We start from the raw sequence: 115,343 nt of genomic DNA, 5'->3' as shown, positions 1-115,343 counted from the left end.
GTTGTGGTCGCGGTCGCCGCCGCCTGGCTGATGCCGGGTCGCAGCAAGGCACCGACCACCGGTGCTCCGGCCAATGAACAGGCACAACTGCCGCTGGGCCAGGGCGCCGCCAACGGTGGCGCGCCAGCCGTCGAATTTGCCGGCAATACCCAGCCAATGCCGTTGCCATTGGTCGGTAACTCGCAACCGGTCATGCGCGGTCCGCTGGCCGAAGAGGCCGGTGGCATCACCGAAGGCGATGACGGTGTGCCGCTGGAAGGCTCCAGTGATACGCCGCCAACCGTGACCACTTCCGCACCGCCTGCCGGTGTTCCGGCCGGTCCTGCGCCGACCCCGGTTCCGGTACCTGCGGCAAAACCCGCCCCGACGCCGGCTCCGACGCAAGTCGCCACGGCCAAGCCAGCTCCAGTAGCGCCAGCACCTGCCGCCAAACCAGCGCCAGCGCCGGCCAAACCGGTTGCCGCTGCCAAGCCTGCCGAGAAACCGGTCACCGTCGCCAAAGCGTCCGGTGGCAGCTGGTACGCCGGTCAGCCGACCAGCAACTACGTGGTGCAGATCCTCGGCACCAGCTCGGAAACCGCCGCGCAGAACTTCGTCAAAGAGCAGGGCGGCGAATACCGTTATTTCAAGAAAGTCCTCAACGGCAAGCCTCTCTACGTGATCACCTACGGCAACTTCGCCAATCGTGACGCAGCCGTTTCTGCCATCAAGGCCTTGCCAGCGAAGGTTCAGGCTGGTAAACCTTGGCCTCGCACTGTCGCCAGCGTCCAACAGGAACTGGCAACAACTCGCTGAAGATTCGGCGGCCTTACCCAGGCCGCCTCTCCCGGCACCTCAAAATCTCCACGAGTGCGCGCCGCCTGAAAAGGCCGCGTGCCTTGTGGTGTCTGCGTCACAGTAGTTTTTGAGTCGTTGCGGTCAGAATTTAAAAAAGTTTTGACTAGCACAGCATATCGCTTTAAACCTTTCACAAATGCGACATGAATTTGCGACAGTTCGTCGTCAAATTTGTGAGCCTCTGTGTCGCTGTGTACAATGACCACCCTTTTGCCCCCGCTAAGCCGGCGTACGTTCGGCGCGGATCGCAAGTGGTTGAATTGAAAAGAAATTTGCCTCGAATAGAGGCAGCCTGGTGAGAAAGTGTCTATGAAAGCAGGTCTGTACCAACCAGATGAATTCAAGGATAACTGCGGTTTCGGCCTGATAGCGCATATGCAGGGCGAACCCAGTCATACCCTTTTGACGACGGCCATCGAGGCCCTGACCTGCATGACCCACCGCGGTGGGATTAATGCCGACGGCAAGACCGGTGACGGTTGCGGTCTGCTGATTCAAAAGCCTGACGCGTTCCTGCGAGCCATTGCCCAGGAAACCTTCAGTGTCGAGCTGCCCCGGCAATATGCCGTGGGCATGGTCTTTTTCAACCAGGATCCGGTTAAGGCCGAAGCCGCTCGCGAGAACATGAACCGCGAAATCCTCGCCGAAGGCCTGCAACTGATCGGCTGGCGCAAAGTGCCGATCGACACCAGCGTGCTCGGCCGCCTGGCTCTTGAGCGTCTGCCGCAGATCGAGCAGGTCTACATCGGCGGTGAAGGCCTGAGCGATCAGGACATGGCCGTCAAGCTGTTCAGCGCGCGTCGCCGTTCGTCGGTGGCCAATGCCGCTGACACCGACCACTACATCTGCAGCTTTTCGCACAAGACCATCATTTATAAAGGCCTGATGATGCCGGCCGACCTGGCCGCGTTTTATCCGGACCTGAGCGATGAGCGCCTGCAAACCGCAATTTGCGTGTTCCACCAGCGCTTCTCCACCAACACCCTGCCGAAATGGCCGCTGGCGCAGCCGTTCCGCTTCCTCGCCCACAACGGCGAGATCAACACCATCACCGGTAACCGCAACTGGGCGCAGGCCCGTCGGACCAAGTTCACCAACGATCTGATGGATCTGGAGGAACTCGGCCCGCTGGTCAACCGTGTCGGTTCCGACTCATCCAGCATGGACAACATGCTTGAACTGATGGTCACCGGTGGCATTGACCTGTTCCGTGGCGTGCGCATGATCATTCCGCCTGCGTGGCAGAACGTCGAAACCATGGACCCGGACCTGCGTGCGTTCTACGAGTACAACTCGATGCACATGGAGCCGTGGGACGGCCCGGCCGGCGTGGTGATGACCGATGGTCGTTACGCGGTGTGTCTGCTCGACCGTAACGGTCTGCGCCCGGCGCGCTGGGTTACCACCAAAAACGGTTTCATCACCTTGGCCTCGGAAATCGGCGTGTGGAACTACCAGCCGGAAGACGTGCTCGCCAAGGGCCGTGTCGGCCCTGGCCAGATCTTCGCCGTGGACACCGAAACCGGGCAGATCCTCGACACCGATGCGATCGACAACCGTCTGAAATCCCGTCATCCGTACAAGCAATGGCTGCGCAAGAATGCCCTGCGCATTCAGGCGACCATGGAAGACAACGACCACGGTTCGGCTTTCTACGACGTCGATCAGCTCAAGCAGTACATGAAGATGTATCAGGTCACGTTCGAGGAACGCGATCAGGTGCTGCGTCCGCTCGGCGAGCAAGGTTACGAAGCCGTTGGCTCGATGGGTGACGACACGCCGATGGCCGTGCTGTCCCAGCGTGTGCGCACACCGTACGACTATTTCCGTCAGCAGTTCGCGCAGGTGACCAACCCGCCGATCGACCCGCTGCGTGAAGCGATCGTGATGTCGCTGGAAATCTGCCTCGGTGCCGAGCGCAACATTTTCCAGGAGTCGCCGGAACACGCCTCGCGCGTGATCCTCAGCTCGCCAGTCATCTCGCCGGCCAAGTGGCGCTCGCTGATGAACCTCGACCGTCCGGGCTTCGAACGGGCGATCATCGACCTCAACTACGACGAAAGCCTCGGCCTCGAAGCGGCGATCCGCAACGTCGCCGATCAGGCTGAAGAAGCCGTGCGCGCCGGGCGGACCCAGATCGTCCTGAGCGACCGCCATATCGCCCCGGGCAAGCTGCCGATCCACGCCTCCCTGGCCACCGGCGCGGTGCACCACCGCCTGACCGAAAAAGGCCTGCGTTGCGATTCCAACATCCTCGTTGAAACCGCAACGGCACGCGATCCGCACCACTTTGCGGTATTGATCGGTTTCGGCGCCTCGGCGGTCTATCCGTTCCTGGCCTACGAAGTGCTGGGCGACCTGATCCGTACCGGTGAAGTGCTGGGCGATCTCTATGAGGTGTTCAAGAACTACCGCAAGGGCATCACCAAAGGCTTGCTCAAGATCCTCTCGAAGATGGGCATTTCGACCATCGCTTCGTACCGTGGTGCGCAGCTGTTCGAAGCCATTGGTCTGTCCGAGGAGGTCTGCGACCTGAGCTTCCGTGGCGTGCCAAGCCGCATCAAAGGCGCACGTTTCGTCGACATCGAGGCCGAGCAGAAAGCCCTCGCCATCGAAGCCTGGAGTCCGCGCAAGCCGATCCAGCAGGGCGGTCTGCTGAAGTTCGTCCACGGTGGCGAATATCACGCCTACAACCCGGACGTGGTCAACACCCTGCAGGCCGCAGTGCAGCAGGGCGATTACGCCAAGTTCAAGGAATACACCTCGCTGGTGGATAACCGTCCGGTGTCGATGATTCGCGACCTGTTCAAGGTCAAGACCCTCGACACGCCGCTGGACATGAGCGAGATCGAGCCGCTGGAGTCGGTGCTCAAGCGCTTCGACTCCGCCGGTATCTCGCTGGGCGCATTGTCGCCGGAAGCTCACGAAGCCCTGGCCGAAGCCATGAACCGCCTCGGTGCGCGTTCCAACTCCGGTGAAGGTGGTGAAGATCCGGCACGCTACGGCACCATCAAAAGTTCGAAAATCAAGCAAGTCGCCACTGGCCGTTTCGGTGTGACCCCGGAATACCTGGTCAACGCTGAAGTGCTGCAGATCAAGGTCGCGCAAGGCGCCAAGCCGGGCGAGGGCGGGCAACTGCCGGGCGGCAAGGTCAACGGTCTGATCGCCAAGCTGCGTTATGCAGTGCCGGGCGTGACCCTGATTTCGCCACCGCCGCACCACGACATCTATTCGATCGAAGACTTGTCGCAGCTGATCTTTGACTTGAAGCAGGTCAATCCGCAGGCACTGGTTTCGGTGAAACTGGTTGCGGAAGCGGGCGTCGGCACCATCGCCGCCGGTGTGGCCAAGGCCTATGCGGACTTGATCACCATCTCCGGTTATGACGGTGGTACCGGTGCGTCGCCGCTGACCTCGATCAAATACGCCGGTGCGCCGTGGGAACTGGGCCTGGCTGAAACCCACCAGACCCTGCGCGGCAACGACCTGCGCGGCAAAGTCCGGGTACAGACCGATGGCGGCCTGAAAACCGGCCTCGACGTGATCAAAGCGGCGATCCTCGGTGCCGAAAGCTTCGGCTTCGGCACCGCGCCAATGATCGCGCTGGGCTGCAAATACCTGCGCATCTGCCACCTGAACAACTGCGCCACCGGCGTCGCGACTCAGAATGAGAAGCTGCGCAAGGACCACTACATCGGCACCGTCGACATGGTGGTGAATTTCTTCACCTACGTCGCCGAAGAAACCCGTGAGTGGCTGGCCAAGCTCGGCGTGCGCTCCCTCGAAGAGCTGATCGGTCGTACCGATCTGCTGGAAATCCTCGAGGGCCAGACCGCCAAGCAAAACCATCTGGACCTGACGCCGCTGTTGGGCAGCGATCACATCCCGGCGGACAAGCCACAGTTCTGCGGTGTTGAGCGCAACCCGCCGTTCGACCAAGGCCTGCTGGCCGAGAAAATGGTCGAGATGGCGTCGTCGGCGATCAACGACATGAGTGGCGCCGAGTTCGACCTGGACATCTGCAACTGCGACCGTTCGATCGGCGCGCGGATCTCCGGCGAAATCGCGCGCAAGCACGGCAACCAGGGCATGGCGAAAGCGCCGATCACTTTCCGCTTCAAAGGCACCGCCGGGCAGAGCTTCGGCGTGTGGAACGCCGGCGGTCTGAACATGTACCTGGAAGGCGACGCCAACGACTACGTCGGCAAGGGCATGACCGGCGGCAAGCTGGTGATCGTTCCGCCGAAGGGCAGCGTCTACAAGACTCAGGAAAGCGCCATCATCGGCAATACATGCCTGTACGGCGCCACTGGCGGCAAGCTGTTCGCCGCTGGCACTGCTGGCGAGCGTTTCGCCGTGCGTAACTCCGGTGCCCACACCGTCGTGGAAGGCACTGGCGATCACTGCTGCGAATACATGACCGGTGGTTTTGTCTGTGTGCTGGGCAAGACCGGTTACAACTTCGGCTCAGGCATGACCGGTGGTTTCGCCTACGTGCTCGATCAGGACAACACCTTCGTTGACCGGGTCAACCACGAACTGGTGGAAATCCAGCGGATCAGCGGCGAGGCGATGGAAGCCTATCGCAGCCACCTGCAGAACGTGCTGAACGAGTACGTCGCGGAAACCGACAGCGAGTGGGGTCGTGAACTCGCCGAGAACCTCGATGATTACTTGCGTCGTTTCTGGTTGGTCAAACCGAAGGCAGCGAGTCTGAAATCTCTGCTCTCCAGTACGCGGGCAAGCCCACAGTGAAGCAGCTGCAAGCCGCAAGCTTCAAGCGACAAGCTAGAAGCTTGCGCGGTGAGGCGGATTAATTTGATTTTCTTGCAGCTTGAAGCTTGTAGCTTGAAGCTGTCGTGTACGAGGTTTTGAAGATGGCCGAACGTCTCAGTAACGACTTTCAATTCATTGATGTCGGGCGCAAGGATCCGAAGAAGAAACTGTTGCGTCAACGCAAGAAAGAGTTCGTTGAAATCTACGAACCGTTCAAACCCCAGCAGTCGGCCGATCAGGCCCACCGCTGCCTGGGTTGCGGCAACCCGTATTGCGAATGGAAGTGCCCGGTGCACAACTTCATTCCCAACTGGTTGAAACTGGTCGCCGAGGGCAACATCCTCCAGGCCGCCGAGCTGTCGCACCAGACCAACACCTTGCCGGAAGTCTGCGGCAGGGTTTGTCCCCAGGACCGTCTGTGCGAGGGTGCCTGCACCCTCAACGACGGCTTCGGCGCGGTGACCATCGGTTCGGTCGAGAAGTACATCACCGACACCGCGTTCGCCATGGGCTGGCGTCCGGACATGTCCAAGGTCAAACCGACCGGCAAGCGTGTCGCGATCATTGGCGCCGGCCCGGCGGGTCTGGGTTGTGCCGATGTGCTGGTGCGCGGCGGCGTGACCCCGGTGGTGTTCGACAAGAACCCGGAAATCGGCGGCTTGCTGACCTTCGGCATCCCCGAGTTCAAGCTGGAAAAGACCGTGCTGAGCAATCGTCGCGAAGTCTTCACCGGCATGGGCATCGAGTTCCGTCTCAACACCGAAGTCGGCAAAGACGTGACCATGGAACAACTGCTCGCCGAGTACGATGCGGTGTTCATGGGCATGGGGACTTACACCTACATGAAGGGCGGCTTTGCCGGTGAGGATCTGCCGGGCGTTTACGACGCGCTGGACTTCCTGATCGCCAACGTCAACCGCAACCTGGGCTTTGAAAAGTCGCCGGAAGATTTCGTCGACATGAAAGGCAAGAAGGTTGTAGTGCTGGGTGGCGGCGACACGGCGATGGACTGCAACCGCACCTCGATTCGCCAGGGCGCCAAGTCGGTGACCTGTGCTTACCGTCGTGACGAAGCGAACATGCCTGGTTCGCGCAAAGAGGTGAAGAACGCCAAGGAAGAAGGCGTGAAATTCCTCTACAACCGTCAGCCGATCGCCATCGTCGGTGAAGACAAGGTCGAAGGCGTGAAAGTGGTCGAGACCCGTCTCGGCGAACCGGACGCCCGTGGCCGTCGCAGCCCCGAGCCGATTCCCGGTTCCGAAGAGATCATCCCGGCCGACGCCGTGGTCATCGCGTTCGGTTTCCGCCCGAGCCCGGCGCCGTGGTTCGAGCAGTTCGAGATCCAGACCGACAGCCAGGGCCGCGTTGTTGCGCCTGAGCAAGGTCAGTACAAGCACCAGACCAGCAACCCGAAAATCTTCGCGGGTGGCGACATGGTGCGCGGTTCTGACCTGGTGGTGACGGCGATCTTCGAAGGGCGTAATGCGGCTGAGGGGATCCTCGATTACCTCGGCGTCTAACAAACGACGCGATCTGATCGTTCCCACGCTCCGCGTGGGAATGCCTCCATGGACGCTCTGCGTCCGCTCTTAACGTCGTGACGCAGAGCGTCACAGGATGCATTCCCACGCAGAGCGTGGGAACGATCTGCCCGAGTGAAACCGCAATTAATTGACCCGATAGACAAAAGGCTGACCCACATCCGTGCCTTTTGCCTCGCGCTCTGAGAAAATGCCCGCACTTTTTTTCCGGATGCCGACATGACTGCCCTGAAGAACGACCGCTTCCTCCGCGCCCTGCTCAAGCAACCCGTTGATGTCACCCCAGTGTGGATGATGCGCCAGGCCGGTCGCTACCTGCCGGAATATCGCGCCAGCCGCGCCCACGCCGGCGACTTCATGAGCCTGTGCATGAATCCGGAATTCGCCTGCGAAGTCACCCTGCAACCCCTCGACCGTTATCCGCAGCTGGACGCGGCGATCCTGTTTTCCGACATCCTCACCATTCCCGATGCCATGGGCCAAGGTCTGTACTTTGAGACAGGTGAAGGTCCGCGTTTCAAAAAAGTCGTCAGCACAATGGCCGATATCGAAGCCCTGCCGATCCCTGATCCACACAAGGATCTCGGCTACGTGATGGACGCGGTCAGCACCATCCGCCGCGAACTCAACGGTCGTGTGCCGCTGATCGGTTTCTCCGGCAGCCCATGGACTCTGGCGACTTACATGGTCGAAGGCGGTTCGTCGAAAGACTTCCGCAAAACCAAAGCGATGCTCTATGACAACCCGCAAGCCATGCACCTGCTGCTGGATAAACTGGCGCAGTCGGTGACGTCGTACCTCAACGGCCAGATCCAGGCCGGTGCGCAAGCAGTACAGATTTTCGACACTTGGGGCGGTAACCTGTCGGCGGCGGCGTATCAGGAATTCTCGCTGGCCTACATGAAGAAAATCGTCAGCGGCCTGATCCGCGAGCACGACGGCCGCAAAGTGCCAGTGATCCTCTTCACCAAGAACGGCGGCCTGTGGCTGGAAAGCATCGCCGAGGCGGGTGCCGACGCACTGGGCCTGGACTGGACCTGCGACATCGGCAACGCCCGCGCCCGTGTCGGCGACAAGGTGGCGCTGCAAGGCAACATGGACCCGACCGTGCTCTACGCCAAACCGCAAGCGATCCGCACCGAAGTCGGACGCATCCTGGCCAGCTACGGCAAGGGCAGCGGGCATGTATTCAACCTCGGCCATGGCATCACGCCCGAGGTTGATCCGGAACACGCCGGCGCATTCCTTCGCGCGGTGCATGAGCTGTCGGCGCAGTATCACGAGTGATCGAAGCCCAATAAAAAACGCCCGGCTAACTGCCGGGCGTTTTTGTTTGAACAAACTTCAACGACCGAGCAGTTGCTCGGCGTAGCGGGCGATAATGTGGTCGAAGGCTTCATACTCTCCATTTTTTGGTTCGCGATATCGTTTAACAATTGCTTCAAGTTCTTCCACTGAGAAGTCTGACAGGAAGTCGTCATCAAAAATCCCCTCCAGTTTCTCTTTGCGGCGATTGTTAAGAAAACTGATATCTAGGGCGAGTATTTTAATCATGTTCTCGGCTGCTATCGCGGCGTTCGCACTCTCTATCTGACCAATCAGCGTATACCTGAATTGGCTTTCGCAGTCTTCATCAAGCGGTGATATGTTTGCGTCCTCAGTAAATCTGTTGCCCTTGTTATGCCCGCAATGGGCTGGCTTTGGCTCATCGGTTTCACCTTGGCAGGAAGCGTGAAGATTGGCGTAATCCAGATCCAAATAGTAGAAGGGCGTCTGAGGACGAAAGTGCTCTATGTGACTGGACCGCCGGGTGATTTTGTTACCGCAATAACAGCACACATAGCCCTGTTCACGGAGCAGACTCTCGTGTAATTCGTGTTTCTGTGGGTTAGGTAGTATCGAGTAAGAAGGTGTCCACTCCTCATTCGCCAACGCTTTCCACTGAGTAAATGAAGATGGTTCAGTTCCTTTGATCACTCGCTTCATCGGCCGATAATCTCCTTGCGCCTCATCAACGCTTCGGCGCGTAGAAACTCGGGTAAATCAGGGGCTTTTTCTTTTAGCGCCTGAAGCAAGGATTTTGCCTTCTCAGGGTCGTTATCTTCGAGGGTTGAGAACAACTCCGAGAGTAATGCTTCAATTTCTGGGTCGCGTTCTGCTACGTCCATAACTTCGGCGAGAACGCTACTGGAGTCGAGGCCATAGGTGACCCGTGGATGCGAAGGCACGCCATCAGTCAGAATGATGACTTCTTCCGGTTTTAAGCTGCCAATGATTTGAGGGGAATGGCTGGCAGCGATGAATTGGATTTTTGGAAATGCAGTTTTCAATGCGAGGACAATGCTTCTTTGCCATGCTGGATGAAGGTGGATATCCAATTCATCGATGATAACGACACCTGAAGTTTCTTTCAGAACGCACTTACCCATATGAGGGTTGAGGATACACATGCGCCGAGCGATATCAGTGAATAAAGCGACCATGCCGCGTTGGCCATCGCTTAAGCTTCCGAACTTGGAGACTACATTATTGCCCAAGTCGACAATTAAGCTTGCTAGCTCTACGTCGTAATAGAGTCCACGAGAACCCGGTAGCATCGCTTGCAAAGCAGAGTTAACCAGTGAAAGTTCATCGTCAAAGTCACTCATTGGCTTAGCCGAGCGGAAGGCTTTTTGCAATTGCTCTAAAGTTTTTTTAACGAGCCAGTTTTCGAAGTCTTGCAGGTTGGTAGCAGCGTTCGACCAGTTTTTATAGGCGTCAAGTCGTGACAATTTGAGAGCCGCAGCCTGTTCTGTAGTTGCGCCTTCAGAAGTCCAGCGGCGGTCCGCCCGATAAAATGCGATGAGCGGGAGACTAATGTCTCCTGCGAGTACCGAAGGGCTGAAGTGCGTCATGTTCAAAAGCGGTAATGGTGCAGATTCATCTGAAAGTCGAGTTTTTGTTCGCACCCAATGCGCTTTTTTGAAGGCATCTCCGTTGCATGCCAAAGTTAGCGGGAAAATCTTCTCAAAGCGGGTTCCGTTTTTATGATGGTTAATAACCGTACGTACATCGTCATCATCGGAAACCTTCATGGGGTGGCCCGCTGAGGCAAACAAATCGCTAAAGCTTTGGGCGGCGGCATTCAGCAATGACGTCTTACCGCTGCCATTGACCCCCACCACCAGATTGAACCCTGGCTGGAAGTAAAAAGTGGCATCTTCGTAGCAACGAAAATTTTGAATGTGGAGACGGTCCAGGCGCATTCTGGCTTCCCTTTACCAAAGCAGACGAATGTCGTCAGTGTACCTTGGCGCGCGATTACCGCTAGGGCGCAGTTGTGGCTAAACCTGTGCTGCGCCGGGCAACGGCGGCAACTTCGCCAGCTTCAACGCCACCAGCAGCGCAACCAGCAACAACGCGCCGATAAACAGCCCGATCCCGTTCCACCCACCCAAATGCCAGAACACTCCGCCCGCCGTCCCGGCAATGCTCGACCCGGCGTAATAGCTGAACAGGTACAGCGACGACGCCTGTCCCTTGGCCGTCAACGCGCGCCGACCGATCCAGCTGCTCGCCACCGAGTGCGCGGCAAAGAAGCCGAAGGTGAACACCAGCATGCCGACGATCACCAGCAACAACGAGGTGAACATCGTCAGTGCCAGCCCGGCGAACATCAGCGCAATCGTCGCCCAGAGCACTTTGCGCCGCCCCAGTTTGTCCGCCAGTGAACCGATTTTCGCCGAGCTGTAGATCCCCGACAGGTACACCACCGAGAGCAAGCCGACATACACCTGATCAAGGTTGTACGGCGCCGCCAGCAAGCGGTAGCCGATGTAGTTGAACAGCGTGACAAACGCGCCCATCAACACAAACGCTTCGAGAAACAGCAGCGGCAGGCCGGCGTCGCGAAAGTGCAGGGTGAAGCCCTCAAGCAGACTGCGCGGGTGCAGCGAGCGGGCGCGGAAGTTGCGCGACTCCGGGAGGATCTTCCAGAACACCGCCGCAGCGATAAGCGCCAGTCCACCGATCACCAGCATCGCCGTGTGCCAGCTGACGAAATCGATCAGCACCCCGGTGATCAAGCGTCCGCTCATCCCGCCGATTGCGTTGCCACCGATGTATAAACCCATCGCCAGGCCGATGTGTTGTGGATGAATTTCTTCGCTGAGATAGGTCATCGCGACCGCTGCCAGGCCGCTCAACGACAAGCCGATCAGCGCACGCATGATCAGCACGCCGTGCCAGCTCGGCATCATCGAACTGGCGAGCGTGCACAGCGCGGCGGCAAACAGTGCCGTCACCATCACCGGTTTGCGCCCTATGCGATCGGAAATCGGCCCGGTGATCAACAGACCGAAGGCCAGCATGCCGGTTGCCACTGACAGGATAAGGCTGCTCTGCGCCGCATTGATCCCGTATTCGTGGGACAGCAACGGCATCATCGGTTGTACGCAGTAGAGCAGGGCAAACGTCGCAAAGCCGCCACAGAACAGCGCCAGTACGGTGCGCATGAACGCCGGCGTGCCTTTTTCGATGTAGATCTCCTGCAGCTCGGCGAGGGCATCGTCGCCGGCAGAGGGAGGGACTTCGTGGGCAAGGGGCGCGACAGCAGTTTTCACTTCAGACCTCGGAAAGCACAGCCGGGCAGGCAATGAAAAAATCATATAGCTGGCTAATGTTTCTATCCAATATATTGTTCGACCTGTTTGATAGCTTCTGCGACCTAATGGAAATCCTATGGAATTGCGTCATCTGCGTTACTTCATCGCCGTCGCCGAAGAACTGCATTTCGGCCGCGCCGCACAGGTGCTGGGCATCTCCCAGCCACCGCTGAGCCAGCAGATTCAGGCGCTGGAGCAAGAAGTCGGCGCGCGTCTGTTTGAAAGAACCAATCGTCGAGTTGAACTCAGCGAGGCCGGTCGCTTGTTTCTGCAAGAGGCGCGGCTAGTGCTGGCCCAGGTCGACAAAGCGGCGGATGTTGCGCGTCGGGCGCAGTTGGGCGAACTGGGGGAGTTGAAGATTGGCTTCACCTCGTCGGCGCCGTTCAATTCGACGATTCCTCAGGCGATCTTTTCCTTTCGCCAGCGCTTCCCGGCGGTACATCTGAACCTGCGCGAGATGAGCAGCACGATGGTTGCCGATGCCTTGGTCGATCAGTCAATCGAAGTCGGCATCATGCGCCCGCTGGGCTTGCCGGATTCGCTAAGCGTCGTGGAGTTGATGCGGGAGCCGTTGGTGGCGGTGCTCAGTTCGAAACATCCTTTGGCCCAGGGCAGCGACGAAGGTCTGTTTCTCTCGGCGCTGGCGCTTGAGTCCTTCGTGTTTTTCCCGCGCAGCTATGGCAGCGGTCTCTATGCGCAATTGCTGAGCCTGGCCCGTGACGCTGGCTTCAGCCCACACTTTGCCCAAGAGGCCGGCGAGGCAATGACCATCATCGGTCTGGTGGCGGCAGGTCTGGGGGTGTCGGTGCTGCCGGCGTCTTATCAACGCATGCGCATCGACGGCGTGGTCTATCGCCCGCTGCTCGATCCCGAGGCGATTTCGGCGGTGTGGCTGGTGCAGCGCAAGGATCAGAAATCGCCGATGGCCAAGGCGTTTGTCGAACTGCTCACGCGCAAAGTTGAGCCTCTGATTGAGTGAAGGCTGCTGGCCCTTTCGCGAGCAGGCTCGCTCCCACATTTGATTTCGGGTGAAAACAGAAATTGTGTATGGCCTCTATCCCATGTGGGAGCGAGCCTGCTCGCGAAGAGGCCAGAAGCAGCCCCCCAGACATTCAGGTGCCAACTAAGGCAACCGCACCAAATCCCCCCTCAACGCCACCCGCGTGACAAAAATCCCCGCCCGGCACTCGTACGTATTCAAATCCTTGCGCACCCGCTGGTCGTAATAACTGACGATATTGACCACCGCATTCGCCCCGACCCGCTTGGCATCGGCCTGCAACTTGATCAGGTTCGACTGCAACACCCACTCGCAGGACCGCTGGTCGCTCTTGTTGAAACCATTGGTTTTCAGGTCGCTGATCACACCGCGGCGCAACAACTGCTGAGTGCCCTGCGGCCCGTTACCGATCAGGTAAAACTTCACGCTGCCATCGAGTCGCCCGGCACGAATGGCGTTCGACAGCACGGTTTCGAAAGGCATGTACATCAGGTTCGTGGCGTGGCTGGCGCCGGGCAGGAGTGTGAAAAGCGCAACGGCGATCAGGACTTTCACGTGCATAGGGTCATCTCCTTGACGTAGCGACGGGTATTCGCTGACTCAACGAGTGTAGACACCGTACATCAGCTTCAGAGAAACAATGTGGAGCATCTGTGGCCCAAAGGCTACACTTCGGCCATGGCTGAGATTCTTCGAAGTTCCACATTTTCCAGTTGGCTTTCAAAATTGGCTGATAGCCGCGCCAGGATGCGTATTCAGGTGCGAATTGATCGTATGGCCGATGGAAACTTTGGTGATGTCAAAGCCATCGGAAGGGCTCAGCGAAGTCAGAATTGACTACGGTCCCGGATATCGAGTCTATTTCATGCAACAAGGTCGGCAAGTGGTCATCCTCCTTTGCGGCGGAGACAAGAGCAGCCAACCCCGAGATATCAAGCAAGCCAGGCTCATCGCGAAATCCTGGCAGGAGCAAAACCCATGACCGAACAATTCACTCGTTGGGACTCAGCCGAGTACCTCAAGACAGAAGAGGACATGGCCAATTATCTGGATGCCTGCATGGAGGAGGCTGGAGACGACCCGGCTTTTATCGCCAAGGCACTGGGCACCATAGCGAGAGCGCGAGGCATGACCCAGGTCGCACGTGACGCAGGGCTGTCCCGAGAGAGCCTCTACCGCGCACTTTCAGGCGAAGGAAACCCAGAGTTCGGAACAATCCTCAAGGTGGTAAAGGCGTTGGGGTTGAAGTTACACGCCAGTACCTGAACAAGGTTAAATGACAAAGGGCGCCGAATGGCGCCCTTTGTTGTTTCTACTGTCCAATCAATCCACGTGCGCCAAATCACCGCGCAACGCCACGCTCGACACCACCAGCCCGGCGCGGCACTGGAATTTTTCGGTGTCTTTGTACAGGTCGCGCTGGTCGACGCTGGCGATGTTGATCACGGCGTTGGCATCGGCTTTCTTCGCGGCGTCCTGCAGCGTTGCCAGGGCTGATTGCAAAGCCCAGAAGCAGGCGTCTTCGTCGGATTTGTTCGAGCCGTTGGTCTTGCGGCTGCTGCTCACGGTATCGAGTTTGCGCACCTGTTTTGGCAGGGTTTCGCCCGCCAGATAGAACTTCACGCTGCCGTCGAGCAGGCCGGCGTCGGTGGCGCGTTTGACGCCCTCGCGAAAGCTCAGGTAAGTCGGCTCGTCGGCGCCCTGTTTGATGATGCCAAGGTTGTTCACGTACTCGATGTCCGGGTTGATCGACAGCTCTTTCAGCACGTTGTCGCGCAGGCGGTTGACCCAGCGGTTGTAGTTGCCGTGGATTTTGCCGTCCTTTGCGTTGAGGCCGTAGCTGCTGCGGTAGTCGATTTCGAACGAGGTCGGGGTGAACGGAATATCGACTTCGGCGTGATGGCGGCCGCGGACGGTGATGGCGGCTTTGATCATGCCCGGACGCACCGATTGCACGACCCATTGACGGTCGTTCAGTGCGGTGACGATCGCGCGGCTCATCTGTTGCTGGGTGAAACCGAGGTTGGGCGAGAACTCTTCCTTGGCGTTATACACCGGTTTGCTGGTGCAACCGCCGAGTACAAAGGCCAGGGCCAGCAGGGCGGCGATGCGGTAAAACTGAGTCATTCCCTTCACTCCAAATGTCTTGCGGTCAGTGCCAGCGGCGGAAAATCAACGAGGTGTTGACGCCACCAAAAGCGAAATTGTTGTTCATCACGTAGTCGTGATGCATCTGGCGGAATTCGCCGCGCAGGTAGTCGAGCTTGCCGCAGTGCGGATCGACCTCGTCGAGGTTGAACGTGTGCACGTACTCGTCGCGATTTAGCATCTCGATGCTGAACCATGACTCCAGCGCGCCGCAGGCTCCCAGCGTGTGGCCAAGGAAACTTTTCTGCGAACTGATTGGCATGCGCTCCCCAAACAAACTACTGGTCGCCAGTGTTTCGGCAATGTCGCCCTGTTCTGTAGCCGTGCCGTGGCCATTGACATAACCGATGGCCTCCGGTGTCAGCCCGGCGTCTTCCAGCGCCAGCTCCATGGCGCGACGCATGGTCAGCTGTTCCGGGCGGGTGGTGTGCTGGCCATCGGCATTGCTGCCGAAACCGACGATCTCGGCGTGGATATGCGCCCCACGCGCCAGCGCATGCTCCAGTTCTTCGAGCACCAGCATGCCGCCGCCTTCGCCGATGACCAGACCGTCACGGCCCTTGTCGTAGGGGCGCGGACTGGTCTGCGGTGCATCGTTTTTCAGGCTGGTGGCGTAGAGCGCGTCGAAGACCATGGCTTCGGTCGGGCACAGCTCTTCGGCGCCGCCGGCGAGCATCAACGGCAAGCGCCCGAACTTGATCGCCTCATAGGCGTAACCAATGCCTTGGCTGCCGCTGGTGCAGGCGCTGGACGTCGGGATCAGGCGACCAGTGAGGCCGAAGAAAATGCTGATATTGGCAGCAGTGGTGTGCGGCATCATGCGCACGTAGGAGTTGGCGTTGAGCCCCTCGGCCACCGAGTTGAGCAGCATGTTGCCGAACGCCTTGATCTCGTCGGTGCTGCCGGTGGACGAACCGCACGCCACACCCATGCGCCCGTCCTTGATCGACTCGTCGCCCAGTAGTCCGGCATCGGCCAGGGCTTGTTCCGCTGCCCCGACTGCCAGACGCGAAACCCGGCCCATGCTGCGCAGTTGCTTGCGGGTCCAGTGCGCCGGTACCACGAAGTCATCGATAGGCCCGGCCAGGCGCGTGTTGAGTTCGCTGAAGCGGTCCCACTCGTCCATGCGGCGAATGCCGCTGCGATTGGCCGCGAAGTTGCCGGCAATGGTCTGCCAGTCGCTGCCCAGCGAGGTGATGCCGGCCATGCCGGTGACGACGACGCGCTTCATCAGCACAGGCCTCCGTTGACCGCCAGGACCTGGCGGGTGATGTACGAGGCTTCCGCCGACATCAGGAAATTCACTGCGGCGGCCACTTCTTCAGGGCTGCCCATGCGTTGCGCGGGGATCATTTTCATCAGTTCTTCCACCGGCACGTTTTCGTCGAGCATGGCCGTGTCGATCAGGCCCGGCGCGACGCAGTTAACCGTGATTTTGCGCTTGCCCAGCTCGATCGCCAACGCTTTCGCCGCGCCGATCACGCCGGCCTTCGACGCGCTGTAATTGACCTGGCCGCGATTCCCGATCAGCCCGGACACGGAGGTGATGCAGACGATGCGCCCGGCGGCGCGACGGCGGATCATCGGCATGATCAGCGGGTGCAAAACGTTGTAGAAACCGTCAAGGTTGGTGCGCAGGACAACGTCCCAATCGTCATCGCTCAACGCCGGAAATGCGCCATCGCGGGTCAGCCCGGCGTTGAGCACCACGCCGTAATAAGCACCATGGGCTTGGACGTCGGCTTCAAGGATATTTTTGCAGGTCTCGCGTTCGGCCACGTCGAATTGCAGGATGCGCACACGGCGGCCGAGCGCTTCGATTTCAGCCTGCACCGCTTGGGCTTCGGCCACGCCACTGCGGCAATGCAGGACGATGTCGTGCCCGGCTTGCGCCAGACGCAGGGCAATGGCGCGGCCGATGCCACGGCTGGAGCCGGTGACCAGTACGGATTCAGTCATCGTTCGACTCCTTGGTTTGTTGCAGATATTGGTTGGCTTCGGGCGGACGGAACACGTTCAGCCGGGCGCTGGCATGAATGCCGTCGCCGTTGATATGGCATTCGAAAACGCCCATGCCGTTGTCGTCCTCCAGCGAGCGCAGGCCATGAATGGTCAACTCGCTGCCTGGCGGAAACGCCTCGACATTGCACTCGAATTTGCGCGTGCCGAGCAGGAAACCCAGTTCTACCGGGTTGCCTTTTTGTCGTGCGTGGCAACCGGCGAAGGCGGCGACGCTTTGCGCCATCAGCTCGACCCCGACCCACGCTGGCAGGCTGCCGTCGGGCAGGTTGAACAGACCCTCGGCTTTGACGGTGAGAGTTGTGCAGATTTGCTCGTCATCGAAACTGAGGACCTTGTCGATCAGAATCATGTCGCCCGCATGGGGCAGCAGTTCGGCGAGCGGCCAGGCAATCATGGGGCGTCTCCGATAATCAGGCTGACGTTGTTGCCGCCGAAGGCAAACGAGTTGCTCATCAGGTAGCGCGGTGCAATGGACGTCAGGCGGTCGCGGGCTGTCACCCACTTGAGCGACGGCAGTTGGCTGTCGGCGTGTCCGTCCCAGACGTGTGGCGGCAACGCGTCAGTGGGGTTGGCGGCGCTCAGGCTCAGCCAGCAGAACGCCGCTTCCAGCGCACCGGCCGCGCCGAGGGTATGGCCGGTCATCGGTTTGGTCGACGAACAGGCCACGCCTTCGGGGAACAGCGTGGCAACCGCCAGGCTTTCCATGGCGTCGTTGTGTTGGGTGGCGGTGCCGTGCAGGTTCAGATAATGAATTTGCGCTGGCTGCAACTGGGCGCGGCTCAGGGCTTTCTGCATCGCTTGCAGCGCGCCACGCCCACTCGGCTCCGGTGCGGAAATATGGTGCGCATCGGAACTGGCGCCGGCACCGAGCAAGGCGATGGCCGGGCCGTCGCCCGATTGCCGGCTCATCACGAACAACACGGCGGCCTCGCCGATGTTGATGCCGTTGCGATTGGCCGAAAACGGATTGCAACGCTCGTCGCAGACGGCTTCCAGCGCAGAGAAACCATTGAGGGTCAGCTTGCACAGACTGTCGACACCGCCGCACAGCACCGCGTCGCACAGGCCCAGATCAAGCAGGCGTTGCGCGCTCATCAGCGCCCGGGCGCTGGACGTGCAGGCGGTGGAAATTACGTAGGCCGGGCCGCTCAGTTGCAGCCAGTCGGCGAGGAAGTTCGCCGGAGCGCCGAGTTCCTGCTGGCGGTAATCGTATTGCGCGGGAAATTGCTGTTCGCGAATGTAATGCGCCAGACCGCGGCTGGCCTCGTCGATGCCGGAAGTGCTGGTGCCCAGCACCACACCGATGCGCTCAGGTCCGTAGGTCTGGATCGCGCGGTCGATGTCGTCACGGATCTGCAGCGCGGCCTCCAGCAGCAGTTGATTGTTGCGGCTGCTTTGATCGGCCAGTTGCGCAGGGATCGGCGCCAGATCACCGCGCACGGCGGCCACCGGCAACGTCCGTTCGGCCACCCAGCCGGACTCGCGGCGCATCCCCGAGCAGTCGCCGGCGAACAGGTTGCGTGCGACTTCAGACTTGTCGCGGCCCAGCGCGCAGATCACGCCGAGGGCATTCAGGTAAGCGGTCATGGCGTCGATTCACCTAACTGGGAAACGCGATAATGCGGGCCTTCGGGCAGGATCAATTGAAAACTCAACGATTGTGCATAACAGACGTCCCAGCGCGCAGGCAAGGCGCGACGTTCGGCCTGTTGTTGCGCGTCAGGATAGTTGCGCAGCAGCTCGGCGGACGGCGTCAGGGCGAACAGCAACGCCGCAAACAGCTCGCGCGCTTCCTCATTGGGCGGCAGCAAGCCATCGGCCTGCCAGTGTCCATCGATCAACTGCTGACGCGCCTGGGGAATGCCCAGCGGGTCCATCATCGACCAGCGAATACCGGCACCTTCACGCTGGATCACCAGCAGCCAGTCCTGGCGCTGTCCGGCTTGCTCGCGTTCGATGTGCAGTTGCAGCGGCAGGGGCAGCGTCGGGTGGCCGGCCGGCAATGGTGGCTGGCTGGCGCAGGCACTCAACAGAAGCAGCATGCCGACCACCAACAGTCGCCACACAGAGGACAATGTGGGAGCGGGCTTGCTCGCGAAGACGTCGGTAGATTCGACATCCATGCAAGCTGACCCACCGCTTTCGCGAGCAAGCCCGCTTCCACAGGGAGCGATGTAAGCAGGTCGAAAGTGGCGCATCAGGTAGCCACTGCAAGCGGCTTGCGCGCCACGACATTCACCAGGGTTTCCTCGCGCTGGCCGAATGGTTTGGGTTTGCTCAACCCGAACCGCTCCAGCAAACCAAAATCCTTCGACCGACTCCACCACAAATACGGGTACGAGACATTGCCCTCGTCAAATTCAAAACCCTGCTCGCGAATCATCTCTAGATACTCAGCGGCGCTCTTCTGCACCTGCATCGGATGGCGGAACAGCCAGCGAATCACCCAGGTATCAATGTAAGCCTCGGTGGATTCGGCGAACAGCAGATAACCGCCGGGCTTGAGCACCCGATAAAACTCGGCCAGCGCCTTTTCCTGCTCCACCAGATGGTGAAAGGTCTGGTGACAGAACAACAGGTCGACACTGGCGTCCGCGACCTTGAGCGTCGCGCAGTCGCTGCCGATCAGCTCGACGTCCAGGCCCAGACGCGCGGCTTCCTCAGCGCTCAGCGCCAGGCTGTGCGGGTCGGCGTCGATGCCGATCAGCCGCTGCGGGGCGAAGGTCTGGCGCAAATGGCCGAACGACTTGCCCTGGCCGCAGCCGGCATCCAGCAGCACTGGGTGTTCCGGCAACGCTGCGCTGAACAGCCCGCGCAAATCGTTGATCGCCACGCGCAACACATGGTGCTGCCAGGTGTGGCTGCGCAGGAACCAGAAACCGAAGCGGGTTTCCTCGACGTAGCTGTCGCTCAAGTAGTTCATGGGGCGTCCTTTGCACAGAGTTCAGAAACCATTTTCAAACGGCGACGGGCTTCGCTGACAAACGGGTTGCGTTCGTCCCAGGCGTAGCCAGCGAGAATCGAGCAGATCATCCGACGAATCGGTTCCTGACCGTCCTCGAAAAAGATCACGTCCTGGAACGTACCGGCGTACCAGCCTTCGACGTAACAGCGGAAGGTGTCGACGCCGCGTTTCAGCGGCTCGGCGAACTCGCGTTGCCAGTCGACGCTTTCACCTTGCAACTGTCGGTGCAGCACCGCCGCCGCCATGCTCGCCGAACGCATGGCGATGGTCACCCCGGAGGAAAACACCGGGTCGAGAAATTCTGCCGCGTTGCCCAGCAGCGCAAAGCCCGGACCGTGCAGGGTCTTGACGTTGGCCGCGTAGCCGCCGAGGGTGCGTGCCGGTGTGTCCCAGACCGCGTTGTTCAGCACCTTGGCGAGGCTCGGGGTCTCGGCGATGAAACTGCGCAGGCAGGCGTCCAGATCGCTGTCGCGGCCATTGAAGTGCTCGGCGGCCGCCACCACGCCCACCGAGCAACGCCCGTTGCTGAACGGGATCGTCCAGAACCAGATATCGCGGTGCAGCGGGTGGGTGGTCACGAGGATTTTTTCGCGGTCGAACGCCGGGTGGTCGATGTGATCCTCGACATGGGTGAACACGGCCTGGCGCACCGGGAAATTCGACGGCGCTACTAGATCAAGCAAGCGCGACAACACGCGGCCGTAACCGCTGGCATCGAGGACGAATTCGGCTTCGACGCGGTAGGCGCTGCCGTCTTCGCGGCGCACATCGAGCTGCGGTTGCGCCCGGTCGAAATCGACGCTGACAATTGCATCGCCATAGCGAATTTCCGCGCCTTGCAGCGCTGCCTGATCGGCCAGCAGCTTGTCGAAATCGGCGCGTTGCACCTGGAAGGTGGTCGGTTTGCCATTGGTGAAGGTTTCGCTGAAATCAAACGCGCTGTAGCGCTCGCCCCAAGCGAACGCTGCGCCGGTCTTGCGCTGGAATCCGGCGGCATTGACGGCCTCGAGCATGCCGGCTTCTTCGACAAAATCCAGGCAATGGCTGAGCAGGCTCTCACCGATGGAAAAGCGTGGAAAATGCTGGCGCTCGATCACCAGCACATCGTGGCCCTTGCGCTTGAGCAAGGCGGCGGCGATAGCGCCGGAAGGGCCGGCGCCGATGATCACGACCTGACGGGATTCCATTTCAACGATTGGCACGTGAGCTCCGGGGCAGAGGATGAGGCAGGTTCAGCGGCGCGCGATGCAGACCTATCAGCGCTGGCAGTAGCGTTGCGATCAGGCCCATCAGCATCAGCGCGAAGTACAGCGCCGGGGTGATGAGCTGTTGCTGCAGCAGCAGATTGAGAAAAACGATTTCGCTCAGGCCGCGAATGTTCAGCAAGACGCTTTCACGCCAACGGCTGGCGCCGGCGAACGAGGCGCCAGCCCAGCCGAGGCCGAGCCAGTTGCCCAGCAGTTTACTGGCAATCGGCAACAGCAGCAGCGCCGCCCATTGCCCGGCGTCGAGACTGGCGAGAGCACTGTGCACGTCGATCTGGACGATGCCGAAGGTGAGGATCAACGGAATGGCGATCCAGGTCTGCAAACGGCTCATCCAGCGTGCGGGCAACGGCAGCACCAGCGGCACCTTGAGTACCGCCATGCACAGCAGATAGCCGATGCCGAAAATCAGTGCATTGAGTTTGTAATGCTCGGCCATCACCAGCAGCGCGAAGAACCCGAGGCTGTAGGTCAGCGGGCGGCGCACCTGAAGCAGGCGCAACAGCAGCGGCACGCCCGCCATGCCCAGGGGCAGCAACAGACTGCTCAGGTGCAGACTGCCCTGGGCCAGGCCGAACAGGGTCCAGCAGGTCAGGTCGATGAGGATCGCGGTCTGCACCAGGCGCCGGGTAGCGGCGGGCGGGTAATCGATGTGGCGCAAATACAGGTACAACACCGGGATCGCGGTAATCGCGAACACCAGTCCGATTGCCAGCGAGTTGAGCCACGGCTGCGTCGGCAGCAGCCAGGACGCCACGGCCAACCCGCAAGCGAACGGCACGGCGAAACTCGGTACAGCGATTTTTACGCTCTGACGGTCGAGGCGCAGGTCGATGACGTCGCTGAGAATGTGCCCGAGCAGCAAGGCGAAGCTCAGGCTGTAGAGGTTTTTCAGCCAGTGCGGCGCGATCAGTTGTGCGCCGCTGAGCTGCCAGCCCGGCTCGATCCAGAAGTACATCAGCAGCGGCAAACCGAAGCTCGCCAGCAGCAACTGACTGACGATCGGAATCAGGCCGAAATGACGGCCGACACGGGTCGCCAGCGCAAACAGCGCCAAGGCCAGTAACCAGAAGCCGAAGACCATCATGATTTTGCCTGCGCGGCAGGTGCATGGCGCCCGGCCCACGGGGCGAGCATGAAGCTGAAGGCCAGACCGAGGCTCACCGACAGACCGAAGTTGCTCACCGCCGGCGTGCTGGACACCGCCAGCAGGCCGAACGACAGCCAAGTCGTCACTGCCGCGAGCAATGTACCGAGCAGACTTACCGCTGCGCCACCGACCTGCTCGCGCATCAGGATCGCGTAATCGACGCTGATCGCCGTCACCAGCAGCAGGCCGAACAGGCTGAACAGGGTCAGCGGCTGACCGAGCCAGCCAAGGCTGGCCAGACTGCACAGCGCCGCCAGCAGCGGCAGGGCGACGATGCGCAGCGCGCCGGTCAGGCCGAACGGCAGAATCAGCACCAGCACGATCAACACGCAGGAGGCGAGTTTCAGTTCGGCGGCGCTGATCTGCGTAGCGGCGAACACCTTGTTCAGATCACCCAAGCGATCGACGAGTACCACCCCCGGCAAATCCAGCGCCTGCACCCGCAACAAAGATGGATTGTTCAAGCCCTGCAAACTGGTGATCGCCGCGACGCCGTCTTCAGTCGGGCCAAGCCATAGCGTGCGATAAGGCTCGCCGAGCGGGCCGGCCAGCGCTGCGTCGATGTCTTCGGCTGGCAGCGTTTGCAATTGCTGTAGTTCGTTTTGCAAAGCCGACGCTGGCACGCCGAGGTCGAGCAGCGGTTGCCAGAACGATGGCAGTCTGTTCAGTGATTCGCGCACTTGCTGCTGCTGGCTTGGCGCGCTGACCAGTTGATCGAGGGCCAGAAAGCCTTGCAGCTTGTCGAGGTTGACCAGTTGCTGCAGCCGCTCGCTCAGCGCCGTCTGGCGCTCGAGCAATTGCTGCTGATCGGCGGCGCGGACGAGGAAGAACTGGCTGGTCGGCTGATATCCGGTGATGCGCGCGATTGTCTGCGCTTCGTCGGTCAGATGCTGCGGCGCGCCGACCCATTGGCGGATGTCGTTTTTGCTCTGCAATTGCATCAGGCCGCCGACGCAGAAGGCGATCAGCAGGGCCAGCAGCACGGGCGTGCGAATGCAACCGAGCAGCGCCTCACGCAGATGAATCAGGCGTTCGGCCAGGCGCAGCGGCCATTGCGCCGGACGCAGTTCGACATTTTTCAGCAACGCCGGCAGCAGGCAGACCGCCGACAGATAGGCGCCGAGCAAACCGGCGGCGGAGAACACCGCTATCTGCGTCAGTGCCGGGAACGGTGTCCAGGCCAACGCCAGATAACCGATGACGCTGGTGATCAGGCTCAGCGTCAGCCCCGGCAAGGTCAGGCGCAGGGCTGGCCAGCTGCGCCAGGGCTTGAGGCTCCAGCTCTTGGACAGGTAGTGCAGCGGATAATCCACGGCCACGCCGATCAGACTCGAGCCGAGCACCAGTGTCATCACGTGCATGTGTCCGAACAGCGCCACGCACGCCACCGCGCCAAACAGCATGCCCACCACCACCGGCACGAATGCCAGTAACACGCGCCAGCGACGAAACGCCAACAGCAGCAACAGCAGAATGCCAACCGTCGCGCCGCCGCCCACCCAGGTCATTTCGCGCGTGGCTTGTTGCTGGCCGTTGGCGGCGTACAGCAGGCCACTCGCGGCGAGCAACTGCACGTTGGCCTGCGCTGCCTGTTTGCGACTGTGCTGGAGCAAGTCTGCCACTTGCAGCGGCAGGTTCATGTCGAATGCGTTGCCCGTGGTGCGCGCGCGCAACAGCACCCAGCTCTTGCCGTCGGCATCGGCGACCAGTGCGCCGCTGCCAATGTCCAGTTGCACTGCGCCGTGTTTCGGCTGGCTGTTCTGGATGCGCCCGGTCAGGCCCAGCCAGTCGTCCTGACTCGGCACCAGGGTGAAACCGTTGAATGGGTCGAACAGCGCTTGCACCCGCTGCTGAATGAAGACGTCCGGATGCTCGCTGAGCAGTTGCCGATCATCCGCCGAGAGCATCGCCAAACGCCCTTGCAGCAGTTGCGTGCGCAAGGCCGGCAGGTCCGCTTGCAGGTTCCACTGCACGGACTCGAACAGACCGCTGGCCTGCCATTGCTCGCCCAGCGTTTGCGCCATGGTCAGCGCTTGCTGGCGATCGAGGTGGCCGACCAGCACCAGCATTTCGCGGTTGAGCGGCTCCTGCATGCGCTGTTCGGCGCGCAGTTCGAGGGCATCGGGATGGGTGCCGGGCACCAGCTCCATCAAGTTCGCCGACAGCGGCGCACCGTTGCGCCACTGCCAACCGGCCAGCGCGATGACCGCCAGCAGCAGAATCAGAAACAGCCAGGGCAGTTTGCGTTCACTCGGCAAAGTCATGTTGCTCCGCGTCGCTCAACGGTTGCTCGGCCGTGCTGTCCTGCAGGCGCAGCACGGTGCTGTCGCCTTGGGTTTCCAGCAATTCGATGGTTTGCACCAGCGTGCCGCCATCGATGTTGATCTGGTTGAACACTTGCTTGAGCAGCAGTGAGCGCGGCGTTAGCGTCAGTTTCCATTGCTGTGCCGTGCCGCTCAGGGTCAGCTCGAAATCCCGTTGCAGGCCACTGCTGTCACCTTGCAATACAGCGAGGAACAGACGGTTCTGCTCGGCACCGGCGCTCTTGTTGGGCAGCAGTTGCCAGCCGTTGTTGCCACGCCGGGCGATGCCTTTGCCGGTAATGCGGTAATCCTGTTGCAGTGGGGTTTTCAACAGCCACAACAGACCGTGATTTTTCGCCAGGACAAAACGGCCCTTGCTGATCAGCGGTTGCGGCAGGGCGCGCAGGTGTTTTTCCTGAGTGAACTGGCCGTGGATCACGTCCGGTTTCGCCAGTTGTTCGCTGAGCTGTTGCAGGTCGAAGGCGTTGGCCCATGACGATATCGCCAGCAGCGCAAAAGCGCTCAGACCTTTAAGCAAAACATTCATCGCAGCATCCTTTCCACGGCATCGGTGAAGACTTTCGGTGAAGCCAGTTGCATCTCGCGATTGCTGACCTCGACGGCGACCTGCACCGAGCTGGCGCGGGTCAGGCGTTCGCCGGTGTCCAGGTCGGTGATCAGGTAGTTGATCTTCAGGCGGTTTTCCCACTCGACCAGGCTCGCGCGTACGTTTAGCCGTTGACCGAACACCGCGCCGCGCACATAGCGCAATTGCAGGTCGATAATCGGCCAGGCGTAGCCGGACTCGACCATGTGCGTGTAGTTGTGGCCGATCTTGTCGAGCAGCGCGCATCGCGCCACTTCCAGGTATTTGACGTAATGCCCGTGCCAGACCACGTGCATGGTGTCGACGTCAAAAAACGGCACGAGAATTTCCGTGTCAGCGTGCAATACCCCGGCGCTACGCATGCAGCCTCCAGTGTTGTGCGGCGATGCGTTGCAGGCACAGGCGCAGCTCGCCTTCCAGCGCACGGTCTTCGATGACCGGCGGGAAGTCTTTGCCGAGTTCTTCGTGCATCGCGGCCAGCGCTGGGGGCAGCGGGCGTGCATCGGCGGCTTGAGCGCGCAGCCACACGCCCTGATTGGCGGCGAGCAAGGTCGCGGCGGCGACCTGTTCGGTCAGTTCCAGCACGCGAATCGCATCACGGGCGGCGATGGTGCCCATGCTCACCTTGTCTTGGTTGTGGCACTCGGTGGAACGCGAGAAGACGCTGGCCGGCATGGTGTTCTTCAGCGCTTCGGCGGTCCAGGCGCTGGTGCCGATCTGCACCGCTTTGAAGCCGTGATTGATCATCGCCCGATCCGCTGGTGCGCCGGACAGATTGCTCGGCAAGCCATGGTTGTAGCGCTCATCGACCAGCAGCGCCAGTTGCCGATCAAGCAGGTCGGCGACGTTGGCCACGAGGTTTTTCAGGCTGTCCATGGCGAAGGCGATGTGGCCGCCGTAAAAGTGCCCGCCGTGCAGCACGCGCTCGGCTTCGGCGTCGATGATCGGGTTGTCGTTGGCGCTATTCAGTTCGGTTTCGATGAACGCGCGCAGCCAGTTCAGGCTGTCGGCCAGCACGCCGAGTACATGCGGCGCGCAACGCAACGAGTAGCGGTCCTGCAAACGATGCAGCGGGGCGGTTGGCGCATCGATTGCCAGATCCTTGCGCAGCCACGCGGCCACTTGCATTTGCCCCGGATGCGGCTTGGCGGCGAACAGGCGCTCGTCGAAGTGCTCCGGATTGCCTTGCAGCGCAACCACGTTGAGCGCGGTGATGCGCGTGGCCAAGTGCAGCAGGTAATCGGCGCGGGCGAAGGCCAGGCAGGCGAGGCCGGTCATCACCGCCGTGCCGTTCATCAGTGCCAGCGCTTCTTTCGGCCGTAGTACCAACGGCGTCCAGCCCAGTTCGCGATGCACGTCGACGGCCTGACGGCGTTCGCCACGGAACATCACTTCGCGTTCGCCGGACAGGGTCGCGGCAACGTAGGACAGCGGCGTCAGGTCGCCGCTGGCGCCGACCGAGCCTTCTTCGGGAATCAACGGCAGGATGTCGTAGTCAAGGAACGCGTGCAGACGCTCGAGCAACTCGATCCGGACCCCCGACACGCCGTGGCACAGTGACTGCAAACGCGCCGCCAGCACCGCGCGGGTGGCTTGCGCGTCGAGCAGTTTGCCCAGGCCACAACCGTGGAAGGTGTAAAGGTGACGCGGCAGCGCTTCGACGTGATGCAGCGGTACCGCGACCACGCAGGAATCGCCATAACCGGTGGTGACGCCGTAGATCACACCTTCCTTGTCCAGCAGTGAATCGAGAAAACGCGCACCCTTGGCGATGCGCTCGCGGTAGGCGGCGTCATCCTGCAACCGCACGGGGGCCTGACGGTTGGCCAGGGCCAGCACGTCTTCGATGCGCAAAGGGCGTTCGCCGAAGGTTACCGGCTCATGGGTTGGCGTCGTCATCGGTCTTCCAGAAAGGGTAAAAGTTGAACCATTGCTGCGGGGCTTCGAGGCAATAGTGACTCAGGCGCTGCGCATAGCGGGTGGCCCACTGATGAATGACCTGCTCGCGCTCGCGGCGCGTCCACGCCACCGTGTCGGCGAACGGTTCGAGGGTCAGGCGATAGTGGCCGTCGGGTTGTTTCAGGCACATCAGCAGATTGACCGGGCACTTGAGCAGACCGGCCAGCAACCACGGACCTTGCGGAAACGGCGCCGGATGGCCGAGAAAATCGACGGTCACGCTGCGCCCGCCGTGCAGCGGCACGCGGTCGCCGGCAATCGCCAGCCATTCGCCACGCTCCAGCCGTTCGTGCAGTTGCAGCATGATCACCGGGTCGAGTTCGCTGACCTGAATCAGGCGCAGATTGGTCGCCCCGGCTTCGCCCAGCAAACGGTTGAACTGCTCGGCATGCTTGGTGTGCACCAGCACGTTCATGGTGACTTTTTCGCCGATCTCCGCCAGCGCCCGGCACACTTCGAGATTGCCCAGATGCGCGCCGACCAGCAGTTGCCCGCGACTGCCGCGCAATTGCTTACGCAACAGCGCCGGGTCGATGATTTCAATCTGTTCGATGCGCAGCTTGCCGTTCCACACGTCGAGCTTGTCCAGCAGCGAATCGGCGAACGCCATGAACTGGCCGAACACCCGCCAATGGCTCGGACGCAAATCGTCGCGATGACTCCAGTCCGCCAGTCGTTGCTGGTACTGCCAGGCACTCCGCCGGGCGATGCGCCCGAACAGGAAAAAATACAGGACGATGCCGTACAGCAACGGGCTGAGCAGGCGGCGGCCGAGGACTTTGGCGGCGAACGCGGTGAATTTCATCAGCAGGAAACTGCCGCGTTCCTCGCGGTCGGCCCAGTGTTTGTTGTCGACGTCTTCGCTCATGGTTTTAACCGCCGCCAGAGGATCACCGGCAAACGCAGCAACATGCCGAAGAACAGCCGCGTGTGCATGCTGGAAATCAGCGCGTTGTCGTGCCACAGACGAAAGTGCGACACGCCGTCCAGCGGGTAATGCACGCGGGTGTGCAACCAGCGCATTGGCTGATTGCGCCAGGACAGGCGCACGAGAATGTCCGAGTCGAAGTCCATGCGCTTGCCGACTTTCGCCGAGTCGATCACCGCCAGCGTCGGCGCCAGCGGGTAGACACGAAAACCACACATCGAATCGCGGATCTGCAACGACAGGGTGTTGATCCACACCATCACATGGGTCAGATAGCGCGCGTACAGGCGACCCTTGGGCACGCTTTCGTCGAACTGTGGGTAGCCGCAGATCATCGCTTGCGGGTACGCGCGGGATGCTTCGACGAAGCGGGCGACATCCTGCAGATCGTGCTGACCGTCGGCGTCGACCTGCAAGGCATGGCTGAAACCCAGTCGCGCGGCTTCGCGCAGACCGGTCATCACCGCGCCGCCCTTGCCTTGATTGACCGTAAGACGTACCAGAAAGACCTTGTCGCGTCCGGCGAGGGTGTCGAGTACCCGGGCGCAGGAAGGCTCGCTGGCGTCGTCCACCAGAATGCATGGCAGGCCTTGGGCGAGCAGGGCATCGACCACGGTGGTGATTGCGGTTTCGTGGTTGTAGACCGGGATCACGGCACAAGGGTTATGCATGGAACACATCCCCTTTGTGGCGAGGGAGCTTGCTCCCGCTCGAGTGCGAAGCGCTCGCCTTCGATGGGCTGCCAAAAACGGGTGGGGCTGCTTCGCAACCCAGCGGGAGCAAGCTCCCTCGCCACAGGTTATGCATTGCCAACTCCTAGCAAAATCCGCCCGCTGGAACAGGTCGCCGTGTCGTTGCGATAAGCGAAATACAGTTTGCCGCGCGCTGGATCGAAGCGCAGGTGCAACTGGATTTCATCGCCGGGGCGCACCAGTTGCTGGAATTTCAACACTTCCATGCCGGCAAACGCGCCATCGAGCTTCAGCAATTGCCGGCCCAGGTTCAGCGCCCATTCCACCTGCACGACGCCGGGTAATACCGGCGCCTTGGGGAAGTGGCCGCTGAAATAGGCCAAGTCCGGCGGCACGCTCAGTTGCAGGCTCCACTCGCCCTCGGTTTCGCTTTGCTCAAGCACTTCGGGAGCTTTCGGCCGGGCAGCGAGCAACAACGCTTCGACGGTGGCCTGGGGCAGTTTCCCCTGGCTGTTCAGGGGCAGTTGGCGCAGCAGGCGCCAGCGCCGGGGCAGGGCGAGGGCTTCGCAATGCTGGCTCAGGTGCTTGCGCAGGGTTTCGGTCAGGCCTCGGCGGCCGTGTTCGCGCAATGCAAACAGCCCCGATTCGCTGAGCACCAGCAGAGCGCCGAGCGAGGCGCGGTTTTCCTGCACCACGCCCAGCCGCGCTTCCGCCACCCAGTCATGGGCAACCAGGGCTTGTTCGAGCATGGGCAGCGAGATGCGTTTTTCTTCCAGTTTGACGATGCGGTCCAGCCGGCCCAGCAGTTCGAAACGCCCGTCGGCCTGGACGCGGGCGGCGTCGGCCGTATGCTCGACATGCCCGGCAGGCAAATAAGCTGAGGCGACCAGCAGTGCGCCGTCGCTGTCCTGGCTCAGTTCGACGCCGGCAAACGGCTGCCATAAAGGCTCGCCCTGACGCCAGGCAATACCGCCGGTTTCCGAGCTGCCGAGGATTTCCGTCGGCCATTGCTGCAGGCGCTGATGCAGGCTCTGCGCGGCCTCTGGCGGCAGCGCTCCGCCGGAGGAAAACACCCGGCGCACGGCGCTCAAGGCCGGCCAGTCGAGGTTGTCGCCCATGCGCTTGAGCAGCGCCGGACTGGCGACCCAGGCAAAGGCCGGATATTCGCGGCTGGCACGCTGCAAATCCTCGGGAAACGCCAGTTGCCGGCGCACCAACGAGCGCCCGGCGCACAACGGCCACAGCACTCGAAACAGCAAGCCGTAGATGTGCTGCGTGGCGACACTGCCGATGATGCAGGCCTGGCCGAGGTCTGCGCCCCATAGCTGCTCTAGCGCCTGGACTTCATTGGCCAGCTGGCGCAGGGTTTTGTCGATGCGCTTGGGTTCGCCGCTGGAGCCGGAGGTGCACAGGCTCAGGCGGCACTGATCGAGGTCCAGTTCGGCGCCCGCCAACCCGGCTTGGTGAAAGTCGCTCAAGTGCGCATCGCCAGGCTGATCGGTCAGCCAGCTATCGACTTCACCGGACCAGCGCTGGCGTGTCTGCGCTTGCAGGTCGGCGGGCAGCAACACGCTGGCGCCCGCGCGCCACGCGCCGAGCAGGGCGACGGCCAGATCGGCGGCATCTTCCAGATGCACGGCCAGGCGCTTCACGCCTTGCGCTTGCAGGCCGGCGGCAACGCTCAATGCCTGCTCGCACAGTTGCGCATGATCGATGGCCGGTGCGTGGCTGATTGCCCGCGCCGGCACAGCCTTGAGCAACAGCTGCTCAAGTTTTATCCAGTTCATGTACGGCCTCTTACCCGTTGTCGTATCAGCCATTCAATGGCAAACATCAGGCCGATCAATCCGTAGGAAATCAGGCCGGTGTACAACATCCACCAGTCCAGCGGCGCCCACAGCGTCAGAAGGGCAGCGCACAAACCGTTGCAAAAGAAAAACACACTCCAGGCCACCGTGACCTTGCGCGTATAGCGAATGGCAATGTCCGGTAGCTCAGGCTCACGCAACCGTGCCAGGCGCTCGACCATCGGCGGGCCGTATTTCAGGCTCAGGCTGAACAGCACCAGCATGAACCCGCTGATCAGCACCGGGTACCAGCGCAACAACAGCGGACTGTCGAACAGCGCCAGCAGCAGGCAGAACACGATTGCCACGCCGGCCATCCACAGGCTGCCGGGTTTGCGCTCGCCGGTCAGCGCCCGCGCCAGCCACAGGCTGCCCAGCAGCAGACCGAACTGCCAAGGCGCGAAGTGCTCCATACCGAAATACACCGCAAAGGGGTACAGCAGACCGGCCAGCAGCAGGCCCAGGCCGATCAGTCGGCTCATGTGGCCGGTTGAACCAGACGGAACACCGCCTCGACCACGTCACCGACGGTGCGCACCGACTTGAACTCCTCGGCGGCGATTTTCTTGCCGGTCTGACGTTTGATGTGATCGATCAGATCGACCGCGTCGATGCTGTCGATTTCCAGATCCTGATACAGGTTGGCGTCCATGCTGACCCGGCCCGGATCCAGTTCGAACAGTTCGACCAGGGCATCGCGCAGGGTGTTGAAGATATCGTCACGAGTTTGCATGGTCCGGTCTCAAGCTGCTTTGGCCGTGACGAAAGCCGCAAGGCTCGCCACGTTGGTGAAATGGTTGCGAGTGTCTTTGGCATCGGCGTCGATCTTGATGCCGTATTTTTTCTGGATCGCCAGGCCCAGTTCCAGCGCGTCGACCGAATCCAGACCCAGGCCTTCGCCAAACAGCGTCTGCTCGTTACCGATGTCGTCGGGGCCAACGTCTTCGAGGCCGAGGGCGTCGATGATCAGCAGTTTGATGTCACGCATCAGGTCACGGTTGTTGAAATCGCTCATCTTCGGCGAGCTCCTTAATGAAATAGTCATGCAAATAGTCGTTGAGCTTGCGCGAGGCCTGCGGTGCCGGCCCCTGCGCGGCGAAGGTCTGTGGGTCTATATCGGCCCCGACGCGAAAACTGAAGTGCACGCGGCGGCGGGGAATGCGATACCAGGGTTCGGCTTTGGTCAGGGTGGTCGGGTTGACCTTGATGATCACCGGAGTGACGATTTTCGCACCGCGCAGGGCAATCGAAGCGGCGCCCCGATGAAAGGCCGGTGCCTGCCCGGGCTGGGTGCGGGTGCCCTCCGGGAAGATGATCAGGGTCTGACCGTTGTGCAGTGACTCGGCGGCGGCATCGAGCATGTCCATGCTGCCGTCATTGCTGATGTATTCGGTGCGCCGCAGGGGGCCGCGGGTGAAAGGGTTCTCCCACAGGCTTTTCTTCACCACGCAATTGGCTTGGCGTACCAGGCCGATCAGAAACACTACATCGATCAACGAAGGGTGATTGGCGATAATCATCTGCCCGGGGCGGCCGAGGCGTTCGGCGCCCTGGATGTCATAGGTCAGCACGCCGGTGCGGGCCATGAACCGCACGAAAAACCAGAACAGCCGACTGACCGTCTGCCGCGCGCGCCGCCGATGCACCAGGGCATCGCCGGGCAGGCAGGCAAGCAGGGGAAACACCAGCAGGCGCAGGCACAGGCCGCCAAGCCCGAACAGGGCGAAGCTCGCCGCGGTGGCGAGCAGGCGCCAGTAATAAGCGTCGCGGTTCTTCTCGGTCACGGGTTGCGTTGCCAGGTCCATACACGATTTTTCCAGGCATGTTGGCAATGGGGTTGCTGGCCGAGCAGGGTGCGCAGCAGGTTGAGCGCATGTGGCCAGTGCGCCTTTGACTGGATTTTCGTGCTGCTGTTCAGCGTCAGCCGCCAGTCGGTACCGGCAGTGATCAGCAGCGCGAGTGCGTAGGGGAACGGCACATCGTCAATCCACTGCGAGTACGCTTCAGGCGGTTGTTCTTCGGTCACGATCAGCAACACTGCCGGGGCACCTTCAGCGAGCAACGCCGCGGCTTCGAGCATGCCGTGTTCGAGGCCGTCGCCGGCGGCGGCAAGGGCGGTCATCTCGCTGGTTTCGCCACGCATGATCGACCACAGGCCGATGATCGCGTTGTGCACCGAGAGGCTGAACTGGGTCGGGGACAGCGGCTGATCGGTTGCCAGATCACTGAGGATGTCGAACGTACGCGGCGTTTCGCCGTGCCGCGAAACGAACACCAATGGCAGGTTGTCGCGTCCCTCGGCCAGTGGCCAGCCAACGCTGAAAGCCATCCGCGCCAGACGGCTGAGGCGACGGCGTTGCATGGCCGGCAGAAACGACACATCGGGCGCGGCATCGCTGCTCTGCAGCACCACCGGTTGCCGGCTCCAGGCCTGCCAGGCGTCCACGCTGTCGAGCCCCGGGGCCCATGCGCGCCATTGGGCGATGTTGAAGTTGATCACGGACATTCATCCCGCCCCTGCGGGCTTTCGTTGACGCGTTGGATCGCCAGCGCCGCAGCAGGCTTGGCTTGGCGCTTAGCGCCGGGTGGCGCGCATTATCCCGGTGCGACGGGTGTCTAGCAAATGCTGGTTACATTTTGCCCAACAAAATGTACTGAGCGGTTCGCTGGATAACTGTCACTTGGCCATTATCCAGAATCTCCGCGGCCTGTCTGTCAGGTGTCTCTGTATTCTCACGCGGTTTTTTCCACGCCCGGATGTCGACATTTACACCTCAAGACGTAGTCCCTGTCCGTGGAGGTAGCGAAGCGAGGTCGCCCGCATCTACACTCGGTCATTCTTTGATACACGGAGGTTCGGTCATGCGGCGCGTGGTGTTCAATCAGAAAGGTGGCGTAGGCAAATCCAGCATCGCCTGCAACCTGGCCGCGGTCAGCGCCAGCGAGGGTTATCGCACGTTGTTGGTGGATCTGGACGCCCAGGCCAACTCCACTCAATACCTGACCGGGCTCACCGGTGACGACATTCCGATGGGCATCGCCGACTTCTTCAAGCAGACCCTGTCGTCGGGGCCGTTCTCGAAAAAGAATCAGGCGGATATCTACGAAACCCCGTTCGACAATCTCCACATCATCACCGCCACCGCCGAGCTGGCCGACCTGCAGCCCAAGCTTGAGGCCAAGCACAAGATCAACAAGCTGCGCAAGTTGCTGGATGAGCTGTCCGAAGACTACGACCGGATCTACCTCGACACCCCGCCGGCGCTGAATTTTTACGCGGTATCGGCACTGATCGCGGCGGACCGGGTGTTGATTCCCTTCGATTGCGACAGTTTCTCGCGTCAGGCGCTGTACGGCCTGATCGCTGAAATCGAAGAGTTGAAGGACGACCACAACGAAGGTCTGGAGGTTGAAGGCATTGTGGTGAATCAGTTTCAGGCCCGCGCCAGCCTGCCGCAGCAGATGCTGGATGAACTGATTGCCGAAGGGCTGCCAGTGTTGCCGGTGTATCTGAGCAGTTCCGTGCGTATGCGCGAGTCGCACCAGGCGAGCATGCCGCTGATCCACCTCGATCCACGGCACAAGCTGACGCAGCAATTCGTCGAATTGCATAACTTGCTGGAAGACCACTGATTCCCCGAATACACACTGCCCCCTGTAGGAGTGAGCCTGCTCGCGATAGCGTCCTTTCATCCAACGCAAATGTTGAATGTGACGGCCTCATCGCGAGCAGGCTCACTCCTACATTGGATTTGTGTGTGGTCAGATACCTTGGCTACGCAGCCAAGCCATCAGTTGCGGCAACGGAAAAGCACCACTCTGCCGCGCCACTTCCTTGCCGTTTTTAAACAGAATCAGGCTCGGGATCGAGCGAATCCCCAATTGCGCCGATAACTGTTGATTCGCCTCGCTGTCCAGTTTGGCCAGCCGACACTTGCCCGCCAACTGCGCCGCCGCCTGTTCGAACACCGGCGCAAACGACTTGCACGGCCCGCACCAGTCCGCCCATGCGTCCACCAGCAACGGCAGATCGCCCTTGATCTGGCTGGCGTAGTCGCCTTGCGTGAGTTCAAAGGGTTTGCTCAACAGCACCGCGGATTTGCAGCGCCCGCACTTGGGGTGGTCAGCGAGGCGCTCGGCGGGGATGCGGTTGAGGCCGTTGCAGGTGGGGCAGGGGATGAGGAGAGGGGTTGTCATGAGCGAAATCCAGAAGAGAGCTGATAACACGTAGTTTGAGACGTTTGCTCATATTTTCAATCGTGCACGGTGCGAGGTTAGACCTAGGCTGAGATTTACCGGACGCACCGCTGGTCTGTCTGCCTCTATCGCACATTGCGATAATCGCACCCTTCGATTAACTTTCCATAGCAGAATGCGATAAGGATGTTGCATGCATGTGTTCAGCGAAAAACCCATCAGAGAGGCCAAGGAAAAATGGCCACAAACGGCAAGCGCACTGGCGCAGTGGTTTCGACTGGCAAAGAGAAGCTGTCCCAAGGACTTCTCGGCGATGAAATCGATATTTCCTGCGATCGACAAGGTGGGCCAGTTTCATGTCTTTGACCTGGGCGGCAACAAGCTGCGACTGATCGCTTTTGTCAGTTATCGATCGCAGAGGTTGTACATAAAATATGTTCTGGATCATCGCGAATATGATCGGGGCAAATGGAAGGAAGCGAAGGTATGAGCATTTTGATCAAGACAGTGGCTGAGCACTGGGAATATGTCGCTCCGCTGGTTCGCAAGCCGAAGAGCGAAGAGGATTACGACGTCTTGGTGCGGGCGGTCGATGAGATTCTCGAAATAACCGGGGAAGATGAATCGCATCCATTGATGAGCCTTTTGGACATCATCGGTGACTGGATCGAGGAATGGGATCGCACCCATCATCCGATGGCTGAAGCGAGCGGCGAAGAAGTGCTTGGCTATATGATGCGCGAACACGGCCTCACTCAGAGCGACCTTCCTGGCGTGGGTACTCAATCAGTCGTTTCGGAGATTTTGAGCGGTAAGCGAAAGCTCAACCTGCGCCAGATCCGCTGGCTGGCTGAACGTTTCAATGTACCGATCGAAGTGTTTATCTGAGTCGACTCACGACGAACAACTGATCTCCAAATGCTTGCCCCACTCCGGTGGCCGCTTGGCATAACCTTCCATCCCTGGCTGCTCTTCGAACGGGTTGCTCAACACCGTGTGCAGTCGGCGAACCTCTGAGTAATCGCCTTGTTCGGCGGCGTCGATGGCTTTTTGTGCGAGGTAATTGCGCAGGATGTACAGCGGATTGACCGCATGCATCCGCGCGCGACGCTGTTCCTGATCGGCGCTGCCCTCGCGTGCCACCCGCGCGACATAACGCTCGCCCCAGATATCGAAACCCTTGATATCGACGAAGTCATCGCGCAGGCGGGCGACAGCCTGTTCGGCTGAATCTTCACCGAGCCGGCGGAAGAACAGCGTGTAATCGACGCCGCTGTTCTGCATCAGTTGCAGCAAGTTCTCCAGCAACTGCTGATCATCGTCCTCAGCGGTGGTGAAGCCGAAGCGGCGGCGCATCAGGTCGAGGTAGTGCGCCTGGAACAGCGGCAGGTACAAACCGAGGGTTTCACGCAGAGCATCGACACTGATGAACGGCGTCAGCGCCTGAGCCAGGGCACTGAGGTTCCATTGACCGACCGGCACCTGATTGCTGAACGAGTAGCGGCCCTGATCGTCGGAGTGGTTGCAGATGAAGTGCGCGTCGAAATCATCAAGGAAGGCGAACGGGCCGAAGTCGAAGGTAATGCCGAGGATCGACATGTTGTCGGTGTTCATCACGCCGTGGCAAAAACCGTAGGCCTGCCATTTGGCGATCAGTTCGGCATTGCGCTCGACAATCTCGCGGAACATCGCCAGGTACGGTTCCGGTTGCTCGAGGCATTGAGGAAAATGCATCGCCAGTACGTGTTCGCCGAGCTGCTTTTGCTGCTCGGAGCGCTTGGTGTAATAGAAGTATTCAAAGTGGCCGAAGCGGATATGGCTGGGTGCCAGACGCAGCACCATCGCCGCGCGCTCCTGCTTTTCACGCCAGACCGGGGTGTCGGAGCCAATCACGCAGGCGGCGCGGGAAGAGGGAATGTTCAGCGCATGCAACGCTTCGGAGGCAAGGAATTCACGAATCGACGAGCGCAGCACCGCGCGGCCATCGCCCATGCGTGAGAACGGCGTTTGCCCGGCGCCCTTGAGATGCAAGTCCCAGTGTTCGCCGGCGTTGTTGTACACCTCGCCCAGCAACAAACCGCGACCGTCGCCCAACTGCGGGGTATAGCCGCCGAACTGATGCCCGGAATACACCATCGCCCGTGGCTCGGCATCGGCCCACAGCTTGTGGCCGCCAAACACTTGCGCGAATTCTTCGGTTTCGGCGCTGGCCGGGTCGAGGTCTAGCAAGGCAAGGGCTGCCGGGCTGGCAACGACCAGACGCGGATTGTCGATCGGCTCGGGCAACACGTGAGCGGAGAACGCGTCGCCCAGACGGGCGAAGCGGTTGTCGAAAGTCAGTTCGTCGAGGGCTTTCACGGGCCGGCTCCAGCAGAATGTCCGAGCATTCTGCTGGGACCTTGTCGGTTAGTCGAGTTTGCTCGGTGGCGGTTCCGACAACGGTTTCTGCGCGTCGACGATCGGCACGATGGTTTTGTTCTCCGGCTCGACGGGCACCATCTTGTATTCCTGGCCGTGAAGATTCTTCAGATAAACCTCCATCTGCCGGAACGAGATGTTGATGTGCTGCTTCTTGAACTCGCGGTTGATGAAGCGGTTAACCTCGTCGAGCACCGGGTTACGGTCGCCCAGATCGCGCACGTGCATGCGCAGTTCGTGATCGAGGGTGCTTTCGCCGAAATTCAGGAAGTACACGTGCGGCTCCGGTTCCTTCAGCACGCGCGGGTTCTCGCGGGCGGCCTTGAGCAGCAGTTCCTTGACCAGATCCAGATCCGAGCCGTAATCGACGCCGAGTTTCAGCGTCACGCGGGTGATGGTGTCGGTCAGCGACCAGTTGATCAGTTGCCCGGTGATGAACGTCTTGTTCGGGACAATGATGTCCTTGCGATCGAAATCGGTGATGGTCGTGGCGCGGATGCGGATCTTGCTCACCGTGCCCGACAGGTTGCCGATGGTGATGGTGTCGCCGATCCGTACCGGACGCTCGAACAGGATCATGATCCCGGAGATGAAGTTGGCGAAGATCTCCTGCATACCGAAACCGAGACCCACCGACAGTGCCGCGACCAGCCATTGCAACTTGTCCCAGCTGACGCCGAGGGTCGACAGTGTGGTGACAAAGCCGACGCCGGCAATCACGTACGACAGCAGCGTCGTTGTGGCGTAAGCACTGCCTTGGGCCAGATTGAGCTTGGACAGCACAAACACTTCGAGCAGACCCGGCAAGTTGCGGGCGAGGGCGAAGGTGATACCGATGATGATCAGCGCGCCGAGCATGTCGCCGATGCTGATCGGCACCATGCTCATGTTGGCGCCGGTGCCGCTGGTGTATTCGTAAAGGGTGATGTTGTCCAGGTAGGAGAACACCGAGATCAGGTCCGACCAGACCCAGTACAGCGCCGCGATGAAACCGCCGAGCAGGGCCAGACGGATCAGGCGCAGGGATTGTTCGTTGACCTTTTCGATGTCCAGCGTCGGTTCTTCGATCACCGCTTCGCCGTCGCCGGCTTCTTTGGCCGCTTGGCGTTTGGCCAGGGCGCGCTGGTAAGCCAGACGCCGCGCCGCCACGCTCAGGCCGCGAACGAAGGTGGCTTCGATCACCAGCCAGAACATCAGCAGGTACAGGGTGTTGATCAAACGATCGCTGAGTTTCAGCGCGGTGTAGTAGTAGCCGAAGCACACCGCGACGAACAGGGCGATCGGCAGCAGGGTGAACATCACACCCACGGCCTTGCGGAACAACGAGGCATTCTGGTGCGTCGGGCTGCTGATCAGCAGGCGGCTGAGCAGCCACGCCATCAGCGCGTAGCACGTCAGCACCACCGGCATGCCGAGGACGTCATCGGCGAGTGCCGCCGGTTGCAGTTCGGCGACGGCGACCACGGCCACCAGCGCCATGACCACCAGGCCCAGTCGGCGCACCCAGCCCTGAAGAAATTCGACCTGCGGTTTCTCCCAGCGGAAATGCAATTCCGCCACGCCGCCCGGCGCGAGAATCCGGTAAGCGGTGTAGAACACCAGCCAGGCCTGGCCCATCTGCAATAGCGCCGCGCCCATATTGGCGTTCTGCCCGCGTGCGTCGATCTGCAACGCCAGACCGCACAGCGCCAGGCCCAGTGCCACCGGCATCGCCAGCAGAATATTGATCAGGATCGCCTGAGGCGTATGCCACTGGCTGTCGCGCTTGAAGTGGCCGATGTCCTGGTGAACCTTGTTCAACCGTCCATACAGACTTTTACGCCGCCAGAGTAGGGCGCCAATCAGCAATGCCAACGGCAGGAACAGCAGTGGGCGCTGGGTCAGGCCGTCGGTCAGTTCGCTCAGGCTCGACGCCCATGGCAGGGTGTTGACCTGTCGTTGCAGGCGTTCCGGCACGCCGCGCATCCACTCAACGTCCAGTGGCTTGTTGCTGGGGATCCAGAACATTTGCTCATCGAGGGTCGCACGCAGGCTTTGCGCGGTGCTCAGCAGTTGTTTCTGATTGAGCTGCAGGGTGATCGACTCATTGAGCATCGCGCTCAGTTCGCGGTTCAGTCGTTCCAGCAAGTCAGTGCGGGTGTTAGCCAGCTCCAGCAGGCTCTTGCGCAGTTGCGGGGTGACCTGCTCCGGCGGCTGCGTGGCGAGCAAGTTGTCGACATAGGTCGCCGGGTTGCTCAGCAGTTCGCGTTGTTGGCTGACATCGAACTGATAGAGGCGAATATCGGCAATCTGATCGGCGAGGTCGCGGTCGACCTTCAAGTGCGGCAGGGCCTGTTTCTGTTTGTAGAGAATTTTCGACAGCAGCAGGCTGCCCTTGAGCACGGCGATCTGCTCGTCCAGCGCCGAATCGCTCTGAGTCAGGGTGTCGAGTTGCTGTTTGGTCTGCAGGTTCTGCTGGGTGACTTCGTTGAGACGATCGGTGCTCTTGAGCAAGTAGTCCGACAGTTTCAGGTTGGTGGCGCTCTCACTCGCCAGTAGGCTGCTGCCGCCGGCCTTCTGCGCTTCGATCGATTGTTGGGTGACGGTTTCCTGTGACTGCGCCAGACGCTTCTGGTTGATCAGCGTTTGCAGTTCCTGAATCTCGCGATCGAGGCGGTCGGATTTCTCCGAGAGCAAGTCGTGCTGGGCATTGCCCAGATCCTGCAACTGGGTATTGCCGGCCAGTTCCTGACGGCGCAGCGGAATCAGCGCATTGAGGGCGGCCAGCTCGGCATTCAACTGGTCGCGCTGTTCGGCGGTGACCGTTTTACCGGTGTCCTTGCCGGACTTGAGGATGTTGTTGATCTGCTGAATGCGCGTCTGGCTGGCGGAAATCTCCGCTTGCGCGCGCTCGGGCCGGGTCTGCGCCGTGATGATCAGGCTGTTGGCCTCGGCCAGGGCTTTTTGCAGGTCACTCTGCTGGGTCGAACGATCCGTGAGGATCTGCTCCAACTGCTGGATGGACTCCTTGGGAAAGCGCTGCGCCACCGGCACCACTGGCGTCGCTTTGAGGCGTGTCAGCTCGCGGGTGTTTTCGATGGTCTGCTTGGGCGCGGTCGCCAGTTGCTGTTTGAGGTCGATCAGCTTCTGCTCGTACTCGCGCTCGCTGTTCAGCTGATTGAGCGTGTTCTGCAGGACGGTTTGCATTGCCTTTTTATCGGCATCCGGCAGTTTGCTGTCGGCCAGCTTGTCGAGGCTGGCCTGCACGGCGTCGCTGGACGGTGGTTCGGCGGCGTACAGCGGGCCGACAGTAAGACTCAGGCCCAGCAGGGCCGCGGCGAAAAAGGAGCGCAGGGTAGGCATAGAGACCGGTCAAGCAAGTGAGAGTGGAGGCAGTTTAGAGGAAGAGTCCGGGGCCCGGGCGACTTCCTTCGGGGAATCTGACGCCCACTTTGCCGATCTTGTTCCCGTCCATGACCGCAACCGTCCAGTGGGTGTTGTTCCACTCCACCTGGTCGCCGACGATGGGGGCACCACCGACTTTCTGCGCAATGAAGGCTCCCAGGGTCATGTCCGGATCGATGCCTTCAGCCGGCAAGCCGTAGAGAGCGGCAACCGCTTTAAGCTGGGCGTCTCCTTCGAGCACAAAGTCACCGAAGAAGCGCAGATCGAGGCCCCGTTGCGGCGCTTGGCTGAACAGTTTGCCGAGGGCTGGCAGGTTGTGTTCGTGGCCAATAACACACAGCAAATCATCAACTTCCAGCACCGTACTACCCGACGGATGGAGCAGTTGCTGGCCACGAAACAGCGCGGCGATACGCGTGCCTTCGGGCATTTTCAGCTCGCGCAGGGGCGAACCGATGCACCATTTCTCCGCGCCGAGCTTGTAAACGAACAGTTCCCACTCACTGGTCACGTGTACTTCCAGCGCCGCCCGGGAAATCGGCGCGGGCTCCGGCGGTACGGTCACCTTGAGCAGCTTGGCGACCCACGGCAGGCTCGTGCCCTGCACCAACAGCGACACCAGCACAATGAAGAAGGCGAGGTTGAAGTACAGCTGCGCCTGCGGCAGACCGGCCATCAGCGGGAACACCGCGAGAATGATCGGCACCGCGCCGCGCAGGCCGACCCAGGAAATAAACGCTTTCTCGCGACCGTGGAACGCCTTGAACGGCAGTAGACCGACCATCACTGACAGCGGCCGCGCAAACAGGATCATCCACAGCGCCAGACCGAGGGCAGGCACGGCGATCGGCAGCAAATCATGCGGCGTGACCAGCAGGCCCAGCACCAGGAACATGCCGATCTGCGCCAGCCACGCCATGCCGTCGAGCATGTGCAAGATGCCGTGGCGGCTACGCACCGGGCGGTTGCCGATAACCAGGCCGCACAGATAAACAGCGAGGAAGCCACTGCCGTGCAAGGCGTTGGTCAGCGCGAACACCACCAGGCCGCCAGCGATGATCAAGATCGGATACAGCCCGGCCGCCAGGTTGATGCGGTTGACCAATTGCAGCATCACCCAGCCGCCGCCCAGACCGATCACGCCACCAATGCCGAATTCGCGGATCAGGTGCGTGAGCAGGCTCCAGTGCAGGCCGGTCTGGCCGCTGGCAAGCATGTCGATCAAAGTGACGGTGAGAAACACCGCCATCGGATCGTTACTGCCGGATTCGATTTCCAGACTGGCGCTGACCCGCTCGTTGAGGCCTTTACCGCCAAGCAGTGAAAACACCGCAGCAGCGTCGGTCGAGCCAACGATAGCGCCGATCAGCAGGCCCTGAATCAGATTGAGGTCGAACAGCCACGCGGCGGCCATGCCGGTCAGCCCGGTGGTGATCAACACCCCGACCGTGGCCAGCGACAGCGCCGGCCATAACGCCACGCGAAAGCTGGAAACGCGTGTGCGCAAGCCGCCGTCGAGGAGGATGACCGCCAGTGCGAGGTTGCCGACCAGATAGGCCGTCGGGTAATTATCGAAAATGATCCCGCCGCCATCGACCCCGGCGGCCATGCCGACCGCGAGAATAATGACCAGAATCGGAATGCCGAGACGCGAGGAAAGGGAACTGACGAGAATGCTTGCGCCTACCAGCAACGCGCCGATCAAGAACAGGCTGTTGATGGTCGTCGCATTCAAAGGCAGTACTCCAGAAGCGGAAAGACGGGGCACAAACTGACCATGCAGTCTGCGTGCCAGCGATTCTAACCTGTTGAAATGTGATGCTGTCAAAAAGCTTTTCGGCAACATCCCCTGAAAGTGCGGCGAGTGATGATTGTGGCGAGGGAGCTTGCTCCCGCTGGGACGCGCAGCGCCCCAAATGCAGACGCTGCGGTGTCTCAGGAAAAACAAATCGGAGGGCTCAGCGACTGCCGCGCAGCCGAGCGGGAGCAAGCTCCCTCGCCACAATAGCGCCCAGACGCAAATCCGATGTGTCTAGAGGCTGAACCGCCCAACCATGTTGTTCAGGTCCAGCGCCAGGCGCGACAGCTCATTGCTCGCCGCACTGGTCTGATTCGCCCCGGTCGCCGATTGCACCGACAGGTCACGGATGTTGACCAGGTTGCGGTCGACTTCCCGCGCCACCTGCGCCTGCTCTTCGGCCGCGCTGGCGATCACCAGGTTGCGCTCATTGATCTCGACGATGGCGCTGTTGATGGTGTCCAGCGACATCCCGGCGCCACGGGCGATGTTCAGCGTCGACTCGGCGCGCTCGGTGCTGTTGCGCATCGAATCCACGGCGTGTTCGGTGCCGCTCTGAATGCTGCCGATCATCCGCTCGATTTCGCTGGTCGATTGCTGGGTGCGATGGGCCAGGGCACGCACTTCATCCGCCACCACCGCGAAACCACGACCGGCCTCGCCAGCACGTGCGGCTTCAATCGCCGCGTTCAGCGCCAGCAGGTTGGTCTGGTCGGCCAGGCCGCGGATCACATCAAGGACTTTGCCGATGTCACGGGACTCGTTGGCCAGATCGCCGATCAGCGAAGCGGTGCTCTGCACGTCAGCGCTCATGCGTTCGATGGCGCTGACGGTTTCCTGGACCAGATCGCGACCGTCGCCGGCCGAGGTGGTGGCGTTCTTCGAAGCTTCCGAGGTGCTGACCGCATTGCGTGCGACTTCTTCCACGGCGCTGGTCATTTCGTTGACGGCAGTGGCGGCCTGTTCGATTTCGTTGTTCTGCTGTGTCAGGCCACGGGCGCTTTCATCGGTGACGCTGTTCAATTCTTCGGCGGCGGACGCCAGTTGCGTGGCCGAGCCGGAAATGCGCTGCAAGGTGTCACGCAGCTTCGATTGCATCTTCGCCATGGCCGCCAGCAGGCGTCCGGCTTCATCTTCACCATCGACATGGATCGGCTGGGTCAGATTGCCCTCGGCGATGGTCTCGGCAGCTTCCAGTGCTTTCGAAATCGGCTTGGTGATGCTCACCGTCAGCAGCCAGGCGAACAGCATGGTCAGACCGCCGGCGATCACCAGCAGCGTGACGACCAGATCGAACGACATCGAATACTGATCCTTGGCGCCTTGGTCGGTCTCGGCGATTTGCTGGGTGTTGATCTCCAGCAAACGTGCCAGAGCGGTGTTCACCGCTTCAGAGTTGGTCAGCAAATCGCTGTTGAGCAACTGCCGCAGCTCGTCGACCTGATTGTTGCGCGATAAGGTTTTCATGCGCTCTTCGAGCTGACGGTACTGCGCCAGCAACTGCACGTACTGATCGTACGCCGAACGTTCCTCGGGGCTGGAGATCAGCGGCTCGTAAGCCCGTTGCGCATCGGTAATCTGGCGGTTGCGCATGTCGAACAGTTCGATGGTTTTCTGCTGCACGTCCGCTTCACGGTTGATCAGCAGGCGATATGACAACACGCGCAGACGCAGGGTCAGTTGGGTGAATTCGTCGAGGGCCTTGATCGATGGCACGCTGGCGGTGGCGATATTTTCGCCGGCCGCGCGGATTTTGCTCATCTGGTTCAAGGCGAACACGCCGAGAATCAACATCAGGCCGCCGATCAGGGCGAAACCGGTGAACGCCCGTGGGGCGATATTCATATTGCGAAGGGACATGGGCGGATACCGAAAAGGGCCGCATCCATGCGGGTTGAGCTGCTGTATGGCTGACTTATCGGTCATACGACTAAAGTCTTGAGGTGGTGTGCGTATTTGTCGCATCTGCCCCCGAGCGACGAAGTGCAGGAACCAGATCGGCAGATCACAGTCTTTTAAACTCGCAGGAACGGTCCGCCGCCAGGAAAATCAAGGCTTTGCAGCGGTTTAACCCTGGCATCTGTGGTGACTTTTCTTTATCGTACGCGCCCTTTGAAAAACGCTTGGAAGATCAAAATGTTGGAAGCATCCCTCAGCCAATTGGAACAGCTCGTCAGCGACCTGGTGCAACAGAACCAGACCCTCGCGCAGACCAACCAGACCCTGTCCACGGAACTGGCCCAGGCCAAGGATGAAAACGAAAGCCTGCAACTGAACCTGATGGAGCAGGAAGAAAAGCACGGCGCCACTGCCGCACGCATTCAAGCCCTGGTCGACCGCGTCAACGCCGGTCCTGTCAGCGCATGAACCACGGCACAGCAGGGGTAAAAGTCATCTCCATTCTCGGGGAGGACTATTCGATCAAGGCACCGGCCGGGGAAGAACAGACCCTGCTGGACGCGGCCATGATGCTCAAGGCCACGCTGGAAGACACCAAGCGCAAATACCCGACCCTGATCGGTGACCGCTTGCTGGTGCTCGCGGCAATGAACCTGTGCTCGCAGCAGATCGAAATGAAGAAACAGCACCAGGAAGAACTCGACCGTTACCAAGAGCAAGTCAGCGCCACGGTCGACACCATCGCCAAGACCATTAATCAGGGTTGATCCGGTCGCTGGTGCGCAGATGAGTGGGTTCACGCTGAGCTGATGTGTCCTCAGCCCCGGCCCTTTCGCGGGCAAGCCCGCTCCCACAGGTATCGTGGTGATTCACTGAGTGCGTGAGCGCCACGAAACCCTGTGGGAGCGGGCTTGCCCGCGAAGACGGAATCAGCCGCTACGCATAATCCGGATCAGAACCACGCATCCTGCATCCCCAGGCACGTATCGTCCCGCGCCTCCAGCAAGTCCAGCTCATGCTGGCAACCCGGCACTTCCCAGGTCAGAAAGTACCGCGCTGCCTGCAGCTTGCCCTTATAGAAATCGGCGTCCGCCGCAGTGCCTTTTGCCAAACCTTCTTCGGCGCGAATCGCTTGCTCCAGCCAGCGCCAGCCGATCACCGTGTGCCCGAACACCTTCAGATACAGCGCCGAATTCGCCAGGCTGCTGTTGATCTTGCCTTGCGCCAGATCGGTCAACAAACCGAGGGTCACGGTTTGCAGGCGCGCCACCAGTTTTTCCAGCGGTTCGCGCAGTGCGGTCAACGAATCGTACGCCGTGGAGCGCTCGCCCGTGGCAGCGATCAGGCGGATCAACTGTTTCAACCCCGCGCCACCGTTCTGCGCCAGCTTGCGTCCAAGCAAATCCAGCGATTGGATGCCATGAGTGCCCTCGTGAATCGGGTTCAGGCGGTTGTCGCGGTAATACTGCTCCACCGGATATTCACGGGTGTATCCGTGACCGCCGAGAATCTGGATCGCCAGTTCGTTGGCCTTCAGGCAAAACTCCGACGGCCAGGATTTGACGATTGGCGTCAGCAGGTCCAGCAGCTCATGGGCCTGTTTGCGTTCGGCTTCGGTTTCCAGGGTGGTGGTGTCATCGAACAACCGCGCCGCATACAGGCCGAGGTCGAATGCCCCTTCGACGTAGGATTTTTGCGTCAACAGCATGCGTCTGACATCGGCGTGCTGAATGATCGCCACCGGCGCCGTCGTCGGGTCCTTGCTGTCCGGCACCCGACCCTGTGGCCGTTCGCGGGCGTATTCGAGAGAGTACAGATAGCCGGCATAACCAAGCATCACCGCGCCCATGCCAACGCCGATCCGCGCTTCGTTCATCATCTGGAACATGTAGCTCAAGCCGTGGTGCGGCTTGCCTACCAGATAACCGATGCACTCGCCGTTATCGCCGAAGTTCAGCGCCGTGGACGTGGTGCCGCGCCAGCCCATCTTGTGGAACAGCCCGGCCAGCAGTACATCGTTGCGCTGGCCGAGACTGCCGTCGTCGTTGACCAGAAACTTAGGCACGATGAACAGAGAAATGCCTTTTACCCCCGGCGGCGCGTCCGGCAGCTTGGCGAGGACCATGTGCACGATGTTTTCCGACAGCGGATGGTCGCCGCCGGATATGAAGATCTTGTTGCCCTTGAGGCGATACGTGCCGTCAGGTGCAGGCTCAGCGCGGGTCCGAATATCCGATAGCGACGAACCAGCATGCGGCTCGGTCAGGGCCATGGTGCCGAAGAAGCGGCCATCGATCATCGGTTGCAGGAAGCGCTGTTTCTGCTCGTTGGTGCCGAAGCTCTCGATCAGATTCGCCGCGCCCATGGTCAGAAACGGATACGAGGTCGACGCAGCGTTGGCCGACTGGAAATGCGCGAAGCAGGCTTGCGACAGCAAGGTCGGCAATTGCATGCCGCCGGCCTCGAAGCTTCGCGCGGCGTTGAGGAAGCCGGCCTCGAGAAAGGCATCCACCGCCGGTTTCACTTCAGGGATCAGAATTGCCTTGCCGTCTTCATAGCGTGGCTCGTTCTCGTCGCCTTTGCGGTTGTGCGGTGCGAAGTATTTTTCAGCAATGCTGCGCGCGGTGCCGATGGCGGCGTCGAAGGTCTCGCGATTGTGCTCGGCAAAGCGCTCGCGCCGGGTCAGGCCCTCGGCATCGAGGACTTCGTACAGCTCGAAAGCCAGATTGCGGGAACTGAGCAGCGTCTCGGACATGGTGGCTTACCTTAAAGAAAGTATGCCGCAGTCTAGGTAGGCCCATAAAAATGGGGAAGGAAGATAGATAAGGGTGATGGGGCGGCACAAGCCACAAGCTTCAAGCTGCGAGTAAGAGCAGTTTGCTTTTACTTGCAGCTTGTCGCTCGAAGCTTGTAGCTGCTTTTATCCGATCGTCATCAGGCTGGCATTACCGCCCGCCGCAGCCGTGTTAACGCTCAGCGCACGCTCGATCACCAGACGCTCCAGTGCAATGTTGGTCTCGCCCTGGGACAAGCCCTGGACCCCAACGATTGCGCCGCCACGCTGGGCGATCTGCTGGCAAACGGCACGCAACTGGTCGGAATGGCCATGATGCAGAACGGCATCGAAGACCACCTCGTCCTTGTTCCAGTCAGCAACCCGCTTGATCCGTGCCTGAACTTCCTTCGGCAGACGTGCCAGCAAGGTTTTGGTCAGTTCGGATTCCGGCCAGACTGCCGAGCCACCGACGGCCAAAACCGCTGCGAGTTGTGTCAGCAGATCGCCTTCGACTTCTGCCAGACACAGCACGTGCTCGCGCGGCAGGATCGCGTAGCTGTTTTTCTCACCGGTCGGGCCGGCCAGCACGCGGGTGATGCCGCTCTGCGATTGCGCCGCGTACTGTACGCACAGGCTGCTCAACTCGGCGAACTGGTTGTTGTCGGCCCAGGCTTTCAAGGCGTTCAGCAGTTGGCGCATGGCTTCGCGCAGACGAACGTCCGGCGCTACGGCAGCATCGCCGCGAGCGAAGGATTGTTCGATTGCGTCGGTCGGACGCGTTGACAGCAAGCGGTACAGATACAGCGGGCCGCCGGCTTTCGGGCCGGTCCCCGACAGGCCTTCGCCGCCGAACGGCTGCACGCCGACCACGGCTCCGACGATGTTGCGGTTGACGTAGACGTTACCGGCGTTGACGTTGTCGATGACCTTGGCGATGGTCTCGTCGATGCGCGTGTGCACGCCCAGAGTCAGGCCATAACCGGACGCGTTGATCTGAGCGATCAATTGGTCGATCTCTTTACGCTTGTAACGCACCACGTGCAGGACCGGCCCGAAGATCTCGCGTTGCAGCTCGTCGAAGCTTTCCAGCTCGATCAGCGTCGGCATGACGAAGGTGCCGCGCTTGACCTCTTCGCTGTCGGCAATCGCCACCTGATACACGTTGCGACCTTTGTCGCGCATGCCCTGAATGTGTTTGTCGATGCCAGCCTTGGCTTCGGCGTCGATCACCGGGCCGATGTCCACCGACAGGCGCTCGGGGTTGCCGAGACGGCTTTCAGCCATGGCACCCTTGAGCATTTCGATGACGCGATCGGCGGAATCTTCCTGCAGGCACAGCACACGCAGCGCCGAGCAGCGCTGGCCGGCACTGTCGAAGGCCGAGGACACCACGTCGATCACCACCTGTTCGGTGAGTGCCGAGGAGTCGACGATCATCGCGTTCTGGCCGCCGGTTTCGGCGATCAGCGGAATCGGCCGGCCCTGGCTGTCGAGACGGCCAGCGATGTTGCGTTGCAGCAGACGCGCGACTTCGGTGGAACCGGTGAACATCACGCCTTTGACGCGTTCATCACCGACCAGACCGGCGCCGACGGTTTCACCGCGACCCGGCAGCAGTTGCAGCACGCCTTCAGGAATCCCGGCTTCGAGCAGCAAGCGCACGGCTTGAGCGGCCACCAGCGGAGTCTGTTCGGCCGGTTTGGCCAGGACCGGGTTACCGGCGGCCAGTGCGGCGGCGACCTGACCACTGAAGATTGCCAGCGGGAAGTTCCACGGGCTGATGCAGACCACCGGACCCAGTGGGCGGTGGGCGTCGTTGCTGAAATCGTTGCGGGCCTGCACGGCGTAATAACGCAGGAAGTCGACCGCTTCGCGCACTTCGGCGATGGCGTTGGCGAAAGTCTTGCCGGCTTCGCGAGCCAACAGGCCCATCAGCGGCTGGATCTCGCCTTCCATCAAGTCCGCGGCACGTTCCAGAATGGCGGCACGTTCGGCTGGCGGAGTGGCCTGCCAGATCGGTGCGGCATTCAGTGCGCATTGAATGGCGTTGTCGACGTCTTCGACGGTGGCTTCCTGAACGTGACCGACCACATCGCGGTGATCCGCCGGGTTCAGCACGGCCGCAGGCGCTTCGTTGCTGGACGCGCAACCAAGCATCGGTGCGGCTTTCCAGTCGTTGTGCGCGGTTGCCAGTAAGGCGCAGGACAGCGAGGCCAAGCGATGTTCGTTGGCCATGTCGATGCCGCTGGAGTTGGCGCGCTCGGCACCGTACAGGTCACGCGGCAGCGGGATGCGCGGGTGCGGCAGGCCGAACCCACCTTCCACGGTCGCCATCTGCTCGATCTGCGCCACCGGATCGGCGACCAGTTCCTGAATCGAAATCGACTGGTCGGCGATGCGATTGACGAACGAGGTGTTGGCGCCGTTTTCCAGCAGGCGACGAACCAGATAGGCCAGCAGGGTTTCGTGGGTGCCGACCGGTGCGTACACGCGGCACGGACGGTTCAGCTTGCCTTCGGAAACTTTGCCTACAACCTGCTCGTAGAGCGGTTCGCCCATACCGTGCAGGCACTGGAATTCGTACTGGCCGGGGTAATAGTTCTGACCGGCAATGTGGTAAATGGCCGACAGGGTGTGGGCGTTGTGCGTAGCGAACTGCGGATAAATGACTTCCGGCACCGACAGCAGTTTGCGAGCGCAGGCGATATAGGAAACGTCGGTGTACACCTTGCGGGTGTAGACCGGATAGCCTTCCAGGCCTTCGACCTGGGCGCGCTTGATTTCGCTGTCCCAGTAGGCCCCCTTGACCAGACGGATCATCAGGCGATGGCGGCTACGACGGGCCAGATCGATCACGTAGTCGATCACGTACGGGCAACGCTTCTGGTAGGCCTGAATGACGAAGCCGATGCCGTTCCAGCCGGTCAGCTGTGGCTCGAAGCACAGGCGCTCAAGCAGATCCAGCGACAGTTCGAGGCGGTCGGCTTCTTCGGCGTCGATGTTCAGGCCGATGTCGTATTGCTTGGCCAGCAAGGTCAGCGACAACAGGCGCGGGTACAACTCGTCCATCACCCGCTCGTACTGCGCGCGGCTGTAGCGTGGGTGCAGGGCCGAGAGTTTGATGGAGATGCCCGGGCCTTCATAAATCCCACGGCCGTGAGAGGCTTTGCCGATCGAGTGGATCGCTTGTTCGTACGAGGCCAGGTATTTTTGCGCGTCGACTTCGGTGAGTGCGGCTTCACCGAGCATGTCGTAGGAATAACGGAAGCCCTTGGCTTCGAACTTGCTCGCGTTGGCCAGGGCTTCGGCGATGGTTTCGCCGGTGACGAACTGCTCGCCCATCAGCCGCATGGCCATGTCGACGCCCTTGCGGATCATCGGCTCGCCGCTCTTGCCGATGATGCGGCTCAGCGACGACGTCAGGCCGGCTTCGTTGTGCGTGGAGACAAGCTTGCCGGTCAGCAGCAGGCCCCAGGTCGCCGCGTTGACGAACAGCGACGGGCTGTTGCCCAGGTGCGGATGCCAGTTGCCGGTGCTGATCTTGTCGCGAATCAGCGCATCGCGGGTGCCCTTGTCGGGAATCCGCAGCAGCGCTTCGGCCAGGCACATCAATGCCACGCCTTCCTGGGACGACAGGGAAAACTCCTGCAGCAGGCCCTGAACAATGCCCGCACGGCCGCCGGCACTTTTCTGGTTACGCAGTTTTTCGGCGATGGTCGCGGCCAGTTTGTTGGTGGCTTCGGCCATCGCTGCCGGCAGGCGTGCCTGCTCGATCAGCATCGGCACCACTTCCGGTTCAGGACGACGGTAAGCGGCGGTGATCGATGCACGCAGAACCGATTGCGGCAGAATGCTCTCGGCGAATTCGAGGAAGCATTGGTGAGCGTGATCAGTGTGCACTTCGCCGGCGTCGTCGACGTCCTTGGCGGTCAAACCGTTCAGCTCGGTCAGGGTTGCACCACCCTCGAGTTTTTCCAGGTAATTGAAAATTGCCTGCTTGATCAGCCAGTGCGGCGTGCGATCAATCGAGGTTGCGGCGGCCTTCAGGCGCTCGCGGGTCGGGTCATCGAGTTTGACCCCAAGGGTGGTGGTAGCCATATTTTTATCCTCATGGTTGCCACAGTTGCGTGGCATCAGCTGGCGGCAAGATTAGCCCTGCGTCGATTGAGGTGCAACCGGGTGCAACCCTTTTTTTGCCGGAATAACAGGCAACTCGTCAGGAATTGATTTCTCGTACCCGCGTACTGCTCCGGTTTGGTGCTTTTGCTTCTAGCAAAGGGCCATGACTGCCATAAAAGGGAGCAAAAACGGGGTGTTTGTCGATAAAACCGACTAGGTGCAACTTATTCTCACGAAACTGGTTGCACCTTATTTGATTTGTTGCATAGCATTCGCGCCCTAGGTGCAACCGGGAATAACCCGAGCACCGGCTGATGGCTTTCCTGGGGAAACATCAGTCTTGAATGCGCGGGATCCCGGATCGTCTGCCAAACGTCGTCGTTTGCGAGCGGTTCACCACCGCCGCTACATAAAAACAAAGCCAGGGCGTAACTCAATGAGCGTAAGCAATCCAACCCTGATCACGTTCGTGATCTACATCGCAGCAATGGTGCTGATCGGCTTGATGGCCTATCGTTCCACCAACAACCTTTCTGACTATATTCTGGGCGGTCGCAGCCTGGGCAGCGTGGTTACTGCGCTGTCGGCCGGTGCCTCCGACATGAGCGGCTGGTTGTTGATGGGCCTGCCGGGTGCCATCTACATGTCCGGTCTCTCCGAAAGCTGGATCGCTATCGGTCTGATCGTCGGTGCCTACCTGAACTGGCTGTTCGTTGCCGGCCGTCTGCGTGTGCAGACCGAGCATAACGGCGATGCCCTGACCCTGCCGGACTACTTCTCCAGCCGTTTCGAAGATAAAAGCGGCTTGCTGCGGATTATCTCGGCGGTGGTGATTCTGGTGTTCTTCACCATCTATTGCGCATCCGGCATCGTCGCCGGTGCCCGTCTGTTCGAAAGCACCTTCGGCATGTCTTACGAGACCGCGCTGTGGGCCGGTGCTGCGGCGACGATTGCCTACACCTTTATCGGTGGTTTCCTGGCGGTGAGCTGGACTGACACTGTACAAGCCACGCTGATGATTTTCGCGCTGATTCTGACGCCGATCATCGTCCTGCTGGCCACTGGCGGCGTCGACACCACGTTCCTGGCCATCGAAGCTCAGGATCCAAGCAACTTCGATATGCTCAAAGGCACCACGTTCATCGGCATCATTTCGCTGATGGGCTGGGGCCTGGGCTACTTCGGTCAGCCGCACATCCTCGCGCGTTTCATGGCAGCGGATTCGGTGAAATCGATTGCCAATGCCCGTCGCATCTCCATGACCTGGATGATTCTGTGCCTGGGCGGCACCGTGGCCGTGGGCTTCTTCGGTATCGCGTACTTCTCGGCGCACCCGGAAGTCGCCGGTCCCGTTACCGAAAACCCTGAGCGTGTGTTCATCGAACTGGCCAAGATTCTCTTCAACCCATGGGTTGCCGGTGTGCTGCTGTCGGCCATCCTGGCGGCCGTGATGAGTACCCTGAGCTGCCAGTTGCTGGTGTGCTCGAGTGCCCTGACCGAAGACTTCTACAAGACCTTCCTGCGTAAATCCGCTTCGCAACTGGAGCTGGTCTGGGTCGGTCGCGCCATGGTGCTGCTGGTGGCACTGATCGCTATCGCACTGGCCGCCAACCCGGACAACCGCGTACTGGGCCTGGTGTCCTACGCCTGGGCCGGTTTCGGTGCCGCATTCGGTCCGGTTGTCCTGATCTCGGTGGTCTGGAAAGAGATGACCCGCGACGGCGCACTGGCCGGTATCCTGGTCGGCGCGATCACCGTGGTGGTCTGGAAGCATTTCGAACTGTTGGGTCTGTACGAAATCATCCCGGGCTTCATCTTCGCCAGCCTGGCTATCTACATCGTCAGCAAGATGGGCGAGCCGAGCCGAGGCATGGTGGAGCGCTTCGAAGCGGCGGAAAAAGATTTCAAGCTGAACAAATGATGCACTGAGCTTCGGCTCACAGGAAAACGGCCCGTCTCCTACCGGAGGCGGGCCGTTTTTTATTGCCTGTGATTTTCCCGGAAAAATGTGGAGATCCAATGTGGGAGCGAGCCTGCTCGCGAATGCGATCGTTCATTCAACGAATGTGTCGACTGACATGCCGCTATCGCGAGCAGGCTCGCTCCCACAGGGGTGGTGGAGAGTTCGAGGTGTTTGTCTGTAGTCGAAGGCTGCGCGTTCCGAAGCGCTTTCAGCGGGAGATGTAGGGCGAATCTGAATTTCCCGTCACCCATCCAAGACCCCTTGCCCCTGATGCAGAATCGCCCGCCCTCATTCTGCAGAGAGACATCGGATGTTCGCGCCTGCCAATCAACCGCGTTTCACGTTGACCCTAGAAGGCGCTCAGCATGACCTCAGAGTCCTTGAGTTCACGGGCAAGGAAGCCATCAGCCAACCTTTTCGCTTCGAGCTGGAACTGGTCAGCGAGCGGCCGGATCTGGACCTCGAAAGCCTGCTGCACGGTCAGGCGTTTCTCAGTCTTGATGCTCGGGGCAGTGGTATCCACGGTCAGATTTATCAGGTCGGGCAGGGTGATTCCGGGAAGCGTCTGACACGCTACCACCTGAGCCTCGTCCCGCGTCTGACCTATTTGGGGCATCGCATCAACCAGCGAATTTTCCAGCATCAGAGCGTGCCGCAAATTGTCACGCAAATCCTCAAGGACCATTCGATTCTGCGCGATGCCTTCGAATTTCGCCTTGGCAGCGAATACCCGCAGCGCGAGTACTGCGTGCAATACGCAGAAAGCGATCTGGCTTTCATTCAGCGCCTGTGTGCCGAAGTCGGCATTCATTACCACTTTCAACACAGTCCTGAAAGTCATCTACTGGTGTTTGGCGACGACCAGACCGTATTCCCGAAACTGCCCGAGTCGACCCTGTATCTGCCGGGCAGCGGCATGTCGGTTGGTGCCCCGGCAATCCAGCGTTTCAACGTGCGGGTGGAAACGCGCACCAGTGTCGTCACCCGGCGCGACTACAACTTCGAAAAGCCGCGCCTGTCTTTGGAAAGTCGCAGCGATGGCGAGCAGCGTCCGGTGCTGGAGGACTACCACTTTCCCGGCCAATTCAACGATCGCGAAACCGGCAAGCACCGGGCGCGGCGTGCACTGGAACGGCACGTCGCCGATTATCGGCAGGCCGAAGGCAGCAGCGATGAGTCCTCATTGGTCTGCGGGCATTTCCTGCAACTCACCGAACATCCGCGCAGCGATTGGAATGACCTGTGGTTACTCACGTCCATTGAGCATCGAGGCCGCCAGCCGCAGGTGCTGGAGGAATCGGTGACCAGCGATGGCGAGTCCTTTCAGGGTTACCGCAATACCTTTGTGGCCACGCCGTGGGACGTGTTCTTCCGACCGGCATTGGCACCCGAAAAACCGCGTATATCGGGCTACCAGCCCGCCGTGGTCACCGGCCCGAAAGGCCTGGAAATCCATTGTGATGAGTACGGTCGGGTCAAAGTGCAATTGGCCTGGGACCGCGACGGAGAACTGAACGAACACTCCAGTTGCTGGCTGCGCGTCGCCAGCGGCTGGGCGCACGATCACTACGGCAGTGTGCTGATTCCGCGGGTGGGCATGGAGGTACTGGTCGGCTTTATCGATGGCGATGCCGACAAGCCACTGGTGATGGGTTGCCTGCCCAACGCCGCGACGCCGGTGCCACTGGACCTGCCGGCAGACAAGACCCGCAGCGTCTTGCGCAGCCAGAGCAGCCCCGGCGGAGGCGGCTACAACGAGCTGCGCATCGAAGACAAAAAAGGTGCCGAGGAAATCTACCTGCGCGCCCAGCGCAACTGGACTCAGCATGTGCTGAACGATCAGCAGGTGCAGGTCGATAACCAGCGCAGCATCGTTGTCACGGGGCTCGCCCGGCATGAACTCAAGGCCGATGAGCAACGCATCACCCACGGCCAGCGCCAGACCGAAGTCAGGCAGGATGACCATTTGTCTGTGCTCGGCGACCAGCAGGTTCGGGTGAACAGCCAGGCCACCAGTGCCTCGGCGCAGATCCATATCAGCGCTGGTCAGCAAGTGGTGATCGACGGTGGCGCGAGCGCGACGATTCAGGCCGGTGGGCAGTGGATCAATATCGGCCCCGGCGGAATTTTCAGCAGCGTGCCGATTCAGGTGGGTGGTGCGCCAATGGCGGCAATGGGCGCGGCGCCAGTGGTGCCTGGCCTTCCGGACAAACTGGCGGCGGCGCCTGCGGCGGTTCTCACCGCTGCGCAAATCATGAGTTTCAAGGGCGATGCGCCATTTTGTGAAGAGTGCGAGCGCTGCAAGGACGGTGTTTGTGCAGCCTGAGCGACTACTACCCTCGGCATGGCTGGCGCGTGAGCCGTTGAAGGCATCCGAGCAGCTGTTCGTGATTTTCAGCAACGCCAGCGAGGCCGGCGCATTTCAAGCCTGGCGAGGCGCGGCGAGCCCGGTCTGGGCTGATACGATTTACGCCGAGTGGGAGGCAGTGATGCCCTATGTGGGAATGGTCACCGCTGACAGTGAATTTCTCGATTGGGTTGAGACGACCGAGTCCCGTGACTGGGGTTGGCTGGCGGTGTCTTCGGCGGGGCTTGAAGCGGTAGTCGAACACTTTCGCAGCCTGACGCAGGTGCTGATGCCAAACGGGAAGGCGGTGTTTTTTCGCTTTTGGGACGGCCGGTTTTTGCTGCCCATCCTGCACTCCGACGCGGTCGATCCGGCGCAATTGTTGCCGGTAATCGCGCGCGGACTGATCAATGCTCAGGCCGTTGAAGTCGGGGGCAGGGCGCTGGTCTCGACGCGGACATTTCCCTGGTGGCGGGTCCCCGAAACGGTTCTGGCTGCGACGGCGGACAACGCACAGATCGGCAATGTGCTGCAGTGGTTGGGCGAGGAGCATCCGGCGCTGTTTGAGGCGTTACCCAAGCCGGTGCTGCGCTGCAAGATCAGACGGTTCCTTCAGATTGCAGCGTCGGAAGAATCTTCATCGTCAGCGCTGTTGGACTTTTTGCTGGCAGAGTCATCCTGAGATTTCCGGGCGAAGGCCACGGACGATTCCTTCAAACCGCGGCGGTTTTCATAAACGGGTGAGCGATGGGTTGCAGGGATATCTTTTCGTTGCCACCGCGACAGGGTTTGCAGGGGGCGGTCCAGGGGGGCTTTTGTCCGCTCAGCCGCCAACCCCTGACTTGCCGCCCGGTAAAAGGTAAACTTTGCGGCCCTCGCAGGAGCAGCCATGAATTATCGTCACGCCTTCCATGCCGGCAATCACGCCGATGTGTTCAAACACCTGACCTTGACCCGCCTCATCGCCCTGATGTCGCGCAAGGAGCAGCCGTTTGCTTATCTCGACAGCCACGCGGGCATTGGCCTGTATGACTTGCAGGGCGATCAGGCCAATCGCACGGGCGAATACCTGGAAGGCATCGCGCGGTTATGGGATCAGCCGGACCTGCCGGCGCTGACCGCCGACTACATGAAGGTGCTGCATGACATGAACCCGGATGGCCAGTTGCGCTATTACCCGGGTTCCCCGGAGCTGGCGCGGCGTCTGACCCGGCCGCAGGATCGGGTGATGCTCAACGAGAAGCACCCGGAAGACGGCGTGCTGCTCAAAGACAACATGGCCGGCGACCGTCGGGTGAAAGTTCATCTGGGCGAAGGCTGGCATGTGGCGCGGGCGATGTTGCCGGTGCAGGAAAAGCGCGCGGTGATGCTGATTGATCCACCGTTTGAACAGCTCGACGAGATGCAGCGTTGTGCGGCGTCGATGAAAGAAGCCATCGGTCGCATGCGTCAAACCGTGGCGGCGATCTGGTATCCGGTCAAGGATCAACGTGCGTTGCGGCGTTTCTATCAGGACCTGGCTGGCACTGGCGCACCGAAATTGCTGCGTGTGGAATTGCTGGTGCATCCGCTGGACACGCCCAACAGCCTGAACGGTTCGGGACTGGCGATTGCCAATCCGCCGTGGGGGCTGGAGGAAGAATTGCGTGAGCTGCTGCCGTGGCTGTCGAAGAAGCTGGGGCAGACTCAGGGCGGCTGGCAGATGGATTGGCTAATCGCAGAGTGAAGCTGCAAGCTACAAGCTACAAGCTACAAGCTACAAGCTACAAGCTACAAGCTACAAGCTACAAGCTACAAGCTACAAGCTGAAGCGAACACAGCGCTTGAAGCTTGAAGCTTGCAGCTTGCAGCTAGCAGCTAGCTGCTTCTTAATTCGGCATGCACACACCGGTACCGCCAATCCCGCAGTACCCTTCAGGATTCTTCGCCAGATACTGTTGGTGATAGGCCTCGGCAAAGTACACGGTCGGTGCCTGATCGATCTCGGTGCTGATTTCACCCAGGCCGGCCTTCAACAGCTCAGCCTGATACACGTCTTTGCTCTTCAGCGCGGCGTCCAGTTGCTCCGGGCTGGTCGCGTAGATTACCGAGCGGTACTGCGTGCCGATGTCGTTGCCCTGGCGCATGCCCTGGGTCGGGTTGTGCAGTTCCCAGAACATTGCCAGCAGCTCTTCGTAACTGACCTTGGCCTTGTCATACACCACCAGTACCACTTCGGCGTGGCCGGTCAGGCCCGAGCAGACTTCTTCGTAGGTCGGGTTCGGTGTGAAGCCGCCGGCGTAACCGACGACCGTGCTGACCACGCCTTCGCGCTGCCAGAAACGCCGTTCCGCACCCCAGAAGCAGCCAAGACCGAAGATTGCAAAGTCGACGTCCTGAAAAAACGGGCCGAGCAGTGGGGTGTCTTCGAAGACGAAATGTTTTTCCGGCAGAGTCATCGCGGTTTCGCGACCAGGCAGGGCTTGTTCTTTGGTTGGCAGCACGTTTTTGTTCACCAGGATTTCCGAGCGCAGAACCATGAGCGTTCCTCTCAGTCAGGTTGGGGGTAAAAAGTCAGACCGCCAGTGTGCCGAATGATGCCGCACTAATCACTACTCAAAAAATATGGATATAACCCTTGTGGGAGCAAGCCCGCTCCCACAGAGGCGTTCATCCAAATAGGCGTTTGAGGTGTTTCAGAGGCAGAGCGGCCCGCGCGGATAGCGCTTGAGCGCCTGGATCAGTTCGGCGCCGGGAATCGGTCGGTCGAAGAGGTAGCCCTGGCCGACGTCGCAACGATGCCGGCGCAGAAAGGCCAGTTGCTCGGCGGTCTCGATGCCTTCGGCCACGACCTTGAGTTTGAGGTTGTGGGCCATGGCGATCACGGCGGAGGTGATTTCCATGTCGTCCTGGTTGTCGGGGATTTCGTGGATGAAGCTGCGATCGATCTTGATGATGTCGATGGGGAATTTTTTCAGATAGCTCAGCGACGAGTAACCGGTACCGAAGTCGTCCATGGCCAGGGTCAGGCCCAGACGCTTGAGCTGGTCGAGCTGCAAGTGCGTGTCTTCGGTGGCTTCCAGCAGCAGGCCTTCGGTCAGCTCCAGTTCCAGCAGTTTTGCCGGCAGCGCTTCTTCCTTGAGGATGTTGGCGATGGAGGCGACCAGGTCAGGGTCGGAGAACTGTTTTGGCGACAGGTTGATCGCCACTTGCAGGTTGCCCAGGCCGGCGGCGGTCAGGGCTTTGCTCATGCGGCAGGCCTGACGCGCGATCCACTTGCCGATCGGAATGATCAGACCGGTCTCTTCAGCAACGCTGATGAACTGGTCCGGGCGGATCATGCCACGCTCCGGGTGATTCCAGCGCAGCAGCGCCTCCATGCCCAGCAGGCGCCCACTGCGCAGGCAAAGCTTGGGCTGATAGAACACGTCCAGTTCGTTCTGCGTCAGGGCGCGGCGCAGGTTGTTCTCGACGAACAGTTTGTAACTGGCCTCGGCGTTCAATGCTTCGGTGAATACCTGCACCTGATGCTTGCCGTTGGCCTTGGCCTTGTGCAGTGCCAGACCGGCGTTGCGCATCAGGGTTTGCGGATCGCGCCCGTGCAGGGGTGCGCAGGCCAGGCCCACGGAGCCGGTGACACTGATCAACTGATTGTCGACGAACATCGGCTTGTCGAGGGTCATCAGCAACTGGCTGGCGATCTGTTGGCCGGCCTCAAGGCCGGTATTGTCAAGCAGCACGGCGAACTCGTTACTGGCGAAGCGGGCAAGGCTGCCGCTCGGACTGAGGCTGTTGCGCAGACGTCGGGCCAGGCTGATCAACAGCTTGTCGCCGGTCTGGTGGCCAAGGCTGTCGTTGATCCGCTTGAAGTTGTCGATGTCCACCAGCAACAGGCTGATCGGCGTGTCGCTGTCACGGGCGAAACGCTCGTCCAGGTTGCGGATAAACGCAGGGCGGTTACCGAGGTTGGTCAGGTTGTCGGTGTAGGCCAGGCGCTCGATTCGCTGTTGCGCCAGTTTGGTCTGGGTGATGTCTTCGTAGATGCCGATGTAATGCGTCAGTTCGCGGTTGTCACCGTAGACCTTGGAGATCGACAGTTGGCCCCAGTACGGTTCGAGATTCTTGCGTCGGCTTTTGAATTCGCCCTGCCAACTGTTGCTCTGGGCCAGCGCCGAGGGCGCGTCGAACAGCAGTTCGCTGAGGTTTTCCAGGGCTGGCAGCTCGGACAGGCGCTGGCCGTGAACTTCTTCGGTGGTGTATTGGGTAATCGCGGTGAAGCTCGGGTTGACGTATTCGACCACGCCGTCGCAATTGACCAGCAAAAAGGCGTTGGCACTTTGCTCGACTGCGCGCTGGAACAAGTGCAGGGCACTGGTGGCAGTGCGGCGGTTGTGGTTGTTGATCACTTGCGCGAACTGGTCGGCCAGTTCACCGGCAAAGGCAATTTCGTCGGACTGCCAGGCGCGGGTCACACCGGTCTGCTCCAGGCACAGCACGCCGACAACCTGACCGTCGACACGGATGCTCGCATCGAGCATGGCATTGACGTCACGCGAGCGCATTGCCTCAGCCATCTCGCGGGTGCGCGGGTCATGCAAGGCGTTGTGGGCATCGATGGCGCGGCTACTGTGCAGCGCTTCCATGTAGTCAGGGAAGCCGCTGATGTCGATGGCGTCTGGCAGGATGTATTCCTGGGTCGCCCGATGGTAGGCCGAGATCGGCAGCAAGTGCTGGCCTTCGAGATTCCACAGGCTGGCGGAGTCGATCTCATAGATATCGCAGGCGCAGCGGGTGATCAGTTCGGCGGCTTCTTGCAGCGAATTGTGAGTGCTGTAGCGCTGCCGGGCGAGTAGTAGAATCAAGTCTTGCTGGGCGCGCACGCGTTCCAGATGTTGCAGTTGTTCCTGTTGGGCGCGCTGGTTCAGCTCCAGCGCGATCTGCAGGCGCGAATTCTGGGTTTCCAGGTCGACCGATGGCAAGGTCGGCGCGTCGTCGTATACGTCATCGACCGCCAGCAAATAGCCGCGCAGCAAGTGCCGGTTGTGTTGTCGGTACGCTTCGCCGAGTTCCAGGATGCTCAAGGCCCCGGCCACGGTGTGCAGCGTGTAGCGCACCAGATAGTGCGGGCTGGTAGTCAATTGCTGCTGGATGGCGTCGTGCAGTTGATAGCGCGCTTCGGGCTCCATGAGGCTGGCGTAGGGCGAACCGACCAGTGCGCACAATTCCACGGCCGGCTGACCGAACTGGCGTTCGCAGTTGGGATCGAGGAACAGCATCGCCCAGCTTGCTTCATTCAAGCGCTCGAAACGCAGCATGCCGAGCCGCGAGGGCACAGGCAACTGCGTCACTACCTCGGCCGCCATACGGCTGGCGGCATCGGGTTGGCTTTTCATCAAGGAAACTCGCTTGGAAATATGCTGAACGCGCCGGGCTCTCGCCCTCTTTACTGTTGCCTGCGGCAAGGTTGCATCATTGCGGCACTGACTGACAAGAGAGATGAAGGCCAAGTGCTATAAGAATATGTCGGCTGCAACAAACATTTCTCCAGCGGGTGTCAGAAAAGATCAAATGATCGCAGCCTTCGGCAGCCCCGACAGGGAACGCATACCTATGTAGAAGCTGCCGAAGGCTGCGATTTTTTGGGTTTCAGCGCAGTTTCAGCGTGATCGATTGCAGCGGTTTGCCATCGCGATCATGGTAATTCACCACAATCCGGTCAGCGTCGACGACCATGTGCGCAAAGTTGTCCTGGCTGACCACGGCACTGGTCAACTCGTGCCGATAATCACCGGCAGCCGTGCGCGCCAGTGGCTGATCGAGGATAAAAGTGGAGGCCTTGGCATAGGGCAGCAGCTTGCTGTTGCACAGCGGTGAAGAGACGACGGTGTGAACTTCGAAATCCGGGTCGTTGCTGTGAGTCAGGCGACTGGTGAGCGAGCCGTGAACATCGCCGGAGACGAACACGACGTTTTTGATCCGCTGGGTACGGATGGTTTCCAGCAAGCGCAGACGTTGCTCGGGAAAGCTCTTCCAGGCGTCGTCGCCGTGGAGTTCGCGATCCGGATAGAACATCACGCTGGTTACCACAAACTTGACGCGCGCAGGGCTGTTTATCAGCCATTTGAGCAGCGCCAGTTCCTGCGCTTCATCCAGAATGCGTCGGTCATCGGCCGACAAGTTACGCCGCGTGCGGCTGTCGGTGACAAACCATTCGATATCACCGTCGCTGAACTGATACCAGTAATGATCAAGTTTGGCATGGTTTATCTGGCCAGTAGAAGTTAGTTCATGGGCCGGGCTGTGGCTGGCCTGATACAACTCGTAGGCGGCCATGGCATTGCGATACAAGTCGCTGTCGGACTTGCTTGCGTTGGCCGGCCAGTTGTCTTCGATTTCATGATCGTCGAGGATCATGTAAGTCGATGTGCCGGACATCAGGCGTTGGATGTTGGGTTGTGAAAAGGCTGCCCGGTATTTTGCAAGTATGTCTTTGTATTCCCGGTCCGGGGCAATCACGTTCAAGTCGTCGACATAAATTTGATCGCCGGTCATCAATGTTGCGCTGATCGGCGGTTGTGCGCCTTCAATCAATTGGTTGATCGAAGCGAATATACGGTCGCCCAGTTGCGGCAGCGAGGCGATGCCGGCGGTCATGCGCAAATAGCGGCACGATCCGACTATGTAAGCTCTGGATTGCACGGGCTTAGTGGAACGTGTGCGCAGGCGGTAGGTTTCCCGTGGCCATTGCAGGGGCAACTCTGCGACGCTGTCCTTGGTATGTACCGGACTCATCGGGCTGAACCAGCCTGTCTGGTATTCGTATTCGGTATCGCTACTCAAGTTGTTGAGCGCGAAAACATCGGACATATCACGCTGTTCACTGAGCTGCACGAAAATAGGCTTTGCCCACTGTGTTGTTCCGTATGTGCGATAACGCAGGGCGGCAAATACTAGTGCGTTGTGTTGTGAATTACCGCGAATAAATATTCGCGCGTGGTTAGTTGTAACGTGGCCGATGATCGGGCCAATGGTTGGTTTTAACATGTCGAGTCCGTTCGAATGAAGGCTGAATAAAGTTATATTTTGCGCGGCGCTGTTAGTTGGCGTTGCTGTTTTAAGGTTAGTTGTGTGGCGAATAAAAATATTGGCGTGAAGTTGACGCAGCTTGTGGCCGATGTCAGCGCAACTTGTGGGAAATATGCGCGGTGGTTTTCTTCAGGCAAAAAAAAGCCCCGCCAAACTGACGGGGTTGAGGTACGAGCGTGTGGCGCTCGAAAGGGTGCAGCAAACGGCCCTCCATGGCTGGAGGGCCGTTTGAGTTACAGCAGGATCGTGCGGATGTCGCCCAACAGGCTGCCCAGACGCTGGGTGAAGCGTGCAGCTGCAGCACCATTGATCACGCGGTGATCGTAGGACAGCGACAGTGGCAGCATCAGCTTCGGCTGGAAGGCTTTGCCATCCCAGACAGGCTGGATGGTGGCCTTGGAAACACCGAGGATCGCCACTTCCGGCGCGTTGACGATCGGCGTGAAGCCGGTGCCGCCAATGTGACCGAGGCTGGAAATGGTGAAACAGGCGCCTTGCATCTCGTCCGAGGACAGCTTCTTGGTGCGAGCTTTTTCAGCCAGCGAAGCTGCTTCGGCCGCCAGTTGCAGCAGACTCTTCTGGTCGACGTTCTTGATGACCGGTACGAGCAGGCCATCCGGGGTGTCGACGGCGAAGCCGATGTTCACGTATTTCTTGCGGATGATCGCCTTGCCGCTTGGTGCCAGCGAACTGTTGAAGTCCGGCAGTTCCTTGAGCAAATGCGCGCAGGTCTTGAGCAGCAGCGGCAGGATGGTCAGTTTGACGCCAGCCTTCTCCGCCACGGCTTTTTGCGCGACACGGAAGGCTTCCAGCTCGGTGATGTCTGCCGAGTCGAATTGCGTCACGTGTGGCACGTTCAGCCAGCTGCGGTGCAGGTTGGCGGCGCCGACCTGCATCAGGCGGGTCATCGGCACTTCTTCGATTTCGCCGAAACGGCTGAAGTCGACGACCGGGATCGGCGGGATGCCCGCGCCACCGGTAGCGCCAGCAGCGGCCGGTGCTTCCTTGGCCTTCTGCATCATTGTCTTGACGTAAACCTGCACGTCTTCTTTCAGGATGCGACCGTGCGGACCGCTGGCGCCGACGGCGCTCAGCTCGACGCCGAACTCACGGGCCAGTTGACGCACGGCGGGGCCGGCGTGAACTTTCGCGCCTGGCTTGGCCGGTGCAGCGGCTGGAGCGGCGGGGGCAGCCGGTGCAGCCGGAGCAGCAGCGGCAGGGGCCGGAGCGCTTGGCGCAGCCGCTGGAGTCGGGGCAGCAGCAGGTGCCGCGCCTTTGACTTTCAGCTTCAGAATCAGATCGCCGGTGCCCACTTCGTCATCCAGCTTGATCGAAACGCTTTCGACCACGCCGGCGGCAGGCGATGGAATTTCCATGCTCGCCTTGTCGGATTCCAGGGTGATCAGCGACTGGTCGGCTTCGACGGTATCGCCGGCCTTGACCAGCACTTCGATGATCTTCGCCTTGCCTGCCGAACCGATGTCCGGGACATGAATGTCCTGAACAGTGTCAGCGGCCGGCGCGGCCGGAGCCGCCGCCGGGGCTGGCGCAGCGGCAGCAGCAGGCGCGGCAGCCTGAGCCGGAGCGGCAGCAGCAGGGGCCGCAGCACCTGCCACTACCAGATCCAGAATCAGGTCGCCGGTGCCGACTTCGTCGTTGAGCTTGACGCTGATGGCCTTGACCACGCCAGCGGCAGGCGAGGGGATTTCCATGCTCGCCTTGTCGGATTCCAGAGTGATCAGCGATTGATCAGCCTCGACGGTATCGCCGACCTTGACCTGGATCTCGATGATTTGCGCTTTGCCCGACGAACCGATGTCCGGCACGTGCACTTGCTGTACCGAAGCGGCAGCAGGAGCAGCGGCGGGTGCGGCGGTTGCAGGTGCGGCAGCCGGTTTTTCTTCAGTTTTGGCGGCTGGCGCAGCAGCGGGGGCCGGGGCGGCTTCAGCAGCGCCCTCGACTTCCAGCTCCAGCAGTTCGTCGCCTTCTTTCAGGCGGTCGCCCAGCTTCACTTTCAGGCTCTTGATGACGCCGGCCTTCGGGGCTGGCACTTCCATGCTGGCCTTGTCCGATTCCAGGGTCAGGATGCTCTGATCGGCTTCGATACGGTCGCCGACCTTCACAAACAATTCAATTACTTCACCTTCACCGCTGCCGATGTCAGGTACGCGAATGAGTTCGCTCACAAAATGTCTCCTCAGCAGTCCAGTGGGTTGCGTTTTTCCGGGTCGATGCCGAACTTGACGATGGCCTCGGCCACGACTTTAGGTTCGATATCACCACGGTCAGCCAGTGCTTCCAGGGCTGCCAACACCACGAAATGACGGTCGACTTCGAAGAAATGACGCAGTTTCTTGCGGCTGTCGCTGCGGCCGAAACCGTCGGTGCCCAAGACTTTGAATTCCTTGGACGGAACCCACTGACGGATCTGCTCGGCGAACAGTTTCATGTAGTCGGTAGAGGCGATGACCGGGCCTTTACGGCCGTTCAGGCACTCTTCGACGTAGCTCAGCTTAGGCTTCTGGCCAGGCTTGAGACGGTTGCTGCGCTCTACGGCCAGGCCGTCGCGACGCAGTTCGTTGAAGCTGGTAACGCTCCAGACGTCAGCGCCGACGTTGAACTCTTCACGCAGGATCTTCGCCGCTTCACGCACTTCGCGCAGGATGGTGCCGGAGCCCATCAACTGAACGTGGTGCGCCGCATCGCGAGTGTCTTCTTCGAGCAGATACATGCCTTTCTTGATGCCTTCTTCGGCACCGGCCGGCATGGCTGGCTGCTGGTACGACTCGTTCATCACGGTGATGTAGTAGAAGATGTCCTGTTGCTCTTCGGTCATCTTCTTCATGCCGTCCTGAATGATCACCGCCAGCTCGTAGCCGTAGGTCGGATCGTAGGTGCGGCAGTTCGGGATGGTCGCGGCCAGCAGGTGGCTGTGACCGTCTTCGTGCTGCAGGCCTTCACCGTTCAGGGTGGTTCTGCCTGCGGTGCCGCCGATCAGGAAGCCACGGGTACGGCTGTCGCCAGCGGCCCAGGCCAGATCGCCGATCCGCTGGAAGCCGAACATCGAGTAGAAGATGTAGAACGGCAGCATCGGCTGGTTGTGGCTGGAGTACGAAGTACCGGCAGCGATGAACGAACTCATGGCGCCTGCTTCGTTGATGCCTTCTTCAAGGATCTGACCTTTCTGGTCTTCCTTGTAGAACATCACCTGGTCTTTATCGACTGGCTCGTAGAGCTGGCCGACGGAGGAGTAGATGCCCAGCTGGCGGAACATGCCTTCCATACCGAAGGTACGGGCTTCGTCCGGGATGATCGGAACGATGCGCGGGCCGATTTCCTTGTCCTTGACCAGTTGCGCGAGGATCCGCACGAAGGCCATGGTGGTGGAAATTTCGCGGTCGCCCGAGCCATCGAGGATGGCTTTGAGGGTGTCCAGATCCGGCGTCGGTACGCTGAAGCTCTGCGCGCGGCGCTGTGGCACGAAACCACCCAGTGCAGCACGACGCTCGGCGAGGTAGCGGCCTTCGGCGCTGTTCGGCTCCGGCTTGAAGAACGGCAGGTTCTCCAGTTCTTCATCCTTGACCGGAATGTCGAAGCGGTCGCGGAACAGCTTCAGGCTCTCGACGTCAACCTTCTTGGTGTTGTGCGCAGTGTTTTTCGCTTCGCCGGCACCGGTGCCATAACCCTTGATGGTCTTGGCGAGGATGACGGTCGGTTGTTCTTTGTGGTTGACCGCTTCGTGGTACGCCGCGTAGACCTTGTACGGGTCGTGGCCGCCACGGTTGAGTTTCCAGATCTCATCGTCGGACAAGTCTGCAACCATCGCCTTGAGTTCAGGCGTGTTGAAGAAGTGCTCACGCACGAACGCGCCGTCTTTGGCTTTGTAGTTCTGGTACTCGCCGTCGATGACTTCGTCCATGCGGCGTTGCAGGATACCGTCGACGTCTTTGGCCAGCAGTGGGTCCCAGAAACGGCCCCAGATGACTTTGGTCACGTTCCACTGTGCACCGCGGAACACGCCTTCGAGTTCCTGGATGATCTTGCCGTTGCCGCGAACCGGGCCGTCGAGGCGCTGCAGGTTGCAGTTGATGACGAAAATCAGGTTGTCCAGCTTCTCGCGGCCGGCCAGGGAGATCGCGCCCAGGGATTCCGGCTCGTCGCACTCGCCATCGCCCAGGAAGCACCAGACTTTCTGTTTGCCCGGCTGGATGAAACCGCGGTGTTCCAGGTACTTCATGAAGCGCGCCTGGTAGATCGCCTGGATCGGACCCAGACCCATCGATACGGTCGGGAACTGCCAGAAATCAGGCATCAGCCAAGGGTGCGGGTAGGACGACAGGCCCTGACCGTCGACTTCCTGGCGGAAGTTGTTCATCTGGTCTTCAGTGATGCGGCCTTCCATGAATGCACGGGCGTAAACGCCTGGCGAGGTGTGGCCCTGGAAGTAGATCAGGTCGCCGCCGTGTTCGTCGGTCGGGGCCTGGAAGAAGTAGTTGAAGCCGATGTCATACAGGGTCGCACTGGAAGCGAAGCTGGAGATGTGACCGCCCAGGTCCGAATCTCGCAGGTTTGTGCGCATTACCATGGCCATCGCGTTCCAGCGTACCAGCGAGCGAATGCGGCGTTCCATGAACAGGTCGCCAGGCATGCGTGCTTCGTGGGTCACGGGGATCGTGTTGCGGTAAGGCGTGGTGATGGCGTAAGGGAGCTGCGAACCGCTGCGGGTCGCCAGTTCACCCATACGGGTCATCAGATAGTGAGCACGGTCTTCGCCTTCTTTGTCGAGAACCGATTCCAGGGCGTCCAGCCATTCCTGGGTTTCGACGGGATCGAGGTCTTGCATGGCTTGCTCCAGGGCGGAAAGGCTTCCAGAATCGGTTGCCTGAGTTTGCGACTGGCCTTGTGGGCAGACGATTTAAAATTCTTGGATTGCCGACAGGTTGTTCCGGCGGCGTGTAGTTTTACTACAAATCTTCCGGCATTTCAGCCTTTCGAATGTATAGACGAGTAGTAAAACTACAGATGAAAGGCTTGTGGCCTCCGAATGCGTTGTGAGAATAATCGTTAAGGTGGGTCGATTTCCATCCGAATAGGGTGAAAGTTTGATGCTGAATGCTAAAGAAGAAGAAATTTCAGCTATTTCTAACTTTTGTTCGACAGTCCTTCGCGTAGCGGGTTTTCATCATTCACTACAAGCGGCCATTTACACGCCGATCAAGGATAGACCATGACCCTGCCCGTGCTTGCCGAACTGCCCGCCATCCTCTTGCCGTTGGTCAGCCGATCCGAGCAGTCGTTCCGTACGGCTGTCGCCTCACTGGAGGACGATCATGGCCTGTCGAGCTGGACGCCGGAGCGCTGGGCGCAGTTCGCCCGCGTCACCGCCGCCAGCGAGTTTGTCATTGAACAGAGCGTTCGTGACCCTTTGATGTTGCTCTCGCTGGTGCAGTCCGGCGAACTCGACCGGGCCTTCGCGCCGGGTGAGCTGTGTGCTCAGATTGCCGCCGCGGTGAACGCCGCGCAAAGCGAGGATGAACTCGGCCGTGCCTTGCGTCGTCAGCGCGCCCGGCATCAGGTGCGGATCATCTGGCGCGACCTGACGCGTCAGGCCGATCTGGTGCAGACCTGCCGCGATCTCTCGGACATGGCCGACGCCTGCATTGATCAAGCCTATCAGTGGCTGTACAGCCGCCATTGCGAACAATTCGGTACGCCGACCGGCCGCCGCAGCGGTCTGCCCCAGCCCATGGTGATCCTCGGCATGGGCAAGCTGGGCGCGGTCGAGTTGAATCTGTCCTCGGACATCGACCTGGTCTTCGCCTACCCCGAGGGCGGCGAAACCGTCGGCGTGAAACGTTCGCTGGATAATCAGGAGTTCTTCATCCGCCTCGGTCAACGCCTGATCAAAGCGCTGGACCCGATGACCGTCGACGGCTTCGTCTTCCGTGTCGACATGCGCCTGCGTCCGTACGGCTCGTCCGGTGCGCTGGTGCTCAGCTTCAATGCGCTGGAGCAGTATTACCAGGATCAGGGTCGCGACTGGGAGCGCTATGCGATGATCAAGGCGCGTGTGGTCGCCGGCGATCAGGTGGCCGGTGCACAGTTGCTGGAAATGCTGCGGCCGTTCGTTTATCGGCGCTATCTGGACTTCTCGGCGATCGAAGCGCTGCGCACCATGAAGCAATTGATCCAGCAGGAAGTGCGGCGCAAAGGCATGGCCGACAATATCAAGCTGGGCTCCGGTGGCATTCGTGAAGTCGAGTTCATCGCCCAGGCGTTCCAGTTGATTCACGGTGGTCGCGATCTGAGCCTGCAACAGCGCCCTCTATTAAAGGTGCTGAGTACGCTGGAAGGGCAGGGCTATTTGCCGCCGGCGGTGGTCAGTGAATTGCGCGAGGGGTATGAGTTCCTGCGTTACACCGAACACGCCATCCAGGCCATCGCCGACCGTCAGACCCAGATGCTGCCGGAGGGCGCGCAGGATCAGGCGCGGATTGCTTTCATGCTTGGCTTCGCCGACTGGGAGGCTTTTCATGAAAAGCTCATGTATTGGCGCGGTCGTGTCGCCTGGCATTTCGCCCAGGTGATTGCTGATCCCGATGAGGACGAAGGCGCCGCAAGCGAAGTGGTGGTGGGCGGCGAATGGCTGCCGCTGTGGGAGGAGGCGCAGGACGAAGAGGCCGCGTGCCGTCAGTTGCGGGAGGGTGGTTTTGCCGATGCGAGCAAAGCCCTGAAGGCACTGGCCGGTTTGCGCGGCAGTCCGCAATTGCGAGCGATGCAGCGTCTGGGGCGCGAGCGGCTCGACGCTTTCATCCCGCGCCTGATCGCGCAAGCGGTGGAGCATGCCAATCCGGATCTGGTGCTTGAGCGCGTGTTGCCGTTAGTGGAAGCGGTGGCGCGGCGTTCGGCCTATCTCGTGTTGCTGACAGAAAATCCCGGTGCGCTGCGCCGCTTGCTGACGCTGTGCGCGGCGAGTCCGTGGATCGCCGAGCAGATCACCCGCTTCCCGTTGCTGCTTGACGAATTGCTCAACGAAGGCCGCCTGTTCAAGCCGCCGTTGGCGCCGGAGCTTGCGGCAGAACTGCGCGAGCGATTGACACGGATCCCTGAAGACGACCTTGAACAGCAGATGGAAGCCCTGCGCCATTTCAAACTGGCACACCGCTTACGCGTCGCCGCCTCGGAAATTGCCGGCAGCCTGCCGCTGATGAAGGTCAGCGATTACCTGACCTGGCTGGCCGAGGCCATCCTTGAGCAAGTGCTGGCGCTGGCCTGGCGCCAGACCGTGGCCAAGTACGGCACGCCGTTGCGCACTGACGGTACGCTGTGCGATCCCGGCTTCATCATCGTCGGTTATGGCAAGGTCGGCGGGCTGGAGCTGGGGCACGGTTCGGATCTGGATCTGGTGTTCATTCACGATGGCGATCCGCAGGCAGAAACCGACGGGCCGAAGTCGATCGATGGTGCGCAGTTCTTCACCCGACTGGGCCAGCGGATCATTCATTTGCTGACGGCACAGACCAACTCCGGCCAGCTCTACGAAGTGGACATGCGCTTGCGGCCCTCCGGTGCGGCGGGGTTGCTGGTGAGTTCCCTCGGCGCGTTTGCCCGCTACCAGGAAAATGAAGCGTGGACGTGGGAGCATCAGGCCCTCGTGCGCGCACGGGTGCTGGTTGGCAGCGCCGATGTCGGCCAGGCCTTCGAGAAAGTCCGAGCGCAGGTATTGGGCAAAGCGCGTGATCTGGCGACGTTGCAACAGGAAGTCAGCGAAATGCGCGCGAAGATGCGCGATAACCTTGGCACCCGGAGCACCGCGGCCGGGACCGCGGCAAATGCCTTCGAGGCCACCGCGCCCTTCGACCTCAAGCAGGACGCCGGAGGTATCGTCGATATTGAATTTATGGTGCAATACGCGGCTCTGGCGTGGTCGCAAAGTCATCCGCCATTGCTACGCTGGACCGATAACATCCGCATTCTCGAAGAGCTGGAACACCAAGGGCTGATGCCCGCCGAAGATGCCAGCTTGTTGCGCGAGGCCTACAAAGCCTACCGCTCAGCCGCCCACCGGCAGGCATTGCAGAAGGATGCCGGGGTGATCCCGGGCGACCAGTTTGCCGAAGAGCGCCGCCAGGTCATGCGAATCTGGCGGGAGATGGGGCTAGGCTGAAACGGTTTATGCAGCAGCCAACACCCTGTGGGGGCGGGCTTGCCCGCGAAGGCGGAGTGTCAGGCGACACTGACGCTGGATGTGCTAGCTCTTTCGCGAGCAAGCCCGCTCCCACAGTGGATCTGCGCTGAATGGCAGATGTGCGAATGAATGCAAAACCCTGTAGGAGTGAGCTGCTCGCGAAGACGGAGTGTCAGGCGACATCGATGTTGGATGTGCCAGCCCTTTCGCGAGCAAGCCCGCTCCCACAGTGGAACTGCGCTGGATGGCAGATATGTGAGTGAATGCAAAACCCTGTAGGAGTGAGCCTGCTCGCGAAGACGGAGTGTCAGACGACACTGATGCTGGATGTGATGGCCTCTTCGCGAGCAAGCCCGCTCCCACAGTGGATCTGCGCTGAATGGCAGATATGTGAGTGAATGCAAAACCCTGTAGGAGTGAGCCTGCTCGCGAAGACGGAGTGCCAGGCGAATCGATGTTGGATGTGCCAGCCCTTTCGCGAGCAAGCCCGATCCCGCAGTGGATCTGCGCTGAGTCGCAGATGTGGAAGTGAATGCAAAACCCTGTGGGAGCGGGCTTGCCCGCGAAGGCGGAGTGTCGGACGGCAGAAATATTGAATGGATAGGCCCTTTCGCGAGCCGCCCGCTCCCATAGTCGATCTACAATGTTTGTAGAATTCTCGAGGCGGGGAGGCGTAAATGCCTCCCCGGTTCGTTTTTGGAAAGCACATGAATATTCTGATCGTTGGGCCCAGTTGGGTCGGTGACATGGTAATGGCGCAGACACTGTTTCAGTGTCTCAAACAGCGCCACCCGCAATGCGCAATCGACGTGCTGGCGCCAGAATGGAGCCGGCCGATCCTTGAGCGCATGCCTGAAGTGCGCAAGGCCTTGAGCTTCCCGCTCGGCCACGGTGCGCTCGAATTGGCGACCCGTCGGCGTATCGGCAAATCTCTGGCCGGCCAGTACGATCAGGCGATCCTGCTGCCTAACTCGCTGAAGTCGGCGCTGGTGCCGTTTTTCGCCGGCATCCCGAAACGTACTGGCTGGCGCGGCGAGTTCCGCTATGGCCTGCTCAACGACGTGCGCACCCTCGACAAAGAACGTTATCCGCTGATGATCGAGCGCTTCATGGCTCTGGCCTTCGAGCCGAACGTCGAGCTGCCCAAACCCTATCCCCGCCCGAGCCTGCAGATCGACCCGGTGACTCGCGAAGCCGCGCTGGGCAAGTTCGGTCTGACCCTCGACCGGCCGGTGTTGGCCCTGTGCCCCGGCGCCGAGTTCGGCGAGTCCAAGCGATGGCCGTCCGAGCATTACGCCAAAGTCGCCGAAGCGCGCATCCGCGAAGGCTGGCAGGTGTGGCTGTTTGGCTCGAAAAATGATCACGCGGTGGGCGAAGACATCCGCGCACGGCTGATTCCCGGTCTGCGTGAAGAGTCGGTCAACCTCAGCGGCGACACCTCGCTGGCCGAAGCCATCGACCTGCTGTCCTGCGCTGATTCAGTGGTCTCCAACGACTCCGGCCTGATGCACGTCGCCGCCGCATTGAACCGTCCGCTGGTCGCCGTCTACGGCTCGACCTCGCCGGGCTTCACGCCGCCGCTGGCCGAACATGTCGAGGTCGTTCGGCTGGGTATCGAATGCAGTCCCTGCTTCGACCGGACCTGCCGTTTCGGCCATTACAACTGCCTGCGCCAGCTGATGCCGGACGCGGTCAATGATGCCTTGCAGAAGTTGCAAGGCTCCGTGGTCGAGGTTCATTAACTTGCGGGTACTGTTGATCAAGACTTCATCGCTGGGCGACGTGATTCACGCGCTGCCAGCGCTGACCGACGCCGCCCGGGCGATCCCCGGAATCAAGTTCGACTGGGTTGTGGAAGAAGGCTTCGGCGAAATCCCGACGTGGCACCCGGCCGTCGATAAAGTCATTCCGGTGGCGATCCGTCGCTGGCGCAAGAACCTTTGGAAGACGCTTACCAGCGGCGAGTGGAAACGCTTCAAGCAAAGCGTGCGCACCAATCGATACGATCTGGTGATCGATGCCCAGGGCCTGCTGAAAAGCGCCTGGCTGACTCGCTACGTCAAGGCCCCGGTTGCCGGCCTCGATAAAGGTTCGGCCCGCGAGCCGATGGCCGCACGTTTCTACGACCGCAAGCTGGCCGTGGCCCGTGGGCAGCACGCCGTCGAGCGCGTGCGCCAGTTGTTCGCCATTGCGCTGGGCTATGACTTGCCCAAAGGTCTCGGCGATTACGGCCTCAACGTCGAGCGCCTGGTCGAGCTGCCGCGCAAGAGCGCCTTCGTCGTGTTCCTCCATGGCACCACCTGGGACAGCAAGCACTGGCCGGAAGCCTACTGGCGCGAACTGACCGAACGCGTCGGCTATCTGGGCGTGGGCGTCAAGCTGCCGTGGGGCAACCCGCAGGAAAAAGCCCGTGCCGAACGCATAGCCGCGGGTTTCAAGCACGCCGAAGTGCTGCCAAAACTGAATCTGGCCGGCGTCGGCAAAATTCTCGCCGGCGCGCAAGCCTGCGTAGCGGTGGACACCGGTCTCGGCCATCTGGCTGCGGCGCTGGACGTGCCGACCATCTCGCTGTTCGGACCGACCAACCCGGGTCTCACCGGTGCTTACGGCAAGTTGCAGATTCACTTGGGCAGCGACTTCCCGTGTGCACCGTGCCTGCAAAAGAAATGCACCTATCAACCGACTGCGCAGGATGCCCGTCAGTTTGACCTCAAGCGTGAGCAGCCGTTGTGCTTCACGCGTTTGAATCCCGAGCGTGTCGCCAGCCGACTGAGCACGTTGTTAATGGCTGAGGAGCTGCGCTGATGCAATTGGCTTTCGTCCTGTACAAATATTTTCCGTTCGGTGGCTTGCAGCGCGACTTCATGCGCATCGCCCTCGAATGCCAGAAACGCGGCCACCAGATTCGTGTGTACACGCTGATCTGGGAGGGCGATGTACCGCCCGGTTTCGAAGTGCTGGTGGCGCCGGTCAAGGCGTTCTTCAATCACCGTCGCAATGAAAAACTCAGTGCCTGGATGGCGGCGGATCTGGCCAAACGCCCGGTGGACCGCCTGATCGGCTTCAACAAGATGCCAGGCCTGGACGTCTACTACGCCGCCGACGGCTGTTTCGAAGACAAGGCGCAGAACCTGCGCAACTCGCTGTACCGCCGCTGGGGCCGTTATCGCCACTTCGCCGAGTATGAGCGCGCGGTGTTCGCCAAAGACGCGAAAACTGAAGTGTTGATGATTTCCGAAGTGCAGCAGCCGCTGTTCATCAAGCACTACGGCACGCCGCTTGAGCGCTTCCATCTGCTGCCGCCGGGCATTGCTCAGGATCGTCGTCGTCCGGCGGATGCCGATGAGATTCGCGCCGGTTTTCGCGCTGAATTCAATCTGAAGGATGACGAACTGCTGCTGGTGCAGATCGGCTCCGGGTTCAAGACCAAGGGTGTCGATCGCAGCCTGAAAGCGCTGGCGGCACTGCCAGCCGAATTGCGAAAACGCACTCGGCTGTTTGTAATCGGCCAGGATGACCCCAAATTATTCCAGATGCAGAGTGCAACGTTGGGTTTGGGCGACAATGTGACCTTCCTCAAGGGGCGCAGCGATATCCCGCGTTTTCTGTTGGGCGCCGATCTGCTGATACATCCGGCCTACAACGAAAACACCGGTACGGTGCTGCTTGAAGCGCTGGTCGCCGGCTTGCCGGTATTGGTCAGCGCGGTCTGCGGTTACGCCCATTACATTGCCGAGGCGGATGCCGGGCGAGTGCTGGACGAGCCGTTCGAGCAGGCGCAACTGACCCGATATCTGGGCGAGATGTTGAGCGACGACGCTGCCCGCGCAGCGTGGAGCCGCAACGGCCTGGCCTTCGCCGAAACGGCCGACCTCTACAGCATGCCGCAGCACGCGGCCGATGTGATTCTGGCGGAGCACGCTTAATGAAGTTGATGCTGGCTGAACCGTTCAAGAGCCTTTGGGCCGGACGCGACCCGTTCGCCGAAGTCGAAGGCTTGCAGGGCGAGGTATACCGCGAGCTGGAAGCGCGCCGGACACTGCGCACGGAAGTCGATGGCAACGGATTTTTCGTCAAGATCCACCGTGGCATCGGCTGGGGCGAGATCTTCAAGAACCTGCTTACCGCCAAGCTGCCGGTGCTCGGCGCCGGCCAGGAGTGGAAGGCCATTCAACGCCTGCAGGAAGCCGGCGTACCGACCATGACCGCTGTCGCCTACGGCGAGAAGGGCAGCAACCCGGCGGATCAGCACTCGTTCATCGTTACCGAAGAGCTGGCGCCGACCATCAGCCTCGAAGATTTCAGTATCGACTGGGTCAAGCAGCCGCCCGAGCCGACGCTCAAGCGCGCACTGATCGCCGAGGTCGCGCGCATGACCGGCATGATGCATCGCGCCGGCGTCAATCACCGCGACTGCTACATCTGCCACTTCCTGCTGCACACCGACAAACCGGTTGCCGCGGATGACTTCAAGCTCTCGGTGATCGACTTGCACCGCGCCCAGACCCGTTCGGCCATTACCCGGCGCTGGCGCGACAAGGACCTGGCGGCGCTGTATTTTTCCGCGCTGGACATCGGTTTGACCCGCCGCGACAAACTGCGCTTTCTCAAGGGCTACTTCCAGCAACCGCTACGACAGATCCTGGCTGAAGAAGCGCCGCTGCTGCGCTGGCTGGAAGGCAAGGCCAGCAAGTTGTATGCGCGCAAGCAGCGTTACGGGGATGCGCTCTGATGGCGGGTTGGACGCTTGAGCCGCAGTACCGTGAACTCGCCGAAGACTTCGGCAGCCTCGACGCTGTGTTTGCCTTGCAGGGCGAGCGCCTGACCCGTGATCCGCTGTCGGAAGTCATCCGGGTGCAGCGCAACGGCGTCAATTATTACGTCAAGCGCTACGTCGGCGCCGGTAAAGGCCTGCGTCGTTACGTGGGCAAGCCGCGGGTGAAGATGGAGTGGCAGAACCTCAAGCGCTTTGCCAAATGGGGCATTCCCACCGCTGAAGTGGTGGCGTGGGGCCTTGAACGACGCGGTGCGGCATACGACCGTGGGGCGATGATAACGCGCGAACTGCCGCGTACCGAGGACCTCTCGGCGCTGGCCGAGCGCAAGGACCCCAAGCTCAAGGATCGTGCCTGGGTGGACGGCATCAGCCAGCAACTGGCCGGTTATACCCGGACAATGCATGACCAGCGCTTTACCCATAACGACTTGAAGTGGCGCAATCTGTTGATCGACGATCAGGCGCAACTGTTTCTGATCGATTGCCCGAACGGCGATTTTTGGCGGGGCTTCTGGCTCAAGTACCGGATCACCAAGGATCTGGCGTGTCTCGACAAGGTCGCCAAATATCACCTGACCAACACTCAGCGTTTGCGTTTTTACCTGCAATACCGCCAATGTGACCGGCTCAATGCAGCCGACAAGAAACGCATTCGGCACGTGGTGAGATTTTTCGAGGGACGAGAATGACTGATTTTCTGGCCGCTGAAGATCGCGCGTTGCTTGAGCGCCACGGCCTCGACACCTTCGATGCACTGTGGGCCCGGCAGTTGGAGGCGGTCGATGAGCCGAATACCGATGGCGGCGGCTGGAGCAGCGTGTTTCGTCTTGAACTCGAAGGCCGTGCCTTCTATCTCAAGCGCCAGTGCAATTACCTGACTCGCACCTTGCACGCGCCCTTCGGCGAGCCGACCTTTGCCCGGGAGTTTCGCAATATCAGCCGCTATCGCGAGCTGGGCATACCCGCGTTGCAGGCGGTGTTTTTTGGCCAGCGCAAGATCAAGGGCGAAGTCCGTGCGGTTCTCCTGACCCGGGCGCTGGACGGTTGGGACGACCTCGACTCGCTGCTGCAACGCTGGCCGAGTCTGACCGTGGCGCAGCACTCGGCCGTGCTCAAAGCCTGCGGGCAACTGGCGCGACTGCTCCATGGCCGGCGTCAGGTGCACGGTTGCTTCTATCCCAAGCACATCTTCATGCAGGCCACAGGCGATCACTATCGGGCGCAGTTGATCGACCTGGAAAAAAACCGCCCGCTGCTGTTCGGCCAGCGTGACCGGGTCAGGGACCTGGAGCCGCTGGTGCGGCGTGCGCCGCAGTGGAGCCATGCGCAACTGCGCGAATTGTTGGCCGCTTATCTCGACCAGCCGGCGGACAGTTCGCTGGTTGATAGCTGGCTTGTGCGCATGACGGCACGCCGCAGTCACAAGGAGACGCGTTGATGCAGTTGTCCGACCTGAAAAACGCCGGACGCACACCGTCGTTGCCGCTGACGGTGTCGCTGGCCGATGCGGCCGGCAGCGCCGATCTGCAACTGTTGACACTGCTGCGAGTCCTGCCGGGGCAGCGCTACGTGGGGGCTGGGGTGTGGCGCGGCCGGCCGGTGTTGGCCAAGTTGCTGGTCGGCAGCAAAGCGGCGCGGCATTTTCAGCGCGAGCTCGAAGGCGTCAAGCTGCTCGCAGCGCAAGGCATGACCACGCCGTTGCTGCTGGCCGATGGCTTGCGGGACGGAGAGGGTGGCTGGCTGCTTTTTGAGTTCCTTGAAGACGCCGAAAGCCTCGGTGATGCCTGGGCGATGGTCGAGGCGCTGCCGGCGCTGGCTGACGAGCAAGCCGCCGTGTTGGCCGAAGCGCTGGATGCCATCGGCCGACTGCACGGCAAAGGTCTCTGGCAGGAAGATTTACACCTGGACAATCTGCTGCGTCATGGTGGTCAGTTGTACTTGATCGACGGTGCCGGGATTCGCGCCGAGACCGCGGGCCAGCCATTGTCCCGGCAAAAAGTCTTGGAAAACCTCGGTGTGTTCTTTGCCCAGTTGCCCAAGTCGCTTGAACCGTTTACCGAAGAATTGCTGGTGTATTACCTGTTGAGCAACAGCGAGCATGCATTGCCACTGGAAGCCCTGCAGAAGCAGATCGACAAGGTGCGCAGTTGGCGCCTGAAGGATTATCTGATCAAGGTTGGCCGGGAATGCACCTTGTTCGCGGTTCAGCGCGGTGCATTTGGCCTGCGTGCCATTCGCCGCGAGGAAGAAGTCGCAATGCTGTCCGTGCTCGATCAGGCGGACGTCTTGCTTGATCAAGGGCATCTGTACAAGACCGGTGGTGCTGCCAGTGTCGGCAGGGTTCAGGCGGACGGCCGCACGCTGCTTGTCAAACGCTACAATATCAAGGGTTTCGCTCATTGGCTCAAACGCTTCTGGCGCCCGAGTCGGGCCTGGCATTCGTGGCGTGAAGGCAATCGTCTGGCGTTCCTCGGCATCGCCACGCCGACACCGCTGGCGGTGCTGGAAAAGCGCTTTTTGTGGTTGCGCGGCAGTGCCTATCTGGTGACAGAGTTTTTGCCAGGGCCGGACATCATCGAACGTTTTGCTCCGTACGTGGACGATGGCCAGGCGCCAGAAGCCGAGTTGCTGGCGCTGGATCAGCTCTTTGCGCGATTGATTGCCGAGCGCATCAGTCACGGTGATTTCAAGGGGCACAACCTGTTCTGGCAGAACGATCGCTGGGCACTGATTGATCTGGATTCGATGTGTCAGCACGGTTCTATCGGCAGTTTCGCCCCGGCCTACGCTCGCGACCGTGCGCGATTCATGCGTAACTGGCCTGAAACCAGCGCGCTGTACCAGGTGATCGATCAGCGCTTGCCAAAAACAGCCTCCAGCCCTGACTGAATCAGGCTCGCTCTCTCGCGGCATTCTCTTTTGCGCGAGCGAGCCTGCTCGCGAAAAAATGCCAAACGCACTGAACCTTGCTGCTGGCAGTAAGTAGCGGACAAGTACCGGAGACTTTTCCTACTGCCTCTGCAGAAGCCATGAACTGTCCCCTGCCAAATCCCGGTGCTAACTTGCCCGTCAATCTTGGAGGGTGAGTCTTGAGCATAAAAGGGACAGTGGCATCGGGTGCCTTGGCATGGGTCTTATCGGGCTGCGGCAGCGCCGCGACGGTCCTGCAGGACGATGCCGAGGCCGCTCGCGACCTGCGCAAACAGAAAACCTACTGCCAGTCGATTCCGCGGGTGTACAGCGGCCTGGCCTTTGATTTCTGCGTATTGAATGCGCCTCCCGACCCAACGGGGTTCCTGGCGCCCTTCGTATTGCTCGATCTGCCGCTCTCCGCCGTCTTCGACACGGTGGCGCTGCCCTATACGATTTATCGCCAGACGACTGACGGTAACCTCAGTATTTACTGGCGCAAGGGTGGCTATTAAAGCTTCGGACGTGTTTTTAACAAGCCGTTCACGCCAGTGCCATTCGCACAGGGTAATTCCCTTCATGTTTACGCTATAATCCCGCCCTTTAGCTGTCACTCGCCTTGCGCGAGGGCACATCAATTTTCAAGGCGCATCGCGCCTGTATGCAGACTAAAGAGGCTAGACCCCTGTGGCATTGACGATTCTTGGCCTGTCCGGCGCCCTTAGCCATGATCCTTCCGCAGCCCTTTACATCGACGGCAAGCTGGTTGCGGCGGCCGAGGAAGAGCGCTTCGTACGCGATAAACATGCAAAGAACCGCATGCCTTACGAATCGGCAAAGTTCTGCCTTGAGCAGGCCGGCATCAGACCATCTGACGTTGACGTGGTGGCAATTCCGTTCGCCCCGATCAGTCTGTTCGGCAAGGCCCGCTGGCACTACGCCAAGCGCTACTGGTATGCCCCGGATCGCGCCCTTGATGCGATCCTGATGGGCAATCGCCGTTACAAGCGCTATCGCAACAAGATCGTCTGGTGTCTCGAGCAACTGGGTTTCGATCCGAAAAAGATCAAGATCGAGCCGGTCGAGCATCACCTGGCTCATGCTTCCAGCGCCTATCACTGCTCCGGTTTCAAAGAAAAAACCGCGATCCTCGGCATTGACGGCAAGGGTGAGTACGCCACAACCTTTTTCGGTTATGGCGAAAACGGCAAGATTCACAAGATCAAGGAGTTCTTTGATCCGGACTCTCTTGGCGGCCTGTACGGTGCGATCACCGAGTTTCTCGGTTTCGAGATGCTCGACGGCGAATTCAAGGTCATGGGCATGGCGCCGTATGGCGACGCCAGCAAATATGATTTCTCGCGGCTGGCCTCGTTCGAGAATGGCGAGCTGGTGATCAACACCGACTATGCCAACGTCATCGGCCTGCGTCGCTACAAAGAGAAGGGCAAGGGTTTTTACTTCTCGCCGAAGCTGATCGAGTGGCTGGGTCCCAAGCGCGAAGGCGACATCGCTGACGAACCGTACATTCACTACGCCGCCAGCATGCAGGCGCTGTTCGAAAAGCTGGCGTTGCAGATGATCGACTATTACCTGGGCGACGTGCTCAAGGAAACCGGCAAGCTGGCCTTCGCCGGTGGCTGCGCGTTGAACGTCAAGCTGAATCAGAAAATCATTGCCCGCGACGACATCAAGGAATTGTTCGTACAGCCTGCTTCCGGCGATGCCGGCACCGCAGTCGGTGCAGCGGCGTATGTGTCCCATGCCCGCGGTGTGCCGGTCGAGAAGATGGAGCACGTCTACCTCGGCCCGTCGTACTCCAACGAGGACGTGATTGCCGCCTGCGCCCGCCATGAAAACAAGCCGGCCTGGCGCAAGCTCGACAACATGCCGGAGCAGATCGCCAAAATCATGGTCGAGGGCAACCCGGTGGCCTGGTTCCAGGGGCGTATGGAATTCGGTCCGCGCGCACTGGGCGGTCGTTCGATTATCGGCTGCCCAAGCGTGGCCGGTGTGGCTGATCGGATCAACCACCAGATCAAGTTCCGCGAGCGCTGGAGGCCTTTCTGCCCGTCGATGCTTGACACCGTTGCGCCACAAATGATCAAGATCGATCACCCGGCGCCGTTCATGACGTTCACCTTCGAAGTGGCTGAAGAGTGGAAGACCCGCGTGCCGGAAGTTGTCCATGAAGATGGTACTTCCCGTGCACAGGTGCTCAAGCGTGAATACAACCCGCGCTACTACGACATGATGAAAGCGCTGGAAGACCTGACAGGCAATGGCGTGTCGTTGAACACTTCGCTCAACCGCCGTGGCGAGCCGATGATCTGTTCGCCGACCGACGCGCTGAACATGTTTTTCGGCTCTGACCTGCAATATCTGATCATGGAAGATATTCTTGTCGTCAAAGAGGGTGTGCAGGGAAACAGTCTTGACTGAGACACTGATCAGCGTCGTCATTCCTGCTTACAACTACGCCAAGTCGCTGCCACGTGCGGTGGAATCGGTGTTGGCGCAGTTGCATGAGGCTGCAGCGGATCTATTGGTGATAGATGATGGCTCGACAGATGCGACGCCTCAGGTGGTGGACGCGCTTCAGGCCGAACACGCCGGGCGTTTTCGTGCCTTGCGCAAGGGCAATGGCGGACTGTCTTCGGTGCGCAATCTGGGGATCGAGGAAACCACCGGGCGTTTCCTGATTTTTCTCGATGCGGACGACGAGATGGCGCCCGGAGCGCTGGCGGCACTGTCGGCGCATATCGCGAGTAATCCACAGAGCCGGATGATTATCGGCGCTCACTGGTCGGTCTTCGCCGGCGGCAAGCGCAGCCTGCAGGCAGCCAAGCCGTTGCCGCTCACAATGCGCCAGCGGGTGAAGGGCTATCTGCTGGACAAGACGGTGTCGATCTCCAACGGCGCCTGCGCCATGCATCGCGAGGTATTTGCTCCAGGGGGCTACCCCGAACACCTGCGCAACGTGGAGGACCTGCCGGTGTTTGCCCAAGTCCTGGCGCGCTTTCCGTGCAGTGTGGTGGAGCAGCCTCTGGCGCTGATTTACAAGCACGCTGACAGCATGCGTCATGACTTGCGGCAGAGCCTTGCGGCCGGAACAGAGCAAGTCGTCAATGAAGTTTTTTCAAGCCAGCGGATGCCGCAGGAGCTTCAGGACTTGCGCCAGGCTTTCCTGGCCCAGCGTTGCCTGTCCTTGTTTCGTGACTGCTACTCCCATGGCGAATACGCACTGGCCAAGACGTTTTATATGCAAGCGCTACGTGCCGACTGGCGCATCCTTGGGCGTTGGTCGTACTTGCGTAAAGCCTTGCGCCTGCTGTTCCGATAGTCGGTTTATTGTTTTTTTGCGTACCTGTGGCGCGTGATGTTGAGGGGGCTGGGTGAAAGGTACGGACAGTAAATGGGCGGTCAAGGCCGCTCAAGTAATCAATGAGCGACCGGTCAGTGTGGCGTTCTGGGCGAGTATCCTACTGTCGCTGATTGCTGTGTCGGGTATCGCAACGGTCGGGCGAGACGCCGCGTTATACATCGATATCGCGCAACAGGTAGTCGAGCATGGACCTGATGTCGCCTGGCTGCACTTCGACTGGCCCTGGTTTTCCATCCTCCTGGCACTGACCCATCGCTTCGTGCACTTGCCGCTGGAGCTGAGTGCTTATATCTGGTGTGGGCTGTTTTTCGCCGGTACCTCTGCGTTGATGGTCGATTGTGTCCGTCGGCGCTCTCCCGAAATCGCCGGCTGGGCGTGTCTGGTCGTGCTGGCGATGCCTGCGGTCAATGCCTTTCGAAACGACATCATCCGCGAGTGTGGTTTCTGGTTCTTCTGCACGCTGACCCTTTGGCTGGCGCTGCGCTGGCAGGACCGTGGCGGCTGGTTGCGGGCAATCCTGATTCATCTGGCGATTGTCTTCGCAGCGTTGTTTCGCCTGGAAGCCTTGCTGTTGCTGCCGGCGCTAGGGCTGTGGCAGTTGCCCAATCTGTGGTCTTCCGAGCGGCGCATGCAGTTTGTGCAGTTCGCCCTGCTGCCAGTGTTGGGGCTGGTGGCCGCGTCTGCCTGGGGCGTATTCATGTCGGCGCGCTTCATGGTTTATCTGGACATGATTGCGCCCCATAGCGTGTATGCCTCGTTCCAGATGCTTTCGGAGCAGTTTGCCAATTCGCTGATCAACAAATATTCGCAAGACGAAGCCGGGCGCATCGTGTTTTTCGGCATGCTGGCCGCGCTGGTGATAGGTTTCGTCAAGTTGATGGGTCCGTTTGCCGTGCCTTTCGTGCTGCGTCGCAATTGGGCAGTGTTGGGTGCCTACTGGCGTGACTATCGTCCTTTCGCCTGGGCTGCGCTGCTGTATCTGGTCGTGCTGATCCTTTTCTTCATCAAACAGCAGTTCATGAATACCCGTTACCTGAGTTTCCTGAACCTGTTATGTGTGCCGGCACTGGCCTTGGCGCTGGCGGCTTTTGCCCGGCAGTTTCCCCGCTGGACCAAGGTGCTGGTCGTCGCGGCGCTGCTGGTGATGCTGTCCAACGTGATTTCTACTGGCGGCGGGAAGACCCATTACGTTGCGGCGGGGCGCTGGATGTCCACGCACGTCGAGCGGGATGCCGCCGCCTGGTTCGAAGACGGCCGCATCAGCTACTACGCCGGGCGGGGTTATGTCGTGCCTGAGCTGACCCGTGAGCAGGCGATGTCCCCGCAGTACGCCGGTAATTACCGCTACTTCCTGATTGAAGGCAAAGGCGATGAGCCGTGGCTGCAGGCGTGGCTGGTGGCGCACAAGATGCGCATCATCGAGCGCTTCGCCAACCGTAAGGGCGCCACGATTCTGGTTATCGGCCCGTAAGGCTCAGTAGAGCAGCGGGCGCAGGCGCTCGATCAGCGGCGCCTGGCGGTTATGCGGCAGTGCCTGACGGTAGCCCTCGAGAAAGGTCTGGCCGGCGTCGTTGCCGAGTAACCACTGGCGGTCTTCCTTGTAGCGAAGCAGGTGGGCAAAGTTGCGCAGGCGCTTGCTGTCGCTCAGGGCGCGTGCCTGGCAGCGCAGGTCGGCGATATCGATCAGGCCGAGGTGGTTTTCCGGGGTCTGTACCACATTGCCGAAGTGCAACGAGCGAAAGTACACGCCTTTTTCATGCAGTTGCGCGATGAACGCTCCCAGCCGGGCGCGCAACGTATCGGTTTCTTGCGCCGTGCCCTGCAACTGTCGCACGGTTTCGCCCGCCAACGGCGTGTAATAAACGCCGTCGCGCTGAATGCTCGGAATACGGTAAACCGCAATCACGCTCGGACACAGAATGCCGCGCTGCTCCAGCGCCCTGGTGTTATTGGCGAAGCGTTGAGCGTAGGGGAAGAACAGCGCTGAACTGAACAGGCGTTTGCGGCGAAACAGTTTGAGCATGCGACCGTCGGCCAGCCTCAGCACCTTGTCGCCGGAGCCGTCGGCTTCCAGTACGTGTGCACCCTTGCGCAGTGCCTCGTAAGTGCTGTGATCAATCGATTGCATGCCTGACTCCCCATCGTGAGCCGGCTATCTTAACCGACTTGGCCAAGGCTGGCGCCCAGTCATGTTTATTGGCACAAAAGGGCCTGTGATATCATCGCCGCCTCACTGATTTGCGCGGATTCCCATGAGCAGTCCTGAACCGAAAGCCCAGTCTACGCTGGCGATCTATTTCCGCCTTTTGGCTTACGTGCGGCCCTACGCCGGCCTGTTCATCCTGAGTATCGTCGGGTTCCTGATTTTCGCATCGACCCAACCGATGTTGGCCTACATCCTCAAATATTTCGTCGACGGCCTGGCCAATCCGGAGGCCGCCCTGTTCCCGGGCAACCCTTATCTGGGCAAGTTGCAATTGCTCGAAAGCGTGCCGCTGTTGATCGTACTGATTGCCGTCTGGCAAGGGGTCGGGTCTTACCTGGGCAACTACTTCCTGGCCCGGGTTTCTCTGGGGCTGGTGCATGACCTGCGAGTGGTGCTGTTCAACAAGTTGCTGGACCTGCCCAACAGCTATTTCGACAAGAACAACTCCGGTCACCTGATTTCCCGCATTACCTTCAACGTGACCATGGTCACTGGCGCTGCCACGGATGCGATCAAAGTGGTCATTCGTGAAGGCATGACGGTGATTTTCCTGTTCTGCACGCTGTTGTGGATGAACTGGAAGCTCACCCTGGTCATGGTCGCCATCCTGCCGGTGATCGGCCTGATGGTGAACAGCACCAGCAAAAAATTCCGCAAGCAGAGCAAGAAGATTCAGGTGTCGATGGGTAATGTCACCCACGTCGCTTCCGAGACGATTCATGGTTACCGTGTCGTGCGCAGTTTCGGCGGCGAAACCTATGAAAAGGTGCGCTTCCGTGACGCCAGCCAGAGCAACACCGACAAGCAACTGACCATGACCAAGACCGGCGCGGTCTACACGCCGATGCTGCAACTGGTCACGTACAGCGCGATGGCGGTGGTGATGTTTCTGGTCCTGTACCTGCGCGGCGATGCCTCGCCCGGCGACCTCGTGGCCTACATCACCATGGCGGGTCTGCTGCCCAAGCCGATTCGCCAGCTCTCCGAAGTCAGCTCGACGATCCAGAAAGGCGTGGCCGGTGCCGAAAGCATTTTCGAGCAACTTGACGAGCCGGCGGAAATCGACCGCGGGACGGTCGAGCGTGACCGTCTGCAAGGGCGCCTGGAAGTGCGCAACCTCAGCTTCAGCTATCCCAACAGCGAGAAGAAAGTTCTCGACGACATCAGTTTCGTTGTCGAGCCGGGGCAGATGGTTGCGCTGGTGGGGCGCTCCGGCAGTGGCAAGTCCACCCTGGCGGGGCTGATTCCGCGCTTCTATCAGCACGAACAGGGGCAGATTCTGCTTGATGACGTGCAGGTGCAGGACTTGACCATGCGCAGCCTGCGTCGGCAGATCGCGCTCGTCACCCAGCAGGTCACCCTGTTCAACGATACGGTCACCAATAACATTGCCTACGGGGATCTGGCGGGTGCGCCGTTCGATGAGGTCAAGCGCGCGGCCACCGAGGCCTACGCCGATGAGTTCATCGTCAAGATGCCGCAAGGCTATGAAACCCTGGTCGGCGAAAACGGCGTGCTGTTGTCCGGCGGTCAGCGTCAGCGTATAGCCATCGCCCGGGCATTGCTCAAGGATGCGCCGCTGCTGATTCTCGACGAGGCCACATCGGCCCTCGATACCGAATCCGAACGGCATATCCAGGCGGCGCTCGATCACGTGGTGCAGAACCGCACCACACTGGTGATCGCTCACCGCTTGAGCACTATCGAGAAGGCGGATCTGATCCTGGTCATGGACGAGGGTCGGATCGTCGAGCGTGGTAGCCATGCTCAACTGCTGGAACTCAACGGTTACTACTCGCGCTTGCACGCCAAAGAGTTCGAAGAAGGTGATGAGCCGCAACCGACCCATGCGACCGACCTATGCTGACGGCGTTTCGCGTCTGGCGTGAACGCGGCTGGAGCGAGATCGACCAGGCGGCCTATGCGCAGGCCTGGCAGCGCTTTGGCGGCAGTGTTGCGACGCACCCCGAGGTTGTCGAACGATTGTCGACGTTTGTCGGCATCAAGCTGCGCTACCTGGGCTGGATCGTCGACGGGAAAGTGGTCGCCGCCGTTGCCTGCTGGGGCAGGCACGCGGCCTTGTCCAAAGAGGTGCTCAAGCGCGAGGGCAAGCGCGGGCTGCTCGACATGGGCAATGCCGAGCTGATTCTGCCGATCGCCCCGGACGTTGTGGTCCCGGTGCGTCAGCGCATGGCCTACGTGTCGCAACTCAATGCCGAGCGGATCAGCACCCTGCGCAGCCAACCCGAAGGCCTGGCGCTGGCGCGGCTGCCTGAGGATTATTCGAAGAAGTTTCGCTACAACCAGCGTCGCGAACAGCGCCTGCTGGAAGAAGCGGGCGGCTCGCTGGTGCCAATGTCTGATTTCACGCCGCAAGAGCAGGCCGCCGCTTACGGCGATCTGTTCCAGCGCCGCTGGGGCTTTGAAGTACCTGGCAAGGCCGGGCTGGTCGAGGTGTTCACCCTGCTGCGCGAGTTCATGACCGGTTCGGTGGTCATGCTGGAGTCGGCGCCTGTCGCGATCCAGATTCTGTACCGGGTCGAGGCGCCGGAATGGGTTTCGCTCGAGTACGTCAATGGCGGCGTTGACCCGCAAAGCCGCGAGTTCAGCCCGGGCAGCGTGCTGAGTTTCGTCAACACCCAGCAGGCGTGGGCGGATGCGCAGGCGCTGGGCAAAACACTGCGCTATTCGTTCGGTCGTGCCGACCGTGAATACAAGGATCGCTGGTGCCACACGGTGCCCGTCTACAAGGTCTGAAGCCATGACTGCTCGCAAACAACAGCTGCTCAAGGCGCATCGACGCAGCAAGCGATTGTTCCTTGTCGCGTTCCTGATCGCGCTGCTCGCAACCGGGTTCTGGCTGGGCTGGTGGCTGGTGCCGGTGCTGCTGGTGTTCGCGTGGGTGGCTCATGAGGCGTGGTTTGCCGATCACCTGTTCTATCGGGCGACTGACGACTATCACTATCACTTTCCCGTCGGCACCGCGCGTCAGGCTGTGAGCTTCGACGCTGGCGTCGTGCGTCTGAGTGAGCCGCTGGCCGAAGGCGAAACACTGCTGCTGGAACTCGCAGTCAAAGCCACCTGGCTGGGGCGTTGGCGGGACCCTTACATCGAGGTGGGCGACGATCGCCAGGAGTTCGAGCGTGGGGTCAGGGGGCGTCGCTTTGTCAATCTGTCGGGGCAGGCCGCGGCGCTGGCACAGAACGCCCTGGCCTTGCGTGGCCGCCACTGCACACTCGGTGCGGCGGGCACGTTGTGGGTGCTGGCTAATCCTGACTATGCCCGACAGCGGGTCATGGTCATTGCACCCCATGCCGACGACGCGGAGCTGGCCGCGTTCGGCCTTTACAGTCGCAGCGAAGAAGTGAGCATCGTCACCCTGACTCAGGGCGAGATAGAAGCCGACGACTTTCAGCGGCTGGGACTGGACAAGGCTCAGGCGGCACGGTTGAAGGGCAGGCTGCGCAGTTGGGACAGTCTGACCATTCCTCTATGGGGCGGGGTGCCCGCCGCTCGGTGCGTGCAGTTGGGGTACTACTGTCTGCAATTGCCGGCCATGGCCGACGCGCCCGATACAGCATTCGGCTCGCGTGAGTCTGGCGAGAACGATGTGCGCAGTGTCCGACGGCACAACCCGCTGCGCCTGCCGGGCGATGTTGACGGTGCGCCGACCTGGACCCATCTGGTGGCCGATCTCCAGGCACTGCTGGAGCACTTTCGCCCCGAAGTGGTTGTCACGCCTCATCCCGAGCTTGACCCGCACAGCGATCACGTGGCCTCCACCCGCGCCGTGCTGGAAGCCATCGCCGCCAGTTCCTGGAAACCGGCGACCCTGCTGATGTACGCCAATCATCTGCATGACAACGACCGCTGGCCCATGGGCCCGGCCGGCAGTGGTATTGCGTTGCCGCCGGCGATCGAGCCGTTGCCGGCCGATCGTTTGTGGAGTCCGGTGCTGTCGCCGGATGTGCAACTGGACAAGGCCATGGCGCTGGCCATGGAGCATGACTTGCAGGGCGCGGAGGGTTTCAAGCGACAGCTGCGCCGCTTGATCCAGCAGGTGCTTGCAGGGCGGCGCTGGCCTGTCACCGGCAGTAACGAGTTTTTCCGCAAGGCCGTGCGGCGTCATGAGCTGTTCTGGGTGCGCGACCTTTCAGATTGAAGCGGACGGCGCTTTACCCTGTGTTAATATCGCGCCCCTGTTCATTTTGTATGTGGGTTGCTCCATGAAGTTGTCCATGCCGCGTTTCGATCAAGCCCCTGTCTTGGTAGTCGGCGATGTCATGCTCGACCGTTACTGGCATGGCGGAACCTCACGGATTTCCCCTGAGGCACCGGTGCCGGTGGTTAAAGTCGAGCAAATCGAAGACCGTCCGGGCGGTGCCGCGAACGTTGCCTTGAACATTGCCGCGCTGGGTGCGCCGGCCTCGCTGGTCGGGGTGACCGGTGATGACGAAGCCGCCGACAGCCTGAGCAACAGCCTCAAGGGCGCGGGCGTACGCGCCTTGTTCCAGCGCATTGCGCACCAGCCAACCATCGTCAAGCTGCGGGTCATGAGCCGGCACCAGCAACTGCTGCGTATCGACTTCGAGGAACCGTTCGCCACCGACGCGCTGGCCCTCGGCTCGCAGGTCGATGACTTGCTCGAAGGCATCAAGGTGCTGGTGCTTTCCGACTACGGCAAGGGAGCCTTGAAAAACCATCAGGCGCTGATTCAGGCGGCCCGGGCGAAAAACATCCCGGTGCTGGCCGATCCGAAGGGCAAGGATTTTTCGATCTACCGTGGCGCCAGCCTGATCACCCCGAACCTCAGCGAATTCGAAGCCATCGTCGGCGGTTGTGCCGACGAGCACGAGCTGGTCAGCAAGGGCGCGACGCTGATGCACGATCTTGACCTCGGCGCGCTGCTGGTCACCCGTGGCGAACACGGCATGACCCTGCTGCGTCCGGACCAACCGGCGCTGCACTTGCCGGCCCGAGCCCGTGAAGTGTTTGACGTGACCGGCGCCGGCGATACCGTGATTTCGACGCTGGCCGCCGCGATTGCCGCCGGGGAAGAACTGCCGCACGCGGTGGCGCTGGCCAATCTGGCTGCCGGCATCGTTGTCGGCAAACTCGGTACCGCGGCCATCAGTGCCCCGGAACTGCGCCGCGCCATTCAGCGTGAAGAAGGCTCCGAGCGCGGTGTCCTCGGCCTGGAACAACTGCTGTTGGCCGTGGCCGATGCCCGTGCGCATAACGAAAAGATCGTCTTTACCAACGGCTGTTTCGACATCCTGCACGCCGGTCATGTGACCTATCTGGAGCAGGCCCGGGCCCAGGGCGATCGTCTGATCGTGGCGGTCAATGATGATGCTTCGGTCAGCCGCCTCAAAGGCCCTGGTCGTCCGATCAACAGCGTCGATCGGCGCATGGCCGTTCTTGCCGGGCTGGGAGCCGTGGATTGGGTGATCAGCTTCCCTGAAGGCACGCCGGAAAACCTGCTGCGCGAAGTCAAGCCGGACGTGCTGGTCAAGGGCGGCGATTACGGCATCGACCAAGTGGTCGGCGCTGACATCGTTACTGCTTATGGCGGCACCGTAAAAGTGTTGGGTCTGGTGGAAAACAGCTCGACGACCGCGATTGTCGAAAAAATCCGCAGTCGCTGATCAGATGAATTCTTACCGTAGTGAACTGTGTGCAAACGGATTTTGCCTTGGGGATCGCGCCGTTTGCGTTGATGTGGCAGGTTTGAATCCGCTGCGCTTGCCTCCCAATCTTATGTGGTCAATCAGTTTATGAAGGTCATGCTCCTGGTGATGGACGAGCAGCGGGTCATTCTCGACCGGCTCTACGATATCGTGCAGCAGAACTGTGATGAGTGTTTCATCTATCGGTTGAGCAAGCAGCAGCAGATGAACCTGGGGCCGTTTCTGGCCTCGGTTGATTATCAGACCTTCGACCGTGTGGTGATTTTCTCGCGGGTCAAGCGTCTGGCTCCGCAATTGCGGGTACTCCAATGCATCCCTGGGCTGGTGTTTCTTGAACACGACGCCTATCAGAACTACATGCCCGCCAGTAAATACCGTGGCGTTTATTCGCGCCTTTACCGCCGCCTGCCGAGTTGCCGGGCGCTGGTATCGGGTGCCGTGGTCGCGCGCAAAATGTTCGCGGAAGGCATCGACACAGTGTTCGTCTCCAAGGGCTACGACGAACAGATGCTGCATAACACCGGCGTCGAGCGCGACATTCCCATCGGTTTTCTCGGCAGCCTGAAAAGCACCGAATACGCCGAGCGCAAGGCGATGCTCGAATCGCTGGCCAAGCGCACGGGCATGCTGGTGACCCGCACCCAATCGGGGGCGGAATATCTGGAAACGCTCAATCGCATCAAGATTTTTGTCAGCGCCGATATTGGTATGAACGAGTTCATGATCAAGAACTTCGAAGCCATGGCGTGCGGCTGTGTATTGCTGGCCTGGAGTCAGGGTGAAGAAGACCGCCTGCTCGGCTTCGAAGACATGCACAACACCGTGTTCTATCGCAGCGAAGACGAGGCGGTGGCGAAGATCAAGCTGCTGCAGGACAACCCGGAGCTGGCCCAGGGTATCGCCCGCAACGGTCAGATGTTTGCCGAAAGCCGCTACTCGTTTTCCCGGGTCGGCCAAGCACTCGCCGAAGCCATCCAGCGCGAGATGCGCCCATGGCAGCCGCCTTCGGCGTTCACCCGGTTTTGGGTGAAGCTGCGTTACGGCATGAAGGTGCCGGCCTGAATGAGCGATCAGCACATGGCGCTGGATGCGCTGCCCGGCGGCGACCAATCGGTTTTGCAGGCCTTGCCCGAGGCCTTGCGCGAGTGTTTGCAGCGTGCGGCGCGCGTGGTGTTGATTGCCAACAACCCGGCGATCACGGCAGCCGATTTTCAGGCGCTGAACATCGGCGCGGACGACGTCGTCGTCAGCTTCAATACCTGCATCAAGGCGCCGCTGCTCAACGCGCAGAGCGTCAACGTCTTTGTGCACGGCTACAACGCGCCGGACGCCTACTTTTTCGGTTTGCCCTGCGGGGCCGATGTGCAGCGATTGTTCGAGCGTTCGGGCGAGCGTTGTTTCACCATGCTGGTGGGCTGCGCCGCGCCGATGTGTCCGTTGCCGCGCGTGGCGATGTACTGGGATCGCATCCCGTTGCCACCGTTGTGGAATTACCCGGTCGACCGGCCGGGCGGCAAACGCTACGTCGGCCCCTCTACCGGGTTCAACACCCTGGTGCTGTTTGACTGGTTGCGCGGTCACGTCGGTTATACCTATCAACTCATGACCCTGGGTTTCTCCAACGAGGCGGGAAAGTTATGGGGCGGTCATGCCTGGGATTACGAGCGGGACTGGTTGCAGAAATCCGACGTCATCGTCGTGCCGCTACAGCCCCGGCGCTGGTGGCAAAAACTGTTCCGCCGACAATGAGCCGCGCGGCCGGTATTGCCGGCGGCTCCGGGCCACTTTCAAAAGGTGTCGTTGCGTGTTGAAAATCGCCGTGGCTTTTTTCGGGATTCCGAGAAATTCGTCGATCTGTTTCCCTTCCATCGAGCAGAACGTGCTGGCGCAGTTGCCGGCGGGCAGCGAGGTGAAGTGCTTTTACCATCTGTATCAAATCGATGAAGTGCAGAACACCCGCTCCGGCGAGCAGGGCGAGCTGAAGGCGGACAACTACCAGCCGTTCGAATCGATGACTGGCTCGCTGACCTCGACCGACGGTGTGCTGGAACGCTGGGATTTCGAGCGGGTCAAGGCGCAGGGCGATACCTGGGCAGATGACTATGCGTCGTTGCGCAACCTGATTTATCAGCTCAACTCGCTGCATACCGTGACCACGTTGATGGAGCCTTTCGGGCCGGATTTCGTTGTGTTTGTGCGACCAGACAACTTCTTCCACAGCGCACTGCCCGGCTACGTGTTCAGCCATCCCGAGGCCCGCCGGCACAATGTCTATGTGCCGGACTGGCAATGGTGGGGCGGCCTCAACGACCGCTTCGCCGTGTGCGGGCGCGATACCTACGTGGCGTATGGCAAGCGGATCGAGCGGATCTTCGACTTTTGCCAGGCGACGGGCAGAAAACTGCACTCCGAGCGGTTGCTCAAGTACGCGCTGCTCCAGGCGGGTGCCAAGGTCTGCACGTTGCCGACCCAGGCGTCGCGGGTGCGCATCAACGGTGCATACGCCGATGAGTCGTTTTCGCCCAAGCGCGGCATGGGCAAACGCGAAAACCGCTACTTTCACTTTTTCGCGACGTTGCGCACCTGGATCGATCGCCGACGCTGATCGGCTATTTGCTCGCGCGTTTCTTGCCCAGGCCGACCAGACGCAGGGCCTTGATGCTCAACTGCTTGAGGCCCGAGCGTGGCGCCTGCGCCGGTTGCAATCCCTGCTGCACCAGCCAGTCCTTCCAGCGGATGCGCTCTTCCTGCACGACCCAGCCTTGCTGGCTGGCGAAACTTTCTGCCAGGTGCAGCCCGCGGGTGCTGGCCGGCACCAGCTTGTCACGCTTGAGGGTGTAAAGCTCGGCCAATGGCTTGCCGTCTTCGAGGGGCATCAGGTACAGGTCGGGACGCTTTCGATCGAGCCTGGCCACCAGTTGATCGCCCTCCAGTCGTTCATCGACATGAAACAGGCTCAAAGATTTGGCTTCCTTGGGGATTTCCAGGCGCAAGTCATAGATCAATTGCAGTGAAGCGGTCGGCAAGTGCACGTATGCCCGGGGCCGTTCCAGCAATTGCAGATTGGCGCAGCGTACCGGACGCGCCGAGCCGGACAGCGGCGTCAGGCGAAACGGCAGCGCCTCACGGTAATGCAGCGCGGCGGCGTACGGCGCCGGCAGCCAGGTATCGTTGAAGCGCCCGCCGAGCCAGCCTTCCGGAGTTTCCAGCAAACACTCTTCGGCAATTTCCTGAATCGCCGTGTGCAGCGGAATGTTCAACTCATGGGCCGGCACGTAACCGGAAATCAGCTTCAGCACGACATCGCCGCGGTCTTGGCGGCGCTGGCGCACCAGCACCCAATAATCGCGGTTCTGCCAATGCAGGGTCAGCCGCACGGAAACACCGAGGTTGGCCAGCTCCAGAGAAAAGCGCTCGCTGTCCGCCACGCTCACCGGTTTGCGCCTCTGCAAGGTCTGGGCGAAGTTCAGCGGCATGCCGACGCTCTGATAGCTCAGGCCTTCAGGCGTGGCTTCGACGAACAGCGGCAGCGTCTTGAAGTTGCTCGGGTTCTTTCTGATGAGCGTACGCGGCATATCGGCTCCTGCTTCAGGCCGCGGGGCGGCGTCAGTGACCACGCAGGACCTGAGCAACGGTCGCTACGTTATGGGCGAGGTGCAGCGGATTGATCGTGCCGACGATAGCACTGGCGACGCCGGGCCGGGTAAAGAGCAATTCGAAGCTGGCGCGCACCGGGTCAACACCCGGACTCAGACAAACGTGACCGCTGGCCAGGGCTTTTTTTACCAGAATGGCTTTGCCGTGGGCAGCAGCATAGTCAATGACTGCGCTCTCGTTTTGTTCGTTCAGATTGTAGGTGACCATGGCGCAGTCGCCTTGCTCCAAGGCTTTCAGACCGCCTTCGACGGTTTTCCCGGAAAAGCCGAAACCACCGATCTTGCCTTCGGCCTTGAGCGCCGCGAGTGTGGCGTAAACCTCTTCGTATTCGAGAATCGCCAGGTCGTTGCCATCGGAGTGCACCAGCACCAGGTCGATAAAATCCGTTTCCAGACGTTGCAGGCTGCGCTCGACCGACATTCGCGTGTGCGCGGCGCTGAAGTCGTGGCGCGACAGACCGTCGGCAAATTCTTCGCCGACTTTGCTGACGATCACCCAATCCTGACGCTGGCCGCGCAGCAGCGGGCCGAGGCGTTCTTCGCTGCGGCCATAGGCCGGGGCCGTGTCGATCAGGTTGATGCCCAACTCCCGCGCTTGCCTGAGCAGCATTCGCGCGGCGTCGTCGTCGGGAATCTGGAAGCCGTTAGGGTATTTCACGCCTTGGTCGCGGCCGAGCTTGACGGTGCCCAGGCCCAGCGGCGAAACCACCAGGCCGGTACTGCCCAGCGGGCGATGCAGGTCATGCAGGGTGGCGATGGTCATGGCAACAGTTGCTCCCAGGCCGGGACACCCAGCGGTGGTTTGGGCAGGGCTGGTAAAGGTTCTGCCGCTTGCGGCTGGATACCGTCGCGTTGCAGGGAGGCGAGGACCCGATCAGCGAAGTCCGGCGCGAGTGCCAGTTTGGTCGGCCAGCCCACCAGCAGGCGACCTTCTTCGGCCAGGAACGCATTGTCCGGGCGCGTCAGCCCGGTTTGCAGCGGCTCGGCGCGGTCGACTCGCAAGGTCGCCCACTGTGTGGTGCTCAGGTCGATCCACGGCAGCAATTGGGCGATTTCTTTTTGCGCGGTGGCAATCTGTTCGGCCGGCTCGCGGGCCACCCCTTCGCTTTCGGCAATGTCGCCGCCCATGTACCAGACCCACTGGCCGTCATCCGCCGGGTGCGTGGTCACGGTGATGCGCGGTTTGGTGCCGCCGCCCAGACAGTGGGCGTACAGCGGTTTCAGGCCAGGACCCTTGGCGAGGATCATGTGCAGCGGCCGGCGTTGCATGGCCGGACGGCTCAGGCCGAGGGCTTCGAGCAGTTCGGCGGTGCCGGCCCCCGCGCTGAGGACGATGCGTTGTGCGCGGATCGCGCGGCCATCGACTTTCAGGCCGACCAGCACACCTGCTTCCAGCAGCGGCTCGATAAGCTGACCGGCAAGCAGACCGTCACCGGCCAGATCGGCCAGTCGCCGGATCAGGCTTGGCACATCCACCACCAGTTCGGCGAGACGGTAGACCTTGCCCTTGAAGCGCTTGTCTTGCAGGGCCAGGGGTAGCTCGTCCCCCTTGACCTGATCAACCCGGCCGCGCACGGCCTTGCTGGCAAAGAAACTGGTGAGGTTGCCGGCCAAAGTGCCTGGCGACCACAGGTAATGCGCTTCAGACAGCAGGCGCACACCGGACAGGTCCAGCTCGCCATTACCGGCCAGCGCTTCGCGCCAGCGGCGCGGCATGTCGGCGATCGCCTCCGAGGCGCCGGTCAGCGCACCGTGCAGCGCGTACTTGGCGCCGCCGTGGATGATGCCCTGGGACTTGAGACTCTGCCCGCCGCCGAGGCTGGCGCTCTCCACCAGCACGGTCGAAAACCCTTGGCGGCGCAGGCGCGCGTTCAGCCAGAGGCCGGCGACACCAGCGCCGACAATCAGAACGTCGGTGGAAATAACGGATGGCATGCAGCGACCTCGGAGCTTGAAGAAGCCGCAAGTTTCAAGCTTCAAGCTTCAAGCTGCAACCCGGACCAGCAAATCAGCAATGCTTGCGGCTTGCCGCTTGAAACTTGCGGCTGCTTTTTAATGCCCTGCAGTCTTCGAAAACAGCTGAATGACCACCACGCCCAGCACGATCAACGCCATCCCCAGCATCGCCGGCACGTCGAGCTTTTGCCCGTAAATAAACAGCGCCGCGACGCTGACCATGACGATGCCCATCCCCGCCCACACGGCGTAGGCGACCCCCACCGGCACGGTGCGCACCACCAGCGTCAGCATCCAGAAGGCGATGCCGTAGCCGACGATGACCAGAATCAGCGGCAGTGGTGTACTGAAGCCTTTGACCGCTTTCATCGAAACGGTGGCTATCACTTCGGCGCAGATGGCAATGGCCAGATAGACATAGGCGTTCATGGTTTCATTCCTCGAATAAATCGTTGCTTGCTGAGGCGCCATATTAGGGATTCGACAGATGGGGTAAAGTCATTACCTATCTGTTCTGAAGATGGGTTGTCAAAGCGCATGCAGTGGAATCTTGAGCAGTTGCGTGTTTTTGTAGAGGTCGCCGAACAGCGTTCGTTCTCGGCCGTGGCGCGTCGGCAGCGCAAGGCGCAGTCGGCGATCAGCAGCGCTGTTGCGATGCTCGAAGCGGACTTGGGCGTGAGCCTGTTCGAACGCAGCAGCGGGCGTCAGCCGAGTCTCACCGAGGCGGGCGAGGCATTGCTGGAAGAGGCGCGGGAAGTGCTGCGCCAATGCGAACGTCTCAATGGCCGCGCCATGGCCATGTTGCGCGGCCAGGAAGCGCAATTGCGTGTCGCCCAGGACGAGGCGATGCCGTATCAGGCACTGGTGGAAAGTTTCGCCGCGCTGGCCGAGCAGTTTCCCAGTCTGGAAGTGCAACTGACCAGCGCCGCACAAGGCGAAGTCGCCCGCAAACTGGTCGAGCGTCGCGCCGATCTGGGCCTGTTGTTCTATCACGACGAAATCCCCGAAGCCCTCGAGCGGCGCGTGCTGGGCAGCGTCGAGATGGTCACGGTCTGCGGCGTCAATCATCCGCTGGCGAAGCAGGCTTACGTGACTTGCCAACAACTGGCGCAACACCGGCAACTATTGATGTCGACGCAAACCAGTCTCTATCCCGGTAACGAACCGGCCAGCCCGCAAGTGTGGCGCGCCGACAGCTTCTACGTCATGGCCGAATGGCTGGTGCGTGAACTTGGCTGGGCGTGGTTGCCGCGCCATGTGGTGCAGTATTCGGCGTATCAGGGCTTGATGGTCGAACTGGACAGCGAGTGGACTCCGCCGGCGCTGGTGGTGGAACTGGTCTGGCGTCGCGATGAGCCGCTCGGTCCGGCCGCGCGCTGGCTGGCTGAACGTTTCGCCGTGCACTTGCGGGCGATCGGCGATAAAAGTCGATAAACTCCGCCGCCATGAATAGAACTCTCTACACCGCGCTGTTTTACCTGGGGCTGCCATTGGTGGCGATTCGGCTGTGGCTGCGCGCGCGCAAGGCGCCGGCCTATGCCAAACGGATTGGCGAACGTTTCACCTACGGCATGCCGCCGCTGCAACCTGGCGGCATCTGGGTGCACGCCGTGTCGGTCGGCGAAAGCATCGCCGCAGCGCCAATGATCCGTGGCTTGCTGCAACGTTATCCACAACTGCCGATCACGGTGACCTGCATGACACCGACCGGTTCGGAGCGGATTCAGGCACTGTTCGCCAACGAGCCGCGCATTCAGCACTGCTATCTGCCGTATGACTTGCCTTGCGCGGCGGCGCGTTTTCTTGATCGGGTCAAGCCAACGCTGGCGGTGATCATGGAGACCGAGCTGTGGCCTAACCACATTCATCAATGCGCCAAACGCGGCATCCCGGTGGCGCTGGCCAACGGCCGGTTGTCCGAGCGTTCGGCGAGGGGCTATGGCCGATTCAACAAGCTGACCGCGCCGATGCTCGGCGAAATGAACTTTCTGGCGGTGCAGACCGAAGCCGAGGCGCAGCGTTTTCGTGACCTCGGCGCGCGCCCCGAAACGGTTGAAGTGACCGGCTCGATCAAATTCGACCTGACCATCGATCCGCAACTGCTCCAAAGCGCTGCGCAATTGCGTAGCCAATGGCAGGCGCAGGAACGTCCAGTGTGGATCGCCGCCAGCACCCACGAGGGCGAAGACGAAGTGGTGCTCGACGCCCATCGTCGCTTGCTGACCAACCATCCGGACGCGTTGCTGATACTGGTGCCGCGCCATCCGGAGCGGTTCGATTCGGTGTTCGACGTCTGCCAGCGCGAAGGCTTTGCCACGGTGCGGCGCTCGACGGGTGTCAATGTCGATGCGCAGACTTCGGTCCTGCTTGGCGACACCATGGGCGAATTGTTATTCCTCTACGCCCTGGCCGACAGCGCTTTTGTCGGCGGCAGCCTGGTGCCCAATGGCGGGCACAATCTGCTCGAACCCGCTGCGCTGGCAAAACCGGTACTCAGCGGCCCGCACCTGTTCAACTTCCTCGACATCGCCGCGCAGTTGCGAGACGGCGGGGCGCTGGTTGAAGTCGATGATGCCGAAGGGCTGGCGGTTGAAGTGCAGCGCTTGTTTGAATTGCCGCGGGATGCGCAACGCATGGCCGAGGCCGGGCTGGCGGTGATGCGCCGCAATCAGGGCGCGTTGCAGCGCTTACTGGATGGTTTGGGCAGGTTGATTAGCTGAAGATATATAACAAACGGTGGCGAGGGAGCTTGCTCCCGCTAGGCTGCGAAGCAGTCGTTAACCGGACGACTCGATGTGTCAGTTTGGGGGCCGCTTCGCAACCCAGCGGGAGCAAGCTCCCTCGCCACAGGCCACAGGCCACAGGCCACAGGTCACAGGTCACAGGTCACAGGTCTGGCGTTGGCTCTGAGATTCAGGGTCTGGCGCGCAGTTGCGCCTCGGCCGCTGACGCCAGGTCCGGCGGCAGGAAGTCCTTGTCCGGGTTGTAGTCGGCCTTCAGGTAGCGGGTCAGGTCCTGCAAGTCGCCGGGGTTCAACGTCCCCGCCGCTTGCTTCAAACGCAGGTTGTCGAGAATGTAGTCGTAACGGGTGTTGTTGTAGTTGCGCACCGAGGTGTACAGCTGGCGCTGCGCATCGAGCACATCCACGATATTGCGCGTCCCCACCTGGTAACCGATTTCCGTGGCTTCCACCGCGCTCTGGTTGGAAATGATCGACTGGCGGCGCGCCTGCACCTGCTCGACGTCAGTGTTCACCGCACGGTGCAGATTGCGGGTGTTTTCCACTACCTGGCGCCGCAGGGCTTCACGCTGCTGCTCGCTCTGATCGAGTTGCGCATAAGACTGACGCACTTGCGAACTGGTCAGGCCGCCGCTGTAGATCGGGATGCTCAGTTGCAGGCCCAGCGTGCTCTGTTCGACGTTGCCGCCGTAGGGCGCACCGAAGGAGTTCGGGTTGGCGAAACCGAGGGCGTCGTTATCGCCTTTCTCGTATTTGGCCACCGCGTCGAGGGTCGGCAAATGGCCGGCCTTGCGCTGCTTGAGGGTTTGCTCGGCGGAGCTGACCGCATAGTTGCTGGCCAACAGATTAAGGTTCTGCCGCGCCGCCGTGTCGACCCAGGATTTCGCATCGTTGGGGGCCGGCGGCAGGATCGGCAGGGTGTGCACGATGCCCTGAATCGAGTTGTACTGACGGTTGGTCAGGGTGATCAACGCTTCGAAGGCGTCGTCGACCTGACGCTGCGCGACGATGCGGTTGGCTCGTGCGGTGTCGTAACTGGCTTGCGATTGCAGCACGTCGGTCTTGTCCGAGAGGCCGACATCGAAGCGCTCGTTGGACTGGTCGAGCTGGCGCTTGAACGCGGCTTCTTCGGCCTTGGTCGAGGCCAGGTTGTCCTGGCTGCGCAGCACGTTGAAATAGCTTTCGGCGGTCTGCAGGATCAGGTTCTGTTCGGTCGCCGACAGTTGCAGCGCAGCCTGCTCGTTGACGTCCTTGGCGGCCTGATACTGGAACCAGCGATCGGCGCGGAACAATGGCTGCGCCAGCGTCGCTTGATAAGAATGCGCGCTGCGGTTGGCGATGGCCGACGGCTGATCGATCGAAGTGCGCACGTCGGCGACTTCGGCGCCGCCAGAGAGGTTGGGCAGCAAACCGGCGCGGGCCTGGGGTACGACTTCTTTCTGCGCGCCGTACTGGGCGCGGGCGGCTGCCAGGTCGGCGTTGTTGTCGACCGCTTCCTGATAGACGCTGACCAGATCGGTTTTGGTCGACAAGGGCGCTTCCGCTGCCCAGGCCATTGCGTTGGACGCACAAGACACGGCGATAGCCAGTGAGAGTTTGCGCAGCATGAGGCGATCCCTAGCATTAATATTATGGAAGTAATCCGGGCGCCAAAGGTAAGGCGCGGCCCGTGCAGCGTCAAGGCGCGGGCAGGGCAAAGCGAGTGTAGTTGTGCATTAGGCCGGCAACAATCGGGCAAGCCCTGTATTTACGCCATTCATCATGGCGTTCGCTGCGGTGTTGGCGTTCCGGGTCGGTTGTGTCTAGACTGGCCGGGTTCTTGTCGGGGTGCCTTGCTATGAGGCTGAGATCGAATAATTTCGGATCCCGTTGAACCTGATCAGGTTAGCGCCTGCGTAGGGAACAAGATTTCTCGTCACCCGGCGAGTCCTCTTGTGCTTCGTCCGGGATATTGTTCGACAATCGAACGCTCATGACGAATGCACAGCACCAGCCCTGGTGCGTCCGTGCCTTTCAGGTTCTGCTCCGACAATCCACTGCTGGATGCTGTCTGGAGAGCCCGTGATGACGACAAAAGAAAAAAACGCGATCAACCTGAGTGACTCGGCCAAGGTCGACGAGCAATCGGTCAAGCCGTTCACCCGTTCGCAAAAAGTCTACGTTCAGGGCTCGCGCCCGGACATCCGCGTACCAATGCGCGAAATCAGCCTGGATGTAACCCCGACCGACTTTGGCGGCGAAATCAACGCGCCGGTCACTGTCTACGACACATCTGGCCCGTACACCGATCCGAACGTGGTGATCGATGTGCGCAAAGGCCTGGGCGATGTGCGCTCGGCGTGGATCGACGACCGTGGTGACACCGAGCGTCTGTCGGGTCTGAGCTCCAACTTCGGCCAGCAGCGTCTGGCCGACGCCGAACTGACCAAACTGCGTTTCGCCCACGTCAACAACCCGCGCCGCGCCAAGGCCGGGGCCAACGTCAGCCAGATGCACTACGCGCGCAAAGGCATCATCACCGCCGAGATGGAATACGTCGCCATCCGCGAGAACATGAAGCTGCAAGAGGCCCGCGCAGCCGGCCTGTTGAAGCAGCAGCACGCCGGCCACAGCTTCGGCGCGAGCATCCCGAAAGAAATCACCCCTGAGTTCGTCCGCGAAGAAATCGCCCGCGGTCGCGCGATCATTCCTGCCAACATCAACCACGTCGAACTGGAACCGATGATCATTGGCCGTAACTTCCTGGTGAAGATCAACGGCAACATCGGCAACAGCGCGCTGGGTTCGTCCATCGAAGAAGAAGTGGCGAAACTGACCTGGGGCATTCGCTGGGGTTCGGACACGGTGATGGACTTGTCCACCGGCAAGCACATTCACGAAACCCGCGAGTGGATCATCCGCAACTCGCCGGTGCCGATCGGTACTGTGCCGATCTATCAGGCCCTGGAAAAGGTCAACGGCGTGGCCGAAGACCTGACCTGGGAGCTGTTTCGCGACACGCTGATCGAGCAGGCCGAGCAGGGCGTCGACTACTTCACCATCCACGCCGGTGTGCTGCTGCGCTATGTGCCGCTGACCGCCAAGCGCGTGACCGGCATCGTTTCCCGTGGCGGCTCGATCATGGCCAAGTGGTGCCTGGCGCACCACAAAGAGAACTTCCTCTACACCCACTTCGACGAAATCTGCGAAATCATGAAGGCCTACGACGTCAGCTTCTCGCTGGGCGACGGGCTGCGTCCGGGCTCGATTGCCGACGCCAACGACGAAGCGCAATTCGGCGAGCTGGAGACCCTTGGCGAACTGACCAAAATCGCCTGGAAGCATGACGTCCAATGCATGATCGAAGGCCCCGGCCATGTGCCGATGCAGTTGATCAAGGAGAACATGGACAAGCAGCTGGAGTGCTGCGACGAGGCGCCGTTCTACACCCTCGGCCCGCTGACCACCGACATCGCGCCGGGTTACGACCACATCACCTCCGGCATCGGTGCGGCGATGATCGGCTGGTTCGGTTGCGCGATGCTCTGCTACGTGACGCCGAAGGAACACCTGGGTCTGCCGAACAAGGATGACGTTAAAACCGGCATCATCACCTACAAGATCGCAGCGCATGCGGCGGACTTGGCCAAGGGACATCCGGGCGCACAGATCCGCGACAACGCCTTGAGCAAGGCACGCTTCGAATTCCGTTGGGAAGACCAGTTCAACCTCGGTCTCGATCCGGACACCGCCCGCTCGTACCACGACGAAACCCTGCCAAAGGATTCGGCGAAAGTCGCGCATTTCTGTTCGATGTGCGGGCCGAAGTTCTGCTCGATGAAAATCACCCAGGAAGTCCGTGAATACGCGGCCAATCAGCGGATTGACGCGGTCGACGTGGATGTCGCCAAAGGCCTGGCGGAACAGGCCGAGCGGTTCAAGCAGGAAGGTAGTCAGCTTTATAAAAAGGTCTGACCCGAGCGGCGCTCACCTGTGGCGAGGGAGCTTGCTCCCGCTGGTCTGCGCAGCAGGCCCAAACCAGTCATCGCGTTCTCGCAGTCAGAATTGTGGTGACCGGTTGGGCGGCTGCTTCGCAGCCGAGCGGGAGCAAGCTCCCTCGCCACAGGAGTGGTGCGCGATCAACACAACAACAAATGTCCCTCTGAGATACCACCCTTGAGCATTCAACCCGGCACTTATTCCCCCGACCTCGCCGTGCCCGCTGAAAAGCGTGTCTTCGGCGGTCGCGATCTGTTTTCCCTATGGTTCTCCCTCGGCATCGGTCTGATGGTGTTGCAGACCGGTGCCCTGCTTGCGCCCGGTCTGGGCCTGTCAGGTTCGCTGCTGGCGATTTTCCTCGGCACGCTGGTTGGCGTGTTGCTGCTCGCCGCTGTCGGCGTGATCGGCAGCGATACCGGCCTGTCGTCGATGGCCGCGCTGAAACTCAGCCTTGGCCGCCACGGCGCGCGCCTGCCGGCGCTGCTTAACTTGCTGCAACTGATCGGTTGGGGTTCGTTCGAAATCATCGTCATGCGTGACGCGGCCAGCCTGCTCGGCACTCGTGCGTTCAGCGAAGGTTCGCTGTGGGCGAACCCGATCCTGTGGACGCTGTTCTTTGGTGCGCTTGCAACCTTGCTGGCGGTCAGCGGCCCGCTGACTTTCGTGCGGCAGATTTTGCGCAAATGGGGCATCTGGCTGCTGCTGGCCGCATGTCTGTGGCTGACCTGGAACCTGTTCGCCAAAGCCGACCTCGCTGCACTGTGGGCGCGCGCCGGTGACGGTTCGATGCCGTTCGCCGTGGGTTTCGACATCGCCATCGCCATGCCGCTGTCGTGGCTGCCGCTGATCGCCGACTATTCGCGCTTCGGCAAGCGCGCGCGAAACGTGTTTGGTGGCACGGCGGTCGGCTTCTTCATCGGCAACTTCTGGCTGATGAGCCTTGGCGTTGCCTACACCCTGGCGTTCGCGCCGAGCGGTGAAGTCAATGCGCTGTTGCTGGCGTTGGCTGGCGCCGGTCTGGGGATTCCGTTGTTGCTGATTCTGCTCGACGAGTCGGAAAACGCTTTCGCCGATATTCACTCGGCGGCGGTGTCGAGCGGGATGCTGTTGCGCCTGAAAGTCGAGCACCTGGCCTTGGCCATCGGCATGATCTGCACGCTGATCGCGCTGCTGGCGCCGTTGGCGCAGTACCAGAACTTCCTGCTGCTGATCGGCTCTGTGTTTGCACCGCTGTTCGGCGTGGTGCTGGTCGATCACTTTATCCTGCGCAAGCGCAGTGCTCAGGTGGCGTCAGCCGCATTGCGCTGGCCGGCGTTGTTGGCGTGGCTCGGTGGCGTAAGCACTTACCACTTGCTGGCGAATCTGTACCCAGATGTGGGTGCAACCCTGCCGGCGCTGGTGCTGGCAGGGCTGTTGCAGCTAGTGCTGGGCCGAGCCTTCAGTTACGGCCGGGAAACAGCTCAGGCTTGAGAATGCCGTTCAGGCGCGGATAAGGAATCTTCAATTCGACGTGGCCCAGCGCGTAAGGCGCAATGGTGGTCACGTCGTACTTGAGGATCACGCCGCCGTAGGTCAGCGCCACGTTCGCGGTTTTCACAAATGGCCAGTTCGCCACGAACTCCGCTTCCTGATCGAGCTTGGTGCTGATCAGCCAGCTGTTGTGCGCCACCTGCGCGGCTTTCCAGAACGCTTCTTCCTGACCCGGCAGCAACATGTCCGACAGGTTCAGCACCTTGTGCTGCTGGCGCGAATAGTTGATGAAGCCGCGGCCCGGTGTGCCATGGGCGCCGCCGGTATCGAGGTAGCTCGACAACTCGATGATCACCAGTCCGTCATGCTGCTCGCGTACCTTGGCTTGCAGGTAGCTGCTGTAGCGTGGGCCGGCGCTGGCCAGAAACTGCTCGCGGTAGGCGGCCAGGGTGGGTGCCACCGGGGCGTTCTTCTCGGTGCGGGTCATTTGCAGCAGACGTTTTTCGATGATGCCGTCCAGTGCCGGTTCGTCCGGAAAGCGCAGGGTATCGATGTTCACCAACGGGCAATCTGCATTGGAGCAGCCGGGCTTGAGCTGTTCCGAAGCGTCGCGGGTGGTTTCCAGCGGCGTACGGTAGTTGGGCTGGAACAGACTGGCACAGGCGCCCAGAGTCAGGGCGATGGCAGCCACGGAGGCAATTTTGAAAAGCGACATGGGCGTCCTTTCGAAAGCAGGGGAAGGCAAAAAGTTACCGCTTCGACTCTCAACGAAGCAGTCAGTTCGCCACTAAGCTAATTAGAGTGGGTTTCGCCGTCACCGTCCATCCCGCTGACGGTAAAGGGGCTGCATCAAACGGTGCGGGCGCGTTAGGATGGCGCGAAGTCGAGGTTGCCGGACACACCCAGCAACCTCGTAATGGATGTGCAGTAAAGAGGATGCTTATGACCGATTTTGCCAACGCCATTCCGACCGCCGTCGATATCGTGCGGCGCGAAAAATGCTACGAGGGCTTTTACAAGCTCGACCGTGTGCACCTGCGCCACGAATTGTTCGCCGGTGGCATGAGCCGCGAGATCAACCGTGAAATATTCGTGCGTCACGATGCCGTGTGCGTGCTGCCTTACGATCCGCAGCGCGACCAAGTGGTGCTGATCGAGCAGTTTCGCGTCGGCGCCATGGGCAAGGCCGACAACCCGTGGCTGGTCGAACTGGTTGCTGGTCTGATCGATAAGGATGAACAACCGGAAGAAGTTGCTCACCGCGAGGCGCAGGAGGAAGCTGGGCTGGAAATCAAGGCGTTGTGGCCGATGACCAAATATTTCCCGTCGCCGGGTGGCAGCAATGAATTTGTGCATTTGTATCTGGGGCGTTGCAGCACCGACGGCGTCGGCGGTCTGCACGGCCTGGAAGAAGAGGCAGAGGACATTCGCGTAACGGTCTGGGCATTTGAAGATGCCTTGCAGGCGGTCCGCGACGGACGCATTGCCAACGCGGCGAGCATCATCGCCTTGCAGTGGCTGGCGCTGAACCGCGCCGAAGTGAGGGGGCTATGGTCGTAAACAGGCTGCGCGATCGTTATCGGGTTGACCTTGTGGGGCTGCAAGCCGCCTGCGAGGCCAACTACGCGCGCCTGATGCGACTGCTGCCTGACATGCGCAACGACCCCGAGGCCCGGCGCATCGCCGTGACTCAGGGTGAGCAAATGCTCGGCGTGCTGGCCCTCGAAGTGCTGCAAACCTGCCCGTACACCACGACCTTGCAGGTGCGTCAGGAACACAGCCTGCCGTGGTTGCCGGTGCCGCAGCTGGAAGTGCAGGTCTATCACGACGCGCGCATGGCCGAAGTGGTCAGCGCCGAACATGCACGACGCTTTCGCGGCATCTATCCTTACCCGAACGCGGCCATGCACCAGCCGGATGAAAAAGCTCAGCTCAATCTGTTCCTGGGGGAGTGGCTGAGTCATTGCCTGGCATTGGGGCACGAGTACGAAGTCGTTCGCTAGTTGTGAACTGCGTCCGGTTCGATGCTTTCCCCTTTGAGTCATCGCCCAGCATAATTGCCGCACTTGATCGATTCCGTGCTTTTGCCTTGGGAGAACGCCTTGCCGAGCGTATCCACGTTGACCACCGCCGACCCGGCGCTGCTGGTGCAGTTGTCCGACAGCCACCTGTTCGCTGAAGCGGACGGCAAACTGCTGGGCCTGAAAACGCGCGAGAGCCTGCAAAAAGTCATCGATCTGGTGTTGTCGCAACAGCCACATATTGATCTGGTGCTGGCCACCGGCGACATTTCCCAGGACGGTACGCTTGCGTCGTATCAGGCCTTCCGCCAGATAAGCGCGCAGATCGAGGCCCCGGCGCGCTGGATTCCGGGCAATCACGACGAGCCGATGGTTATGGCCGAGGCGGCGGTGCAGAGCGCGTTGCTGGAGCCGGTTGTCGATATTGGCAACTGGCGTGTGACGTTGCTGGATTCGGCCGTACCGGGTTCGGTTCCGGGGTATTTGCAGGACGACCAACTGCAATTGCTGGCCCGCTCATTGAGCGAAGCACCGGAGCGTCATCATCTGGTGTGCTTCCACCATCATCCGGTGTCGATCGGTTGCGCATGGATGGAGCCGATCGGTCTGCGCAATCCCGAAGCCTTCTTTGAAGTACTGGATCGCTTTCCACAGGTTCGCGCGGTGCTGTGGGGGCATGTGCATCAGGAGATTGATCGCGAGCGCAACGGCGTGAGATTGATGGCTTCGCCTTCGACCTGCATTCAGTTCGAGCCGGGGAGTGTGGACTTCAAGGTCGGCGAGCAGGCGCCGGGGTATCGCTGGTTGCGGCTTTTGCCGGATGGACGGCTGGAAACCGGGGTTGAGCGCGTTACCGGATTCGAGTTCACCGTCGACTACGGCTCCAACGGTTACTGAACACATTGTGGCGAGGGAGCTTGCTCCCGCTGGGCTGCGCAGCAGACCCGAACCAATCACCGCATACTCGCAGAATATAGGCAATTGTCTGGGTTACGACTGCTGCGCAGCCGAGCGGGAGCAAGCTCCCTCGCCACAGGGATTTGTTTATGACCTTCCATCTACTCCCTGTAAACTCCGCTATCTTTCGCCGACAGCCAGGGAGCTCAAATGTCCGGTTCGATCCTCTATATCCACGGTTTCAACAGTGCGCCGGCCTCGAAGAAGGCCTGTCAGCTGGTCGCGGTGATGGAGCGGCTGGGCTTGAGCGAGCAACTGCGAGTGCCGGCCCTGCATCATCATCCGCGCGAAGCCATCGCTCAGCTGGAGCAAGCGATTGCCGAGCTGGGCAGTCCGCTGCTGGTGGGAAGCTCACTCGGCGGCTACTATGCGACTCACCTGGCCGAGCGCCATGGCCTGAAAGCGCTGCTGGTCAACCCGGCGGTCAGCCCGCACCGGATGTTCGATGGTTATCTGGGCACGCAGAAAAACCTCTACACCGATGAAACCTGGGAATTGACCCACGACCACGTCACGGCCTTGGCCGAACTGGAAGTGCCGGCACCGCAGGATCCACGGCGTTATCAGGTCTGGTTGCAAACCGGCGATGAAACGCTGGATTATCGCCTCGCCCAACAGTATTACCGCGCCTGTGCCCTGCGCATCCAGGCGGGCGGCGACCACAGTTTCCAGGGCTTTGCCGGGCAATTGCCGGCGTTGCTGAGTTTTGCCGGCATGGCTGCCGATATGTATCAGGCAATCGATTTCACCACGCTGTGAAGTCTTGCCCCTCTTTCATGAATGACTGACGACGAGACCTTATGGCCACTCCCAGCGCTAGTTCTTATAACGCCGACGCCATCGAAGTCCTCTCGGGCCTCGACCCGGTGCGCAAACGCCCCGGCATGTACACCGACACCAGTCGGCCGAACCACCTCGCCCAGGAAGTCATCGACAACAGTGTCGACGAAGCCCTGGCCGGTCACGCGAAATCGGTGCAGGTCATCCTGCACGCCGACCACTCGCTGGAAGTCAGCGACGACGGCCGTGGCATGCCAGTCGACATTCACCCGGAAGAGGGCGTGTCCGGCGTCGAGCTGATCCTCACCAAGCTGCACGCGGGCGGCAAGTTTTCCAACAAGAACTACCAGTTCTCCGGCGGTCTGCACGGGGTGGGTATTTCCGTGGTCAACGCCCTGTCGACGGAAGTCCGGGTGCGGGTGAAGCGCGACGGCAACGAATACCAGATGACCTTCAATGACGGCTTCAAGGCCTCGGAGCTGGAAATCGTCGGCAGCGTCGGCAAGCGCAACACCGGTACCAGCGTGTACTTTGCGCCGGACCCCAAATACTTCGACTCACCGAAATTCTCCATCAGCCGCCTCAAGCACGTGCTCAAGGCCAAAGCTGTGTTGTGCCCGGGGCTGCTGGTCAGCTTTGAAGACAAAGGCACCGGCGAGAAGGTCGAGTGGCACTACGAAGACGGCCTGCGTTCGTATCTGGTCGATGCGGTCAGTGAATTCGAGCGCCTGCCGGACGAGCCGTTCTGCGGCGCCTTTGCCGGTAATAAAGAAGCGGTCGACTGGGCGCTGCTGTGGTTGCCGGAAGGCGGCGACGCGGTGCAGGAAAGCTACGTCAACCTGATCCCGACGGCGCAGGGCGGTACCCACGTCAACGGCTTGCGTCAGGGCCTGCTTGATGCCATGCGCGAATTCTGCGAATTCCGCAGCCTGCTGCCGCGTGGGGTGAAGCTGGCGCCGGAAGACGTCTGGGAGCGCATCGCTTTCGTTCTGTCGATGAAGATGCAGGAACCGCAATTCTCCGGGCAGACCAAAGAGCGCCTGTCATCCCGTGAAGCGGCGGCGTTCGTCTCCGGTGTGGTCAAGGATGCGTTCAGCCTGTGGCTCAACGCCAACCCGGAAACCGGCCTGGCCCTGGCCGAACTGGCGATCAACAACGCTGGCCGGCGCCTCAAGGCGAGCAAGAAAGTCGAGCGCAAACGCGTCACCCAGGGCCCGGCACTCCCCGGCAAACTGGCGGACTGCGCCGGGCAGGACCCGATGCGTTCCGAGCTGTTCCTGGTCGAGGGTGACTCCGCCGGTGGTTCGGCCAAGCAAGCGCGGGACAAGGAATTCCAGGCGATCCTGCCGTTGCGCGGCAAGATCCTCAATACGTGGGAAGTCGACGGCAGCGAAGTACTCGCCAGCCAGGAAGTGCACAACATCGCCGTGGCCATCGGCGTCGATCCGGGTGCTGCGGACATGAGCCAACTGCGCTACGGCAAGATCTGCATTCTCGCCGACGCCGACTCCGACGGTCTGCACATCGCTACGCTGCTTTGCGCCTTGTTCGTCCAGCACTTCCGCCCGCTGGTGGATGCCGGTCACGTTTACGTGGCGATGCCGCCGCTGTACCGCATCGACCTGGGCAAAGAAATCTACTACGCCCTCGACGAAGCCGAGCGTGACGGCATTCTTGACCGTCTGGTGGCCGAAAAGAAACGCGGCAAGCCGCAAGTCACCCGATTCAAGGGGCTGGGTGAAATGAACCCGCCGCAGCTGCGCGAAACCACCATGGACCCGAACACTCGGCGTCTGGTGCAGTTGACCCTGGGCGAAGACTTTGCCGAAACCTCGGAAATGATGGACATGCTGCTGGCGAAGAAACGCGCTGGCGACCGCAAATCCTGGCTCGAATCCAAAGGTAACCTCGCCGAGGTGCTGGCCTGATGCAATTTGGCTGGGCCTTGGTGGCTGCGTTGCTGCTGAGTGCGATGAGCGTGTCGGCCGAACCGCTGCAGGAGTTGCGCTTGCTCTCCGGGCACCCGGTCGACGGCATGCGCGGCGGCAACCTGTCGGGCCTGGCGCTGTGCGGCAACGAATTGTGGACAGTCTCCGATCGCGATGACGAGCAGATCTACCGGCTCGATACCCGCGATCAGGTCTGGCAGGCCGAAACGGTGCGCATTGACGTGCCGCCAGTACCGGACAGCGGTTTGCCCTGGGGCTTGAATTCACGCACCTGGGCGGCGTCGTTCGTTCGCGGTGGCGATCTGGATTTCGAAGGCATCAGCTGCGACAGCACGGGCAATCGCTACATCGTCAGTGAAGCCCATGCGGCGGTGTTGCAGGTGCCGGTCAGCGGCCCGGCAAACTGGCTGAAGATTTCACCGATGCTGGTTCGCGAGGCGCGGGCGAGCGGCATGCTTCTGCACTTCAATGCGATCTTCGAGGGCTTGGCGGTGAACCCGGCGGGCGATCAGATGTGGCTGGCTGCCGAACGGCAAAACCGTGGATTGCTGCTGATCAAGCGTCAGCAGACGGTGTGGGATTGCGACGGTCGCTGTGTGCTGCTCAGTGAGGGCGGCAAGGAGAAGCAACCGCAGCAGTTCCCCAAGGCCAGAGCGGTCAACCGGGACTTTTCTGATATTTCGTTGTTTAACGGCAAGTTGTTTACCCTTGAACGCAACGCTTTTCAGATTTGTCGGCGCGATGCACAGACTGCCAAGGTCGAGCAATGCTGGTCGTATGCCGCCGAACTGTTACAGGCCAACCGCCGTTACGCGCAGAACTACGGGCTGGAAGAAGCGCTGGTCATTGATGCCGAAGGGGCATGGATTGGCGTCGACAATAATTTCGGGCCGCGTGCCGACGGTGAGGTCCGTCCGGTGGTCTGGCGTTTCGCTGCCCCGGAGGGCGGATGGAGCGCCAGGCTTTGAATGCGCTGTAGTCGGATTGCTGAGGCGCCAGTCACTTTCTCAGCAGATCAGGAAATTACTGCAATACTTGAGCTGCGACCTGCTGTGATGCATGAGGTGCAGGCGTAAAGCTCTGAAGCAATGCTGTCGAGAAAGTAGTGTGTGCGTTGAATTCCGACATGTCGTGCAAGGCTCGGGGAAACTTGAAACGCCGACTGTTGGAGATTCAATGATGAAACTCAGCCACTTTATTGCGGTTTTTTTGCTCGTCTGGAGTTCGTTGGGACTGGCTGCGGACCCTGAGCTGCGGATGCTGTCCGAGCATCCTGTGGATGGCATGCTCGGAGGGAATCTATCCGGGCTTGCCAACTGTGGCGGGGTGTTGTGGACGGTGTCGGATCGAGACGACGATCAGATCTACAGACTCGATACACAAGCTCAGGTGTGGAAGGCCGAAGCGGTTTTGATTAATGTGCCACCCGTGCCCGAAGACCCCGGGCGGACCTTGGCCATGAAAACGCGGAGCTTCTTCAGATCGCTTGCGGGTAATGGTGCGTTGGACTTTGAAGGGATCACTTGTGACTCTGGCAGAAATCTTTACATTCTCAGTGAAACGTATTCGGCGATTCTGCGAATCAGACCCGATGGGGGGCAGGGCTGGTTGAGCATCTCCTCCCAAATGCTGACGATGGCGCGGGAAGCCGGGTTATTGGCGCATGCCAACGCGCTGTATGAAGGCGTGGTGGTGACCGGCCTTGCCGATACTGAAATCTGGCTGGCTGCCGAGCGGCAAAAAAGAGGCTTGGTAAAGATCAAGCGGATGCTCAACCCCATGTATTACACATGGTTTTGCTATTCCGTTTGTGTGGTAATGACCGAGGAGGGACTGGCACCACAGCCGCCGCAATTTCCGGGCTCCCAATGGGTAGATAAGGATTTTTCAGACATCGCTCTATTCGCTAACAAGCTGTTTCTTCTTGACCGCAATGCTTTCAAAATCTGTCGCCATGAAATGGTGACGGGAAAGCAGGAGCGCTGCTGGTCATTTGCCGCAGACGCACTGGTTCCGGGTCGGCTTTACACCTCGAAACACGGTCTGACCGAAGCATTGCTGGTCGATGCCCAAGGCGCGTGGATTGGCGTCGACAACAATTTCGCCACCCGTGCCGATGGCGAGTCCCGTCCGATCGTCTGGCGTTTTGCAGCACCTGATGGTGGTTGGAGTGCCAGTCCTTGATTCAGCAGCCGCCGGGCAAGCGCGCCGGTCGGGTGCTGATGATCCTGGCCTGGTGCGCGGCGTTGTTTCTGGCGACCCGGTTTTTCGGTCAGTGGGAGCAGCGTCAGCAGAATCCGAATATCGTTGTCACGTCGGAGCAGGGCGAAGGGTTTATCGAGGTGAAACTGGCAAGCAATGCCCAAGGGCATTTTGTCGCCAGCGGCCAGATCAACGGCGAGCCGGTGGAGTTCATGCTCGACACCGGCGCGACCGATGTGTCGATCCCGGCAGACCTGGCCAAACGTTTGAAGCTTGAAGAAGGTTTCGGTGTGACCCTGAGCACGGCCAACGGCCTGAGCCAGGGCTACCGAACGAAAATTGCCCGCCTGCAACTGGGCGACATTGTGCTGCGGGATGTCCGCGCACTGGTGGCGCCGGGGCTGCATGGCGATCAGGTGCTGCTCGGCATGAGCGCCCTGAACAGACTTGAATTTACTCAGCGCGGTGGCACCATGCTGCTGCGCCAGACAACGAACCGATGAGGCCTGCATGAGCAATCCCCTTGATCTCAGCCTGGACGGCGTAGAACGCCGCTCGCTGGCTGACTTCACCGAAAGTGCCTACCTCAACTACTCCATGTACGTGATCATGGACCGCGCGCTGCCACATATCGGCGACGGCCTGAAACCGGTACAGCGGCGTATCGTCTACGCCATGAGCGAGCTGGGGCTGGACGCCGATTCCAAGCACAAGAAGTCGGCGCGTACCGTCGGTGACGTGCTCGGCAAGTTCCACCCCCACGGCGACTCGGCGTGCTACGAGGCGATGGTACTGATGGCGCAGCCGTTCAGCTATCGCTACACGCTGGTCGATGGCCAGGGCAACTGGGGTGCGCCGGACGATCCGAAGTCCTTCGCCGCCATGCGTTACACCGAAGCGCGGCTGTCGCGTTATTCCGAAGTGTTGCTCAGCGAACTCGGTCAGGGCACGGCTGACTGGGGCCCGAACTTCGACGGCACCTTGCAGGAGCCGCTGGTATTGCCTGCGCGTTTGCCGAACATTCTGCTCAACGGCACGACCGGCATCGCCGTGGGCATGGCCACCGACGTGCCGCCGCACAACCTGCGTGAAGTCGCCACTGCCTGCGTGCGTCTGCTCGATGAGCCGAAAGCCACGGTCGAGCAGCTCTGCGAGCATATTCAAGGCCCGGATTATCCGACCGAAGCGGAAATCATCACGCCGCGCGCCGACCTGCTGAAAATGTACGAAACCGGCAAGGGCTCGGTGCGCATGCGCGCCGTGTACCACGTCGAGGACGGCGACATCATCGTCACCGCGCTGCCGCATCAGGTCTCCGGGGCCAAGGTGCTGGAGCAGATTGCCGCGCTGATGCAGGCCAAACCGTCGAAGGCGCCGCAGATCGCCGACCTGCGCGACGAATCCGACCACGAAAACCCGTGCCGCATCGTGATCATCCCGGTCAACAGCCGCGTCGACCACGAAGCGCTGATGCAGCATCTGTTCGCCAGTACCGAGCTGGAGTCGACCTACCGGGTCAACATCAACATTATTGGTCTGGACGGCAAGCCGCAGTTGAAAAACCTGCGCGCGCTGCTGGTCGAATGGCTGGAATTCCGCGTGCTGACCGTGCGGCGGCGCCTGCAATTCCGCCTCGACAAGGTCGAGCGCCGCCTGCACCTGTTGGACGGTTTGCTGATCGCCTACCTCAACCTGGATGAAGTGATTCACATCATCCGTACCGAGGAACACCCGAAAGCCAAGCTGATCGAGCGTTTCGCCCTGAGCGAGATTCAGGCCGACTACATCCTCGACACCCGTCTGCGCCAGTTGGCGCGACTGGAAGAGATGAAGCTGCGCGACGAGCAGGACGAACTGCTCAAGGAGCAAGCCAAGCTGCAAGCCCTGCTGGGCAGCGAAGCCAAGCTGAAGAAGCTGGTGCGCACCGAGCTGCTCAAAGACGCCGAAACCTATGGCGATGACCGCCGTTCGCCAATCGTCGAGCGTGCCGAAGCCAAGGCATTGACCGAGCACGATCTGCTGCCGAACGAGAAAGTTACCGTCGTGCTGTCGGAAAAAGGCTGGGTACGTTCGGCCAAGGGCCATGACATCGACGCCACCGGCCTCTCCTACAAGGCGGGCGACGGCTTCAAGACCTCGGCAGCGGGGCGCTCCAACCAGTTTGCCGTATTCATCGACTCCACCGGTCGCAGTTATTCGGTCGCCGCGCACACGTTGCCGTCGGCCCGTGGCCAGGGCGAACCGTTGACCGGTCGTCTGACGCCGCCACCGGGCGCGAGCTTCGAATGCGTGCTGATGCCGGAAGATGATTCGCTGTACGTAATCGCTTCCGATGCCGGTTACGGCTTCGTGGTCAAAGGTGAAGACCTGCAAGCCAAGAACAAGGCCGGCAAGGCCCTGTTGAGCTTGCCGAACAACGCCAAGGTCATCGCGCCGCGCCCGGTCGCCGACCGCGAACACAACTGGCTGGCCTCGGTCACGACCGAAGGTCGCCTGCTGATCTTCAAAATCAGCGATCTGCCACAATTAGGTAAGGGCAAAGGCAACAAGATCATCGGTATTTCCGGTGAGCGCGTGGCCAGCCGCGAAGAATATGTCACGGACATCGCAGTCCTGCCGGAAGGCGCCACCCTGGTGTTGCAGGCTGGCAAACGGACCCTGTCGCTGAAGGCCGACGACCTTGAACACTACAAAGGTGAGCGTGGGCGACGTGGCAACAAGCTGCCGAGGGGCTTCCAGCGGGTGGATGCGCTGCTCGTCGAAAACCTCAATTAGGCGAGAACGCCCTTCCAGAGGCGTCGATCTATGATTTAACGCGTAGATCGACGCTTTGGCGCTGGAGTCGGAACGCATATTCACGGATGATATGGCCTTTCAAGCGCCGGCGTGGCCGAGCGTTCTTCATATTTATTGAGTATTTTCACTGTGGTCAGCCTTGTGGCGGCCACCTGGACGGGATGATGACTGCTCTACGCCCCCTTATTTTGTTGCTCGCCGGCGTTCTGGGCCTGGCGGGTTGCAGCGTTCACCAGCCGGTGTCGCTGTATCAGCTGGACAGCGGAAGTCCGGTTCAGCCTGCGCAAAGCGCGGGCATGGCGGTTTTGCTGGGGCCGGTAGTCGTTGCCGATTACCTGCAACGCGAGACGCTGCTGCAACGCCAACCGGACGGCAGCCTGCAAGCGGCGACCGACGGTCGCTGGGCGGGCAGCCTTTCGTCGGATATCGATCAATTGCTGATGCGGCAGGTCGCCGGTCATCTGGATAGCCAGCGTGTGGTGCTGGCACCTGCCACGACTGGTTTCACCCCGGATGTGCAAGTGTTGCTGACCATCACGCGTCTGGATTCCGGGCAGAAACAACCGGCGATTCTCGATGCGCAGTGGCGTCTGATCGACCGCCGTGGTCAGGTGCGTGATAACCGCATCATTCATTTGCAGGAGCTGCACGCCGGCAGCACCGCTTCGCAGGTGCAGGCCCAAGGGATTTTGCTGCAGCGGCTGGCCGAGCAACTGTCGGTAGCGCTCAAGCCCTTGGCCAACCAGCCACCCGTGGCCGAGGCACCGCGCAAAGCGCCACCAAAACCCGCAGCGTCGGCGACCGACGCCGAGAAGCAGCCAAAGATTCCGATGGCTTCGCCGATTCGTACCGATATGGAAGTGTTTCGCTTCTGAGGCTGGAACGCGTCAGAACAGAGCCCGCCTTGTGCGGGCTTTGTTGTGTCTGGGGCTGTAGATCTTTGTAGTCAACGCCGGCCCCTTCGCGAGCAAGCCCGCTCCCACAATGGATCTGCGCTGGGCCGCAGGTATCTGAGTGAATGCAAAACCCTGTA

General features: G+C 60.8%; 92 protein-coding genes, 1 pseudogene and 1 riboswitch (1 of these 94 running past the window's edge). Of the genes and pseudogenes, 49 read left to right on the top strand and 44 right to left on the bottom strand.

All coding sequences use genetic code 11. The features are described 5' to 3' along the window. The 4 genes from HU743_RS00465 to hemE all read left to right on the top strand — a co-directional run. Positions 1-795, top strand: the end of a protein-coding gene (locus HU743_RS00465; protein ID WP_186619628.1) for an AAA family ATPase. Its footprint begins 810 nt before the window's first position; the window shows 795 of its 1,605 coding nt (coding positions 811-1,605); the start codon falls outside the window, past its left edge; the stop codon is at positions 793-795. Positions 796-1,146: 351 nt separating this feature from the next. Next, complete coding sequence (gene gltB / locus HU743_RS00460) at positions 1,147-5,592, top strand: glutamate synthase large subunit (protein WP_186646090.1); 4,446 nt, start codon at positions 1,147-1,149, stop codon at positions 5,590-5,592. Between the two features lie 122 nt (positions 5,593-5,714). Then, complete coding sequence (locus tag HU743_RS00455) at positions 5,715-7,133, top strand: FAD-dependent oxidoreductase (RefSeq protein WP_039757038.1); 1,419 nt, start codon at positions 5,715-5,717, stop codon at positions 7,131-7,133. Between the two features lie 240 nt (positions 7,134-7,373). Next, entirely contained in the window at positions 7,374-8,441 is a 1,068-nt protein-coding gene (gene hemE / locus HU743_RS00450) for a uroporphyrinogen decarboxylase (RefSeq protein ID WP_186646087.1), read from the top strand. 57 nt (positions 8,442-8,498) lie between these two features. On the opposite strand, the gene HU743_RS00445 is transcribed toward hemE, so the two are convergent. The 3 genes from HU743_RS00445 to HU743_RS00435 all read right to left on the bottom strand — a co-directional run bounded on the left by HU743_RS00445 (position 8,499) and on the right by HU743_RS00435 (position 11,755). Continuing rightward, positions 8,499-9,140 carry a retron system putative HNH endonuclease gene (locus HU743_RS00445; protein ID WP_186646085.1) on the bottom strand — a complete coding sequence of 214 codons (642 nt, stop codon included), beginning with the start codon at positions 9,138-9,140 and terminating at the stop codon, positions 8,499-8,501. Beyond that, positions 9,137-10,399, bottom strand: a complete 1,263-nt coding sequence (locus tag HU743_RS00440; RefSeq protein ID WP_186646083.1) for an AAA family ATPase — start codon at positions 10,397-10,399, stop codon at positions 9,137-9,139. Before HU743_RS00440 ends, HU743_RS00445 begins: the two co-directional genes overlap by 4 nt. A 78-nt stretch (positions 10,400-10,477) precedes the next feature. Continuing rightward, on the bottom strand, positions 10,478-11,755 hold the full coding sequence (locus HU743_RS00435; RefSeq protein ID WP_186646081.1) for an MFS transporter: 1,278 nt from the start codon (positions 11,753-11,755) through the stop codon (positions 10,478-10,480). Positions 11,756-11,873: 118 nt separating this feature from the next. On the opposite strand from HU743_RS00435, the gene HU743_RS00430 reads away from it, so the two are divergent. Further along, the gene (locus HU743_RS00430; protein WP_186646079.1) at positions 11,874-12,776 is read left to right on the top strand and encodes a LysR family transcriptional regulator; all 903 of its coding nucleotides are present in this window, start codon (positions 11,874-11,876) and stop codon (positions 12,774-12,776) included. 144 nt (positions 12,777-12,920) lie between these two features. Here HU743_RS00430 and HU743_RS00425 read toward each other — a convergent pair whose 3' ends face one another. Beyond that, on the bottom strand, positions 12,921-13,358 hold the full coding sequence (locus tag HU743_RS00425) for an excinuclease (protein WP_186646077.1): 438 nt from the start codon (positions 13,356-13,358) through the stop codon (positions 12,921-12,923). A gap of 117 nt (positions 13,359-13,475) precedes the next feature. On the opposite strand from HU743_RS00425, the pseudogene HU743_RS00420 reads away from it, so the two are divergent. Both HU743_RS00420 and HU743_RS00415 read left to right on the top strand, forming a co-directional pair. Beyond that, positions 13,476-13,779, top strand: a pseudogene (locus HU743_RS00420) (type II toxin-antitoxin system RelE/ParE family toxin). After that, positions 13,776-14,063, top strand: a complete 288-nt coding sequence (locus tag HU743_RS00415) for an addiction module antidote protein (RefSeq protein WP_007943750.1) — start codon at positions 13,776-13,778, stop codon at positions 14,061-14,063. Before HU743_RS00420 ends, HU743_RS00415 begins: the two are co-directional and overlap by 4 nt. Positions 14,064-14,120: 57 nt before the next feature. Here the strand turns inward: HU743_RS00415 and HU743_RS00410 are convergent, their stop codons facing one another. The 21 genes from HU743_RS00410 to HU743_RS00310 form a co-directional block, all read right to left on the bottom strand. Beyond that, a complete protein-coding gene (locus HU743_RS00410; RefSeq protein WP_186549499.1) occupies positions 14,121-14,924 on the bottom strand; it encodes a hypothetical protein in 804 nt (267 codons plus the stop codon). Between the two features lie 25 nt (positions 14,925-14,949). Further along, positions 14,950-16,176 (bottom strand): beta-ketoacyl-ACP synthase, encoded by a 1,227-nt coding sequence (locus tag HU743_RS00405; protein WP_186646075.1) that lies wholly within the window; start codon positions 16,174-16,176, stop codon positions 14,950-14,952. Then, positions 16,176-16,904, bottom strand: coding sequence for a 3-oxoacyl-ACP reductase FabG (fabG, locus tag HU743_RS00400; RefSeq protein ID WP_186646074.1), 729 nt, complete (start codon positions 16,902-16,904; stop codon positions 16,176-16,178). Before fabG ends, HU743_RS00405 begins: the two co-directional genes overlap by 1 nt. Then, entirely contained in the window at positions 16,897-17,361 is a 465-nt protein-coding gene (locus HU743_RS00395; protein WP_186619620.1) for a hotdog family protein, read from the bottom strand. The genes fabG and HU743_RS00395 overlap by 8 nt, the downstream gene beginning before the upstream one ends. Continuing rightward, entirely contained in the window at positions 17,358-18,554 is a 1,197-nt protein-coding gene (locus tag HU743_RS00390; protein WP_186646072.1) for a beta-ketoacyl-[acyl-carrier-protein] synthase family protein, read from the bottom strand. The genes HU743_RS00395 and HU743_RS00390 overlap by 4 nt, the downstream gene beginning before the upstream one ends. Continuing rightward, complete coding sequence (locus HU743_RS00385; RefSeq protein ID WP_189684773.1) at positions 18,551-19,165, bottom strand: hypothetical protein; 615 nt, start codon at positions 19,163-19,165, stop codon at positions 18,551-18,553. The genes HU743_RS00390 and HU743_RS00385 overlap by 4 nt, the downstream gene beginning before the upstream one ends. Beyond that, positions 19,165-19,890 carry a class I SAM-dependent methyltransferase gene (locus tag HU743_RS00380; RefSeq protein ID WP_186646070.1) on the bottom strand — a complete coding sequence of 242 codons (726 nt, stop codon included), beginning with the start codon at positions 19,888-19,890 and terminating at the stop codon, positions 19,165-19,167. Before HU743_RS00380 ends, HU743_RS00385 begins: the two co-directional genes overlap by 1 nt. Next, a complete protein-coding gene (locus HU743_RS00375) occupies positions 19,887-21,134 on the bottom strand; it encodes a tryptophan 7-halogenase (RefSeq protein ID WP_186646068.1) in 1,248 nt (415 codons plus the stop codon). Before HU743_RS00375 ends, HU743_RS00380 begins: the two co-directional genes overlap by 4 nt. Then, entirely contained in the window at positions 21,121-22,284 is a 1,164-nt protein-coding gene (locus HU743_RS00370; protein ID WP_186646066.1) for a sodium:proton antiporter, read from the bottom strand. Before HU743_RS00370 ends, HU743_RS00375 begins: the two co-directional genes overlap by 14 nt. Then, on the bottom strand, positions 22,281-24,611 hold the full coding sequence (locus HU743_RS00365; RefSeq protein ID WP_186646064.1) for an MMPL family transporter: 2,331 nt from the start codon (positions 24,609-24,611) through the stop codon (positions 22,281-22,283). Before HU743_RS00365 ends, HU743_RS00370 begins: the two co-directional genes overlap by 4 nt. Further along, a complete protein-coding gene (locus HU743_RS00360; RefSeq protein ID WP_186646062.1) occupies positions 24,595-25,197 on the bottom strand; it encodes an outer membrane lipoprotein carrier protein LolA in 603 nt (200 codons plus the stop codon). The genes HU743_RS00365 and HU743_RS00360 overlap by 17 nt, the downstream gene beginning before the upstream one ends. Next, on the bottom strand, positions 25,194-25,619 hold the full coding sequence (locus tag HU743_RS00355) for an acyl-CoA thioesterase (protein WP_186646060.1): 426 nt from the start codon (positions 25,617-25,619) through the stop codon (positions 25,194-25,196). Before HU743_RS00355 ends, HU743_RS00360 begins: the two co-directional genes overlap by 4 nt. Then, positions 25,612-27,156 carry an aromatic amino acid ammonia-lyase gene (locus HU743_RS00350; RefSeq protein WP_186646058.1) on the bottom strand — a complete coding sequence of 515 codons (1,545 nt, stop codon included), beginning with the start codon at positions 27,154-27,156 and terminating at the stop codon, positions 25,612-25,614. Before HU743_RS00350 ends, HU743_RS00355 begins: the two co-directional genes overlap by 8 nt. Next, entirely contained in the window at positions 27,137-28,084 is a 948-nt protein-coding gene (locus tag HU743_RS00345; protein WP_186646056.1) for a glycosyl transferase, read from the bottom strand. The genes HU743_RS00350 and HU743_RS00345 overlap by 20 nt, the downstream gene beginning before the upstream one ends. Further along, on the bottom strand, positions 28,081-28,815 hold the full coding sequence (locus HU743_RS00340) for a glycosyltransferase family 2 protein (RefSeq protein ID WP_186549476.1): 735 nt from the start codon (positions 28,813-28,815) through the stop codon (positions 28,081-28,083). The genes HU743_RS00345 and HU743_RS00340 overlap by 4 nt, the downstream gene beginning before the upstream one ends. 128 nt (positions 28,816-28,943) lie before the next feature. After that, positions 28,944-30,623 carry an acyl-CoA synthetase family protein gene (locus tag HU743_RS00335; protein WP_186646055.1) on the bottom strand — a complete coding sequence of 560 codons (1,680 nt, stop codon included), beginning with the start codon at positions 30,621-30,623 and terminating at the stop codon, positions 28,944-28,946. After that, entirely contained in the window at positions 30,620-31,165 is a 546-nt protein-coding gene (locus HU743_RS00330; protein WP_186646054.1) for a hypothetical protein, read from the bottom strand. Before HU743_RS00330 ends, HU743_RS00335 begins: the two co-directional genes overlap by 4 nt. Beyond that, positions 31,162-31,416: an acyl carrier protein gene (locus tag HU743_RS00325; RefSeq protein WP_186549470.1), complete on the bottom strand. Its 255-nt coding sequence runs from the start codon at positions 31,414-31,416 to the stop codon at positions 31,162-31,164. Before HU743_RS00325 ends, HU743_RS00330 begins: the two co-directional genes overlap by 4 nt. A 9-nt stretch (positions 31,417-31,425) precedes the next feature. Continuing rightward, on the bottom strand, positions 31,426-31,698 hold the full coding sequence (locus tag HU743_RS00320) for a phosphopantetheine-binding protein (RefSeq protein WP_186646053.1): 273 nt from the start codon (positions 31,696-31,698) through the stop codon (positions 31,426-31,428). After that, the gene (locus tag HU743_RS00315; protein ID WP_186646052.1) at positions 31,676-32,488 is read right to left on the bottom strand and encodes a lysophospholipid acyltransferase family protein; all 813 of its coding nucleotides are present in this window, start codon (positions 32,486-32,488) and stop codon (positions 31,676-31,678) included. Before HU743_RS00315 ends, HU743_RS00320 begins: the two co-directional genes overlap by 23 nt. Further along, the gene (locus tag HU743_RS00310) at positions 32,464-33,189 is read right to left on the bottom strand and encodes a beta-ketoacyl synthase chain length factor (protein ID WP_186646051.1); all 726 of its coding nucleotides are present in this window, start codon (positions 33,187-33,189) and stop codon (positions 32,464-32,466) included. Before HU743_RS00310 ends, HU743_RS00315 begins: the two co-directional genes overlap by 25 nt. Before the next feature lie 356 nt (positions 33,190-33,545). Between HU743_RS00310 and HU743_RS00305 the strand changes: the two genes are divergently transcribed. Continuing rightward, positions 33,546-34,316, top strand: a complete 771-nt coding sequence (locus HU743_RS00305; protein ID WP_024011296.1) for a ParA family protein — start codon at positions 33,546-33,548, stop codon at positions 34,314-34,316. A 129-nt stretch (positions 34,317-34,445) separates the two neighbouring features. Here the strand turns inward: HU743_RS00305 and trxC are convergent, their stop codons facing one another. Continuing rightward, on the bottom strand, positions 34,446-34,880 hold the full coding sequence (gene trxC, locus HU743_RS00300; protein ID WP_186646050.1) for a thioredoxin TrxC: 435 nt from the start codon (positions 34,878-34,880) through the stop codon (positions 34,446-34,448). A gap of 193 nt (positions 34,881-35,073) precedes the next feature. Between trxC and HU743_RS00295 the strand changes: the two genes are divergently transcribed. Beyond that, positions 35,074-35,370 (top strand): type II toxin-antitoxin system HigB family toxin, encoded by a 297-nt coding sequence (locus HU743_RS00295; protein ID WP_186549459.1) that lies wholly within the window; start codon positions 35,074-35,076, stop codon positions 35,368-35,370. After that, on the top strand, positions 35,367-35,768 hold the full coding sequence (locus HU743_RS00290; protein WP_186646048.1) for a transcriptional regulator: 402 nt from the start codon (positions 35,367-35,369) through the stop codon (positions 35,766-35,768). Before HU743_RS00295 ends, HU743_RS00290 begins: the two co-directional genes overlap by 4 nt. A 6-nt stretch (positions 35,769-35,774) precedes the next feature. On the opposite strand, the gene HU743_RS00285 is transcribed toward HU743_RS00290, so the two are convergent. From HU743_RS00285 to HU743_RS00270, 4 genes are all read right to left on the bottom strand, one after another. After that, positions 35,775-37,238 (bottom strand): protein adenylyltransferase SelO, encoded by a 1,464-nt coding sequence (locus tag HU743_RS00285; RefSeq protein WP_186646046.1) that lies wholly within the window; start codon positions 37,236-37,238, stop codon positions 35,775-35,777. 48 nt (positions 37,239-37,286) lie between these two features. After that, positions 37,287-40,640 (bottom strand): mechanosensitive channel MscK, encoded by a 3,354-nt coding sequence (gene mscK, locus HU743_RS00280; RefSeq protein ID WP_186646044.1) that lies wholly within the window; start codon positions 40,638-40,640, stop codon positions 37,287-37,289. Between the two features lie 34 nt (positions 40,641-40,674). Next, on the bottom strand, positions 40,675-42,417 hold the full coding sequence (locus HU743_RS00275) for a potassium/proton antiporter (protein WP_186549451.1): 1,743 nt from the start codon (positions 42,415-42,417) through the stop codon (positions 40,675-40,677). A 297-nt stretch (positions 42,418-42,714) separates the two neighbouring features. Beyond that, on the bottom strand, positions 42,715-44,340 hold the full coding sequence (locus HU743_RS00270; protein WP_186646042.1) for a methyl-accepting chemotaxis protein: 1,626 nt from the start codon (positions 44,338-44,340) through the stop codon (positions 42,715-42,717). Positions 44,341-44,616: 276 nt separating this feature from the next. Between HU743_RS00270 and HU743_RS00265 the strand changes: the two genes are divergently transcribed. Both HU743_RS00265 and HU743_RS00260 read left to right on the top strand, forming a co-directional pair. Continuing rightward, the gene (locus HU743_RS00265; RefSeq protein WP_007909525.1) at positions 44,617-44,847 is read left to right on the top strand and encodes a hypothetical protein; all 231 of its coding nucleotides are present in this window, start codon (positions 44,617-44,619) and stop codon (positions 44,845-44,847) included. Beyond that, positions 44,844-45,146, top strand: coding sequence for a cell division protein ZapA (locus HU743_RS00260; protein ID WP_186619599.1), 303 nt, complete (start codon positions 44,844-44,846; stop codon positions 45,144-45,146). Before HU743_RS00265 ends, HU743_RS00260 begins: the two co-directional genes overlap by 4 nt. 185 nt (positions 45,147-45,331) lie before the next feature. On the opposite strand, the gene HU743_RS00255 is transcribed toward HU743_RS00260, so the two are convergent. Together HU743_RS00255 and putA are read right to left on the bottom strand one after the other, a co-directional pair. Next, complete coding sequence (locus tag HU743_RS00255; protein ID WP_186646040.1) at positions 45,332-47,134, bottom strand: acyl-CoA dehydrogenase; 1,803 nt, start codon at positions 47,132-47,134, stop codon at positions 45,332-45,334. Positions 47,135-47,299: 165 nt separating this feature from the next. After that, positions 47,300-51,253, bottom strand: a complete 3,954-nt coding sequence (gene putA, locus HU743_RS00250; protein ID WP_186646037.1) for a trifunctional transcriptional regulator/proline dehydrogenase/L-glutamate gamma-semialdehyde dehydrogenase — start codon at positions 51,251-51,253, stop codon at positions 47,300-47,302. Between the two features lie 457 nt (positions 51,254-51,710). Between putA and putP the strand changes: the two genes are divergently transcribed. The 4 genes from putP (at position 51,711) to rlmJ (ending at position 57,310) form a co-directional block, all read left to right on the top strand. Next, positions 51,711-53,195: a sodium/proline symporter PutP gene (gene putP, locus HU743_RS00245; RefSeq protein WP_186549444.1), complete on the top strand. Its 1,485-nt coding sequence runs from the start codon at positions 51,711-51,713 to the stop codon at positions 53,193-53,195. A gap of 352 nt (positions 53,196-53,547) precedes the next feature. Then, entirely contained in the window at positions 53,548-55,563 is a 2,016-nt protein-coding gene (tssI, locus tag HU743_RS00240) for a type VI secretion system tip protein TssI/VgrG (protein WP_186646028.1), read from the top strand. Then, positions 55,553-56,266 carry a DUF4123 domain-containing protein gene (locus HU743_RS00235; RefSeq protein ID WP_186646026.1) on the top strand — a complete coding sequence of 238 codons (714 nt, stop codon included), beginning with the start codon at positions 55,553-55,555 and terminating at the stop codon, positions 56,264-56,266. The genes tssI and HU743_RS00235 overlap by 11 nt, the downstream gene beginning before the upstream one ends. Before the next feature lie 207 nt (positions 56,267-56,473). Further along, positions 56,474-57,310 carry a 23S rRNA (adenine(2030)-N(6))-methyltransferase RlmJ gene (gene rlmJ, locus HU743_RS00230; RefSeq protein ID WP_186646024.1) on the top strand — a complete coding sequence of 279 codons (837 nt, stop codon included), beginning with the start codon at positions 56,474-56,476 and terminating at the stop codon, positions 57,308-57,310. Between the two features lie 142 nt (positions 57,311-57,452). Here the strand turns inward: rlmJ and msrA are convergent, their stop codons facing one another. From msrA to aceE, 5 genes are all read right to left on the bottom strand, one after another. Continuing rightward, the gene (gene msrA, locus HU743_RS00225) at positions 57,453-58,103 is read right to left on the bottom strand and encodes a peptide-methionine (S)-S-oxide reductase MsrA (protein ID WP_186646023.1); all 651 of its coding nucleotides are present in this window, start codon (positions 58,101-58,103) and stop codon (positions 57,453-57,455) included. Between the two features lie 156 nt (positions 58,104-58,259). Then, positions 58,260-60,956 carry a GGDEF and EAL domain-containing protein gene (locus HU743_RS00220; RefSeq protein ID WP_186549440.1) on the bottom strand — a complete coding sequence of 899 codons (2,697 nt, stop codon included), beginning with the start codon at positions 60,954-60,956 and terminating at the stop codon, positions 58,260-58,262. 253 nt (positions 60,957-61,209) lie between these two features. Beyond that, the gene (locus HU743_RS00215; protein WP_186646021.1) at positions 61,210-62,607 is read right to left on the bottom strand and encodes an alkaline phosphatase D family protein; all 1,398 of its coding nucleotides are present in this window, start codon (positions 62,605-62,607) and stop codon (positions 61,210-61,212) included. 275 nt (positions 62,608-62,882) lie between these two features. Beyond that, positions 62,883-64,835, bottom strand: coding sequence for a dihydrolipoyllysine-residue acetyltransferase (gene aceF, locus HU743_RS00210; RefSeq protein WP_186646019.1), 1,953 nt, complete (start codon positions 64,833-64,835; stop codon positions 62,883-62,885). A gap of 11 nt (positions 64,836-64,846) precedes the next feature. Further along, the gene (aceE, locus tag HU743_RS00205; protein WP_186549437.1) at positions 64,847-67,492 is read right to left on the bottom strand and encodes a pyruvate dehydrogenase (acetyl-transferring), homodimeric type; all 2,646 of its coding nucleotides are present in this window, start codon (positions 67,490-67,492) and stop codon (positions 64,847-64,849) included. 384 nt (positions 67,493-67,876) lie between these two features. Between aceE and glnE the strand changes: the two genes are divergently transcribed. The 12 genes from glnE to HU743_RS00145 all read left to right on the top strand — a co-directional run bounded on the left by glnE (position 67,877) and on the right by HU743_RS00145 (position 83,380). Continuing rightward, on the top strand, positions 67,877-70,816 hold the full coding sequence (gene glnE / locus HU743_RS00200) for a bifunctional [glutamate--ammonia ligase]-adenylyl-L-tyrosine phosphorylase/[glutamate--ammonia-ligase] adenylyltransferase (protein WP_186646016.1): 2,940 nt from the start codon (positions 67,877-67,879) through the stop codon (positions 70,814-70,816). 728 nt (positions 70,817-71,544) lie between these two features. Further along, positions 71,545-72,579, top strand: a complete 1,035-nt coding sequence (gene waaF / locus HU743_RS00195) for a lipopolysaccharide heptosyltransferase II (protein ID WP_186637655.1) — start codon at positions 71,545-71,547, stop codon at positions 72,577-72,579. A gap of 1 nt (position 72,580) precedes the next feature. Beyond that, entirely contained in the window at positions 72,581-73,642 is a 1,062-nt protein-coding gene (gene waaC / locus HU743_RS00190) for a lipopolysaccharide heptosyltransferase I (RefSeq protein ID WP_186646014.1), read from the top strand. Beyond that, positions 73,642-74,763, top strand: coding sequence for a glycosyltransferase family 4 protein (locus HU743_RS00185; RefSeq protein ID WP_186646012.1), 1,122 nt, complete (start codon positions 73,642-73,644; stop codon positions 74,761-74,763). The genes waaC and HU743_RS00185 overlap by 1 nt, the downstream gene beginning before the upstream one ends. Continuing rightward, positions 74,763-75,569, top strand: a complete 807-nt coding sequence (gene rfaP / locus HU743_RS00180; RefSeq protein WP_186646010.1) for a lipopolysaccharide core heptose(I) kinase RfaP — start codon at positions 74,763-74,765, stop codon at positions 75,567-75,569. The genes HU743_RS00185 and rfaP overlap by 1 nt, the downstream gene beginning before the upstream one ends. Next, positions 75,569-76,303 carry a lipopolysaccharide kinase InaA family protein gene (locus HU743_RS00175; RefSeq protein WP_186646008.1) on the top strand — a complete coding sequence of 245 codons (735 nt, stop codon included), beginning with the start codon at positions 75,569-75,571 and terminating at the stop codon, positions 76,301-76,303. Before rfaP ends, HU743_RS00175 begins: the two co-directional genes overlap by 1 nt. Beyond that, on the top strand, positions 76,300-77,052 hold the full coding sequence (locus tag HU743_RS00170; protein ID WP_186646006.1) for a lipopolysaccharide kinase InaA family protein: 753 nt from the start codon (positions 76,300-76,302) through the stop codon (positions 77,050-77,052). Before HU743_RS00175 ends, HU743_RS00170 begins: the two co-directional genes overlap by 4 nt. Continuing rightward, the gene (locus HU743_RS00165; protein ID WP_186646004.1) at positions 77,052-78,503 is read left to right on the top strand and encodes a lipopolysaccharide kinase InaA family protein; all 1,452 of its coding nucleotides are present in this window, start codon (positions 77,052-77,054) and stop codon (positions 78,501-78,503) included. The genes HU743_RS00170 and HU743_RS00165 overlap by 1 nt, the downstream gene beginning before the upstream one ends. Before the next feature lie 233 nt (positions 78,504-78,736). Beyond that, positions 78,737-79,039, top strand: a complete 303-nt coding sequence (locus HU743_RS00160; protein ID WP_238351664.1) for a YceK/YidQ family lipoprotein — start codon at positions 78,737-78,739, stop codon at positions 79,037-79,039. 172 nt (positions 79,040-79,211) lie between these two features. Further along, positions 79,212-80,966, top strand: a complete 1,755-nt coding sequence (locus HU743_RS00155; RefSeq protein ID WP_186646000.1) for a carbamoyltransferase — start codon at positions 79,212-79,214, stop codon at positions 80,964-80,966. Then, positions 80,959-81,867 carry a glycosyltransferase family A protein gene (locus tag HU743_RS00150; protein ID WP_186645998.1) on the top strand — a complete coding sequence of 303 codons (909 nt, stop codon included), beginning with the start codon at positions 80,959-80,961 and terminating at the stop codon, positions 81,865-81,867. Before HU743_RS00155 ends, HU743_RS00150 begins: the two co-directional genes overlap by 8 nt. A 52-nt stretch (positions 81,868-81,919) precedes the next feature. Continuing rightward, positions 81,920-83,380, top strand: a complete 1,461-nt coding sequence (locus HU743_RS00145; protein WP_186645997.1) for a hypothetical protein — start codon at positions 81,920-81,922, stop codon at positions 83,378-83,380. 3 nt (positions 83,381-83,383) lie between these two features. On the opposite strand, the gene HU743_RS00140 is transcribed toward HU743_RS00145, so the two are convergent. Beyond that, a complete protein-coding gene (locus tag HU743_RS00140; protein WP_186645995.1) occupies positions 83,384-84,037 on the bottom strand; it encodes a lipopolysaccharide kinase InaA family protein in 654 nt (217 codons plus the stop codon). Positions 84,038-84,161: 124 nt separating this feature from the next. Between HU743_RS00140 and msbA the strand changes: the two genes are divergently transcribed. From msbA to HU743_RS00105, 7 genes are all read left to right on the top strand, one after another. Beyond that, positions 84,162-85,982 carry a lipid A export permease/ATP-binding protein MsbA gene (gene msbA / locus HU743_RS00135; RefSeq protein WP_186549416.1) on the top strand — a complete coding sequence of 607 codons (1,821 nt, stop codon included), beginning with the start codon at positions 84,162-84,164 and terminating at the stop codon, positions 85,980-85,982. After that, entirely contained in the window at positions 85,976-86,872 is an 897-nt protein-coding gene (locus HU743_RS00130; RefSeq protein WP_186645993.1) for a GNAT family N-acetyltransferase, read from the top strand. Before msbA ends, HU743_RS00130 begins: the two co-directional genes overlap by 7 nt. A gap of 4 nt (positions 86,873-86,876) precedes the next feature. Next, positions 86,877-88,277: a PIG-L family deacetylase gene (locus HU743_RS00125; RefSeq protein ID WP_186645991.1), complete on the top strand. Its 1,401-nt coding sequence runs from the start codon at positions 86,877-86,879 to the stop codon at positions 88,275-88,277. 64 nt (positions 88,278-88,341) lie between these two features. Beyond that, complete coding sequence (gene hldE, locus HU743_RS00120; RefSeq protein ID WP_186637719.1) at positions 88,342-89,763, top strand: bifunctional D-glycero-beta-D-manno-heptose-7-phosphate kinase/D-glycero-beta-D-manno-heptose 1-phosphate adenylyltransferase HldE; 1,422 nt, start codon at positions 88,342-88,344, stop codon at positions 89,761-89,763. A 129-nt stretch (positions 89,764-89,892) separates the two neighbouring features. Beyond that, positions 89,893-90,867, top strand: a complete 975-nt coding sequence (locus HU743_RS00115) for a glycosyltransferase (protein ID WP_186619574.1) — start codon at positions 89,893-89,895, stop codon at positions 90,865-90,867. Next, positions 90,868-91,554 (top strand): hypothetical protein, encoded by a 687-nt coding sequence (locus tag HU743_RS00110; protein ID WP_186645989.1) that lies wholly within the window; start codon positions 90,868-90,870, stop codon positions 91,552-91,554. A gap of 55 nt (positions 91,555-91,609) precedes the next feature. Beyond that, complete coding sequence (locus tag HU743_RS00105; RefSeq protein ID WP_186645988.1) at positions 91,610-92,410, top strand: hypothetical protein; 801 nt, start codon at positions 91,610-91,612, stop codon at positions 92,408-92,410. Between the two features lie 4 nt (positions 92,411-92,414). Here the strand turns inward: HU743_RS00105 and HU743_RS00100 are convergent, their stop codons facing one another. The 4 genes from HU743_RS00100 to HU743_RS00085 all read right to left on the bottom strand — a co-directional run bounded on the left by HU743_RS00100 (position 92,415) and on the right by HU743_RS00085 (position 95,846). Beyond that, on the bottom strand, positions 92,415-93,380 hold the full coding sequence (locus HU743_RS00100; RefSeq protein WP_186619571.1) for a metal ABC transporter ATPase: 966 nt from the start codon (positions 93,378-93,380) through the stop codon (positions 92,415-92,417). A gap of 31 nt (positions 93,381-93,411) precedes the next feature. Beyond that, complete coding sequence (locus HU743_RS00095; RefSeq protein WP_186645986.1) at positions 93,412-94,224, bottom strand: aldo/keto reductase; 813 nt, start codon at positions 94,222-94,224, stop codon at positions 93,412-93,414. Beyond that, on the bottom strand, positions 94,221-95,396 hold the full coding sequence (locus HU743_RS00090) for an FAD-dependent oxidoreductase (RefSeq protein ID WP_186637728.1): 1,176 nt from the start codon (positions 95,394-95,396) through the stop codon (positions 94,221-94,223). The genes HU743_RS00095 and HU743_RS00090 overlap by 4 nt, the downstream gene beginning before the upstream one ends. A 117-nt stretch (positions 95,397-95,513) precedes the next feature. Beyond that, positions 95,514-95,846: a multidrug efflux SMR transporter gene (locus HU743_RS00085; RefSeq protein WP_016771980.1), complete on the bottom strand. Its 333-nt coding sequence runs from the start codon at positions 95,844-95,846 to the stop codon at positions 95,514-95,516. Between the two features lie 108 nt (positions 95,847-95,954). On the opposite strand from HU743_RS00085, the gene HU743_RS00080 reads away from it, so the two are divergent. Beyond that, positions 95,955-96,851, top strand: a complete 897-nt coding sequence (locus HU743_RS00080) for a LysR family transcriptional regulator (RefSeq protein ID WP_186645985.1) — start codon at positions 95,955-95,957, stop codon at positions 96,849-96,851. Between the two features lie 11 nt (positions 96,852-96,862). Next, positions 96,863-98,137, top strand: a complete 1,275-nt coding sequence (gene waaA, locus HU743_RS00075; RefSeq protein ID WP_186645984.1) for a lipid IV(A) 3-deoxy-D-manno-octulosonic acid transferase — start codon at positions 96,863-96,865, stop codon at positions 98,135-98,137. A gap of 193 nt (positions 98,138-98,330) precedes the next feature. Here waaA and HU743_RS00070 read toward each other — a convergent pair whose 3' ends face one another. Continuing rightward, positions 98,331-99,764, bottom strand: coding sequence for a TolC family outer membrane protein (locus HU743_RS00070; protein WP_186645983.1), 1,434 nt, complete (start codon positions 99,762-99,764; stop codon positions 98,331-98,333). Positions 99,765-99,970: 206 nt separating this feature from the next. Then, positions 99,971-100,076, top strand: a riboswitch (TPP riboswitch). 145 nt (positions 100,077-100,221) lie between these two features. Between HU743_RS00070 and thiC the strand changes: the two genes are divergently transcribed. Further along, positions 100,222-102,111: a phosphomethylpyrimidine synthase ThiC gene (gene thiC / locus HU743_RS00065; RefSeq protein WP_186637735.1), complete on the top strand. Its 1,890-nt coding sequence runs from the start codon at positions 100,222-100,224 to the stop codon at positions 102,109-102,111. A 201-nt stretch (positions 102,112-102,312) separates the two neighbouring features. Then, positions 102,313-103,605, top strand: a complete 1,293-nt coding sequence (cytX, locus tag HU743_RS00060) for a putative hydroxymethylpyrimidine transporter CytX (RefSeq protein ID WP_186645982.1) — start codon at positions 102,313-102,315, stop codon at positions 103,603-103,605. On the opposite strand, the gene HU743_RS00055 is transcribed toward cytX, so the two are convergent. After that, complete coding sequence (locus HU743_RS00055) at positions 103,574-104,320, bottom strand: RsiV family protein (protein ID WP_186549385.1); 747 nt, start codon at positions 104,318-104,320, stop codon at positions 103,574-103,576. The two genes, cytX and HU743_RS00055, sit on opposite strands and share 32 nt — an antisense overlap. A gap of 227 nt (positions 104,321-104,547) precedes the next feature. On the opposite strand from HU743_RS00055, the gene HU743_RS00050 reads away from it, so the two are divergent. The 10 genes from HU743_RS00050 to HU743_RS00005 all read left to right on the top strand — a co-directional run bounded on the left by HU743_RS00050 (position 104,548) and on the right by HU743_RS00005 (position 115,185). Beyond that, entirely contained in the window at positions 104,548-105,165 is a 618-nt protein-coding gene (locus HU743_RS00050) for an NUDIX domain-containing protein (protein ID WP_186645981.1), read from the top strand. Further along, positions 105,156-105,608, top strand: coding sequence for a DUF1249 domain-containing protein (locus HU743_RS00045; RefSeq protein WP_186619563.1), 453 nt, complete (start codon positions 105,156-105,158; stop codon positions 105,606-105,608). The genes HU743_RS00050 and HU743_RS00045 overlap by 10 nt, the downstream gene beginning before the upstream one ends. Before the next feature lie 99 nt (positions 105,609-105,707). Continuing rightward, the gene (gene cpdA, locus HU743_RS00040; RefSeq protein WP_186645979.1) at positions 105,708-106,523 is read left to right on the top strand and encodes a 3',5'-cyclic-AMP phosphodiesterase; all 816 of its coding nucleotides are present in this window, start codon (positions 105,708-105,710) and stop codon (positions 106,521-106,523) included. Positions 106,524-106,733: 210 nt separating this feature from the next. Beyond that, the gene (locus HU743_RS00035) at positions 106,734-107,342 is read left to right on the top strand and encodes a YqiA/YcfP family alpha/beta fold hydrolase (protein ID WP_186619562.1); all 609 of its coding nucleotides are present in this window, start codon (positions 106,734-106,736) and stop codon (positions 107,340-107,342) included. Positions 107,343-107,383: 41 nt separating this feature from the next. Then, positions 107,384-109,291 carry a DNA topoisomerase IV subunit B gene (gene parE / locus HU743_RS00030; RefSeq protein WP_186619561.1) on the top strand — a complete coding sequence of 636 codons (1,908 nt, stop codon included), beginning with the start codon at positions 107,384-107,386 and terminating at the stop codon, positions 109,289-109,291. Continuing rightward, a complete protein-coding gene (locus tag HU743_RS00025) occupies positions 109,291-110,280 on the top strand; it encodes an esterase-like activity of phytase family protein (protein WP_186645977.1) in 990 nt (329 codons plus the stop codon). Before parE ends, HU743_RS00025 begins: the two co-directional genes overlap by 1 nt. 211 nt (positions 110,281-110,491) lie before the next feature. Continuing rightward, positions 110,492-111,496 carry an esterase-like activity of phytase family protein gene (locus HU743_RS00020; protein WP_186646418.1) on the top strand — a complete coding sequence of 335 codons (1,005 nt, stop codon included), beginning with the start codon at positions 110,492-110,494 and terminating at the stop codon, positions 111,494-111,496. Then, the gene (locus HU743_RS00015; protein ID WP_186645975.1) at positions 111,493-112,017 is read left to right on the top strand and encodes a TIGR02281 family clan AA aspartic protease; all 525 of its coding nucleotides are present in this window, start codon (positions 111,493-111,495) and stop codon (positions 112,015-112,017) included. Before HU743_RS00020 ends, HU743_RS00015 begins: the two co-directional genes overlap by 4 nt. A 7-nt stretch (positions 112,018-112,024) precedes the next feature. Further along, complete coding sequence (gene parC, locus HU743_RS00010) at positions 112,025-114,289, top strand: DNA topoisomerase IV subunit A (protein WP_186549369.1); 2,265 nt, start codon at positions 112,025-112,027, stop codon at positions 114,287-114,289. Between the two features lie 185 nt (positions 114,290-114,474). Continuing rightward, positions 114,475-115,185: an ABC-type transport auxiliary lipoprotein family protein gene (locus tag HU743_RS00005; protein ID WP_186645973.1), complete on the top strand. Its 711-nt coding sequence runs from the start codon at positions 114,475-114,477 to the stop codon at positions 115,183-115,185. The last annotated feature ends 158 nt before the right edge of the window (positions 115,186-115,343 follow it).

This window comes from Pseudomonas sp. SWRI99 (assembly GCF_014270125.1).
In the GTDB taxonomy this organism is placed as follows: domain Bacteria; phylum Pseudomonadota; class Gammaproteobacteria; order Pseudomonadales; family Pseudomonadaceae; genus Aquipseudomonas; species Aquipseudomonas hamedanensis.
This window is presented reverse-complemented; position numbering and strand designations above follow the sequence as displayed.

What these genes read in the sequence shown, in the direction of transcription:
- gltB (WP_186646090.1), top strand. Translation starts at nt 1,147, where the DNA reads ATGAAAGCAGGTCTGTACCAACCAGATGAATTCAAGGATAACTGCGGT.
- HU743_RS00455 (WP_039757038.1), top strand. Translation starts at nt 5,715, where the DNA reads ATGGCCGAACGTCTCAGTAACGACTTTCAATTCATTGATGTCGGGCGC.
- hemE (WP_186646087.1), top strand. Translation starts at nt 7,374, where the DNA reads ATGACTGCCCTGAAGAACGACCGCTTCCTCCGCGCCCTGCTCAAGCAA.
- HU743_RS00445 (WP_186646085.1), bottom strand. Translation starts at nt 9,140, where the DNA reads ATGAAGCGAGTGATCAAAGGAACTGAACCATCTTCATTTACTCAGTGG.
- HU743_RS00440 (WP_186646083.1), bottom strand. Translation starts at nt 10,399, where the DNA reads ATGCGCCTGGACCGTCTCCACATTCAAAATTTTCGTTGCTACGAAGAT.
- HU743_RS00430 (WP_186646079.1), top strand. Translation starts at nt 11,874, where the DNA reads ATGGAATTGCGTCATCTGCGTTACTTCATCGCCGTCGCCGAAGAACTG.
- HU743_RS00425 (WP_186646077.1), bottom strand. Translation starts at nt 13,358, where the DNA reads ATGCACGTGAAAGTCCTGATCGCCGTTGCGCTTTTCACACTCCTGCCC.
- HU743_RS00415 (WP_007943750.1), top strand. Translation starts at nt 13,776, where the DNA reads ATGACCGAACAATTCACTCGTTGGGACTCAGCCGAGTACCTCAAGACA.
- HU743_RS00410 (WP_186549499.1), bottom strand. Translation starts at nt 14,924, where the DNA reads ATGACTCAGTTTTACCGCATCGCCGCCCTGCTGGCCCTGGCCTTTGTA.
- HU743_RS00405 (WP_186646075.1), bottom strand. Translation starts at nt 16,176, where the DNA reads ATGAAGCGCGTCGTCGTCACCGGCATGGCCGGCATCACCTCGCTGGGC.
- fabG (WP_186646074.1), bottom strand. Translation starts at nt 16,904, where the DNA reads ATGACTGAATCCGTACTGGTCACCGGCTCCAGCCGTGGCATCGGCCGC.
- HU743_RS00395 (WP_186619620.1), bottom strand. Translation starts at nt 17,361, where the DNA reads ATGATTGCCTGGCCGCTCGCCGAACTGCTGCCCCATGCGGGCGACATG.
- HU743_RS00390 (WP_186646072.1), bottom strand. Translation starts at nt 18,554, where the DNA reads ATGACCGCTTACCTGAATGCCCTCGGCGTGATCTGCGCGCTGGGCCGC.
- HU743_RS00385 (WP_189684773.1), bottom strand. Translation starts at nt 19,165, where the DNA reads ATGCGCCACTTTCGACCTGCTTACATCGCTCCCTGTGGAAGCGGGCTT.
- HU743_RS00380 (WP_186646070.1), bottom strand. Translation starts at nt 19,890, where the DNA reads ATGAACTACTTGAGCGACAGCTACGTCGAGGAAACCCGCTTCGGTTTC.
- HU743_RS00370 (WP_186646066.1), bottom strand. Translation starts at nt 22,284, where the DNA reads ATGATGGTCTTCGGCTTCTGGTTACTGGCCTTGGCGCTGTTTGCGCTG.
- HU743_RS00365 (WP_186646064.1), bottom strand. Translation starts at nt 24,611, where the DNA reads ATGACTTTGCCGAGTGAACGCAAACTGCCCTGGCTGTTTCTGATTCTG.
- HU743_RS00360 (WP_186646062.1), bottom strand. Translation starts at nt 25,197, where the DNA reads ATGAATGTTTTGCTTAAAGGTCTGAGCGCTTTTGCGCTGCTGGCGATA.
- HU743_RS00355 (WP_186646060.1), bottom strand. Translation starts at nt 25,619, where the DNA reads ATGCGTAGCGCCGGGGTATTGCACGCTGACACGGAAATTCTCGTGCCG.
- HU743_RS00350 (WP_186646058.1), bottom strand. Translation starts at nt 27,156, where the DNA reads ATGACGACGCCAACCCATGAGCCGGTAACCTTCGGCGAACGCCCTTTG.
- HU743_RS00345 (WP_186646056.1), bottom strand. Translation starts at nt 28,084, where the DNA reads ATGAGCGAAGACGTCGACAACAAACACTGGGCCGACCGCGAGGAACGC.
- HU743_RS00340 (WP_186549476.1), bottom strand. Translation starts at nt 28,815, where the DNA reads ATGCATAACCCTTGTGCCGTGATCCCGGTCTACAACCACGAAACCGCA.
- HU743_RS00335 (WP_186646055.1), bottom strand. Translation starts at nt 30,623, where the DNA reads ATGAACTGGATAAAACTTGAGCAGCTGTTGCTCAAGGCTGTGCCGGCG.
- HU743_RS00330 (WP_186646054.1), bottom strand. Translation starts at nt 31,165, where the DNA reads ATGAGCCGACTGATCGGCCTGGGCCTGCTGCTGGCCGGTCTGCTGTAC.
- HU743_RS00325 (WP_186549470.1), bottom strand. Translation starts at nt 31,416, where the DNA reads ATGCAAACTCGTGACGATATCTTCAACACCCTGCGCGATGCCCTGGTC.
- HU743_RS00320 (WP_186646053.1), bottom strand. Translation starts at nt 31,698, where the DNA reads ATGAGCGATTTCAACAACCGTGACCTGATGCGTGACATCAAACTGCTG.
- HU743_RS00315 (WP_186646052.1), bottom strand. Translation starts at nt 32,488, where the DNA reads ATGGACCTGGCAACGCAACCCGTGACCGAGAAGAACCGCGACGCTTAT.
- HU743_RS00310 (WP_186646051.1), bottom strand. Translation starts at nt 33,189, where the DNA reads ATGTCCGTGATCAACTTCAACATCGCCCAATGGCGCGCATGGGCCCCG.
- HU743_RS00305 (WP_024011296.1), top strand. Translation starts at nt 33,546, where the DNA reads ATGCGGCGCGTGGTGTTCAATCAGAAAGGTGGCGTAGGCAAATCCAGC.
- trxC (WP_186646050.1), bottom strand. Translation starts at nt 34,880, where the DNA reads ATGACAACCCCTCTCCTCATCCCCTGCCCCACCTGCAACGGCCTCAAC.
- HU743_RS00295 (WP_186549459.1), top strand. Translation starts at nt 35,074, where the DNA reads ATGCATGTGTTCAGCGAAAAACCCATCAGAGAGGCCAAGGAAAAATGG.
- HU743_RS00290 (WP_186646048.1), top strand. Translation starts at nt 35,367, where the DNA reads ATGAGCATTTTGATCAAGACAGTGGCTGAGCACTGGGAATATGTCGCT.
- mscK (WP_186646044.1), bottom strand. Translation starts at nt 40,640, where the DNA reads ATGCCTACCCTGCGCTCCTTTTTCGCCGCGGCCCTGCTGGGCCTGAGT.
- HU743_RS00270 (WP_186646042.1), bottom strand. Translation starts at nt 44,340, where the DNA reads ATGTCCCTTCGCAATATGAATATCGCCCCACGGGCGTTCACCGGTTTC.
- HU743_RS00265 (WP_007909525.1), top strand. Translation starts at nt 44,617, where the DNA reads ATGTTGGAAGCATCCCTCAGCCAATTGGAACAGCTCGTCAGCGACCTG.
- HU743_RS00260 (WP_186619599.1), top strand. Translation starts at nt 44,844, where the DNA reads ATGAACCACGGCACAGCAGGGGTAAAAGTCATCTCCATTCTCGGGGAG.
- HU743_RS00255 (WP_186646040.1), bottom strand. Translation starts at nt 47,134, where the DNA reads ATGTCCGAGACGCTGCTCAGTTCCCGCAATCTGGCTTTCGAGCTGTAC.
- putA (WP_186646037.1), bottom strand. Translation starts at nt 51,253, where the DNA reads ATGGCTACCACCACCCTTGGGGTCAAACTCGATGACCCGACCCGCGAG.
- putP (WP_186549444.1), top strand. Translation starts at nt 51,711, where the DNA reads ATGAGCGTAAGCAATCCAACCCTGATCACGTTCGTGATCTACATCGCA.
- tssI (WP_186646028.1), top strand. Translation starts at nt 53,548, where the DNA reads ATGTTCGCGCCTGCCAATCAACCGCGTTTCACGTTGACCCTAGAAGGC.
- rlmJ (WP_186646024.1), top strand. Translation starts at nt 56,474, where the DNA reads ATGAATTATCGTCACGCCTTCCATGCCGGCAATCACGCCGATGTGTTC.
- msrA (WP_186646023.1), bottom strand. Translation starts at nt 58,103, where the DNA reads ATGGTTCTGCGCTCGGAAATCCTGGTGAACAAAAACGTGCTGCCAACC.
- HU743_RS00220 (WP_186549440.1), bottom strand. Translation starts at nt 60,956, where the DNA reads ATGAAAAGCCAACCCGATGCCGCCAGCCGTATGGCGGCCGAGGTAGTG.
- HU743_RS00215 (WP_186646021.1), bottom strand. Translation starts at nt 62,607, where the DNA reads ATGTTAAAACCAACCATTGGCCCGATCATCGGCCACGTTACAACTAAC.
- aceE (WP_186549437.1), bottom strand. Translation starts at nt 67,492, where the DNA reads ATGCAAGACCTCGATCCCGTCGAAACCCAGGAATGGCTGGACGCCCTG.
- glnE (WP_186646016.1), top strand. Translation starts at nt 67,877, where the DNA reads ATGACCCTGCCCGTGCTTGCCGAACTGCCCGCCATCCTCTTGCCGTTG.
- waaF (WP_186637655.1), top strand. Translation starts at nt 71,545, where the DNA reads ATGAATATTCTGATCGTTGGGCCCAGTTGGGTCGGTGACATGGTAATG.
- HU743_RS00185 (WP_186646012.1), top strand. Translation starts at nt 73,642, where the DNA reads ATGCAATTGGCTTTCGTCCTGTACAAATATTTTCCGTTCGGTGGCTTG.
- rfaP (WP_186646010.1), top strand. Translation starts at nt 74,763, where the DNA reads ATGAAGTTGATGCTGGCTGAACCGTTCAAGAGCCTTTGGGCCGGACGC.
- HU743_RS00175 (WP_186646008.1), top strand. Translation starts at nt 75,569, where the DNA reads ATGGCGGGTTGGACGCTTGAGCCGCAGTACCGTGAACTCGCCGAAGAC.
- HU743_RS00170 (WP_186646006.1), top strand. Translation starts at nt 76,300, where the DNA reads ATGACTGATTTTCTGGCCGCTGAAGATCGCGCGTTGCTTGAGCGCCAC.
- HU743_RS00165 (WP_186646004.1), top strand. Translation starts at nt 77,052, where the DNA reads ATGCAGTTGTCCGACCTGAAAAACGCCGGACGCACACCGTCGTTGCCG.
- HU743_RS00140 (WP_186645995.1), bottom strand. Translation starts at nt 84,037, where the DNA reads ATGCAATCGATTGATCACAGCACTTACGAGGCACTGCGCAAGGGTGCA.
- msbA (WP_186549416.1), top strand. Translation starts at nt 84,162, where the DNA reads ATGAGCAGTCCTGAACCGAAAGCCCAGTCTACGCTGGCGATCTATTTC.
- HU743_RS00130 (WP_186645993.1), top strand. Translation starts at nt 85,976, where the DNA reads ATGCTGACGGCGTTTCGCGTCTGGCGTGAACGCGGCTGGAGCGAGATC.
- HU743_RS00125 (WP_186645991.1), top strand. Translation starts at nt 86,877, where the DNA reads ATGACTGCTCGCAAACAACAGCTGCTCAAGGCGCATCGACGCAGCAAG.
- hldE (WP_186637719.1), top strand. Translation starts at nt 88,342, where the DNA reads ATGAAGTTGTCCATGCCGCGTTTCGATCAAGCCCCTGTCTTGGTAGTC.
- HU743_RS00115 (WP_186619574.1), top strand. Translation starts at nt 89,893, where the DNA reads ATGAAGGTCATGCTCCTGGTGATGGACGAGCAGCGGGTCATTCTCGAC.
- HU743_RS00110 (WP_186645989.1), top strand. Translation starts at nt 90,868, where the DNA reads ATGAGCGATCAGCACATGGCGCTGGATGCGCTGCCCGGCGGCGACCAA.
- HU743_RS00100 (WP_186619571.1), bottom strand. Translation starts at nt 93,380, where the DNA reads ATGCCGCGTACGCTCATCAGAAAGAACCCGAGCAACTTCAAGACGCTG.
- HU743_RS00095 (WP_186645986.1), bottom strand. Translation starts at nt 94,224, where the DNA reads ATGACCATCGCCACCCTGCATGACCTGCATCGCCCGCTGGGCAGTACC.
- HU743_RS00090 (WP_186637728.1), bottom strand. Translation starts at nt 95,396, where the DNA reads ATGCCATCCGTTATTTCCACCGACGTTCTGATTGTCGGCGCTGGTGTC.
- HU743_RS00085 (WP_016771980.1), bottom strand. Translation starts at nt 95,846, where the DNA reads ATGAACGCCTATGTCTATCTGGCCATTGCCATCTGCGCCGAAGTGATA.
- HU743_RS00080 (WP_186645985.1), top strand. Translation starts at nt 95,955, where the DNA reads ATGCAGTGGAATCTTGAGCAGTTGCGTGTTTTTGTAGAGGTCGCCGAA.
- waaA (WP_186645984.1), top strand. Translation starts at nt 96,863, where the DNA reads ATGAATAGAACTCTCTACACCGCGCTGTTTTACCTGGGGCTGCCATTG.
- HU743_RS00070 (WP_186645983.1), bottom strand. Translation starts at nt 99,764, where the DNA reads ATGCTGCGCAAACTCTCACTGGCTATCGCCGTGTCTTGTGCGTCCAAC.
- thiC (WP_186637735.1), top strand. Translation starts at nt 100,222, where the DNA reads ATGACGACAAAAGAAAAAAACGCGATCAACCTGAGTGACTCGGCCAAG.
- HU743_RS00055 (WP_186549385.1), bottom strand. Translation starts at nt 104,320, where the DNA reads ATGTCGCTTTTCAAAATTGCCTCCGTGGCTGCCATCGCCCTGACTCTG.
- HU743_RS00050 (WP_186645981.1), top strand. Translation starts at nt 104,548, where the DNA reads ATGACCGATTTTGCCAACGCCATTCCGACCGCCGTCGATATCGTGCGG.
- HU743_RS00045 (WP_186619563.1), top strand. Translation starts at nt 105,156, where the DNA reads ATGGTCGTAAACAGGCTGCGCGATCGTTATCGGGTTGACCTTGTGGGG.
- HU743_RS00035 (WP_186619562.1), top strand. Translation starts at nt 106,734, where the DNA reads ATGTCCGGTTCGATCCTCTATATCCACGGTTTCAACAGTGCGCCGGCC.
- parE (WP_186619561.1), top strand. Translation starts at nt 107,384, where the DNA reads ATGGCCACTCCCAGCGCTAGTTCTTATAACGCCGACGCCATCGAAGTC.
- HU743_RS00025 (WP_186645977.1), top strand. Translation starts at nt 109,291, where the DNA reads ATGCAATTTGGCTGGGCCTTGGTGGCTGCGTTGCTGCTGAGTGCGATG.
- HU743_RS00020 (WP_186646418.1), top strand. Translation starts at nt 110,492, where the DNA reads ATGAAACTCAGCCACTTTATTGCGGTTTTTTTGCTCGTCTGGAGTTCG.
- parC (WP_186549369.1), top strand. Translation starts at nt 112,025, where the DNA reads ATGAGCAATCCCCTTGATCTCAGCCTGGACGGCGTAGAACGCCGCTCG.
- HU743_RS00005 (WP_186645973.1), top strand. Translation starts at nt 114,475, where the DNA reads ATGACTGCTCTACGCCCCCTTATTTTGTTGCTCGCCGGCGTTCTGGGC.